Annotated in this window: 106 protein-coding genes and 4 tRNA genes (2 of these 110 only partly in view); 51 read left to right on the top strand and 59 right to left on the bottom strand. The window is 74.3% G+C overall.

From position 1 onward, the window contains the following. On the bottom strand, positions 1-16 hold the start of the coding sequence (locus JOE63_RS05485) for a LysR family transcriptional regulator (protein ID WP_204539746.1). Its footprint begins 956 nt before the window's first position; the window shows 16 of its 972 coding nt (coding positions 1-16); the start codon lies at positions 14-16; the stop codon falls past the left edge of the window. A gap of 87 nt (positions 17-103) precedes the next feature. On the opposite strand from JOE63_RS05485, the gene JOE63_RS21630 reads away from it, so the two are divergent. Further along, complete coding sequence (locus JOE63_RS21630; RefSeq protein ID WP_204539743.1) at positions 104-763, top strand: TetR/AcrR family transcriptional regulator; 660 nt, start codon at positions 104-106, stop codon at positions 761-763. 34 nt (positions 764-797) lie between these two features. Here JOE63_RS21630 and JOE63_RS05475 read toward each other — a convergent pair whose 3' ends face one another. From JOE63_RS05475 to JOE63_RS05460, 4 genes are all read right to left on the bottom strand, one after another. Further along, a complete protein-coding gene (locus JOE63_RS05475) occupies positions 798-2444 on the bottom strand; it encodes a DUF7059 domain-containing protein (RefSeq protein ID WP_204539740.1) in 1647 nt (548 codons plus the stop codon). Between the two features lie 104 nt (positions 2445-2548). Then, positions 2549-3085, bottom strand: a complete 537-nt coding sequence (locus JOE63_RS05470; protein WP_157759579.1) for a hypothetical protein — start codon at positions 3083-3085, stop codon at positions 2549-2551. A 108-nt stretch (positions 3086-3193) separates the two neighbouring features. After that, a complete protein-coding gene (locus JOE63_RS05465) occupies positions 3194-3814 on the bottom strand; it encodes a hypothetical protein (protein ID WP_204539737.1) in 621 nt (206 codons plus the stop codon). Between the two features lie 94 nt (positions 3815-3908). Beyond that, positions 3909-4646 carry a DUF981 domain-containing protein gene (locus JOE63_RS05460; protein ID WP_307839949.1) on the bottom strand — a complete coding sequence of 246 codons (738 nt, stop codon included), beginning with the start codon at positions 4644-4646 and terminating at the stop codon, positions 3909-3911. A gap of 502 nt (positions 4647-5148) precedes the next feature. Here JOE63_RS05460 and JOE63_RS05455 point away from each other — a divergent pair. Together JOE63_RS05455 and JOE63_RS05450 are read left to right on the top strand one after the other, a co-directional pair. Next, positions 5149-5832, top strand: coding sequence for a TetR/AcrR family transcriptional regulator (locus tag JOE63_RS05455; protein ID WP_087471071.1), 684 nt, complete (start codon positions 5149-5151; stop codon positions 5830-5832). 136 nt (positions 5833-5968) lie between these two features. Then, a complete protein-coding gene (locus tag JOE63_RS05450; RefSeq protein WP_307839948.1) occupies positions 5969-8206 on the top strand; it encodes an exo-beta-d-1,3/1,6-glucosidase in 2238 nt (745 codons plus the stop codon). Positions 8207-8291: 85 nt separating this feature from the next. On the opposite strand, the gene JOE63_RS05445 is transcribed toward JOE63_RS05450, so the two are convergent. Beyond that, positions 8292-10607 carry a sodium-translocating pyrophosphatase gene (locus tag JOE63_RS05445; protein WP_204539734.1) on the bottom strand — a complete coding sequence of 772 codons (2316 nt, stop codon included), beginning with the start codon at positions 10605-10607 and terminating at the stop codon, positions 8292-8294. 233 nt (positions 10608-10840) lie between these two features. Between JOE63_RS05445 and JOE63_RS05440 the strand changes: the two genes are divergently transcribed. Beyond that, positions 10841-11404 (top strand): sigma-70 family RNA polymerase sigma factor, encoded by a 564-nt coding sequence (locus tag JOE63_RS05440; protein ID WP_204539731.1) that lies wholly within the window; start codon positions 10841-10843, stop codon positions 11402-11404. Next, positions 11401-12822, top strand: coding sequence for a hypothetical protein (locus JOE63_RS05435; RefSeq protein WP_204539728.1), 1422 nt, complete (start codon positions 11401-11403; stop codon positions 12820-12822). The genes JOE63_RS05440 and JOE63_RS05435 overlap by 4 nt, the downstream gene beginning before the upstream one ends. Positions 12823-12853: 31 nt before the next feature. On the opposite strand, the gene JOE63_RS05430 is transcribed toward JOE63_RS05435, so the two are convergent. Next, positions 12854-13684 (bottom strand): alpha/beta fold hydrolase, encoded by an 831-nt coding sequence (locus JOE63_RS05430; RefSeq protein ID WP_204539725.1) that lies wholly within the window; start codon positions 13682-13684, stop codon positions 12854-12856. Positions 13685-13800: 116 nt separating this feature from the next. On the opposite strand from JOE63_RS05430, the gene JOE63_RS05425 reads away from it, so the two are divergent. From JOE63_RS05425 to JOE63_RS05415, 3 genes are read left to right on the top strand one after another with little or no spacing between them, the layout of a single operon-like run. After that, entirely contained in the window at positions 13801-14394 is a 594-nt protein-coding gene (locus JOE63_RS05425) for a sigma-70 family RNA polymerase sigma factor (protein WP_204539722.1), read from the top strand. Beyond that, positions 14391-15107 carry a hypothetical protein gene (locus JOE63_RS05420; RefSeq protein ID WP_204539719.1) on the top strand — a complete coding sequence of 239 codons (717 nt, stop codon included), beginning with the start codon at positions 14391-14393 and terminating at the stop codon, positions 15105-15107. Before JOE63_RS05425 ends, JOE63_RS05420 begins: the two co-directional genes overlap by 4 nt. A 53-nt stretch (positions 15108-15160) precedes the next feature. Further along, a complete protein-coding gene (locus JOE63_RS05415; protein WP_374058995.1) occupies positions 15161-16558 on the top strand; it encodes a M18 family aminopeptidase in 1398 nt (465 codons plus the stop codon). A gap of 68 nt (positions 16559-16626) precedes the next feature. Here JOE63_RS05415 and JOE63_RS05410 read toward each other — a convergent pair whose 3' ends face one another. Continuing rightward, positions 16627-17283: an SRPBCC family protein gene (locus tag JOE63_RS05410; RefSeq protein WP_204539716.1), complete on the bottom strand. Its 657-nt coding sequence runs from the start codon at positions 17281-17283 to the stop codon at positions 16627-16629. A 103-nt stretch (positions 17284-17386) separates the two neighbouring features. Here JOE63_RS05410 and JOE63_RS05405 point away from each other — a divergent pair, with 103 nt between their 5' ends. Beyond that, positions 17387-19909 carry a DEAD/DEAH box helicase gene (locus tag JOE63_RS05405; RefSeq protein ID WP_307839947.1) on the top strand — a complete coding sequence of 841 codons (2523 nt, stop codon included), beginning with the start codon at positions 17387-17389 and terminating at the stop codon, positions 19907-19909. 163 nt (positions 19910-20072) lie between these two features. Here the strand turns inward: JOE63_RS05405 and JOE63_RS05400 are convergent, their stop codons facing one another. From JOE63_RS05400 to JOE63_RS05365, 8 genes are all read right to left on the bottom strand, one after another. After that, positions 20073-20552, bottom strand: a complete 480-nt coding sequence (locus JOE63_RS05400; RefSeq protein WP_204539711.1) for an Rv3654c family TadE-like protein — start codon at positions 20550-20552, stop codon at positions 20073-20075. Further along, on the bottom strand, positions 20549-21046 hold the full coding sequence (locus JOE63_RS05395; RefSeq protein WP_307839946.1) for a TadE family type IV pilus minor pilin: 498 nt from the start codon (positions 21044-21046) through the stop codon (positions 20549-20551). Before JOE63_RS05395 ends, JOE63_RS05400 begins: the two co-directional genes overlap by 4 nt. Before the next feature lie 3 nt (positions 21047-21049). After that, positions 21050-21256, bottom strand: a complete 207-nt coding sequence (locus JOE63_RS05390) for a DUF4244 domain-containing protein (RefSeq protein WP_167551039.1) — start codon at positions 21254-21256, stop codon at positions 21050-21052. Between the two features lie 246 nt (positions 21257-21502). Continuing rightward, positions 21503-22309: an aminoglycoside 3'-phosphotransferase gene (locus JOE63_RS05385; RefSeq protein ID WP_087471063.1), complete on the bottom strand. Its 807-nt coding sequence runs from the start codon at positions 22307-22309 to the stop codon at positions 21503-21505. Positions 22310-22555: 246 nt separating this feature from the next. Next, positions 22556-23182, bottom strand: coding sequence for a type II secretion system F family protein (locus tag JOE63_RS05380; RefSeq protein ID WP_307839945.1), 627 nt, complete (start codon positions 23180-23182; stop codon positions 22556-22558). Further along, positions 23179-23829 (bottom strand): hypothetical protein, encoded by a 651-nt coding sequence (locus tag JOE63_RS05375; protein WP_239576627.1) that lies wholly within the window; start codon positions 23827-23829, stop codon positions 23179-23181. Before JOE63_RS05375 ends, JOE63_RS05380 begins: the two co-directional genes overlap by 4 nt. A 7-nt stretch (positions 23830-23836) precedes the next feature. Then, the gene (locus JOE63_RS05370) at positions 23837-25087 is read right to left on the bottom strand and encodes a TadA family conjugal transfer-associated ATPase (protein WP_374058994.1); all 1251 of its coding nucleotides are present in this window, start codon (positions 25085-25087) and stop codon (positions 23837-23839) included. After that, positions 25084-25815 carry a pilus assembly protein FlpE gene (locus JOE63_RS05365; protein ID WP_204539709.1) on the bottom strand — a complete coding sequence of 244 codons (732 nt, stop codon included), beginning with the start codon at positions 25813-25815 and terminating at the stop codon, positions 25084-25086. Before JOE63_RS05365 ends, JOE63_RS05370 begins: the two co-directional genes overlap by 4 nt. Before the next feature lie 143 nt (positions 25816-25958). On the opposite strand from JOE63_RS05365, the gene JOE63_RS05360 reads away from it, so the two are divergent. From JOE63_RS05360 to JOE63_RS05325, 8 genes are all read left to right on the top strand, one after another. Next, a complete protein-coding gene (locus JOE63_RS05360) occupies positions 25959-26774 on the top strand; it encodes an HAD family hydrolase (protein ID WP_204539705.1) in 816 nt (271 codons plus the stop codon). Between the two features lie 331 nt (positions 26775-27105). Next, positions 27106-28596: an NAD-dependent malic enzyme gene (locus JOE63_RS05355; RefSeq protein WP_087471060.1), complete on the top strand. Its 1491-nt coding sequence runs from the start codon at positions 27106-27108 to the stop codon at positions 28594-28596. 2 nt (positions 28597-28598) lie between these two features. Continuing rightward, positions 28599-29435 (top strand): TrmH family RNA methyltransferase, encoded by an 837-nt coding sequence (locus JOE63_RS05350; protein ID WP_307839944.1) that lies wholly within the window; start codon positions 28599-28601, stop codon positions 29433-29435. A 303-nt stretch (positions 29436-29738) separates the two neighbouring features. Further along, positions 29739-30296, top strand: coding sequence for an alternate-type signal peptide domain-containing protein (locus JOE63_RS05345; protein WP_204539703.1), 558 nt, complete (start codon positions 29739-29741; stop codon positions 30294-30296). 132 nt (positions 30297-30428) lie between these two features. Then, positions 30429-32129: a BspA family leucine-rich repeat surface protein gene (locus tag JOE63_RS05340; protein WP_204539701.1), complete on the top strand. Its 1701-nt coding sequence runs from the start codon at positions 30429-30431 to the stop codon at positions 32127-32129. Positions 32130-32279: 150 nt separating this feature from the next. After that, positions 32280-34298, top strand: a complete 2019-nt coding sequence (gene acs / locus JOE63_RS05335; RefSeq protein WP_204539699.1) for an acetate--CoA ligase — start codon at positions 32280-32282, stop codon at positions 34296-34298. Between the two features lie 204 nt (positions 34299-34502). Continuing rightward, on the top strand, positions 34503-35918 hold the full coding sequence (locus tag JOE63_RS05330; RefSeq protein WP_204539697.1) for a cellulase family glycosylhydrolase: 1416 nt from the start codon (positions 34503-34505) through the stop codon (positions 35916-35918). Positions 35919-36033: 115 nt separating this feature from the next. Continuing rightward, positions 36034-37008: a pentapeptide repeat-containing protein gene (locus JOE63_RS05325; RefSeq protein ID WP_087471053.1), complete on the top strand. Its 975-nt coding sequence runs from the start codon at positions 36034-36036 to the stop codon at positions 37006-37008. A gap of 121 nt (positions 37009-37129) precedes the next feature. On the opposite strand, the gene JOE63_RS05320 is transcribed toward JOE63_RS05325, so the two are convergent. From JOE63_RS05320 to JOE63_RS05310, 3 genes are all read right to left on the bottom strand, one after another. After that, entirely contained in the window at positions 37130-38554 is a 1425-nt protein-coding gene (locus JOE63_RS05320) for an MFS transporter (RefSeq protein ID WP_204539694.1), read from the bottom strand. 40 nt (positions 38555-38594) lie between these two features. Continuing rightward, positions 38595-39725: an FAD-dependent oxidoreductase gene (locus JOE63_RS05315; RefSeq protein ID WP_087472750.1), complete on the bottom strand. Its 1131-nt coding sequence runs from the start codon at positions 39723-39725 to the stop codon at positions 38595-38597. A gap of 240 nt (positions 39726-39965) precedes the next feature. Beyond that, on the bottom strand, positions 39966-41342 hold the full coding sequence (locus JOE63_RS05310) for an MFS transporter (protein WP_204539692.1): 1377 nt from the start codon (positions 41340-41342) through the stop codon (positions 39966-39968). Positions 41343-41431: 89 nt separating this feature from the next. Between JOE63_RS05310 and mshD the strand changes: the two genes are divergently transcribed. The 3 genes from mshD to JOE63_RS05295 are packed head-to-tail and all read left to right on the top strand — an operon-like array spanning position 41432 to position 45794. Continuing rightward, entirely contained in the window at positions 41432-42445 is a 1014-nt protein-coding gene (gene mshD / locus JOE63_RS05305; RefSeq protein ID WP_307839943.1) for a mycothiol synthase, read from the top strand. A gap of 43 nt (positions 42446-42488) precedes the next feature. Beyond that, positions 42489-44753, top strand: a complete 2265-nt coding sequence (locus JOE63_RS05300; RefSeq protein WP_087471049.1) for an RNA degradosome polyphosphate kinase — start codon at positions 42489-42491, stop codon at positions 44751-44753. A gap of 3 nt (positions 44754-44756) precedes the next feature. Beyond that, the gene (locus tag JOE63_RS05295) at positions 44757-45794 is read left to right on the top strand and encodes an NUDIX hydrolase (RefSeq protein ID WP_087471048.1); all 1038 of its coding nucleotides are present in this window, start codon (positions 44757-44759) and stop codon (positions 45792-45794) included. Positions 45795-45879: 85 nt separating this feature from the next. Here the strand turns inward: JOE63_RS05295 and JOE63_RS05290 are convergent, their stop codons facing one another. The 3 genes from JOE63_RS05290 to JOE63_RS05280 form a co-directional block, all read right to left on the bottom strand. Continuing rightward, the gene (locus JOE63_RS05290; RefSeq protein WP_087471047.1) at positions 45880-46881 is read right to left on the bottom strand and encodes an inorganic phosphate transporter; all 1002 of its coding nucleotides are present in this window, start codon (positions 46879-46881) and stop codon (positions 45880-45882) included. 5 nt (positions 46882-46886) lie between these two features. After that, the gene (locus JOE63_RS05285; protein ID WP_021482999.1) at positions 46887-47507 is read right to left on the bottom strand and encodes a DUF47 domain-containing protein; all 621 of its coding nucleotides are present in this window, start codon (positions 47505-47507) and stop codon (positions 46887-46889) included. Positions 47508-48087: 580 nt separating this feature from the next. Then, positions 48088-48687: a hypothetical protein gene (locus JOE63_RS05280; RefSeq protein ID WP_204543463.1), complete on the bottom strand. Its 600-nt coding sequence runs from the start codon at positions 48685-48687 to the stop codon at positions 48088-48090. Positions 48688-48951: 264 nt separating this feature from the next. Between JOE63_RS05280 and JOE63_RS05275 the strand changes: the two genes are divergently transcribed. From JOE63_RS05275 to JOE63_RS05265, 3 genes are all read left to right on the top strand, one after another. Continuing rightward, positions 48952-50406: a sugar porter family MFS transporter gene (locus JOE63_RS05275; RefSeq protein WP_087471045.1), complete on the top strand. Its 1455-nt coding sequence runs from the start codon at positions 48952-48954 to the stop codon at positions 50404-50406. Positions 50407-50581: 175 nt separating this feature from the next. Beyond that, positions 50582-51082 (top strand): MarR family winged helix-turn-helix transcriptional regulator, encoded by a 501-nt coding sequence (locus tag JOE63_RS21360; protein WP_087471044.1) that lies wholly within the window; start codon positions 50582-50584, stop codon positions 51080-51082. Between the two features lie 151 nt (positions 51083-51233). Continuing rightward, positions 51234-52943, top strand: a complete 1710-nt coding sequence (locus JOE63_RS05265) for an MDR family MFS transporter (protein ID WP_087471043.1) — start codon at positions 51234-51236, stop codon at positions 52941-52943. A 94-nt stretch (positions 52944-53037) separates the two neighbouring features. Here the strand turns inward: JOE63_RS05265 and JOE63_RS05260 are convergent, their stop codons facing one another. Both JOE63_RS05260 and JOE63_RS05255 read right to left on the bottom strand, forming a co-directional pair. Further along, complete coding sequence (locus tag JOE63_RS05260; protein WP_087471042.1) at positions 53038-54177, bottom strand: heparan-alpha-glucosaminide N-acetyltransferase domain-containing protein; 1140 nt, start codon at positions 54175-54177, stop codon at positions 53038-53040. Further along, positions 54174-55211, bottom strand: a complete 1038-nt coding sequence (locus JOE63_RS05255; RefSeq protein WP_087471041.1) for a hypothetical protein — start codon at positions 55209-55211, stop codon at positions 54174-54176. The genes JOE63_RS05260 and JOE63_RS05255 overlap by 4 nt, the downstream gene beginning before the upstream one ends. 155 nt (positions 55212-55366) lie before the next feature. On the opposite strand from JOE63_RS05255, the gene JOE63_RS05250 reads away from it, so the two are divergent. Together JOE63_RS05250 and JOE63_RS05245 are read left to right on the top strand one after the other, a co-directional pair. Then, positions 55367-55870 carry a MarR family winged helix-turn-helix transcriptional regulator gene (locus tag JOE63_RS05250; protein WP_244286031.1) on the top strand — a complete coding sequence of 168 codons (504 nt, stop codon included), beginning with the start codon at positions 55367-55369 and terminating at the stop codon, positions 55868-55870. Between the two features lie 19 nt (positions 55871-55889). Continuing rightward, positions 55890-56354 (top strand): ribosomal maturation YjgA family protein, encoded by a 465-nt coding sequence (locus JOE63_RS05245; protein WP_157759577.1) that lies wholly within the window; start codon positions 55890-55892, stop codon positions 56352-56354. On the opposite strand, the gene msrB is transcribed toward JOE63_RS05245, so the two are convergent. Both msrB and JOE63_RS05235 read right to left on the bottom strand, forming a co-directional pair. Next, the gene (gene msrB, locus JOE63_RS05240) at positions 56323-56751 is read right to left on the bottom strand and encodes a peptide-methionine (R)-S-oxide reductase MsrB (RefSeq protein WP_087471039.1); all 429 of its coding nucleotides are present in this window, start codon (positions 56749-56751) and stop codon (positions 56323-56325) included. The two genes, JOE63_RS05245 and msrB, sit on opposite strands and share 32 nt — an antisense overlap. Positions 56752-56888: 137 nt before the next feature. Continuing rightward, complete coding sequence (locus tag JOE63_RS05235) at positions 56889-58412, bottom strand: DEAD/DEAH box helicase (RefSeq protein ID WP_087471038.1); 1524 nt, start codon at positions 58410-58412, stop codon at positions 56889-56891. A 278-nt stretch (positions 58413-58690) separates the two neighbouring features. Here JOE63_RS05235 and JOE63_RS05230 point away from each other — a divergent pair, with 278 nt between their 5' ends. After that, positions 58691-59407 (top strand): M50 family metallopeptidase, encoded by a 717-nt coding sequence (locus JOE63_RS05230; RefSeq protein WP_307840294.1) that lies wholly within the window; start codon positions 58691-58693, stop codon positions 59405-59407. Between the two features lie 24 nt (positions 59408-59431). Here the strand turns inward: JOE63_RS05230 and JOE63_RS05225 are convergent, their stop codons facing one another. Together JOE63_RS05225 and JOE63_RS05220 are read right to left on the bottom strand one after the other, a co-directional pair. Further along, positions 59432-59956 (bottom strand): hypothetical protein, encoded by a 525-nt coding sequence (locus JOE63_RS05225; protein WP_204539684.1) that lies wholly within the window; start codon positions 59954-59956, stop codon positions 59432-59434. Positions 59957-60172: 216 nt separating this feature from the next. Next, a complete protein-coding gene (locus tag JOE63_RS05220; protein ID WP_087471035.1) occupies positions 60173-60454 on the bottom strand; it encodes a HesB/IscA family protein in 282 nt (93 codons plus the stop codon). A 367-nt stretch (positions 60455-60821) separates the two neighbouring features. On the opposite strand from JOE63_RS05220, the gene JOE63_RS05215 reads away from it, so the two are divergent. After that, positions 60822-60894: transfer RNA gene (locus JOE63_RS05215), tRNA-Lys, on the top strand. Between the two features lie 89 nt (positions 60895-60983). Here the strand turns inward: JOE63_RS05215 and JOE63_RS05210 are convergent. After that, on the bottom strand, positions 60984-61337 hold the full coding sequence (locus JOE63_RS05210; RefSeq protein WP_204539681.1) for a hypothetical protein: 354 nt from the start codon (positions 61335-61337) through the stop codon (positions 60984-60986). Between the two features lie 115 nt (positions 61338-61452). Here JOE63_RS05210 and JOE63_RS05205 point away from each other — a divergent pair, with 115 nt between their 5' ends. Both JOE63_RS05205 and JOE63_RS05200 read left to right on the top strand, forming a co-directional pair. Next, on the top strand, positions 61453-61692 hold the full coding sequence (locus JOE63_RS05205; RefSeq protein ID WP_087471033.1) for a three-helix bundle dimerization domain-containing protein: 240 nt from the start codon (positions 61453-61455) through the stop codon (positions 61690-61692). 73 nt (positions 61693-61765) lie between these two features. Next, positions 61766-62053 carry a DUF4287 domain-containing protein gene (locus JOE63_RS05200; RefSeq protein WP_087471032.1) on the top strand — a complete coding sequence of 96 codons (288 nt, stop codon included), beginning with the start codon at positions 61766-61768 and terminating at the stop codon, positions 62051-62053. Between the two features lie 111 nt (positions 62054-62164). Here JOE63_RS05200 and JOE63_RS05195 read toward each other — a convergent pair whose 3' ends face one another. Continuing rightward, a complete protein-coding gene (locus tag JOE63_RS05195) occupies positions 62165-63814 on the bottom strand; it encodes a glycoside hydrolase family 64 protein (protein WP_204539679.1) in 1650 nt (549 codons plus the stop codon). Positions 63815-64001: 187 nt separating this feature from the next. Here JOE63_RS05195 and rlmC point away from each other — a divergent pair, with 187 nt between their 5' ends. Further along, entirely contained in the window at positions 64002-65126 is a 1125-nt protein-coding gene (rlmC, locus tag JOE63_RS05190; RefSeq protein WP_087471030.1) for a 23S rRNA (uracil(747)-C(5))-methyltransferase RlmC, read from the top strand. Between the two features lie 32 nt (positions 65127-65158). Here the strand turns inward: rlmC and JOE63_RS05185 are convergent, their stop codons facing one another. Then, the gene (locus tag JOE63_RS05185; protein ID WP_204539676.1) at positions 65159-65770 is read right to left on the bottom strand and encodes a DinB family protein; all 612 of its coding nucleotides are present in this window, start codon (positions 65768-65770) and stop codon (positions 65159-65161) included. A gap of 48 nt (positions 65771-65818) precedes the next feature. Here JOE63_RS05185 and JOE63_RS05180 point away from each other — a divergent pair, with 48 nt between their 5' ends. Continuing rightward, complete coding sequence (locus JOE63_RS05180) at positions 65819-66421, top strand: pyridoxamine 5'-phosphate oxidase family protein (RefSeq protein WP_087471028.1); 603 nt, start codon at positions 65819-65821, stop codon at positions 66419-66421. Positions 66422-66449: 28 nt separating this feature from the next. Here JOE63_RS05180 and JOE63_RS05175 read toward each other — a convergent pair whose 3' ends face one another. Together JOE63_RS05175 and JOE63_RS05170 are read right to left on the bottom strand one after the other, a co-directional pair. Then, complete coding sequence (locus tag JOE63_RS05175; RefSeq protein WP_204539674.1) at positions 66450-67046, bottom strand: hypothetical protein; 597 nt, start codon at positions 67044-67046, stop codon at positions 66450-66452. A 159-nt stretch (positions 67047-67205) separates the two neighbouring features. Continuing rightward, a complete protein-coding gene (locus JOE63_RS05170) occupies positions 67206-68819 on the bottom strand; it encodes a class I SAM-dependent methyltransferase (protein WP_204539671.1) in 1614 nt (537 codons plus the stop codon). Between the two features lie 210 nt (positions 68820-69029). Here JOE63_RS05170 and JOE63_RS05165 point away from each other — a divergent pair, with 210 nt between their 5' ends. Continuing rightward, entirely contained in the window at positions 69030-69212 is a 183-nt protein-coding gene (locus JOE63_RS05165) for a hypothetical protein (protein ID WP_157759575.1), read from the top strand. Here JOE63_RS05165 and JOE63_RS05160 read toward each other — a convergent pair. Next, the gene (locus JOE63_RS05160; protein WP_204539668.1) at positions 69199-70344 is read right to left on the bottom strand and encodes a VanZ family protein; all 1146 of its coding nucleotides are present in this window, start codon (positions 70342-70344) and stop codon (positions 69199-69201) included. The two genes, JOE63_RS05165 and JOE63_RS05160, sit on opposite strands and share 14 nt — an antisense overlap. A gap of 375 nt (positions 70345-70719) precedes the next feature. Between JOE63_RS05160 and JOE63_RS05155 the strand changes: the two genes are divergently transcribed. From JOE63_RS05155 to surE, 5 genes are all read left to right on the top strand, one after another. Further along, positions 70720-71778: a 2,3-butanediol dehydrogenase gene (locus JOE63_RS05155; RefSeq protein ID WP_204539665.1), complete on the top strand. Its 1059-nt coding sequence runs from the start codon at positions 70720-70722 to the stop codon at positions 71776-71778. Positions 71779-71914: 136 nt separating this feature from the next. After that, on the top strand, positions 71915-72478 hold the full coding sequence (locus JOE63_RS05150; protein WP_204539662.1) for a TIGR03086 family metal-binding protein: 564 nt from the start codon (positions 71915-71917) through the stop codon (positions 72476-72478). A gap of 91 nt (positions 72479-72569) precedes the next feature. After that, positions 72570-73415: a glycerophosphodiester phosphodiesterase gene (locus JOE63_RS05145; protein WP_204539659.1), complete on the top strand. Its 846-nt coding sequence runs from the start codon at positions 72570-72572 to the stop codon at positions 73413-73415. Positions 73416-73444: 29 nt separating this feature from the next. Then, complete coding sequence (locus JOE63_RS05140; protein WP_204539656.1) at positions 73445-74446, top strand: 1-phosphofructokinase family hexose kinase; 1002 nt, start codon at positions 73445-73447, stop codon at positions 74444-74446. Between the two features lie 51 nt (positions 74447-74497). After that, on the top strand, positions 74498-75265 hold the full coding sequence (surE, locus tag JOE63_RS05135) for a 5'/3'-nucleotidase SurE (protein ID WP_204539653.1): 768 nt from the start codon (positions 74498-74500) through the stop codon (positions 75263-75265). 50 nt (positions 75266-75315) lie between these two features. Here surE and JOE63_RS05130 read toward each other — a convergent pair whose 3' ends face one another. Further along, positions 75316-76965 (bottom strand): mechanosensitive ion channel domain-containing protein, encoded by a 1650-nt coding sequence (locus tag JOE63_RS05130; protein WP_204539650.1) that lies wholly within the window; start codon positions 76963-76965, stop codon positions 75316-75318. A gap of 9 nt (positions 76966-76974) precedes the next feature. Continuing rightward, positions 76975-77703, bottom strand: a complete 729-nt coding sequence (locus tag JOE63_RS05125; RefSeq protein WP_157759573.1) for an antibiotic biosynthesis monooxygenase — start codon at positions 77701-77703, stop codon at positions 76975-76977. Positions 77704-77827: 124 nt separating this feature from the next. Here JOE63_RS05125 and JOE63_RS05120 point away from each other — a divergent pair, with 124 nt between their 5' ends. The 3 genes from JOE63_RS05120 to JOE63_RS05110 all read left to right on the top strand — a co-directional run bounded on the left by JOE63_RS05120 (position 77828) and on the right by JOE63_RS05110 (position 81399). Then, the gene (locus tag JOE63_RS05120; RefSeq protein WP_087471019.1) at positions 77828-78244 is read left to right on the top strand and encodes a pilus assembly protein CpaE; all 417 of its coding nucleotides are present in this window, start codon (positions 77828-77830) and stop codon (positions 78242-78244) included. A 62-nt stretch (positions 78245-78306) separates the two neighbouring features. After that, complete coding sequence (locus tag JOE63_RS05115) at positions 78307-79578, top strand: threonine/serine exporter family protein (RefSeq protein WP_204539648.1); 1272 nt, start codon at positions 78307-78309, stop codon at positions 79576-79578. Positions 79579-79935: 357 nt separating this feature from the next. Continuing rightward, entirely contained in the window at positions 79936-81399 is a 1464-nt protein-coding gene (locus tag JOE63_RS05110) for a M15 family metallopeptidase (protein WP_204539645.1), read from the top strand. Positions 81400-81518: 119 nt separating this feature from the next. Here the strand turns inward: JOE63_RS05110 and JOE63_RS05105 are convergent, their stop codons facing one another. The 9 genes from JOE63_RS05105 to JOE63_RS05070 all read right to left on the bottom strand — a co-directional run bounded on the left by JOE63_RS05105 (position 81519) and on the right by JOE63_RS05070 (position 88537). Further along, positions 81519-82388: a prenyltransferase gene (locus JOE63_RS05105; protein ID WP_087471016.1), complete on the bottom strand. Its 870-nt coding sequence runs from the start codon at positions 82386-82388 to the stop codon at positions 81519-81521. Continuing rightward, the gene (locus JOE63_RS05100) at positions 82385-82729 is read right to left on the bottom strand and encodes a lycopene cyclase domain-containing protein (protein ID WP_087471015.1); all 345 of its coding nucleotides are present in this window, start codon (positions 82727-82729) and stop codon (positions 82385-82387) included. Before JOE63_RS05100 ends, JOE63_RS05105 begins: the two co-directional genes overlap by 4 nt. Continuing rightward, positions 82726-83058 (bottom strand): lycopene cyclase domain-containing protein, encoded by a 333-nt coding sequence (locus tag JOE63_RS05095; protein WP_087471014.1) that lies wholly within the window; start codon positions 83056-83058, stop codon positions 82726-82728. Before JOE63_RS05095 ends, JOE63_RS05100 begins: the two co-directional genes overlap by 4 nt. Continuing rightward, the gene (gene crtI / locus JOE63_RS20875; protein ID WP_244286030.1) at positions 83055-84731 is read right to left on the bottom strand and encodes a phytoene desaturase family protein; all 1677 of its coding nucleotides are present in this window, start codon (positions 84729-84731) and stop codon (positions 83055-83057) included. The genes JOE63_RS05095 and crtI overlap by 4 nt, the downstream gene beginning before the upstream one ends. Then, positions 84728-85642, bottom strand: coding sequence for a phytoene/squalene synthase family protein (locus JOE63_RS20870; RefSeq protein ID WP_307839942.1), 915 nt, complete (start codon positions 85640-85642; stop codon positions 84728-84730). Before JOE63_RS20870 ends, crtI begins: the two co-directional genes overlap by 4 nt. Before the next feature lie 90 nt (positions 85643-85732). Continuing rightward, the gene (galE, locus tag JOE63_RS05085) at positions 85733-86752 is read right to left on the bottom strand and encodes a UDP-glucose 4-epimerase GalE (RefSeq protein ID WP_087471013.1); all 1020 of its coding nucleotides are present in this window, start codon (positions 86750-86752) and stop codon (positions 85733-85735) included. Positions 86753-86797: 45 nt separating this feature from the next. Beyond that, entirely contained in the window at positions 86798-87724 is a 927-nt protein-coding gene (locus JOE63_RS05080; protein WP_087471012.1) for a cation diffusion facilitator family transporter, read from the bottom strand. A gap of 110 nt (positions 87725-87834) precedes the next feature. Continuing rightward, the gene (locus JOE63_RS05075; protein WP_204539642.1) at positions 87835-88152 is read right to left on the bottom strand and encodes an ArsR/SmtB family transcription factor; all 318 of its coding nucleotides are present in this window, start codon (positions 88150-88152) and stop codon (positions 87835-87837) included. Positions 88153-88192: 40 nt separating this feature from the next. Then, positions 88193-88537, bottom strand: a complete 345-nt coding sequence (locus JOE63_RS05070) for a metallopeptidase family protein (RefSeq protein WP_087472743.1) — start codon at positions 88535-88537, stop codon at positions 88193-88195. Positions 88538-88673: 136 nt separating this feature from the next. Between JOE63_RS05070 and JOE63_RS05065 the strand changes: the two genes are divergently transcribed. The 5 genes from JOE63_RS05065 (at position 88674) to JOE63_RS05045 (ending at position 89994) form a co-directional block, all read left to right on the top strand. Further along, positions 88674-88746: transfer RNA gene (locus JOE63_RS05065), tRNA-Glu, on the top strand. 164 nt (positions 88747-88910) lie between these two features. Continuing rightward, positions 88911-88984: transfer RNA gene (locus tag JOE63_RS05060), tRNA-Asp, on the top strand. Positions 88985-89034: 50 nt separating this feature from the next. Beyond that, positions 89035-89107, top strand: a tRNA-Phe gene (locus JOE63_RS05055). A 159-nt stretch (positions 89108-89266) separates the two neighbouring features. Then, entirely contained in the window at positions 89267-89689 is a 423-nt protein-coding gene (locus JOE63_RS05050) for a phage holin family protein (RefSeq protein ID WP_087471011.1), read from the top strand. Continuing rightward, positions 89686-89994, top strand: a complete 309-nt coding sequence (locus JOE63_RS05045) for a DUF3618 domain-containing protein (RefSeq protein WP_087471010.1) — start codon at positions 89686-89688, stop codon at positions 89992-89994. Before JOE63_RS05050 ends, JOE63_RS05045 begins: the two co-directional genes overlap by 4 nt. A gap of 97 nt (positions 89995-90091) precedes the next feature. On the opposite strand, the gene JOE63_RS05040 is transcribed toward JOE63_RS05045, so the two are convergent. Next, complete coding sequence (locus JOE63_RS05040) at positions 90092-90304, bottom strand: BldC family transcriptional regulator (RefSeq protein WP_024839011.1); 213 nt, start codon at positions 90302-90304, stop codon at positions 90092-90094. Between the two features lie 408 nt (positions 90305-90712). Here JOE63_RS05040 and JOE63_RS05035 point away from each other — a divergent pair, with 408 nt between their 5' ends. Then, positions 90713-90922 (top strand): DUF3073 domain-containing protein, encoded by a 210-nt coding sequence (locus JOE63_RS05035; protein WP_047231363.1) that lies wholly within the window; start codon positions 90713-90715, stop codon positions 90920-90922. A gap of 252 nt (positions 90923-91174) precedes the next feature. Here the strand turns inward: JOE63_RS05035 and purM are convergent, their stop codons facing one another. Both purM and purF read right to left on the bottom strand, forming a co-directional pair. Beyond that, on the bottom strand, positions 91175-92308 hold the full coding sequence (purM, locus tag JOE63_RS05030) for a phosphoribosylformylglycinamidine cyclo-ligase (RefSeq protein ID WP_204539639.1): 1134 nt from the start codon (positions 92306-92308) through the stop codon (positions 91175-91177). A 76-nt stretch (positions 92309-92384) separates the two neighbouring features. Then, the gene (purF, locus tag JOE63_RS05025) at positions 92385-93932 is read right to left on the bottom strand and encodes an amidophosphoribosyltransferase (protein WP_087471008.1); all 1548 of its coding nucleotides are present in this window, start codon (positions 93930-93932) and stop codon (positions 92385-92387) included. A 308-nt stretch (positions 93933-94240) separates the two neighbouring features. Here purF and JOE63_RS05020 point away from each other — a divergent pair, with 308 nt between their 5' ends. The 5 genes from JOE63_RS05020 (at position 94241) to JOE63_RS05000 (ending at position 99502) form a co-directional block, all read left to right on the top strand. Next, the gene (locus tag JOE63_RS05020; protein ID WP_087471007.1) at positions 94241-95299 is read left to right on the top strand and encodes a sulfate ABC transporter substrate-binding protein; all 1059 of its coding nucleotides are present in this window, start codon (positions 94241-94243) and stop codon (positions 95297-95299) included. Between the two features lie 3 nt (positions 95300-95302). Continuing rightward, a complete protein-coding gene (gene cysT, locus JOE63_RS05015) occupies positions 95303-96202 on the top strand; it encodes a sulfate ABC transporter permease subunit CysT (protein WP_087471006.1) in 900 nt (299 codons plus the stop codon). Next, complete coding sequence (locus JOE63_RS05010) at positions 96195-97055, top strand: sulfate ABC transporter permease (RefSeq protein WP_087471005.1); 861 nt, start codon at positions 96195-96197, stop codon at positions 97053-97055. Before cysT ends, JOE63_RS05010 begins: the two co-directional genes overlap by 8 nt. Next, entirely contained in the window at positions 97052-98083 is a 1032-nt protein-coding gene (locus JOE63_RS05005) for a sulfate/molybdate ABC transporter ATP-binding protein (RefSeq protein WP_204539637.1), read from the top strand. Before JOE63_RS05010 ends, JOE63_RS05005 begins: the two co-directional genes overlap by 4 nt. Before the next feature lie 96 nt (positions 98084-98179). After that, complete coding sequence (locus JOE63_RS05000; RefSeq protein WP_204539635.1) at positions 98180-99502, top strand: hypothetical protein; 1323 nt, start codon at positions 98180-98182, stop codon at positions 99500-99502. Between the two features lie 32 nt (positions 99503-99534). On the opposite strand, the gene JOE63_RS04995 is transcribed toward JOE63_RS05000, so the two are convergent. The 11 genes from JOE63_RS04995 to gdhA form a co-directional block, all read right to left on the bottom strand. Then, complete coding sequence (locus JOE63_RS04995; RefSeq protein WP_204539633.1) at positions 99535-100020, bottom strand: hypothetical protein; 486 nt, start codon at positions 100018-100020, stop codon at positions 99535-99537. A 172-nt stretch (positions 100021-100192) separates the two neighbouring features. After that, positions 100193-104953, bottom strand: a complete 4761-nt coding sequence (locus JOE63_RS04990; protein WP_307839941.1) for an ExeM/NucH family extracellular endonuclease — start codon at positions 104951-104953, stop codon at positions 100193-100195. Positions 104954-105261: 308 nt separating this feature from the next. After that, positions 105262-105633 carry a sterol carrier family protein gene (locus JOE63_RS04985; protein ID WP_204539631.1) on the bottom strand — a complete coding sequence of 124 codons (372 nt, stop codon included), beginning with the start codon at positions 105631-105633 and terminating at the stop codon, positions 105262-105264. 30 nt (positions 105634-105663) lie between these two features. After that, complete coding sequence (locus JOE63_RS04980) at positions 105664-107247, bottom strand: RNB domain-containing ribonuclease (protein ID WP_307839940.1); 1584 nt, start codon at positions 107245-107247, stop codon at positions 105664-105666. Between the two features lie 214 nt (positions 107248-107461). Continuing rightward, the gene (locus JOE63_RS04975) at positions 107462-108346 is read right to left on the bottom strand and encodes an ABC transporter ATP-binding protein (RefSeq protein WP_204539627.1); all 885 of its coding nucleotides are present in this window, start codon (positions 108344-108346) and stop codon (positions 107462-107464) included. Next, complete coding sequence (locus JOE63_RS04970) at positions 108343-109272, bottom strand: ABC transporter ATP-binding protein (protein ID WP_204539624.1); 930 nt, start codon at positions 109270-109272, stop codon at positions 108343-108345. The genes JOE63_RS04975 and JOE63_RS04970 overlap by 4 nt, the downstream gene beginning before the upstream one ends. After that, the gene (locus JOE63_RS04965) at positions 109269-110435 is read right to left on the bottom strand and encodes an ABC transporter permease (protein ID WP_239576625.1); all 1167 of its coding nucleotides are present in this window, start codon (positions 110433-110435) and stop codon (positions 109269-109271) included. Before JOE63_RS04965 ends, JOE63_RS04970 begins: the two co-directional genes overlap by 4 nt. Then, positions 110428-111426, bottom strand: coding sequence for an ABC transporter permease (locus tag JOE63_RS04960; RefSeq protein ID WP_047231353.1), 999 nt, complete (start codon positions 111424-111426; stop codon positions 110428-110430). Before JOE63_RS04960 ends, JOE63_RS04965 begins: the two co-directional genes overlap by 8 nt. Positions 111427-111472: 46 nt before the next feature. Continuing rightward, positions 111473-113152, bottom strand: coding sequence for an ABC transporter substrate-binding protein (locus JOE63_RS04955; RefSeq protein WP_087472740.1), 1680 nt, complete (start codon positions 113150-113152; stop codon positions 111473-111475). Between the two features lie 204 nt (positions 113153-113356). Continuing rightward, positions 113357-114154: a copper homeostasis protein CutC gene (locus tag JOE63_RS04950; RefSeq protein WP_307839938.1), complete on the bottom strand. Its 798-nt coding sequence runs from the start codon at positions 114152-114154 to the stop codon at positions 113357-113359. Between the two features lie 82 nt (positions 114155-114236). Then, a protein-coding gene (gene gdhA / locus JOE63_RS04945; protein ID WP_204539621.1) for an NADP-specific glutamate dehydrogenase crosses the window boundary here: on the bottom strand, positions 114237-115343 show its 3' portion. It continues 231 nt past the right edge of the window; only the last 1107 of its 1338 coding nucleotides appear in the window; the start codon falls outside the window, past its right edge; it ends in the stop codon at positions 114237-114239.

The following is a 115343-nucleotide window of genomic DNA, read 5'->3' as shown; positions in this document are numbered from 1 at the left end:
GCACCTCGAGGTCCATGCGACCTGAACGTATCGGTGCGGCACTGCCCTGTCTCGCGGCGGTCTCGCAGGCCTTCCGGACGACTCAGCCGCATAGGCTGCCCCCGTGAGCGCCGACGACGACGCAGACGTCCCCTCGCCCCGCGTCCCGCGCGGGCGCGGCGGCCGCCGCCGTCAAGAGATCCTCGACGTCGCGGCGGCAGCGTTCGCGACGCGTGGCTACCACGGGGCCTCGCTCGCCGAGATCGCCGACGAGGTGGGGATCTCCGCGCCCGCGATCCTCCACCACTTCCGGACCAAGGAGGGGCTGCTCACCGCGCTCCTCCACGCGCGCGACGCCGAGGACGCGGACGACGGCGACGGCGGTCCCGCCCGCGCGTCGTCCCGCCCGCAGGGGCTCGCGTACCTGGACCACCTGGTCGAGACGGTCGCCCGCAACGTCGAGAGACCTGGCATCACCCAGCTCTACGCGGTGCTGTCCGCCGAGTCCGTCACCGACGGGCACCCCGCGCAGCAGTGGTTCCGTGACCGGTACGTCGGCCTGCGCGCCCTGGTCGAGCGCGCGCTGGAGGAGGCCCTGGAGCGGGGCGAGGTGCCCGCGGGCACCGACGTCGAGCAGTCCGCGGCCGCGATCGTCGCCGTCATGGACGGCCTCCAGGTCCAGTGGCTCCTGGACCCCGACCGCGTCGACATGGTCGCGGTGACGCGGCGCACGATCGACGCGCTGCTCGCCGCGCTCGTCGCGCCGCCCGCAGCGCGCCCCTGACCGCAGGTCCCGCGGCCGGCACCGGGCCCCGGTGTCAGCCGACCGGCACCAGGAAGCCGTCGCCCACAAGACCCCGCACCGTCGGCAGCAGCTCGCCCGCGAGGTCGTCCGCCGGGACCTCGAAGAGCGCAGCGATCGCCCCGACGAGCTGCCCGACGGTGAGCTCGCCGTCGCTCGCCCCGACGAGCGCCGCGAGCCCCGTCGACGCCTGGACGGCCCGCCCGAACCCGTCGCCCTGGCGCAGCAGGACGACCGTGGGGTCGGGCGCTCCCGGCGTGTGGAACCGTTCCTCGGTCACGTCGGCCGCGACGGCGAGGCGCGCGCCCGCGAGCGCGGCGTCGTCGCGGGCCGTGAGCCAGTCGTGCGCGGCGAGCGCAGCCGCGAGGTGGCCCCCCAGCGGCTGGCGGACCGGCCCGGTGCGCTCCTCGAGCCGGTGCAGGGTGGGGCGGTCGCCGTCGAGCGGGCGCCGCAGGGTCACGATCCCGAACCCGACGGCCTCCACGTCGCGGGCCGCGAAGTCGTCGAGCCACGCGTCGTAGGCGGTGGCCCAGGCCGCGGGCTCCCGCTCCGGCGTCGTCCCGCCGTCGCGGATCCACGTCTCCGCGTACTCGGCCGGGTCCTGCACCTCGCGCTGGACCACCCAGCCGTCCAGCCCGGCCTCGTCGAGCCACGCCCCGACGCGCTCGTCCCACGGGACGCCGCGGCGGTGCTCCCAGTTGCCGAGGAGCTGGGCCACGCCGCCCGGCGCGAGCACCGCGCCGACGCCTGTCACGAGGTCGCGCACGACGTCGTCGCCCGCGCGCCCGCCGTCGCGGTACTCGTACGCGGGCAGCGCGTCCGCCCCGTCGCCCCCGCCGCGCGGGGTGATGACGAACGGCGGGTTCGACACGACGAGGTCGAACCGCTCGCCTGCCACGGGCTCGAGCATCGACCCCGCGCGGAGCTCGATCGGTGCGTCGGACCCCGCCCTGTTCACCGCCGCGTTGAACGCCGCGAAGCCGAGGGCCCGGCGCGAGATGTCGGTGCCGACGACCGACCCTGCGTGCCGCGCGGCGTGCAGGGCCTGGATCCCGCAGCCCGTCCCGAGGTCGAGCACGCGCCCGACCTGCGTGCGGACCGTCACCTGGGCGAGCGTCAGGGACGCCCCGCCCGCGCCCAGCACGTGGTCCGGCGCGAGCCGGTGGCCCGTCGCGAGCTCGCCCAGGTCCGAGGACAGCCACCACGTCACCGGGCCCGCCGCGTCCGACGCCGCGTACGGCCGCAGGTCGACGACGGCGCGCACGGCGTCGTCGTCGGCCGCGCCCGCGGCCTCGACCAGCCCGAGCCGCCGGGCGCCGTCGACCCCGGTACGCCCGAGGGCGGCGTCGAGCACGGCGCGCGGGACGTCGTCGCCGAGGAGGAACAACGCCGCCAGCGCGGCCGTCGGGTCACCCTCCCGGCCCCGCAGCGCGCGCCGCGCGGGCACGGCCTGCTCGCGGTGCAACGCGGCCGACGCGACCGGGCCGAGCACCCGCTCGACGCCGTCGACCGTGAACCCGGCCGCTGCGAGGTCCGCGCGCAGCCTCGCCGCCGCTGCCCCGAGCTCCGCCGGCGCCAGGCCTGCGCCGGGCGGGGCCGGGCTCACGACGGCGTCCGGTGCGGCGGGCAGGGAGGAGGCAGGTGCGGCGTCGGCAGGAGGCATGGGTCCATCCTGGCGGATCCGCGCGGGGAGAGCCGGTCCGGCCCCGGACGCACCGGACCCCGGCGCGCCGAGGCGGGCCGGGGTCCGGGTAGGAGCAGGGGACGTCAGCAGTTCTGCGTGCCGTACACCGCGACGTTCTGGGCGGAGGTCTGGAACGACTCGTCGGTCATGAGCGACGTGATGGAGGACAGGTCGGCGCTGGCCGGGTCGTCCACGGCGGTCTCGAGCGTGTCGGTGAGCTGGCGGAACACGCCCGTGACCGTGTCCCAGTCGCCGCTGATCTCGGCGGGGGCCTCAGCAGCCTCGAGGGACGCGGTGAACGTCTCGAACTCGGTGACGGCGGCGGCCGGGTCGCTGGAGTCGATCGAGCCGAGCGTGCTCTGGGCGTCGAGGAGCGTCTGGTAGGCGGTGCAGAAGTCGCCCGACGCCTCGGCGTCGCCGGTCTCCTCCTCCGTGGCGTCCTCCGACTCGGTCGTGTCGGTGGACTCGTCCTCGGCCGGGGTCGTCTCCTCCGACGCGGTCGTCTCGGAGTCGGTGCTCGCGTCGTCGCCCGAGCCGCCGCAGGCGGCGAGGCCGAGCACGAGAAGGGCGCTCGTCGCGAGGGCGGTCGTGGTCTTCGTGATCGTCAGTCGGTTGCGCATGTGCCCCATGGTTTCCCATGCCGGCGCCTCGCGCGCCCTCAAACCGCCGAGGTGGGGACCGCTCCCCATGTGGCGAGCGCCACGGGGTGAAAGACCGCCGCGACCCGGTCAGCGGGTGCAGCCCGCCCGGAAGTAGTCCGTGACGGCCTGCGACGACGACGTGAGCGCGCCGGTGTCGATGCGGCGCCCGACGCGGTCGATCGCTCGGGACAGCTCGCCCGTGTCGCGTGCGCCGGTCGCCTCGACCTCGTCGGCGATCATCGTGAGATAGGTCGTCACGACGGCCCAGTCGCGCGCGATCTCGCCTGGCGGCGTCGCCCCGGCGAGCGCGTCCCGCGCCGTCGTGAAGCCCTCGACCAGCGCCTCGGGGTGCTCGACGGTGAGGTTGACCTGCGCCTTGGCCGCAGCCCCCCACGCGACCTCGGCGTCCCGGCAGACCGGGTCGACGGCGGTCGCGGCGGCGGGGTCCGCCGTCGTGCCCTCGCCCGCGCCCCCCGGCTGGGCCGCCCCGCCGTCGGGCGCGGCCCCCGGGGTGTCGTCGGCGCCGCCGTCGTCCACCGGGGCGCCGTCCCCGCCCTCCGACGCGGCGGGCGGGGACGGCACGGCGGCCGGGGCGGCGTCGGGCAACGACACGACGTCGAACGCCCCGCTCGCGACGACGGCCAGGCACAGCCCGGCGACGACGGCGAGGACCGCGGCATGGGCCACGACGCGCACCGGTGATTGCATGGCCCCTATGATGACGCCTCGCGCGCGCGAGGCGAACCCCGCGTGCCCTCCTGGCCCGCGGGGTCCCGACCGCCCGCCCGACGGCGGCCCGTCGTCAGCCCATCGTGTTGACGATGAGCCCGATGTGGGTGAAGAAGTTCATGGCGCCGAACAGCAGGAACGCCACCCCGGACAGCCCCCAGGCCCAGCCGATGACGGTCCGCACGACACGGCGCCCCGAGCGCACCGCGAACGGGAAGAGGATCGCCCCCACCCCGACGAGCGCGATGAGCCCCGACATGAAGATCGCCTCGACGAGCGGGTACGCGGCGAACGCGCCCGAGATGGGCTCCTCCGGCGGCGCGGCGAAGAGCTGGTACGTGACGCCCGCGACCGCGATGGCGACGAGCCCGAGGCCCATGCCGAGCACGAACACCGAGACCGGGCGGGCCACGGCCTGCAGGTGCTCCGTCGCGTCCGCGCGCTCGAGCGCAGCCCGGCCGCGCGTCCACAGGTAGAACGCCGCTGCGAGCAGCAGCACGCCGAACGCGAGGCTCGTCTCGCCGAAGATGATGTTGTCGAACGGGAAGCCGCCCGCGGCGAGCGGCCACGTGAGCGTCATGTGCAGGCCCGTCGCCGTGAGGATCGTGCCGAGCACGCCGAACGCGAGCGACCACCCCTCGACGACGACCTTCCCCGGCGACCGGAGCAGCTCACGGCCGAGCATGACGAGCAGGATCAGCCCGGCGCCGACGGCGACGGACATCACGGTGTTGTACGTGGGCATCTGCGCCCAGTCGATGACGAGCCCCTCGGCGGCGACCATCTCTGTCCACTCCTCGTTCGTTCTCACGGACCGCAGTCACGGTCCGAGATCAATAACCATACGCACGTATAGGTTATTCCTCGCCCCGGTTCCGGGCTCGCGGATCGGGTCCGCGGCGATGGCGCTCGGGTCTCAGGCCCGCGGGGTCGGGTCCGCGGCGGGTCGGCGCTCGAGGGCACCGCGGACCCGACCCCGCGGGCAGTCGCCCGAGGTGAGCGGAGACCAGGGCGAGTCGAAGCCGGTCGGGGTGGGTGGTGGTGCCGCGTCGTGGCGGGCCTGGACGAGGGATCGTCCGGAGTGAGCTTGCGAACGCAGGACGATCCCGACCGAAAACACGGGAGCCGCGAGGAACGAGCGGCGGATGGTAGACGCGGCGCCACCACCCACCCCGACCACCCAACCCGACCACACGCCGTCGGGCAGGGTGACCACGCCTCTACCTCGACCAACCACGGCTCTACCTCGCGCGACCACGGCTCTACCTCGTCGGGCTCCGGGCGCGCGGCGTCGGCCTCACTACGATGGCCCCGTGGACGACGGAGCGGGCACCATCGACCGGGCGGCGCGGCGCGACGGGGAGAGCGCCGCGGCCGGGGCGACGCGCGGGACGGTCCACGACCCGGCGCACGGCGCGCGCGCGACGGTGCAGGGGCGCAGTGCGCAGCGGCAGCGCGCGATGGTGGAGGCAGCGGCGCACCTGCTCATCGAGGAGGGCTTCGGCGCCGTGACCCACCGCCAGGTGGCGCGGGCGGCGGGCGTGCCGCAGGGCTCGGCGTCGTACTACTTCCCGACGAGCGCGTCGCTGGTCTCGACGGCGGTCGAGGCCGCGGAGGACGTGCGCGCGACGGCGGCGCAGGAGCGGGCCGACGCGCTGTCGCGGGAACCTCGTTCGAGCACGGCGACGGCGCGCGAGCTGATCGAGACGTTGTACGCGCCGCACGTGGACGACACGGTGGTCGACGTGCGGCTGGACCCGATGCTCACGGCGATGCGCGACCCTGCGCTGCGGCCGATCATGCGGGCGTCGCGCCCGCGTCTGCTCGCGGCGGCGCGGACCGTGCTGGACGCGTCGGGGCACGCGCACGTGACGGACGTCGACCTGGTGGCCCACGTCGTCGACGCGGCGCTGCTCTCCGCGGCGGCGGCGGAGGACGGGCGCGTCCTGGACCACGCGACGGAGACGGTCGCGCGCTTCCTGGACCACTGGCACTGAGGCCACAAACTTACTTACCGGTTATTCAGTTTTACCGGTAGAGTGGCCGCGCCCGGGCTCCCGAGCGCGTCGGCGGCGACCCGCCCGACACGCACCGCCCCGGGGAACCGTCGCCGTCGCCGTGGAAGGACCGTCCGTGAGCACCCTCCCCTACCTCGACCCCGCTCTGCCCGTGGCCGACCGCGTCGAGGACCTCCTCGCGCGGATGACGCTCCCCGAGAAGGTCGGGCAGATGCTGCAGCTCGACGCGCGCGACGGCGTCGGGCCGGCGGTCCTGGACAAGCACGCGGGGTCGCTGCTGCACACGTCCCCGCAGAACGTGGTCGAGGCGCACGCGCTCGTCGAGCGCACGCGGCTCCGCATCCCCCTGCTCGTCGCCGAGGACTGCATCCACGGCCACTCCTTCTGGGTCGGCGCGACGATCTTCCCCACGCAGCTCGGCATGGCCGCCACGTGGGACCCCGAGCTCGTCGAGCAGGTCGCCCGCGCCACGGCGGTCGAGGTCGCCGCGACCGGCATCCACTGGACGTTCTCCCCCGTGCTGTGCATCGCGCGCGACCTGCGCTGGGGGCGCGTCGACGAGACGTTCGGCGAGGACCCGTACCTCATCGGCGAGCTCGCGTCGGCGATGGTGCGCGGGTACCAGGGCGACGGCCTCGCGGACCCGACCGGGGTCCTCGCGACCGCCAAGCACTTCGCCGGCTACTCCGAGACCCAGGGCGGCCGCGACGCGAGCGAGGCCGACATCTCGCCGCGCAAGCTCCGGTCCTGGTTCCTGCCCCCGTTCGAGCGCGTCGCGCGCGAGGGCTGCGCGACGTTCATGCTCGGCTACCAGTCCATGGACGGCGTGCCCGTCACCGTCAACGGCTGGCTGCTCGACGACGTCCTGCGCGGCGAGTGGGGCTACACGGGCACGCTCGTCACCGACTGGGACAACGTGGGCCGCATGGTCTGGGAGCAGCACATCCAGCCCGACTACGTGCACGCCTCCGCCGCCGCCGTGCGCGCGGGCAACGACATGGTCATGACGACGCCGAAGTTCTTCGAGGGCGCGCTCGAGGCGGTCGCGCGCGGGCTCGTCGAGGAGACCGCGATCGACGCGGCCGTGCGCCGCATCCTCACGCTCAAGTTCCGGCTCGGCCTGTTCGAGGACCCGCGACGTCCCGACGTGGCACGCCAGGAGGCCGTCATCGCCTCGGCGGAGCACACCGCCGTCAACCTCGAGGTCGCACGGCGCTCGCTCGTCCTGCTCACGAACGACGGCACGCTCCCCTTCACGGGCGGGCGCACGGTCGCCGTCGTCGGGCCCAACGCGGACGACGACCACACCCAGCTCGGCGACTGGGCCGGCGCGTCGGGCCAGGCCGACTGGTTGCCCGACGGCCACCCGCGCGAGATGACGACGACCGTCCTCGACGGCTTCCGCGCCCTCGTCCCCGAGGGCTGGACGGTCACGCACGCGCGCGGCGCCGACATCCTCACGCTCGAGCCCGACCCCGAGGGCGAGCTGTTCCCCGACGGCCAGCCGCGCCCGCAGGTCGTCGTGCCCGCCGACCCCGACGACGCGCTCATCGCCGAGGCCGTGGCCGCGGCGCGCGACGCGGACCTCGTCGTCGCCGTCGTCGGCGACCGGATCGAGCTCGTCGGCGAGGGCAAGTCGACCGCGACGCTCGAGCTCGTCGGCGGTCAGGTCGCCCTGCTCGACGCGCTCGTCGCGACCGGCACCCCCGTCGTGGTCGTCGTCGTCGCGTCCAAGCCGCTCGTGCTCCCGCCGTCCGCCCACGCCGCGGCCGCGATCGTCTGGGCCGCGAACCCGGGCATGCGCGGCGGGCAGGCCGTGGCCGAGCTCGTGCTGGGGCAGATCGAGCCCGAGGGCCGGCTCCCGATCTCCTTCGCGCGCCACGCCGGCCAGCAGCCCACGTACTACAACGTGGTCCGCGGCCAGCACGGCGACCGGTACGCCGACCTCACCCAGCGCCCCGCCTTCGCCTTCGGGGACGGCCTGAGCTACACGACGGTGGAGTACGCGGACCTGCGCGTCCTGGGCTCGGTGCACGGTCCCGACGACGTCGTCCGTGCCCAGGTCACGCTGACCAACACCGGGACGCGGCCCGTCCGCGAGACCGTGCAGGTCTACGTGAGCGACACGGTCACGTCCGTGACGTGGGCGGAGAAGGAGCTCAAGGCGTACCGCAAGGTCGCGCTCGCGCCCGGCGAGTCCGCCGTCGTCGACCTCGAGGTACCCGTCGCGGACTGCACGCTCGTCGACGCGCAGGGCCACCGGGTCGTCGAGCCGGGCGAGTTCGAGCTCCGCGTCGGCCCGTCGTCCCGCGAGGACGCGCTCCTGCGCGCGCCGTTCACCGTCAAGGGCTGAGAGCGGACCCGGTCCACGAGACCAGCACACGACGACGCCCGGGCCAGGGAGGCCCGGGCGTCGTCGTGTGCTGGTCCGCGGTCGGTCAGGCGCCGGTCGCGACCCGCTCCGGCTCGACCGACGACTCCTCGCGGTCGACCCGCGCCGCCCGCAGGCGAGACATGATCACCGCGCCGAACGCGATCGCCGCCGCGACCACGGCGATGCCGATGCGCAGGGCGTGGTTCGCGTCCGCGGGGACGCTCATGAGCACCACCGCGGGCGCGATGAGCACCGACACGAGGTTCATGACCTTGATGAGCGGGTTGATCGCCGGGCCGGCCGTGTCCTTGAACGGGTCGCCGACGGTGTCGCCGATGACGGTCGCCGCGTGCGCCTCGGAGCCCTTGCCGCCGTACGCGCCGTCCTCGACGATCTTCTTCGCGTTGTCCCACGCACCGCCCGAGTTGGCGAGGAAGACCGCCATGAGCACGCCCGCGCCGATCGCCCCGGCGAGGAAGCCGGCGAGCGGGCCGACGCCCAGGCCGAACCCGACCGCGATGGGCGCGAACGCAGCGAGCAGACCCGGAGTCGCGAGCTCGCGCAGCGAGTCGCGCGTGCAGATGTCCACGACCTTGCCGTACTCCGGGCGCTCCTGGAACGTCATGATCCCCGGGTGCTCGCGGAACTGGCGGCGCACCTCGAAGACGATCGCCCCGGCGGCCCGCGTCACGGCGTCGATCGCGAGGCCGGAGAAGAGGAAGACCGTCGCGGCGCCGAGGATCACGCCCACGAGCGTGATCGGCGAGATGATCTCGTAGTCGAGCATCGCCGTGACGAGGCCGCTCCCGACCGTCTGGACGTCCGCCATCGCGTGGCTCACGGCGTCGGCGTACGACCCGAAGAGCGCGGTCGCGGCGAGGACCGCCGTCGTGATCGCGATGCCCTTGGTGATGGCCTTCGTCGTGTTCCCGACCGCGTCGAGGTCCGTGAGGATCTGCGCGGCCTCCGGGTCGCCGTCGCCCGACTCGCCGACCGACATCTCGTAGATGCCCTGCGCGTTGTCGGAGACCGGGCCGAACGTGTCCATCGCGACGATGACGCCGACCGTGGTGAGCAGCCCGCACCCGGCGAGCGCCACGAGGAACAGCGCGAGCCACACGGAGCCGCCCGCGAGGAGGAACAGGCCGCAGATCGCGGCGGCGATCACGCCCGCCGTGTACACCGCGGACTCGAACCCGACGCCGATGCCGGACAGGACGACCGTCGCCGCACCCGTGCGGGAGGTGGCGGCCACGTGCAGGGTCGGCTTCGACGTCGTGCCGGTGAAGTAGCCCGTGATCCACAGGATGATGCCCGCGAGGACGATGCCGATGACGACCGCGAGGCTCGCGACGACGCGCGGGTCGGCCGCGAGGCCCGACAGGTCGCCGAGGTCCGCGGTGCCGTCGAGCGCCGAGAACGACGACGGCAGGTAGACGAACGCCGCGACCGCGGCGAGCACGGCACCGATGAGCGCGGACAGGTAGAAGCCGCGATAGATGGCCTTGAGCCCGTTCTCCTGGCCGCGCACGCGCGTGATGAAGACGCCGAGCACCGCGACGAGCGCGCCGATCGCCGTGACCACGAGCGGGAAGACGAGGCCCTCCTCGCCCATCGCCGCCTTGCCGAGGATGAGCGCGGCGACGAGCGTCACGGCGTACGACTCGAAGAGGTCGGCGGCCATCCCGGCGCAGTCGCCGACGTTGTCGCCCACGTTGTCCGCGATCGTCGCCGCGTTGCGCGGGTCGTCCTCGGGGATGCCCTGCTCGACCTTGCCGACCAGGTCGGCGCCGACGTCGGCCGCCTTGGTGAAGATGCCGCCGCCGACGCGCATGAACATGGCGAGCAGCGCGGCACCGAAGCCGAAGCCCTCGAGCACGGCCGGGGCGTCGCCCTTGTAGATCAGCACGACCCCCGCGGCGCCGAGCAGGCCGAGGCCCACGACCGACATGCCCACGACGCCGCCCGTCCGGAACGCGATGCGCGCGCCCTCGGTGCGTCCGCCGGGCCGGGTCGCGGCCGACGCGACGCGCACGTTGGCGCGCACCGCGAGCCACATGCCGAGGTAACCGATCGCCGCCGAGAACCCGGCACCGACGAGGAACGCGACCGAGCGCCCGACGCGGATGCCGCCGTCACCGGGCAGCAGGAACAGCAGGCCGAACACGATCGCCGCGAACAGCGCGAGCGTGCGGAACTGGCGGCTCAGGTAGGCCCCGGCGCCCTCCTGCACGGCCTGGGCGATGTCCTGCATCTTCGCCGTGCCGTCCTCCGCGGCCAGGACCTGTCTGCGCAGGACGAACGCGAAGACCAGCGCCACGAGCGCGATCACCGCGATGACGGTGACGATGGTGAGACTTTCCGAACCGAGCGTGAGCATCCGTCCTCCTTGACGAACCGCGCGACCGTCGCGCCGGTCCCCTGCCGGAGCGATGGGGGTGAGTCTACGCACGTGTGGCGCACGTCACGACCACTCGTGCAGGACGTCACAAACGTGGCGCGCCGACCGGCCCTGGGCCGCACCGAACCGCGCTCTCCCGCCACCCCAACGAAACCCTCGACCCCGTCGTTGAGAAGGACAAGAGTGGTTCCACGAGCGGGGAGGCGGTCGCGATGGCGCGATGGGAAGAGGTGCTGGACGAGATCGTCCGCACGCGGCGACGCGCCCTGGTGGGCTACGCCTATCTCCTGACCGGAGACGTCACGGAGGCGGAGGACCTCGTGCAGGACGCCCTGTTCCGGACGTTCCGGCGGGGCCGCGCGGCGACCGACTTCGCTCTCGCCGAGAGCTACGTCCGGCGCGCGGTCCTCAGCGGGTTCCTCGACGGCACCCGACGGCGGCGGCGCTGGGACGGCGTGCGCCACCTCCTCGCCCCGCCCGACCCGGCCGACCGCGTCGAACCGGTCGTCGAGGCGCGCGTCGACGTCGTCGAGGCGCTCGGCGCGCTGGCTCCCCGCGAGCGCGCGTGCGTCGTCCTGCGCCACTTCTCCGACCTCACCGTCCGGGACGTCGCGGAACGGCTCTCGCTGAGCGAGGGCACCGTCAAGCGGTACCTGAGCGACGCGAACGCCAAGCTCGCGGCACGGCTCGGCCCGCTGCGCGTCGCCGACGACGACCTGCCCGTCACGCCTCCCGTCCGCGGGACCGCCCCGTCCGCCCCTGGAGGTGCGCGATGAACCGCCCCACGAACCCCGGCCCCGTCGACCTCGACGTCGTGCTGCGTTCGGTCGCCGACGAGGTGGTCCTCCGGACCGACGACGCGACCTCCGCCGGTCTCGTCCGCGACGGCGTCCGCCACGTCCGCCGGCGTCGCGCCGTGCTCGTCGGTGCGGCCGCCGTGCTCGCCGTCGCCGCCGCGGGCGTCGGCGCGAACGCCCTGCTCGCCGAGGACCCTCGCCCCGTCCTGCCCGCTCCCGCCCCGAGCCCCGAGCCCACGCCGAGCCCGGCACCCACGTACCGGGCCGCGTTCCCCTCGCCCGTCACGACCGACGCGCTCCGGTGCGGCGAGCCCGCACCCGCCGCGACGGGCGCGGCCCTGCTCGCGACGGCGTCGGTCGACCCCGCCGCCGTCACCGTCGCGTCCTCGGACCTCGTCGAGGTCCCGGGCCGCGTGTCCGTCGACGCCGCCGCGCGCGTGAGCGCCCTGGACCCGACCGGGCTCACCGGGTACGTCGTCGTGCAGGACGGGCTCGTCGTGTCGTCCGTGACTCCCCCGAACCTCGACGGCGCGACGCCGGTCGACCTCGCCGAGGGCGACGTGCTCGACCTCACCACGTCGGTCGACTCGTTCGCCTCGTGCGACCCCGCCGGCGTCACGGAGCACTCGCCGTCGCTCCTGCCGGGCGACTACGAGCTCGCGGTCGTCGTCCCCTGGGTCGTGTCGTCGTACGCGCTGGAGCGCGACGGCGCCTGGGGCGAGCCCGTGACCGCCGCCACCGGGTCGGGCGAGCCGCTGTTCGACGGTTGGCTCGTGACGCCGTCGGTCCCGTTCACGGTCTCGGCCGCCCCCGACGCGGAGCTCCCGGCGCCCCCGGCGACCCCCGACCCCGTACCCGGGGCCTTCACCGGCCCGACGACGACGTTCCCTGGCGCGCCGTCGTACGAGGACCTCCAGTGCGGCATGCCCGCCCCGTCCCCGACCGGCGACGAGCTCCTCGCACGGCTCGAGACCCCGGGAGCCCTCTCGGTGGCGGGCGGGACCGAGGCCACCCTCGCCGCCCGGCTCGCCGGGCTCCCCACGGCGCGCACCGAGACGGTCGACTTCCGCTGGCTCCGTGCGTACGTCGTCGCCCAGGACGGGACCATCGTCAGCTCGACCGTGCCGGCCACCGACTCCGAGGCGTACGCCGTCCTCGAGCCGGGCGCGACCGAGCAGCTCGACCACGCCGTCACCACCGCGGTGGCGTGCGAGTGGGGCATGCCCTCGGACGCGTCCCTGCCGCCGGGCGAGTACACGGTGCAGGTCGTGCACCCGTGGATGATCACGCGGTACTCGCTCCAGCAGGTCGACGGGTCGTGGGGCGCCGAGACCACGGGTGGGGGCCTCTACAAGGGCTGGCTCGTCTCGGCACCGGTCCGGCTGACGATCACCTGACCCGGCGCCGATCCGGGCCGGTCAGGGCCGGTCAGGGCCGGGCGTGCCCGTGCGGCGCGCCCGGCGTCCGCCGCTGGGTGCGGTGACCGCCCGCCGCGAGTCGCGCGACGACGTCGGGCCGGGTGAGCGGGAACAGGTGCCCCTCGCCCGCGAGCCCGACGCGCGGGACGGCGAGCCGGTCGGACAGCTCCCGCTGCTGGCGCAGGAACCGCGCGCTCCCGCGCAGACCCGTGACGAGCAACGGGTCCGCCGCCGTGGACAGGGAGCGCCCTGAGTCGAGCAGCGCGCGCACACGCGGTGCCTGCTCCCAGCTCGCGAACCACTCGTGGGCGAGCATCGTCCAGGTGCTCGCGCTCCCGTAGCGCACCCGCGCCACGTCGCGCGGGAGCGGGTCCGGGCGGCGGGCGACGACCCGCACCGCCCCGCGCCGCAGGGCCGGTCCGGCGGTCGCGAGCGCGCTGCCGACCAGCGCAGCCAGCGCGTCCCCCGCCCGGGCGGTCGGCCGCCCCGGGTGCAGGGCCGGGAGGTGCGGCTCCCACGGGCTCGTCGGGTCCAGGAGCACGAGGCGGCGCACCTCGCCCGGGTGCAGCAGCGCCCACTCCAGCGCGGCGAGCCCGCCCACGGAGTGCCCCACGAGGCCCACCGGTCCGGAGCCGTCGACCCGCAGGGCCGTCCGCACCGCGTCGACCGGCCCGGTGACGGGCGTGCGCCACGCGTCGAGGACGCGGACGTCGTCGGTCCTGGCGACGACACGGAGCTCGTCCGCGAGCGGCGCGAAGTCCTCGGGCGTCAGCGCCAGCCCGGGCAGGATGACCCAGGTCGTCGCGCGGTCCGGCGCGTCCGCTCCTCGGCCTGCGCTCACGGACCCACCCTAGGGAGCGGACCCGCGCCCCGCGCGGTACAACGTTTCGCGGGCGCCGCTCGTCTCAGGGTGCGACAGGACGAACGCACCCGCGCCGTCCCACCTCGAGGAGGACCGTGCGACCAGCGACCGGCCAGGACCGCCCCGACGACGACCCGCTCACGGTTCTCGTGCGGGACCGCGGCAGCGCGCTCGTGGGCTACGCGTACCTCCTCACCGGGGACGTCGCCGCCGCCGAGGACCTCGCGCAGGAGGCCGTGGTCCGCGTGTTCGTCCGGTCCCGCCGCCACCGGTGGCCCGACGCTCCCGAGTCGTACGTGCGCCGCGCCATCCTCTCGCTGTACGTCGACGGGTACCGGCGCTCCCGACGCTGGCGTGATGTCAAGCACCTCGTCGCCGTCCCCCCGCACCGGGACGGCCCGGCGGACGCCGCCGACACCTCCGCCGACGTCCGCGACGCGCTACGGGCGCTCGCGCCGCAGGAGCGCGCGTGCGTCGTGCTGCGCTACTACGACGACCTCACCGTCCCGCGGATCGCCGAGCACCTCGGGCTCTCCGTGGGGACGGTCAAGCGCTACCTGCACAACGCCGTCGGCAAGCTCGAGAACCTCCTGGGCCCCCTCGACGACACGGCGGACGACGACACCGACGACCAGGTCGAGCTCCGGACTCCCCACGCCCCGACCACGCCTCGGAGGGCAGACGCATGACCCGCCTCGACGACTCCCTCCAGGATCTCGCCGACACGCCACGACGCGAGGGCGTCGTGCTGCCGCTCGCCGACGTCCAGCACCGGGTCCGCCGCGGACGACGCGTCCGCCGCACCGCGACGGCCGGGATCGTGACGGCCGGCGTCGTCGGGGTCGGCGTCGCGGCCGCGTCGCTGGGACTCCAGGGTTGGCGTGCCACCGAAACCCCGCCCGCGGCCACGTCCGCCCCGCCGGGGGTCGTCGCACCGCTCACCGGGACGACCGTCGCGTGCGGGACTCCCGAGGCGGACCTCGCCGCCACGACGACGCTCACGCTCACCGGGCCGGGCGGGGCCGAGGTCCCCGGCGTGCAGGACGGGGACGGTGACGTCGGGGCCCTCGAGCTCACGAACCACGGCGAGGAGCCGTTCGTCGCGGCGTCGAACGGTTTCGCGCGCACGGTGCTCGTCGACGACGCGGTGGTCGTCGCCGTGCCGATGATGGAGCCCGACCCGTTCCACCCGATCGACCTCGCGTCCGGGGAGCGCCAGCCCTTCGGCATCACCCCGACGAGTCCGTGCGACGGCGGCACGCTCGCACCCGGCACCTACACCGGGTACTACGTGCTCGAGGTCGACGCGCTCCGGAGCACCGCCGACCTCGACGCCTGGGACGGCACGGCCGGCACGGCCACGGCGATCGTCAGCGCACCGTTCGAGGTCGTCGTCGGGTGACTCTTCCCGGCAGCGGCCCGGGGTGACGACCCGCCGTGGGCGATGATGGGCGGGTGACCTCACCGACCACGCCCGCCGTGACCGACCCGACCCTGCACGACCGCGCGCTCGCGCACGCCAACGACCTGGCGACGTTCGTCGAGGCGTCCCCGTCGTCGTACCACGCGGCCCACGAGGTCGCTCGTCGCCTGGAGGCCGTCGGCTTCGAACGGCTCGACGAGACGGCGGCCTGGCCGTCGGCTCCCAGCGGCGGGGCCGGATCCCCGGGCGGGCGGTACGTCGTCGTGCGCGACGGCGCGGTGATCGCCTGGGCGGTCCCCGCGGGCGCGACCGCGACGACGCCGTTCGCGATCCTCGGCGCGCACACCGACTCGCCCGGCTTCAAGCTCAAGCCGCGGCCCGGCGTCGTGCGCGAGGGCTGGTGGCAGGCGGGCGTCGAGGTCTACGGCGGGCCGCTGCTCAACTCGTGGCTCGACCGTGAGCTCGAGCTCGCCGGCCGCCTCGTCACGGCCGACGGCGTCGAGCACCTCGTGCGCACCGGCCCGCTCCTGCGCGTCCCGCAGCTCGCGATCCACCTCGACCGTGCCGCGAACGACGGGCTCGCGCTCGACAAGCAGCAGCACACGCAGCCGGTGTGGGGGCTGGCCTCGGCGGCCGGCCCGGCGGGGTCCGACGCGGTGGGTGCGGGGGCCGGGCCGGGCGGCGGCGACGTGGTCGCCGAGCTCGCGCACCACGCGGGCGTCCGGGCGAGCGAGGTCGCGGGCTACGACGTCGTCGTCGCGGACACGCAGTCGCCGCGCGTGTTCGGCGCGCACGGCGCGTTCCTCGCGTCGGGCCGCCTCGACAACCTGCTCTCCGTGCACGCCGGGCTCGTCGCGCTGCTCGAGGTCGCCGGGACGCCGGACGCCCCTGTCGGCGGCGACGTGATCCCCGTGCTCGCCGCGTTCGACCACGAGGAGATCGGGTCCGAGTCACGCTCCGGCGCGTCGGGACCGTTCCTCGCGGACGTGCTCGACCGGATCGCGGCCGGCCTCGGCGCGACGGAGGAGGAGCGGCACCGCCAGCTCGCGGCGTCGCTGTGCGTGTCGAGCGACGTCGGGCACTCCGTGCACCCCAACTACCCGGAGCGTCACGACCCCGCGAACCGGCCGCTCGCGGGCGGCGGGCCGATCCTCAAGATCAACGCGAACCAGCGGTACACGACCGACGCGCACGGTGCGGCGGCCTGGGCGCGCGCCTGCACGCGGGCGGGCGTGCCGAGCCAGGAGTTCGTGTCCAAGAACACCGTGCCGTGCGGCTCGACGATCGGCCCGCTCACCGCGACGCGCCTGGGCATCCGCACGGTCGACGTCGGCGTCCCCATCCTCTCGATGCACTCGGCCCGCGAGCTCACCGCCGTCGTCGACCCGTGGTACCTCTCCCGCGCGGTTGCGGAGGTCTTCCGCGGCTGAGCCACGCCTCACCGTCGAGTGCGGAAATTTGTCGTCGAACGGGGCCTTCGGCTGCACACGTCCCGCACTCAGCGGTGAGGGTGGCGCGTCGCCCGGTTGCGGACGCCGCGCAGCATCTTCTGCGTCATGAGAAAGCTCACCGGCTGTACCGCCTCGACCGTGGCCCGGCCCACGACACCGAGCGGGAGGTAGCGCTCGCGGACCAGCAGGCGTGAGCGCGGCACGCCGTCCTCGCCCGGCGGCAGCGGGCGGACGACGAACGCCCACGAGAACCGGAACGGCATCGTGTCCGGCTGTCCCGGTCCCGGCGAGCCGAGCAGCACGAGGTGCGAGCCCTGCTCCAGGAGCGCGACGCGCAGCGCGGCCTCGTCGGCGAGGCGGACGTCGTCGCCCACGGCCAGGCCCTGCCAGCGCTCCTCGATCGCGTCGGCGCTGTGGATGTCCAGGCCGACCAGGTTCTCCAGGGCGTCGTACGAGTAGAAGCCCCCGCGGCCCTGACCGAGCTGCACGAGCCACGGCCACACGTCCGCCGGCGGCGCGTCGACCGTGACGGCCCGCGTCGCGACGACGGCGCGCGCGTCCGGCACGAGGTCGTCGCCCGGCAGCACGCACTCGTGCTCGCCCTCCCACGTGCCCCAGGTCTGGGTCATGCGCCGGGTGAGCAGGAGCGCCCCGACGGCGAGCGCCGTCGTCGCCACGACCCGGACCCCGCGTACCGCTCCCATGCGTCGATCCTCAGCCGCGGGGCACGTGCCGCGCGAGGGCCGGAGGTCCCGAGCACGGCCTCCGTCGGCCGAAGGACGGGCCGGAGGTGGGAGACTCGGAGGCGTGCCGCACGCCCCCTCTCCCACCTCCCTGCGACCGACGAGCGCGGCCCTGCTCGACGTGCTGCGCGCGGGCGGACGGCGCGACGAGCGGCTGCTGCACGTGCGCGAGCTGCCCGCGCGGGAGGGCACGCAGGCCGACTGGCCGGGCTGGGCCGACACGTCGCTCGTCGCGGGGTACCGCACGCTCGGCGTCGACCGCCCGTGGGAGCACCAGGTCGTCGCGGCCGACGCCGCGTGGTCGGGCCGGCACGTCGCGCTCGCCACGTCCACGGGGTCCGGCAAGTCGCTCGCGTTCTGGCTGCCCGCGCTCACGGCGGTGCGGGCCGACGCCGCCGCGCGCGTCCTCGACCCCGGCCGCATCGAGTCGGTCGCGCGTCGCGGCTCCGTGCTCTACCTGTCCCCCACCAAGGCGCTCGCCGCGGACCAGCTCTCGGGGCTCCAGCGGCTGCTCGACGCCGCGGGGACGCGCGACGTGCGGGTCGCGACGTGCGACGGCGACACCGGGCAGGACGAGCGGCGCTGGGTCCGCGAGCACGCCGACGTCGTGCTGACCAACCCCGACTTCCTGCACTTCGCGCTCCTGCCGTACCACCGCGGCTGGTCGCGGCTGCTGCGCGACCTGCGCTACGTCGTCGTCGACGAGGGCCACGCCTACCGCGGGGTGTTCGGCGCGCACGTCTCCCTCGTCCTGCGACGCCTGCGGCGCCTCGCCACCCACTATGCGCGCGAGGGCGACCGGCCGCCGACGTTCGTCGTCGCGTCGGCCACGACCGCCGACCCCGCGACGAGCGCCGCGCGCCTCGTGGGGGTCGAGCCCGACGACGTCGTGACCGTCTCTCAGGACACCTCGCCCGCGGGGCGCAAGACGTTCGCGCTGTGGGAGCCGCCCGTCGTCGTGGGCTTCGACGCGGCGTCCACGGCCGGACCCTCCGACGCGTCCGCCGAGGGTCACGAGGACGACCCGACCGTCCCGACGACGGTCGACGTCGCGGCGGAGCACCCGCGACGCAGCGCGACCGCCGAGGCAGCCGACCTCCTGGCGGACCTCGTCATCGCGGGGGCGCGCACGCTCGCGTTCACGCGCTCACGCCGGGGCGCGGAGTCGGTCGCGGTCCAGACGCAGGACAGCGTGCGCGTCGTCGACCCGCGGCTCGTGCGACGCGTCGCCGCCTACCGGGGCGGCTACCTGCCCGAGGAGCGGCGCGAGCTGGAGGACGCCGTGCGCACGGGCGACGTCCTGGGCCTCGCGACGACCAACGCGCTCGAGCTCGGCGTCGACATCTCCGGGCTCGACGCCGTCCTCATCGCGGGGTGGCCGGGCACCCGCATGTCGGTGTGGCAGCAGGCGGGCCGCGCCGGGCGCGCGGGCGCCGACGGCCTCGTCGCGTTCGTCGCCCGGGAGGACCCGCTCGACACCTTCCTCGTGCACCACCCCGAGGCCGTGTTCGACGCCCCGCTCGAGGCGACCGTGTTCGACCCCGCGAACCCCTACGTCCTCGCGCCCCACTTGTGCGCGGCCGCGGCCGAGAACCCGCTGCGCTCCGACGACCTCGCGGCGTTCGGCGACCCCGACGCCGTGCGCGGCCTGCTCGACGTGCTCGTCGCCCGGGGCGCGCTGCGCCGTCGCGCGTCCGGCTGGTACTGGACGCACGCGCAGCCCGCGTCGGGCATGACGGACCTGCGCGGCTCTGGCGGCGCGCCCGTACGGGTCGCCGAGGCCCGCACCGGCCGGCTGCTCGGCACGGTCGACGCCGCGTCCGCGGACGGGTCCGTGCACGACGGCGCGGTGTACGTCCACCAGGGCCGCACCTACGTCGTCGAGCACCTCGACCTGACCGACCACGTCGCGCTCGTGCGCCGCCAGGACGTCGACCACGGGACGTGGTCGCGGTCCACGACGTCCATCACGATCGTCGACGACCCTGCCGACGGCGACGTCGCGGCGGGGCGCGAGGTCGTCGAGCGGTCCTGGGGACCCGTCGGCTGGGGCTACGGCCCGGTCGACGTGTGCTCGCAGGTCGTGAGCTTCCAGCGCCGCCGCCTGCCCGACCTGCAGGTGCTCGGCACCGAGACGCTCGACCTCCCCGAGCGCACGCTGCCGACCATGGCCGTCTGGTGGACGGTCCCCGCGTCCGTGATCGAGGAGGCGGAGGTCGACGCCGACGAGCTGCCCGGCGCGCTGCACGCCGCCGAGCACGCGTCGATCGGCCTCCTGCCGCTCCTCGCGACGTGCGACCGCTGGGACCTCGGCGGCGTCTCCACCGCCCTGCACGCCGATACCGGCGAGGCGACCGTGTTCGTGCACGACGCCTACCCCGGCGGAGCGGGCTTCGCCGAACGCGGGTACGAGCTCGGCGCGACGTGGCTGCGCGCCACGCGGGACGCCATCGCGCGCTGCCCGTGCCACGACGGCTGCCCGGCGTGCGTGCAGTCCCCCAAGTGCGGGTCGTACAACGCCCCGCTCGAGAAGGCCGCCGCCGTGCGCCTGCTCGACGCCGTCCTCGCCCACGCCCCCACCCCGTAGAGCCGTGGTCGCGCGAGGTAGAACCGTGGTCGCACGAGGTAGAGCCCTGGTCGCGCGAGGTAGAGCCGTGGTGTGCGCGAGGTAGAACCGGGTTTCTGTGCCGGACCGCGCGTGGTCGCCTGGGGTGGTCGGGGTGGGCGGTCACCGTGACCAGCGCGCTCGTTCAGCGTGCGGTCGCCGGACCCGCGCGGGCGGCGGCCGTCGCCCGGCCCAGCGCGACACCGAGGACGGTGACGCCGGCGGTCGAGGCGACGTCGACCCGCACGACGCCGGCGCCCTGCTCGGCGCACGTGGTGACCGCCGCCGCGTTGCGTGCCGCGACCTCGCGGGCGCGTCCGCACGGGTCCCAGCCGTCGCGAGCGGCCGTGGCGGCCGCGAGCGCCGCGAGGTCGGCGCCGGTCTGGGCCGCCCCGCGGGCCGCCTGGGCGTGCGCGAGCGCCGCCAGGCCGAGGGCGAGCACGAGGACGGCCGCGACGACGCCGAGCACCAGCACCGTGCCCGCGCCGCGCTCCTCGTCGGACGCCGCGTCGGGCGCCTCGTCGTGCCGCTCGATCTCGACCTGGGCCGCGCGGCGACGGGTGCTGCGGGACCGCCGGGCGCTCGCGGCGCGACCTCTCCTCCCGTCGGTCGCGTCACGGGTCATGGCTCGACCCACGCGACGGCCTCGCCGCTGGCGCGCAGCGGCGATCCCGAGAGCCACCCGCCCACCACGGGCGTCGTGACGCGGACCTCGACCCACGGGTCGCCGCGCACGACGCCGACGGTCGCGCCGTCCCCGGCCACCCGGAGCGCCGTCGCGCGCACGGTCGCGTCGTCCTCGCCGATGGCCGCCGCACGGGCGGCGGCCCTCGCCGCGTCGGCGGAGCGCATCTGTGCGCCCGCCGCCGCGGCGAGGGTGAGGACGACGACGAGGACGAGGACGACCGCCGGCAGCGCGACGGCGAGCTCGGCCGTGACCGCACCCCGCTCCCGGTCGTCGCGCGACCGGGCCCCGCGCGGACGGACCTCGCGCGGACCGACCTCCCGCGGGCAGGCCTCCCGCGGGCAGGCCTCCCGCGGGCCGACCTCCCGCGGGCTGAGCGCCAACGGCCTGGGCCAGCCCCACGCACCGGTGCCCGTGCCTGCGTCCCGTCGCACGGCTCAGCCCAGCGACAGCGCGCTGCGCACGATGCCGAGCAGCAGCTCGCGCACCTCGCCGCTCTTGAGCACGACGATGAGCAGCCCGGCGAATCCCGCCGCCGCGACGGTCGCGATCGCGTACTCCGCGGTCGCGAGACCGGCCTCGCCGTCCTGTCCCGTGCTCGTCCCCGTCAGGCGCGCGAGCGCGCGCCGAACCCGTCCTGGCATGTCAGGTCTCCCCTCTCGTGGCCCGCGTCCGCGGGCGGTCCAGGACACCGTGGCGGATCGCCGACCGGGTCCGCACCCGGCGCCGCGCCGCCGGTGGACGGGACCCTCGCGCGACGGACCTGTGGACGGCGACGGTCCCCGCGCCTCGGGGCATCGCCGTGCCGAGAACCCTGCGCGCGTGCGCGCCGAGGCTCCGCACCCGCCGGTCGTCGGTCGTCATGCCGAGGACCCCGCGGGCGCGGGCCGTCAGTCCCAGGTCAGCGGGTCCAGGAAGAGGTGGAACCGGAGCCGGTCCGCGTCGACCGGAGACCCGTAGAGCGGCTGGAGCTGATCCCGGAGGTGCTGCGCCTCGTCCGGCCAGGTGTCCTGCGCGCTCGCGAGCAGCAACGAGAGGTCGGCGTGCCGGTCGGCCGCTCCGAGGCGACCGAGGTCGACGAACCCGGAGACCTCCAGCGTCTCGGGGTCGAGCAGGATGTTGGGCAGGCAGAGGTCGCCGTGACAGACCACCTGGTCGGCCGCCTCCTGCTCCTGGCGCACGGGCAGCTCTGCGGTGAGCTCGGCGAGGAGGTCGTGGCCGGACCGGGACTCCTGCTCGGGACGCAGGAACTCCTGCCGCACGGCGCCACGCGCCACCACGTCCTGCGCCAGCGCGTACATGGTGCGCAGCCCGCGGTCGAACGGGCAGCCGCCCACGGGGACGTCGTGGAGCGCCCGGACCGCCGCCACGATGTTCGCCCACGCCCGGCGCGCCTGGTCGGGACCGACCTGGTCGGCGGGCGTCCCCGCCACCGCGGTGGTCGTCAGGACCGCCTCGCCTGGGGCTTCCGCCCATCCCAGCAGCCGTGGCCCGGGGATCCCCTGGTCACCGGCCCACCGCACGCGGTCACGTTCACCGGCCAGCGCGACCACCTCGTCGCCGTCCACGACCTTGGCGTACCGAGCCCCGTCCGTGCTCACGAAGACCCGGGCGGACGACTCGCCGCTACCGACCTCCTCCCAGAGCCCCTGGGCGAGGGCTCCCGGCTCGGTCGGGCCGACGGCAGTCGCTTCCATGGACTCACTGTAGTGAGCGGCCAGTCCGGCAGGAACGGCACTCATGCTCGACCCCGCACGAGCAAGAACCGGCACAGGTGCGGGCCGGGCACACGTGCACTCGGACCGGTCGCGGCCCTCCACGCGCTGGTCCTGTTGCCGACAGTCGCCCGCATGCCGAAGCGGGTGTGGGACCCGGACCTACCGACCGACCAGGGCTTCCGGCAGTCCGGCAGTACGTCGGGCCGACAGTCCGGCAGTCGACGGCTACCCGCCCAGCAGACCGGACCCCAGCGAGACGAGGACGGGCACCAGCCCGACGAGCACGAACGCCGGGAGGAAGCAGGCGCCGAGCGGGAGGACGAGGTGCACGGCGAGGCGCGCCGCGGCGGTCTTGGCCGCGGCGGTCCGGTCCTGCCGCGACGCCTGCGCCGCGGCCCGCAACGCGGGCGCGGGGGCGGCACCGTGCAGCCAGGCCGGGCGCAGCGCGCGCTGCACGACCGCGAGCCGCGGCGGGGCGCCCACCCAGGCGGCGTCCCACGACGCGCCGAGGAGGAGGGCCGCCCCCGCGGCCCGCAGTCCGGCACCGTCCCGACCCCCGACGCACGACCCGACCACGTCCAGGGCACGTGGGACGGCCGCGCCGGAGCGGACGGCCGCCGCGAGGAGCTCGAGGAGCACGCCGGTCTCGATCGGGGTCCCGGCGTCGTCCGGGCGCCCCCGGCCTCCGCGCCCGGTCCCCCGCTCCCCCTCGCCCCACGCCCCGTCAGGCGGGCCGGCGGCGCTCGCCGCGCGTCGCGCCACCCCGACGACCCGCTGCCCGACGGCCGACCGCGCCACCCACCACGGCGTCGTCGCCACCAGGACCCACGCCACCACCAGGAGCGCGGTCACCGGTCCTCTCCCGCGACGCGTGCCCGCTCGACGAGCCGTGCGGACCAGGTGCGCCCGGCGAGCAGGAGCAGGAGCCCGAGCAGCACCCCGACCGAACCGAGGCCGCCGTCGGTCGCGGTGCCGAGCGGGTCGGCGCCGAGGACGTATCCCAGCAGGACGCCCACCGCCGGGAGCCACAGGAGCACGCGCGCGGTCGCCCGGGGTCCGGCGAGCGCGGCGTCCCGCTCCGCGCGGGCCTCGGCGTCCGCCGCCACCGAGGCCGCGACCTCGTCGAGCACGGAGGCGAGCGGCGCACCCACCTCGAGCGCCAGGCGGCACGCCGCCACGAGGGCCTGCGCGGTCGCGGCCCCGCCCACGTGGGGCGCGAGGTCGACGACCCGGGGGACGCCCGCGGCGTCGACCCGCACCCCGACCGCGCGCTCCCACGCGACCCCGGGCGCGGCGCCGGACCGCAGGAGCGACCCCACCTGCGTCACGACGACGCGCACGAGCTCCGGCACCGCCTGCGTCCGGGTCCGGCGCCGCAGGAACGGCGGTGGCCCCGGACGCGGCGCCGGCGAGCCGACGACGCCGCGGGCCCGCCGCCCGCCCCGCACGGTCACGCACCAGGTCGCGGCCCCGACGAGGACGCCCACGAGGACCGTCATGCGGGCCTCACGCGCACCACCGCGCCACGAGCTCGTCCCAGGCCGGGCCCGCGACCGGTCCGGCACCGCCGCCGGAAGACCCACCGCGCGAGCCCGGCGACCCGTCCCACGACCCCGCGACGTCCACGCGCAGACCGCCCCGCTCGTCGCCCCGCACGACCCCGACCTGGGCGAGCACGCGCCGGGTCGTGCCGCCCGCGCGCACGCGGCGCAGGTGCAGCACCACGTCGAGCCCGCCGACGGCCTGCGCCGCCACGGCGGCCCGGTCCATGCCCGCGAGCGCCGCGAGAGCCTCCAGCCGGGCGGGGATCACCTCGACGTCGTTGGCGTGGATGGTCGCCAACCCACCCTCGTGGCCGGTGTTGAGCGCCATGAGCACCTCCCGGACCTCGGCGCCGCGGCACTCGCCCAGCACGATGCGGTCGGGCCGCATCCGCAGCGCGGCGCGCACGAGGTCGGCGAGGTCGACCCCGCCGGCGCCCTCGACGTTCGCCCGGCGCGCGGTGAGCGGGACGACGTGCGGGTGGTCCGGGTCGAGCTCGCGCGCCTCCTCGACGCAGACGATGCGCTCGTCGGGCGGGACGAGCGCGAGCAGCGCGGCGAGCAGCGTCGTCTTGCCGGTCCCGGTCCCGCCGGACACGAGCACGCTCGCGCGCCGGGCGACGAGCCCGCGCAGGACCGGCTCCCAGACGCGCGGGACCGTGCCGGAGGCGACGAGGTCGGCCAGCCCGAACGTCCGCGTCCGCAGCACGCGCAGCGAGATCACGGCTCCGGGCCCGCACACGGGTGCCACTACCGCATGGAGGCGCGTCCCGTCGGGGAGCCGGGCGTCGACCACGGGCGAGGCGTCGTCGAGGCGCTGCCCGCCCGCGGCGGCGAGCCGCACGGCCAGCGACCGCACGGCCTCCGGCCCGCCGATCGGGACGACGACCCGTTGGAGCCCGGCGCCGCGGTCGACCCAGACCTCGTCCGGCCCGTTGACGAGCACGTCGGTCACGCCCGGCTCGTCGAGGTAGCGCTGGAGAGGACCGGCACCGAAGATCTCCGCGTGCGCCGTGCGGGTGAGCTCTCGCAGCGCGGTGGTACCGAGCACGCGCCCGGACGCCCGCAGCGCGTCGGCGACGGCCGCGTCGTCGGGTCCCGCCCCCGACCCGGCTCCCGGCTCGGCGCCGGCGCGCACGAGGCGGTCCCGGACGCCGTCGAGCAGCGGGCCGCGCCCCCGCTCGGTCCGTCCCGGAGCCGCGTCGCGCCCGCTCACCGGTCGCTCCCCACGTACCGCACCGCGAGGTCCCGACCCGCGCGGACGACCGGCCCCCGGCCGGCGCGCGGACCCTGGCCGCGCTCGATCGCCCCGGCGAGCGCCCGGTCCCAGCCGACCGTCGCGGCGACCTCGAGCCCGACGGCGTCCGCGACCTCGCCGCCGGACAACCGTCCCGGGGCCGGCCGGCGCAGCACGAGCGCCGCCGGACCGGGGACCCGGTCGCGCACCGCCGCCGCGCCCGCGACCCCGGCCACGTCGAGCGGCGTCACGACCAGCACCTCGTCGCACGCCCCGAGCAGCGCGGGACCGAACAGGCCGGACCCGAGCGCACCGGACCCGAGCGCGGCACGGTCGACGTCGAGCACGAGCACCCCCGACCGCCCGGACGTGACCTCGGCGAGCGCCGCCACGACGTCCGCGAGCGCCGCGGGCTCCGGGCCACCGCCGCGCTCGGTGCTGACGACGGGGACCGTGCCCCACCGCGGCAGGCGCGCGAGGAGGTCCTCGCCGTCGAGCCGGCCGCGCGCGTCGGCGAGGTCGGGCCAGCGCACGCCCGGGTCCTGCTCGACGCCGAGGAGCACGTCGAGGCCACCGCCCACGAGCGCGAGGTCGACCAGGCAGGTGGGTGCGCGACGTCGCGCCACCGCGCGGGCGAGCGAGGACGCGACGACGCTCGCCCCTGCCCCGCCGCGCGCCCCCACCACCGCCACGACCGCTCCGCCCATCACGTCCTCCCCCGCCGCCCGTCGACCGGCGCCCACCCTGCCGTGACCGGCCGGTCGTCGTCGGGCCGCGCGCGCGACCTGTGGACGGGTGCCCCGGCGAGCGCTCCTGTGGACGGCCACGTTCCGCCGCTAGGCTCGCGACCGTGAACCCGCTCCCGGACCCGCCGCACCCGCCGCGCACCGGCCGGGTCGCCGCGTTCTTCGACCTGGACAAGACGATCATCGCGACGTCGTCGGCCGCGGCGTTCTCCCGGCCGTTCTTCGCCGGCGGGCTCATCAACCGCGGGGACGTGCTGCGCAGCGCGTACGCGCACTTCCTCTTCATGGTCGGCGGCGCGGACGCGGACCAGACCGAGCGGATGCGCGCGCACCTGTCGAGCCTCGTGACCGGGTGGGACGTCGCCACGGTGTCGCGCATCGTCGAGGAGACGCTGCACGAGCACATCGACCCCGTCGTCTACGCGGAGGCGGTCGAGCTCATCGAGTCCCACCACGAGCACGGGCACGACGTCGTCATCGTGTCCGCCTCCGGGAGCGAGGTCGTCGAGCCCATCGCGGCGGTGCTGGGCGCCGACCACGCGATCTCGTCGCGCATGGCCGTCGAGGACGGCCGGTACACGGGAGCGATCGACTTCTACGCGTACGGCGAGAACAAGGCCGTCGCGCTCCGCGAGCTCGCCGGGCGCGAGGGGTACGACCTGGAGGCGAGCTACGCCTACTCCGACTCCGTGACCGACGCCCCGATGCTGGGCGCCGTCGGGCACGCGTTCGTCGTCAACCCCGACCGGACGCTGCGCCGGCTCGCCGCCGAGCACGGCTGGGGCGCCCTGACGTTCTCGAAGCCCGTCGCCCTGCGGTCGCACCTCGCCGGGTCGACGCCGGTCCTCGCCGCGGCGGGGGTCGTCGCGCTCGGCGTCGTGGCGTGGCTGGTGTGGCGCGCGCTGCGCCGTCGGGGCTGAGCGCGGACGCTCGATCCGGACCTCCCGGACCAACCGCACCGGCCTGTTCGAACGGTCGTAGAACACGGTGTGCACGTCCCTCGCGCGCGGTTGCGTTCCTCTCCCGCCCGGGCTGTGATGGAGGGACAACAGCATCGCGGCGGTACCCACGCGCTGGAAGTCCACGTAGGGACTCGCTGACCGGACGGGACCCGGCCACGACGGCCACCCCGGACCGTTGCAGCGGACACGGTTGCACGCCTGATAGCCGCCACGATGCTGGCGGGACGGCGCTCCTGAGGGGGCGCCGTCGTCGTGCCCGGCAGGTGGTCGCCGCGCGATACTGGAGCCCATGACGTCAGCGCCGAGTGTCTCCTCCTCCATCACCGTCCGTCTCCAGGTCGAGGCGCGCCCCACCGCCGTGAGCGAGCTGACGACGGCGATCGAGCACACGGGCGGGATCGTCTCCGCGCTCGACGTCACGGCGTCAGGCCACGAGCGCATCACGGTCGACGTGACGGTCGCGACGCGCGGCGAGGAGCACGCCGGGCAGATCGTCGAGGCGCTGCGCGCGCTGCCGGGCGTCGTCGTCGACCGCGTCTCGGACCGCACGTTCCTGCTGCACCTGGGCGGCAAGCTGAAGATCGAGTCCAAGGTGCCGATCCGCAACCGCGACGACCTCTCGATGATCTACACGCCCGGCGTCGCGCGCGTGTGCGAGGCCATCGCGGCCAAGCCCGACGACGCGCGGCGGCTCACGATCAAGCGCAACACCATCGCCGTCGTCACCGACGGGTCGGCGGTGCTCGGGCTGGGCGACATCGGGCCGCTCGCCTCGCTCCCGGTCATGGAGGGCAAGGCCGCGCTGTTCAAGCGGTTCGCGGACATCGACGCGTTCCCCATCGCGCTCGACACGACCGACGTCGACGAGATCGTGCGGACCGTCAAGGCCATCGCGCCCGTGTTCGCGGGCATCAACCTCGAGGACATCTCGGCGCCGCGCTGCTTCGAGATCGAGGCGCGGCTGCGCGCCGAGCTCGACATCCCGGTGTTCCACGACGACCAGCACGGCACGGCGATCGTCGCGCTCGCGGCGCTGACGAACGCGCTCAAGGTCGTCGGCAAGGAGCTGCCCGACGTGCGCATCGTCCTGTCGGGCGCCGGCGCCGCCGGGACCGCGGTGCTCAAGCTGCTGCTCGCGGCGGGCGCGCACGACGTCGTCGTCGCGGACGTCGAGGGCGTCGTGCATCCCGGGCGTCCGGGCCTGTCCCCGTCGCTCGCGTGGACGGCGGTCAGCACCAACCCGCGGCACGTCACGGGGACGCTGCGCGAGGCCGTCGTGGACGCGGACGTCTTCATCGGCGTCTCCGCGCCCGACGTCCTCACCGGCGACGACGTCGCGCGCATGGCGCCCGGTGCGATCGTCTTCGCGATGGCGAACCCACGCCCCGAGGTCGACCCGGTCGAGGCGGCGCGGCACGCGGCGATCGTCGGCACCGGGCGCTCCGACTTCGCGAACCAGATCAACAACGTCCTCGCGTTCCCGGGCGTGTTCCGCGGCCTCCTCGACGCGCAGTCGCACCGCATCACCGACGGCATGCTGCTCGCCGCGGCGCGCGCCCTCGCGTCCGCGATCCACGAGGACCAGCTCAACCCCACCTACATCATCCCGAGCGTGTTCAACCCCGAGGTGACGACCCTCGTCGCCGCCGCGGTCGAGCGCGCCGCGCGCGAGGCCGACGAGGCCGAGCCCGCCGCGCTCACCGGCGGGCTCCCGCGCGTCGCGCCCGCGACGGTGCCCACGTCGGTCTCGCCGACCTCGACCACCACCCCGGAGGCCTGACCGTGCAGCGCGTCACCACCCGCAACGCCGCGTTCCAGCAGTGGGAGGCGCTCCTCACCAACCGCACCAAGCGGCACCGCGCGGGCGAGACGCTCGTCCAGGGGGTCCGCCCGATCACGCTCGCGGTCGAGTCGGGCTGGACCGTGCGGACGTGGCTCGTCGACGCGGACCGGTCGCTGTCGAGCTGGGCGCACGCGATGCTCGACCGCGTCCGCACCCAGCGGTTCGCCGTGTCGTCGGAGCTCATGCGCGAGCTCGGTGGCAAGGACGACGACGCGCCCGAGCTGCTCGCGGTCGTCGCGACGCCGCCCGACGACCTGGGGCGGATCGCCGTGGGCGGCCGCGCCTCCGGGGACGACGCCGCGTTCCTCGGCGTCGTGCTCGACCGCCCCACGAGCCCGGGCAACGTCGGGACCGTCGCGCGCTCGCTCGACGCGTTCGGCGGCGGCGGGCTGGTCGTCGCGGGGCACGCCGCGGACCCGTACGACCCGCGCGCCGTGCGCGCCAGCACCGGCTCGATCTTCTCCGTGCCGACGGTCCGCGTCCCCGCCGGGCGCGACGTCCTGGAGTGGGTCGCCGCGCAGCGCACGGCCGGGGTCCCGCTGACCCTGCTCGGGACGGACGAGCACGGCGACGTCGAGCTCGCCGAGCACGACCTCACGGGGCCGACCCTCGTCCTCACCGGCAACGAGACGTCCGGCCTCAGCGCCGGGTGGCGCGAGGCGTGCGACGTCATGGTCAGCATCCCCATGCTCGGCTCGGCGAGCTCGCTCAACGCCGCGAGCGCCACGACGGTCGTGCTGTACGAGGCGGTGCGCCAGCGCCGGGCGCGCGGCTGACCCGAGGCCCGGTCTCCCGCTCCGGCCCGACGGCGGGCCTCGCCCCGCGGACCCGGCACGCTGGTCGTGCGCCGGGCCGCGCGCCGGGCCGTGCGCCGGGCCGCGCGCCAGGCCCGGGACGACTCAGTCCCGGCCGCCGACCCTCAAAGTTGCCTCGGGCATCCGTAACGGTCCTGGTGGGCGCGTCGTCGCTACCTACTCAGTCGCCCGTGCGCACCCCCGTGCGGTCTCGCGCGACCCGATCCTGCTGGAAGACGGGCGCGCGCGGTGCGCGACCGACCCACCCAGAGGGGATCGAGCACCATGACCACCACCACGAAGAAGAACCACGGGGCCGTCAAGGGCTCGGTCGCCGCCGCGGCCGGCGTCGCCGTCCTCCTCGGCGGTGCGGGCACGTTCGCGCTGTGGAACCAGAGCGGCGCGATCGGTGGAACCGGCACGGCCGTCGGACAGCTCGAGGCGACGTTCGGCAGCGCAACCTGGGTCGACGACACCCCGGGCGCCAACAAGGGTCACACGATCGACGCCATCACCGACTTCCGGCTCGTTCCCGGTGACGTGCTCACGGGCACCGTGCCGGTCTCCGTGACGGCGGAGGGCGAGAACATCCTCGTCGATGCCGCCGTCACCTACGGAGACAGCTTCACGCTTCCGGAGGACGTGACCGCCGACGTCCAGCTGCTGGACGGCACCACCCCCGTCACGACGATCACCGACACCGGCTCGACGCCACGCACGCTGAGCGCCGTCGTCACGATCACCTTCGACGAGACCGCCGGCGGCTCGATGACCGAGGCCGTCGACCTCAGCCAGATCGACGTCTCGCTCCAGCAGAAGGCCGCCGACAACCAGCTTCCCTGACCACCCACGATCCCCACGGGCGGGGCGGTCGCGCCCCCTTCCTGCCCCGCCCGTGGCTCCACCGGCCTCCCCGCCGGACCGCCGGTCGCCGACCGGCCCGCACGACTCGCACCCTCAGACGGGACACCTGACATGAACGGCCAGGCACGCTCCACGAGCCCGCTGCGCGCGACCCTGCTCGCCGCGGCCGCGGCGGTCGTGCTGCTGATCTCGCTGCCGGCCACGGGGGCGTACGCGGCGTGGAACGACAGCGCGCCGCTCGGCACGTCGTCGGTGACCACCGGCAGCCTCGGCCTCGACCAGGACGCCCTCCCCGGCGGCACCTGGACGAGGTCCGGGTCGCCGTTCGACCCGGCGACCGACCGGCTCACGGCGGGCACGACGCTCACGCACACCGTCGTGGGGGTCCCCGTGACCGCCGTCGGGGACAACCTCCGGGCCACGTTCACGGTCGCCGGCGCGCGGGTCCCGGCCGCGGTCGCGGACCACGTGTCCGTCACCGTCTCGTCGGACCCCACGCCCGTCCTCGGCGCTGACTCGGACGCGGACGGACACCAGTCCGTGGCGCTCGTCCTCACCGTCGCCGCGGACGCGGGGCTGCCGTCGGGCACGCAGACGGTCGACCTCACCGGCCTCGTCGTGACGCTCACGAACGGGCACGGCTGGACGGACACCGCGACGCTCGACGCCGGCACGATCACCACCGGCGCGGCGCCGCCTGCGGGCGGGACCGTCGCGTTCGACTTCGACCTGGGGCTCGACGCCGACCGGTCCCTGTGCCTCTACCTCACGGAGCCGGACGCCACGATCAACTGGCGCGACTACGCGAGCGGGGCAGGCGAGGTCTCCGTGCCCGCCGTGGACGGCCGGAACTGCCACACCTACGCGGGCACCGGCACAGGGCAGGCCTACGTCACGGTCACGGGCACGTTCGAGGGCCTGGGGTCGCCCACGCAGACGGTCGCCGAGATCGGTGCCCTCAAGGGCGTCAACCAGTGGACGGACGCCGTCGGCACCACCTCCGCCGCGTACGCCTTCTCCAACGCCGTGAACATGACGTACATCAACGGTGCGCCGTCCACGATCACGGACTTCTCCTCCGCGTTCGCGAACGCGTCGACGGCCACGTCCCAGGAGCTCAGCGTGAACGGCCTCCAGACCGCGAACGTCACCACCATGGCGCACATGTTCGACGGCGCCGGCAGCATCAACTGGTGGAGCATCGTCTCCGCCTCGATCCCCTGGGACACCTCGAACGTCACCGACATGTCGGCCATGTTCCGGAACTCGACGATCGGGGCCCACACCCTCCGCTTCGACACCTCGAACGTCACCGACATGTCGGACCTGGTCGGGTCGCTGCCGGGCGGCGGCCGCCACGACGGTCAGCGACGCCCGGTCCAGCAGGTGGACGTCGTCGACGAGGACCACCGCGGAGCGGGTGCCCAGGGCCTCGGCCAGCACGGCCGCCGCGTCGGCCGCACCGCCGCGGCCCGAGCCGCGGGGCCGCAGCACGGGGGGTGGGTCGCGAAGGCGGCGAAGGGGACGGCGTCGCCCGTCCCCGCGCCGGGCAGCTCCACGACCGCGGTGCCCGACGACCGCAGCGGCCCGACGAGCGCGCGCAGGACGGTGCTCTTGCCCGACCCGGCGTCGCCGCGCAGGACCACGTCGTGGCCGGCCCGCAACCACCCCGTGACCGCTCCGAGCGCGTCCTGGTGGACGAAGGTGATCTGGCCCACTGGCGCGTCTCCCTCCCCCGTCCGGCGCGCCACCCCAGGATGTCAACCCCCCTCACGGACGGCGACCGGAGACGCCGCGGACCGAGTTTGCTAGGAGGGCGCCCGAATCATGGACGCGGTGACCCGCGTCACGCGCGAGGTCTAGACTCGCCCGCGACGAGGCCCTACAGGGACCCGCCTCCCCGGGCGCGACGCGTCGCGCGCCGGCGGACCGCACCAGAGTCGATGCGCACCGGAGGTCAGCGTGCCAGAGAACGAGTCCACCACTGCCCAGCCCGGGTTGGAGAACCTCCTCCACGAGACCCGGAGCTTCCCGCCGAGCCCGGAGTTCGCCGCGCAGGCGAACGCGCAGCCCGAGCTCTACGAGGAGGCGCGGGCCGACCGGCTCGCGTTCTGGGCGCGGCAGGCGAACGACCTCGTCACGTGGCGCACGCCGTTCACCGAGACGCTCGACTGGTCGCAGGCCCCCGTCGCGCGCTGGTTCGCGGACGGCACGCTCAACGCCGCCTACAACGCGGTGGACCGTCACGTCGAGGCGGGCCTGGGCGACCGGGTCGCGATCCACTTCGAGGGTGAGCCGGGCGACACCCGCACGGTGACGTACGCGGAGCTGCAGCGCGACGTGTCGCGCGCCGCCAACGCGCTCGCGGCGCTCGGCGTCGAGACCGGCGACCGCGTCGTCATCTACCTGCCGATGGTCGTCGAGGCCGTCGTCGCGATGCTCGCGTGCGCGCGGGTGGGGGCACCGCACTCGGTCGTGTTCGGCGGGTTCTCGGCCGACGCGCTGCGCAGCCGCATCGCCGACGCCGAGGCGAAGCTCGTCATCACGGCCGACGGCGGGTACCGCCGCGGCGCGGCCTCCGCCCTCAAGCCCGCGGTCGACGAGGCGCTCGCGCCCAAGGAGGGCGCGGACCCGACCACGGTCGAGCACGTGCTCGTCGTGCGTCGCACGGGCCAGGACACCGCGTGGACCGAGGGCCGCGACGTGTGGTGGCACGACGCGCTCGAGTCGGCCGACACGACGCACACGCCCGTGTGGGTCGAGGCCGAGCACCCGCTGTTCATCCTCTACACGTCCGGCACGACCGGGAAGCCCAAGGGCATCCTGCACACGACCGGCGGCTACCTCACGCAGGCCGCGTACACGCACCGCAACGTCTTCGACCTCAAGGCCGAGAGCGACGTCTACTGGTGCACCGCCGACATCGGCTGGGTCACGGGCCACTCGTACGTCGTCTACGGGCCGCTGCTCAACGGCGCGACCCAGGTGATCTACGAGGGCACCCCGGACTCCCCGCACCAGGGCCGCTGGTGGGAGATCGTCGAGAAGTACAAGGTCTCGATCCTCTACACGGCGCCGACCGCGATCCGCGCGTGCATGAAGTGGGGCGAGGAGATCCCGGCGAAGTTCGACCTCTCGTCGCTGCGCGTCCTCGGCTCGGTGGGCGAGCCCATCAACCCCGAGGCGTGGATGTGGTACCGCCGCGTCATCGGCGGCGACCGCACGCCCATCGTCGACACGTGGTGGCAGACCGAGACGGGCGCGATCATGATCTCGCCCCTGCCGGGCGTCACGGCCGCCAAGCCGGGCTCCGCCCAGGTGCCGCTCCCGGGCATCGTCGCGGACGTCGTCGACGACGAGGCACACTCCGTGCCGAACGGGGGCGGCGGATACCTCGTGCTGTCCGAGCCGTGGCCGTCGATGCTGCGCGGCATCTGGGGCGACCTCGAGCGCTTCAAGGACACGTACTGGTCGCGCTTCCCGGGGATCTACTTCGCGGGCGACGGCGCCAAGAAGGACGAGGACGGCGACATCTGGCTCCTCGGCCGCGTCGACGACGTCATGAACGTCTCGGGCCACCGCCTGTCCACCACGGAGATCGAGTCCGCGCTCGTGTCGAACGAGATCGTCGCCGAGGCGGCGGTCGTCGGCGCGAGCGACGACCTCACGGGCCAGGCCGTCGTCGCGTTCGTCATCCTGCGCGGCGAGCACGCGGCCCGGGCCGCGGACGCCGACGGCGCCGCCGCGGTGCAGACCGACCTGCGCAACCACGTGGCGAAGGAGATCGGGCCCATCGCCAAGCCGAAGCGCATCCTCGTCGTGCCGGAGCTGCCCAAGACGCGGTCCGGCAAGATCATGCGCCGCCTGCTGCGCGACGTCGCGGAGAACCGCACCGTCGGCGACGCGACGACCCTCGCCGACTCGTCGGTGATGGACCTCATCTCGGCCGGCCTGCAGAAGCCGTCGTCCTCGGACGACTGACCGGCCCACCGCCGACCACGGGGTTGGTGTCGTTCTCCGGCGGAGAACGACACCAACCCCGTTCTCGTGGGCGGGCGGGCTCGTTCTCGGCGGCGCACGACGTCGCTTAATCGGTTCAGGCCTGCCCGACGGCGGCGCCCCGACCCCACGATGTCGGGGCACGCCGACCCGGGCGTGCGCAGCCGACAGAGACGAGGTCGTCCCATGAGCCGCACCGCTCCCGCACCCGACGCCGCCCGACCGCCCGGGACCGGACGGTCCGCCCCGCTCGTCGCCGCGCTCGTGACCGCCGCGGTCCTCGCCACGTGCGGCGCGGTCGCGACGGTCACCGCGCGGTCGGCGGCGGCCACCGAGACAGATGCCGGGGCGGACACCCCGCCGGGCATCCACGTCGCGGACGGGAGGGTCGTCGAGGCCGACGGTACGGACCTCGTGCTGCGCGGCGTCAACCACGCCCACACCTGGTACACCCACACCACGGGGTCCTTCGCCGACATCAAGGCCACGGGCGCCAACACGGTCCGCGTCGTCCTGTCGAGCGGAGACCAGTGGACGCGCAACTCGCCCGAGGACGTCGCGCACGTCGTCGACCTGTGCGAGGAGAACCGCCTCGTGTGCGTCCTCGAGGTGCACGACACGACGGGCTACGGCGACCAGTACGCGCCCGACGCCGGCACGCTCGACCAGGCGGTCGACTACTGGGAGGACCTGTACCCGACGCTCGCCGGCACCGAGGACTTCGTCCTCGTCAACATCGGCAACGAGCCGTTCGGCAACGACGCGACGGTCAACCAGCGGTGGGCGCCCGAGACGTCGGCCGCGATCCAGCGCCTGCGCGGCATCGGCTACGAGCACGCGATCGTCGTCGACGCCCCCAACTGGGGACAGGACTGGACGAACGTCATGCGTGCCGAGGCGCAGGGCGTGTTCGACGCCGACCCGGACGCGAACACGATCTTCTCTATCCACATGTACGGCGTGTACGCGCAGGCGGCGACGGTCACGGACTACCTCGAGGACTTCGTGGACGCCGGGCTGCCGATCATGGTCGGCGAGTTCGGCTGGAAGCGCGCCGAGGGCGACGTCGACGCGGACGTCGTCATCGCGGAGGCGAACCGACTCGACCTCGGCTGGCTCGCGTGGTCGTGGAGCGGCAACACCGACCCGTACCTCGACCTGGTCCTCGGGTTCGACGCCGCGGCGCCGAGCGCGTGGGGGACGCGCGTGATCGACGGTCCGGGCGGCCTGCGCGAGACCGCGGTCGAGGCGTCGTGGTTCGGCGGCGACGGGCCGGTGGACCCGACCGACCCTCCGGACGACGGGGCGTGCTCGGCGACGGTCCGCGTCGCGAGCTCGTGGCCCGGCGGGTGGCAGGGCGAGCTCGTCGTCACGGCGGGTGACGTCGCGGTCGCGGGCTGGACGGCGACGTTCGCGCTGCCCTCGGGCACCGCCGTCGCACAGCTGTGGGGCGGCGTGCACGGCGCGACCGCCGCGGGCGAGCAGGTGACGAACGCCGCGTGGAACGGCGCCCTCGCCGCGGGCGCCACGACGACCGCCGGGTTCATCGCGACGGGCGCCGCCCCGACCACCGCCCCCGCCGTAGCCTGCACCGCTCCCTGAGCCCGCACGCCGGTCGCGGGACGGCGGCCGGGTCGCACCGGACCCGGTCGCCTTCCCGCGCCCGCTCCCCGATATGTCCGTGCCCGGCGTCCCGCGGACGGCGTAGCGTCGGGACGTGCCACCCGTTCCCGCGGCCGACGGTCGCGCCCTCCTCGTCGAGCAGCTCGGCCTGCGCAGCGACTGCTCCCGCTGCACCGGCCTGTGCTGCGTCGGGCTGCACCTGGTGCGCTCCGCCGACTTCGCGATCGACAAGCCCGCGGGCACGCCCTGCCCGAACCTGCGCGACGACTTCGGCTGCGGCATCCACTCACGGCTGCGCGAGTCCGGGTTCCCCGGCTGCGTCGCGTACGACTGCCTCGGGGCCGGCCAGCGCGTGACGGCGGCCGTCCGGTCCGCGCACGACGGCGCGACGTGGCGCGACGACCCGGCCGCCGCGAACGACGCGTTCGCCGCGCTCCCCGTCGTCACGCAGCTCCACGAGCTGCTCTGGTACCTCGCCGAGGTGCTGTCGCTCCCCGCCGCGGCGCCCGTGCACGACGACGCCCGGCGCGCCCTCGACCGGACCGCACCCCTCGCGGACCTCGCCCCGGCGGACCTCCTCGCGCTCGACGTCGGCGCCGTCCGCCGCGACGTCGGTCCGTTGGTCGACCGCGCGAGCGCCCTCGTGCGCGACACGGCTCGGCGCGGCGCGTCGCGCCGTCCTCGCCGTCGAGAAGATGCGGGCACCGGGTCGCGGGCGGTACGCGGCGGAGGACATGCCGCGGGGCACGTCCGGGGGAAGCCGGGGCACGCCGTCGGGCACCGGGCGCCGGACGGCGGCGTGCGCCGCCGCCTGCGGCCCGGCGCGGACCTCGTCGGCGCCGACCTGCGCGGTCTCGACCTCACCGGGTCCGACCTGCGCGGCGCGCTGCTGCTGGGCGCCGACCTGCGCGACGCCCGGCTGGACGCCGTCGACCTCCTCGGCGCGGACCTCCGGGGAGCCGACGCGCGCGGTGCCGACCTCGCGCGTGCGCTCTTCCTCACCCCGGCGCAGGCGGGCGCCGTCCGCCGGGACGACCGCACGACCCTCCCTGCCGCGCTCCGCCCCTGACCTGGGGGCACCGCGACATCGGCACTCCCTCTCGAGATCGGCAGCCGCGACTGCCGATCTGGGCCGGGAGCGCCGATCTCGTCGGCCTCCGTCAGCCCGGCCTCCGTCGGCCCGGCCTCCGTCAGCGCAGGGTGGCCCGCCGCGCCAGCGGGGCCGCGACGACCGCGCACACGACGACGAGGGCCGCGGCGCCCCACGCGAGCGCGCCGTACGACGAGAACCCGATGATCGCGCCGGCGAGGATGCCGCCGACCGCGCCGCCCGTGTTCATCGCGAGGTCGGAGAGCCCCTGCACGGACGTGCGCGACGGCCCGGGCGTGGCGTCGACGAGCAGTGCCGACCCGGCGACGAGCCCGCACGACCACCCGAGCCCCAGGAGCACGAGGCCGACCGTCAGGCGCGCGGAGTCCTCGCCCGGCGCGCCCGCGACGACGACCGCCGCCGCGAGGAGCAGCGCACCCCCGACGTAGAGGACGCGCGCGTGCCCGACCCGGTCCGCGAGCCACCCCACGACCGGGCTCAGCGCGTACATGCCCGCGATGTGCGCGCTGATGACGAGCCCGACGACCTGGAGCGTCGCGCCGCCGTGGTTCATGTGGACGGGCGTCATCGACATGAGCCCGACCATGACGAGGTGGCTGAGGACGATCGCGCCGAGGGCGAGGCGCGCCGTCGGGCTGGCCGACACGACGGCCCACCCGGCGCGCAGGCCGTCGCGCCACGACGATCCCTTGCCGTCGCCCGGTCCCGCCCCCGGCGCCGCACCCGAGGCCGCGCCGGGCACCGCACCGGGCCCTGCGTCGGACACCACGTCGGGCACCGCGTCGGGCACAGAGTCGGCCATCGCGCGCGACGCGAGCAGCGGGTCCGGTCGCAGCCAGACCACGACGACGGCGGCCGCCAGCGCGAACGCGACCGCCGCGAGGACGAACGGTGCGGCGCTCGGGGCCGTGGCGCCGTGCTGCGCGTGCCCGTCGCCACCGAGGCGCAGGCCCGGCCCGGCGACACGGTCCGCGACGCCGGCGAGCGTCGGGCCGACGACGGACCCGACCGTCGTCGCCCACACCACCACCGACAAGTCGCGGGCCCGCCGCTGCGGCGTCGCGAGGTCGGTCGCCGCGAAGCGCGACGCCAGGCCCGCCGCGGTCCCCGACCCGAAGAAGAGCATCGCGACGACGAGCAACGGCCAGGAGCCGACGAGCACGGCGACCGTCGCGAGGACCGCCCCGCCGGTCGCGACGCCGAAGCCGAGGAGCAGGGAGGGCCGCCGCCCGCGCTGTCCCGCGACGTGCGCGAGGGGCAGCGCGACCAGCGCGGCGCCGACGACGCCCGACGTCGAGGTGAGGCCCGCGATCGCGTCCGACCCCGAGAGCGCGGACGCGACGAGCGGGGCGACCGCGATCCCGCTCGCGACGCCGACGCCCGAGAGCACCTGCGTCGCGGCGAGGGTCGTCAGGGTGCGGCGCTGCGTCGGGAGTGCGGGGACGTCGGAGGTCGGGGTCGACGGAGGCGTCGACGGATCGGGGGCGGGCGGCTCGGTGCTCACCGGAGCACGGTAGGTCCCGGCGGGCCGCCCTGACGAGCCCTTACGCCGCCACCGGACGCCGAGATCCTGCCGCGCCGTGGTGCTCCGGGCGCGGTCCGAGCGCACGCAGCACGCCCCGCGCGGCCTCGCGCCCGGCGCGGTTGGCACCGATCGTCGACGCGCTCGGGCCGTACCCGACGAGCTGCACGCGGGGGTCACGGGCCGCCGTCGTGCCGTCGAGGACGATCCCGCCGCCGGGCGCGCGCAGGCCGAGCGGCGCGAGGTGGTCGAGCGCCGCCCGGAACCCGGTGGCCCAGAGGATGACGTCGGCGGGCTGGAACAGCAGGCCGTCGTCGTTCGCGCCCGCGGCCCACTCGACGCCCGACGCCGTCACCCGGTCGAACATCGGCCGGCGCCGCAGCACCCCGCTCGCGATCCCGGCGCGGTAGCGCGGGGAGAGCGGCAGGCCCGTCACGGAGACGACGCTCCCGGGCGGCAGCCCCGCCGCGGTGCGCTCGGCGACGCGCGCGACGGCGGCCCGGCCGAGCTCGGGCGAGAACTCCTCCTCGACCCAGACGGGCTCCCTGCGCGTGACCCACGTGGTCCCCGACGCGTGCGGGGCGATCTGGAGCAGGAGCTGCGTCGCCGACGCCCCGCCGCCCACGACCACGACGTGCTGCCCGGCGAAGTCCTCGGCGGACCGGAAGTCGTGCGTGTGGAGCTGGCGTCCGCGGAACGTCTCCATCCCCGGGTAGCGGGGCCAGAACGGCCGGGTCCACGTGCCCGTCGCGTTGACGAGGGTGCGCGTCCGCACGGTGAGCCCGTGCGCGTCCGGCCCGGTGCCGACCGTGGCGCGCACACGCAGCAGGGCGGGGTCGTCCGGGTCCTGCGCCACGACGTCGACCGTGACCGGGCGCACGACGCGCAGGTCGTTCTCGCGCTCGTACGCCGCGTAGTAGCGCGGCACCGCGACGTTGGCGCGCTCCGCGGGGTCGCCCGCCGGGAGGGGGACGCCCGGGAGGTCGTGCACGGCGTGCGTCTCCGCCATCGTGAGCGAGTCCCAGCGCTCCTGCCACGCGCCCCCGGGGCCACGACCGCCGTCGAGCACGAGCGGGTCGAGCCCGGCGCGCCGCAGGTGGTACGCGGCGGAGAGCCCCGCCTGCCCGGCACCGACGACCACGACGTCGCGCACGGCGCCCCCCGGGCCACCGGCGCCCCTCGCACCCGTGCCCACCGTCTCCCGCACGTCCGTCACCGAGCTCACGCCCCCCTCAACGACCGGGCCCGGCCGAACCTTCCCCGCCACCCCGGTGACGTGCCGAACACGAGGTTGCCGTCGTTCTCGCGCCCTGAACGACAGCAACCTCGTGGTCGACGGCGGACAACCCCGTGCTCGACGGCGCGCCGCCGCGGGCGGTGCCGCACGGTGCGCTCAGGCCCGGTCCGGGACGCGCCGCAGCGTGCGGATCGGGCGGACCGCCAGCAGGGCGACGACCGTGAGCGTCCCGACGACCGCGCCCACCAGGAGGACCCGGTCGGTCCCGAACGCGGCGACGGCGGGCCCAGCCAGTGCGGCGCCGATCGGGTACATGCCGACCGACCCCGCGACCTCGTAGGCGTGGACCCGGTTGAGCACGTCGCCCGGCACCTGGGTCTGCACGCTCGTCGCCCACATGACGCCCCACACCCCGACCCCGACGCCCACGAGCACCTGCGCGACCGCGAGCGCCCACACCGGCCAGCCGAGCACGAGGCCGAGCGGGTAGAGGGGGTAGGCGACGAGCGCCACGGCCCCGGCCGCGAGCGGTCGCCCGGGCTTGAAGCGGATCGCGAGCAGCCCGCCGACGACCGTCCCCACCCCGAGCGCGCTGTTGAGGACGCCGAACGCCGTCGCGCCGTGCTCGGGCACGACGACGCCCGCCGCCACGGGGAGCTGCGGCCCCCACGCGAGCACGGCGTAGACCATCCAGATGACGATGACGCCCCACAGCCAGGTGCGGGAGCGGAACTCGCGCCAGCCGACGGCGAGGTTGTGCCACAGGCCCGCCCCGGCCGGCGGCGCGGGGACGACGCCGAGCCGGAGCGCGAGCAGGCACAGCGCGCTGGTCCCGTAGGCGACGGCGGAGAGGATCATCACCCAGCCCGTCGACCCGAAACCCACGAGGACCCCGGCCAGGGCCGGGCCGCCCAGCCCGGTGATCGCCTCGGAGGTCCGCAGGATGCCGTTCGCCCCCTGCACGTCGCGCGCGACGAGCGGGACGGTCGACGCGGCGCCCGGCTGGAAGAGCGCGTTGGCGGTGCCCGCCACGACGAGCAGGGCGTACAGGTGCCACAGGTGCTCGATGCCCCGCACGAACAGGACGGCGAGCAGGACGTGCGCCGCGAGGTTCGCGAGGTCGGCGACGATCATCATCCGGCGGGCCGTGAACCGGTCCGCGAGGACCCCGCCGAACAGCACGAGGCCCGCGAACGGGGCGACGAGGAACGCCATCGCGTACCCCGCGACGGCCAGACCGTACCCGGAGCTGAGCAGTCCCGCCGAGACCGCCACGGGGAGCATCGCCCAGCTCAGCAGGCCCGCGCTGCGGGCGGTGAAGTAGTAGCGGAAGTTGCGCGACCAGATCGCCGGCTCCCGCGGCTCGCCCGGCGACGTCCCGGGACGCTCCGGACCGGCCGTCGTCACCGCGGGCGCCGCCACCGGCGACGCGCCCGGCACCTGCTCCGTCGCTTCCTCCACCGCGCACGCACCCATGGCGCCCCTGCCCTCCGTCGTCGATGCCGCGAACCGGTCGAGCGTGACAACCGTCACCCGTACCGAAACCTTCCCGACCAGGCACGATGCACCGTCCGCGTCCCGCGGGTTCGGCTGGGCGGCGACGCCGGGGGCAAGATGGACCGGTGGAGACCGCGATCCTCTGGCACACCGGGCCGCTCATCGACGACGTCGAGATCGCGCAGGTCCACGACCTCGCCGCGGCGGCCGAGCGCGCGGACGGCGTCGCTCCCCTCTCCGAGCAGCCGCTGCTCAACCTGCGCGAGGCGTCCGACGACGTCGTGCACCTCCTCACGTGGCGCGCGGGCCAGCTCGCGGGGTACGCCCAGGTGGACAAGCGCGGCGACGCACCGAGCGCGGAGATCGTCGTCGGCCCCGAGCACCGACGCCACGGGCTCGGCTTCCACCTGCTCGGCAGCGCGGCCGACCGCGCGGCCGAGCCGCGCCCGGGCGACCCCGACCTCGACGGCGTGCCGCACCCCGGGGCGGAGACCGACGGCGAGCCCGCCCGGGCGCAGCGCCCGCCGCTGCGCGTGTGGGCCCACGGCGACCTCCCCGCGGCCCGGGGTCTCGCCGCGCGGGCGGGGTACGACGTCGTGCGCGAGCTGCTGGTCCTCGAGAGGCCGCTCGCCGGACCGCAGGAGCGCCCCGTCGTCCCCGAGGGCCTGCGGCTGCGCGCGTTCGTGCCCGGGGACGACGACGACGCGTGGGTCGCGGCCAACGCGGCGGCGTTCGCGCACCACCCGGAGCAGGGCCGGCTCACGGTCGACGACCTGCACGCCCGGGTGCGCGAGGACTGGTTCGACGCCGCCGGCCTCCTGCTCCTCGAGCGCGACCCGGCGCCCGGCGACGGGTCGCCCGAGCTCGTCGGCTTCGTCTGGACCAAGATCCCGGCCGGCCAGCCCGACGGCGCGCGCGAGGGCGAGATCTACGTGGTCGGCGTCGTGCCGACCGCCCAGGGCGAGGGGCTCGGGCGGCTGCTGACCGGCGTCGGGCTCGCGCACCTCGCCGACCGGGGGGCCACGACCGCGGTGCTCTACGTGGACGGCGACAACGTGCCCGCCGTCCGCACGTACGAGCGCGCGGGCTTCACGCGGCGCGCGGTGCACGTGCAGTACGCCCGCCCGACCGCACGGTGACCCGTGTCACGCACCGTTCACCAACTGGTGCCACCATGAACCCATGACCGACACGTCCACGCAGCGCACGCTCGACCCGGACCTGGCCGCGCACATCGCCGAGCACATCGCGGAGGAGCCGGAGATCGAGCCGGTGGGTGCGGAGCTCGACCTCGGTCCGCTGCCCGACGACCGGTTCGCCGACCGCGAGCTGAGCTGGCTCGCGTTCAACCAGCGCGTGCTCGAGCTCGCGGAGGACCCGAGCCAGCCGCTCCTGGAGCGCGTGCGGTTCCTGGCGATCTTCGCGTCGAACCTGGACGAGTTCTTCATGGTCCGGGTCGCCGGCCTCAAGCGCCGCATGGCGACCGGCATCGCGGTCACGGCCGCCTCGGGCCTGTCGCCCCGCCAGGTGCTCGACGCGATCAGCGAGCGCGCGCACGACCTCATGGAGCGGCACGCGCGCGTGTTCGCGGACGACGTCCAGCCCGCGCTCGCCGCGGAGGGCATCACCCTCGTGCACTGGGACGAGCTCGAGACCCGCGAGCAGGAGCGCCTGCACAAGTTCTTCCGCAAGCAGATCTTCCCCGTGCTCACGCCGCTCGCCGTCGACCCGGCGCACCCGTTCCCGTACATCTCGGGGCTGTCGCTCAACCTGGCCGTCGTGGTCGCGAACCCGACCACGGGCAAGGAGCACTTCGCCCGGGTCAAGGTGCCGCCGCTGCTGCCGCGGTTCATCGCCGTCGACGCGCGGGGACGCCCGAGCGCGCCGACGTCGCAGACCGCCGCCCCGGACCGCGGGCCGACGTCGTTCGTGCCGATCGAGGAGGTCATCGCCCAGCACCTCGACCACCTCTTCCCCGGCATGGAGGTGCGCGAGCAGCACCTGTTCCGCGTCACGCGCAACGAGGACGTCGAGGTCGAGGAGGACGACGCGGAGAACCTGCTCCAGGCGATGGAGAAGGAGCTCCTGCGCCGCCGCTTCGGCCCGCCCGTGCGGCTCGAGCTGACGCACGGGATCAGCCCGCGCATCCGCGCGCTGCTCGTGCGCGAGCTCGGCGTCGTCGAGGAGGAGGTGTACGAGCTGCCCGAGCCGCTCGACCTCACGGGCCTCAACCTCATCGCGGACCTCGACCGCGCGGACCTGCACTTCCCGCCCTTCGTGCCCACGACGCACCGCCTCCTCGCGGAGGTCGAGAGCTCGACGCCGACCGACGTGTTCGCCGCGATCCGCGAGCGCGACGTCCTGCTGCACCACCCGTACGACTCGTTCTCGACGTCGGTGCAGACCTTCCTCGAGCAGGCCGCGGCGGACCCGGCGGTCCTCGCGATCAAGCAGACCCTGTACCGGACGTCCGGCGACTCACCGATCGTCGACGCGCTCATCGACGCCGCCGAGGCGGGCAAGCAGGTGCTCGCGCTCGTCGAGATCAAGGCGCGGTTCGACGAGCAGGCCAACATCTCCTGGGCGCGCAAGCTCGAGCAGGCGGGCGTGCACGTCGTGTACGGGATCGTCGGGCTCAAGACGCACTGCAAGCTCTCGCTCGTCGTGCGCCAGGAGTCGGACGGCCTGCGCCGCTACTGCCACGTCGGGACGGGCAACTACCACCCCAAGACCGCGCGCCTGTACACCGACCACGGCCTGCTGACGTGCGACCCCGACGTCGGGCAGGACCTCACGCGCCTGTTCAACCAGCTCTCCGGGTACGCGCCGCAGTCGCGGTTCCACCGCCTGCTCGTCGCACCGCGCACGGTGCGGTCCGGGCTCGTCGAGCGCATCGACCGCGAGGCGAGCGCCGCACGGGCGGGGCACGACGCGTGGGTGAAGATCAAGGTCAACTCCGTCGTCGACGAGACGACGCTCGACGCCCTCTACCGCGCGTCGCAGGCGGGCGTGAAGGTCGACCTCGTCGTCCGCGGCATCTGCGCCGTCCGCCCCGGCGTCCCCGGGCTCAGCGAGAACATCCGGGTCCGCTCGATCCTCGGCCGCTTCCTCGAGCACTCACGCATCTACGCCTTCGCCAACTCCGCCGGTCCCGCCATCGGCGAGGGCCCGGAGAGCGGGCCCGAGGTGTACATCGGGTCGGCCGACCTCATGCACCGCAACCTCGACCGCCGCGTCGAGGCGCTCGTGCGCATCACCGACCCCGACCAGGTCATCGAGCTGCTCGACCTGCTCGACGCGTCGATGTCCGAGCGCACCGCGTCGTGGCACCTCGACGCCGACGGCACGTGGCACCGGCCGGAGTCCGGTCCGGACGGCACGCCCCTCGTCGACCTCCAGGCGAGCCTCGTGCAGCGACAGCGCCGCCGGCTCGTCGGGAGGCGGTAGCGGATGGGTGTGCCCTCCCCCGCCCTGCGCAGCGGTCTGCCCCTCGTGGACGCCCTCGGCCCGACCCACGTCTCGCACGCCCCGGTCATCGAGTCCGCGGGTGCCCTCGTGTGGCGCGTGCGCGACGACGACCTCCAGGTCCGCCTCGTCCACCGGCCCCGGTACGACGACTGGTCGTGGCCCAAGGGCAAGCTCGACCCCGGCGAGACGTTCCAGGCCGCCGCGGCGCGCGAGGTCGCCGAGGAGACGGGCAAGCCGGTCGTGCTGGGCGTCCCCCTGCCGGGACTGCAGTACCTCACGCCCGAGGGCCGCGTGAAGCGCGTGCACTACTGGGCCGCGCGCAAGGCGTCACGTCGGTCCGACGCCGGAGCGCTCGCCGCGCGCGCCCCCGTGCCGCCGGTGTCACCCCAGGAGATCGACCGCGCGGCCTGGCTCACGGCCGACGACGCCGCGCAGCGCCTCACGCGCCAGGCCGACCGCGCCCCGCTCGAGGCGCTCGTGCGCGAGCGCGAGGAGGGCCGGCTGGCGACGCACGTCGTCGTCATCGCCCGGCACGGCAAGGCCGTCGCGCGCTCGGCGTGGCACGGCGACGAGCAGGACCGGCCGCTCACCCCCGCGGGGCACGCCCAGGCCGTCGCCCTGGTGCCGGTGCTCGCGGCGTACGGGGTCGAGACCGTCGTGACGAGCCGCTGGGACCGCTGCGCCCAGACGATCGCGCCCTACGCCGGCGCGTCGGGGCTGGAGACCGTGAGCATCGACCACCTCACGGAGGCGCAGCACGAGCGCTCCCCCGCGCGCGTCGCGCGGACCGTCCGCGAGCTCCTCGAGGCCGAGACGTCGTCGGTGCTGTGCACCCACCGGCCCGTGCTGCCCACCGTGCTCGACGTGCTCGGGCAGCACTCGCGGCGACCCGTCGCGAACGCCCTGCCGACGCACGACCCGTTCCTCGAGCCGGGCGAGATGATCGTCGCCCACGTGGCCCGCACGCCCCGGGGCCCGCGGGTCGTCGCGGCCGAGAAGGTCGCCCCGCCGCTCCACTGACCGCCCACAGCACGGACGCGCGGCCCGGACGGGCGACCTCGAGGTCGTTCGTCCGGGCCGCGCGTCACGACCTGCGCGAGCAGGGTCAGAGCAGGATCGGGCTGAGGATCCAGTAGACGACGGCGGCGACGAGCGCGGCGGCCGGGATGGTCAGGACCCACGCGACACCGATGTTCTTCGCGACGCCCCAGCGGACCGCGGACAGCCGCTTGGTCGCGCCGACGCCCATGATCGCGGACGTGATCGTGTGCGTCGTGGACACCGGCGCGTGGAAGATGAACGCGTTGGCGTACAGCACGACCGCGGAGACCGACTCGGCGACGAAGCCGCGCGCCGGGTCGAGCTCGATGATCTTGCGGCCCAGCGTGCGCATGATGCGCCACCCGCCGGCGTACGTGCCGAGGGAGATCGCGGTCGCCGCGGACAGCTTGACCCACAGCGGGATCGTGTTGTCGTCCTGGAACCCGCCGGCGACCAGCGCGAGCACGATCACGCCCATCGTCTTCTGCGCGTCCTGGAGCCCGTGCCCCAGGGCCATCGCCGCCGCCGAGGCGGTCTGCGCGATGCGGAAGCGGCGGAACGCCCGCGCGGGCGCAGCGTTCCGGAACACCCACAGCAGGAGCACCATGAGCGCGAACGCGAGGCCGAAGCCGATGAGCGGCGAGAAGATCATGGGCAGCACGACCTTGTCGAGGATCGCGTCCCAGTGGACCGTGATGCCCGACGCGATCCCGACGCCCGCGAGGCCGCCGATGATCGCGTGCGTCGACGACGACGGCAGCCCCAGCCACCACGTGATGAGGTTCCACGTGATCGCGCCGACGAGACCGCACAGCACGATGACGAGGCCTTGATGGGGTGGGACGTCGTTGACCGCGACGATGTCCTCGGCGATGGTCTGCGCGACGGCCGTGCCGAGCAGGGCGCCGATGAGGTTGAACACCGCCGCCATGAGGAGCGCCGCGCGCGGCGTGAGGGCCCTGGTCGAGACCGAGGTCGCGATGGCGTTCGCGGCGTCGTGGAACCCGTTGGTGTAGTCGAACGCCAGGGCGAAGGCCACGACGACGACGACGAGCACTGCCTCCACGGGGCTCAGGACTCCTTGAGGGCGATGGTCTCGACCGTGTTCGCGACCTTCTCGAAGGCGTCGGCCGCCTGCTCGAGGACCTCGACGATCTCCTTGAGCTTCATGAGGAGGACCGGGTCGGACACGTCGTCGAACAGCTCGGCGAGCAGCTTGCGGTGCACCTTGTCCGCCTGGTTCTCCAGGCGGTTGACCTCGACCCAGTACTCGGGGAGGTCGTCCATGGAGCGCAGGCGCGGCATCGCCTCCGCCGTGAGCTCCGACGCGCGCTGGAGCACCTGGACCTGCTCGGACACGCGGGCCGGGAGCTCGTCCACCTTGTAGAGGACGATGAGGTCGGCCGCCTCCTCCATGTAGTCCATGCAGTCGTCGAGCGCCGACGCGAGGGCGTAGATGTCGTCCCGGTCGAACGGAGTGACGAACGTCTGGTTGAGCCGCCGCATGATCGAGTGCGTCGCGTCGTCCGCGAGGTGCTCGGTCTCGCTGAGCTGCTTCGCGAGCTGCTTGCGCGTCGGGCGGTCCGCGCCGAGCAGCTCCGCCAGTAGCGTGGACCCTGTGACCAGGTGCTGCGCCGAGGCGGCGAGAAGGTCGAAGAACGAGGTGTCGCGCGGTGTCAGGCGCAGGCGCACGGGAGGCTCCGGAAGGGACGCGGGGTAGGGGGCTGAGCTGGCGTCGGCCACAAGGGCCGCTCGGCCGCCGGACGGGCCGGTCGGCCGGGGTGGTCACGATCTCGGGTCGGATGATCTCTGGATGAACGCACGTCGAACTCTCGTCAAATGTAGCCGACGCGCGGAGCGATGCTGGAATCGTCGGGGCGAAGGTCCCGGATCCTCAGGACGCTCACAGCCCGCACCCGGCGTCATCGCCGGGACCGGCCAGCCGTCCCGTGCGCGACGCCGTGGGCGCAGGGGGAGGGAGGGCGAGGGAAGTTGGCGACGCCGGACCGGGAGCGCCTCTCGGCGCGTGGCCGCTCGTAGCGGCTGAGTGTGGAGCCCGGGGCTACCGCGGCCCGGCGTCGTGAACCATCGTACGTGCCGACCGGCCCCCGAGGTACCCGGCCGGCCTCGTGTTCGCGCTCCGCGAGACCCCCGCCCTCCGACGTGCGCACCGCCCCCGGATCCCGCACCCTCCGCCCCTACCAGCCGAGGGAGAGCCCCGGCCCTCCGAAGCAGAACCGTGGTCGCGCGGTCTGGGTTCTCCCGCGGCAGCTCAGTCGAGGCGGTCGGCGCGCCAGAGCTCGGCGGCGTGCTCGAGCTCCTGGGCCGTGCGCAGCAGCGACCCGGCGCCGCGAGTCATGCGGAGCGCGCCGTCGGGGTCGGCGACCTCGCGCGCGTCGGCGTCGAACGCGGCGCCGGTGGCGAGGATGCGGCAGAACGACCCGGCCCGTTCGAGCGCGACGGCGAGGTCGCCGGTGAACACGCCGGAGAGCACGGCGTCGGCGAGGTCGCGCACGTCCTGGGGGCCGGGTGGCCGTGGGACCCCGGCGATCGCCTCGTGGACGGGGGCGGCGTCGACCCCGAGGCGGTACCGCAGCGTCACCGTCTGCGGGTCGCGGCGCACCCACTCGCGCAGCACGTAGAGCCGCCAGAGCGCGCCCGGGAGGGAGTTCGGGGCGGCGTCCGACCACAGGCCCGCCACGACGTCGAGCCCCTCGGTCTCGACGAGGTGGACCAGGCGCTCGACGACCTGGGGGTCCTCGGCGTCGCGGGCCCGGTGCACGATCGCACGCGCCGTGGTGTGCGCGACCTGGTCGCGCAGCGCGGGGTCGAGCTCGCCGGGGAGCTCGTCGGCGTCGCGCGGGTCGAGCATGGCCGGGCGGCGAGGTCGTCGCGTGCGGTCGGACCGGCCGGGGTCGGGCCGGTCTGCGGGGGTGGCGGGGACGTCGTCGGGCACGCGCCCAGTCTCCACCCGGCGGCGGCCCGGTCGCACCGGACCGGCTCGGCTCAGGGTCGCCGACCCACGCCGAGCCGGGCTCCGCCGCGGGCGGGACCCGTTCACCGCGCCGCCGAAAGCGCCCCGCCCTACAGTGACGAGAGGGGCCTGCTACCGGCTCCGGACGGAGCGGAGGATGACATGTCGAGCAGCGACGCAGCAGGTCACGCGACCGTGAGCGCACGCAGCGCCCACCGCAAGGCCATCGGTCTGGCCGTCGCCGCCGCGGTCGGAGGGTTCCTCTTCGGGTTCGACAGCTCGGTCATCAACGGGGCCGTCGCGGCGATCGAGGGACAGTTCGACCTCGACTCGGCGGTGACCGGGCTCGTCGTCGCGATCGCGCTCCTCGGCTGCGCGCTCGGCGCCTGGTCGGGTGGTCGCCTGGCCGACCGCTGGGGGCGGACGCGCGTCATGGTGATCGGCGCGGTCCTGTTCTTCGCGTCCTCGATCCTGTCGGCGATCGCGTGGTCGGCGTTCGACCTCGCGATCTGGCGCTTCATGGCGGGTGTCGGCATCGGCATCGCCTCGGTGATCGCCCCGGCGTACATCGCGGAGATCGCGCCGGCGCGGCTGCGCGGTCGCATGGGGTCGCTGCAGCAGCTCGCGATCACGGTCGGCATCTTCGCGGCGCTGCTGTCCGACCAGCTCCTCGCGGAGACGGCGGGCGGCGCCTCCAACGAGCTGTGGTTCGGGTGGGAGGCGTGGCGGTGGATGTTCCTCGTCTGCGTGGTCCCGGCGGCGGTCTACGGCATCCTCGCGATGCGCATCCCGGAGTCGCCGCGCTACCTGGTGGCCAAGGGTCGTGACGACGAGGCACGCGCGGTGCTGGAGTCCGTCCTCGGACCGGACGAGGACGTCGACGACCGCATCGCGCAGATCCACCGCTCGATCGCGGTCGACGAGAAGAACGCCCAGGAGGGGACGCTCAAGGGCTCGTCGTTCGGGCTCAAGCCGATCGTGTGGGTCGGCATCCTGCTGTCGGTGTTCCAGCAGTTCGTCGGGATCAACGTGATCTTCTACTACTCGACGACGCTGTGGCAGGCGGTCGGGTTCGACGAGAGCCAGTCGTTCCTCGTGTCGACGATCACGTCCGTGACGAACGTCGCGGTGACGTTCATCGCGATCGCGCTCGTGGACAAGGTGGGCCGTCGTCCGATCCTGCTCATCGGCTCGGCGGGCATGACGGTGTCGCTCGGCATCATGGCGCTCGCGTTCACGCAGTCCAGCGGGACCGGGGACAACATCACGCTGCCGGACCCCTGGGGACCCATCGCCCTGGTCGCAGCGAACGCGTTCGTCGTGTTCTTCGGGGCGTCGTGGGGGCCGCTCGTCTGGGTGCTGCTGGGCGAGATGTTCCCGAACCGCATCCGCGCGGCCGCGCTCGGCGTCGCGGCCATGGCGCAGTGGCTCGCGAACTTCGCGATCACCCTGACGTTCCCGCCGATGCTGTCGGCGTTCGGCGCCTCGATCCCCTATCTCATGTACGCGGTCTTCGCGGCGCTGTCGTTCGTCTTTGTCTTCAGCAAGGTCCCGGAGACCAAGGGCGTCGAGCTCGAGGACATGGGCGACGAGCGCGTGGGTCGCGCCGCGCACTGACGCCTCTCCTGCCGAACCCGGGGTCGGTCCTCACAGCCAGCGCGGGGTGGGGACGGACCCCGGGTTCGACCGTCTCCGGGCCTTCCCGCGGCACCCGGGAATTCCTTGCGCCGCACAATGGTTGCTGAAAGCAACTGACAGGCGTACGCTTGCCTGCAGCAACCAAGGAGTGCCCGTGCCCGTCATCACCCCCGCGACCACCGCGGACCCTGAGCTCGCACCCGACCCGTCCCCCGCGGCGGGCCTCATCCGCGCGCTCGACGAGCTGGCCCGCGCCCAGCGCGAGTCGGCCGTGCGCATCGCGCGGGACCTCGACATCCCGCGCTCGTCGTTCGGGCTGCTCCGCATGCTCCAGCGGTGCGGCCCCGTCCAGCTCGGGGACGTCGCCGCGAAGCTCCGCGTCGACCTGTCCGTGGCCAGCCGCCAGGTGAGCCACCTGGTCGACGAGGGCCTCGTCCGCCGCACGGTGGACGACGACGACCGGCGCGCCCGGACCGTCGAGCTCACCGACACGGGGCGCGGGCTCGTCCTGCGGGCGTACGAGCACATCGACGCCCTCGCCGCCACGACGTTCGCCGAGTGGCGCGACGAGGAGATCGTCGAGGCCACACGCCAGATCGAGCGCGTGGCCTCGGCGGTCGTCGCCGGCCACGACGCACCCCGTACGACCGGGTGACCGACGGCGCCCGCCGGCACCACCGCCGTCGGGCACGTCCCCCGACCGCCGACCGCGCCGCCGCGCGGACCGGCCACCAGACCACCTGACACCGCCCCACGACACGCGAGCCCTCCGACACGGCCCCGTGAGCAAGGAACCTCAGCGCCTCATGACCAGCACCACACCAGAACGCACCGCCCCGCCCGGCGGGACCGAGTCGTCCATGACCCGTCGCGAGGTCATGGAGTCCCTCTCCGGGATCCTCCTCGGCATGTTCGTCGCGATCCTCGCGAGCTCGATCGTCTCGAGCTCGCTCCCCAAGATCGTCAGCGACCTGGACGGCTCGCAGTCGTCCTACACCTGGGTCGTCACCTCGACCCTGCTCGCCATGACGATCTCCACCCCGATCTGGGGCAAGCTCGCCGACCTCACCAACCGCAAGGTCCTCATCCAGGTCGCGCTCGTCGTCGCGGTCGTGTCCTCCGCCCTCGCAGGCCTGTCGCAGAACGTCGGGACGCTCATCGCGCTCCGCGCGTTCCAGGGCATCGGCGCGGGTGGCCTCATGGCGCTCGCCACGGTGCTCATCACCGACATCATCTCGCCGCGCGAGCGCGGCAAGTTCATGGGCCTCATGGGCGGCATCATGGCCGTCAGCCAGATCGGCGGGCCGCTCCTCGGTGGCGTCCTCACCGACGCCGTGAGCTGGCGCCTCAACTTCTTCGTCGGCCTGCCGTTCGCGATCGCCGCGATCATCGTGCTCCAGCGCACGCTGCACCTGCCGAAGGTCGCGCGCCGCGTCGTGCGCATCGACTACTGGGGCGCGATCCTCATCAGCGCCGGCGTCTCCTCGCTCCTGCTGTGGGTGACGTTCGCCGGGCAGAACTTCGAGTGGCTGTCGTGGCAGACGTTCGCGATGGTCGGCGGCGCGGTCCTCGCGCTCGTCGGTGCCGTGCTCGTCGAGCGCGTGACGCCCGAGCCGCTCATCCCGCTGCACCTGTTCAAGAACCGCACGTTCGTCCTCGCGGTCGTCGCATCCGTCGCGGTCGGCGTCGCGATGTTCGGGACCGCCGTGTTCCTCAGCCAGTACATGCAGGTGGCACGCGGCAAGACCCCGACCGAGTCGGGCCTCCTGACGGTCCCGATGATCATCGGCACGTTCGTCGCGTCGACCCTGTTCGGCCAGCTCATCACGCGCTACGGCCGCTACAAGGCCTTCATGGTCACGGGTGGCGCGGTCCTCGTGGCGTCGCTGTTCGCGCTGTCGACGATCGACTACCACACGAGCTTCACGCTCATCAGCGTCTACCTGTTCTTCCTCGGCGTCAGCATGGGCATGCTCATGCAGAACCTCGTGCTCGCCGTGCAGAACACGCTCGACGTGGACGAGATGGGCGCCGGCACCTCGACCGTCGCGTTCTTCCGCAGCCTGGGCGGCGCGATCGGCGTGTCCGTGCTCGGCGCGGTGCTCGCGACCAAGGTCACGACGTCGATCCAGGACGGTCTGACCAAGCTCGGCATCCCGGCCGACTCGATGGGCGGCGGCAACGCCGTGCCGGACGTGTCGACGCTGCCCGCGCCGATCAAGGACCTCGTCGAGAAGTCCTACGGCGACGGCATCGCTGAGATCTTCCTCGTCGCGGTGCCGCTCGCACTGATCGCGCTGATCGCCGTGTCGTTCCTCAAGGAGGTGCCGCTCGGCACCAAGACCGGCCTGCAGGAGCGCCTCGAGAAGGAGGCGGCGCTCGCCGGCAGCGAGGCCCCGGTCGACGCGACCCCCGGCCGCGTGACGCTGGCCGAGGAGACGGAGTCGACGCTCCTCGAGGCGTACGAGCCCGCAGGTGTGGTCGACGACGAGCGGTCGGCGCGCTCGACGGCCTGAGCGTCACCCGTACAGCTCCGTCGAGGGCGGTACCGGACCTGGTCCGGTACCGCCCTCGTTCGCGCCGGGCCGAGCGGCTCTCAGTGCGCCGTGATCAAGCCGTCAGATAGATCCGTCGGCGATGCAGCACGACGGCGAGCGTCGTCCAGAAGAGCAGCAGCGCGAGTGTCACGGCGATCTGCCCGGCCCAGCCGCCTCCGAGCGCGTTCACGGCCTGAAAGAGGACACCCTCCCCCGGCCCACCCGGGTAACGGCGCAACAACGAGCTGAGCACGTGGGACCCGAAGTAGACGAGCAGGCTGTTGCGCCCGAGCGCGACCAACCAGTAGAGGAGTGCGGCGTCCAGCACAGGACGCGACTCGATCTTGCGCGTCACGACGACCGCCAGGCCCATCGCGATCGCGACGCCTCCAGCGATCGCCAGGGCGAACGGCGGAGTCCAGAGCCTCTTCATCATCGGGAGGTCGGTGCCGAGCACGTCGGCCGCACGCGGAAGGAGCCAGGCCGCGGCCAGCAGGCCTGCGCCGAGAAGGGTCAGCGGAGCGACGTAGCGACGCAAGGGGACGTCATCCGACCGCCGGTGGATCGCGAGCACCAGGTGGCCGATCGTCGCTCCGGCAGCGACCGACACCATGGAACCGTAGATCGCGACGAGACCTTCCGGGTCGTGCCCCAGGAGACCACCCGCGTACATGTGACTGCCGAAGACGGCGCTGTCGATCGCCCCGGACGGGTTGCACTCGCGAGTGAGCGTGGAGTCGGGGCACCGCGTGCTCCACCACATGAGGAGCGCCGAGTACGTGGACGCGTAGAACGCTGTCCAGCCGAGCCACCCGCGCCAGGTCCTGGTGAGCTGGTGTCCTAGCGCCGTGAGCAGCACGACGACCGCGTAGAGCTGGAGGACCCCGGTAAAGCGCAGCTCTCCCAAAGACTGCGTGCCGTCGACGACCCAGTTGTAGACGAGCCCGAGCCCGAAGAGGACGACGACCCTGCGGGCGAAGCGGGGCCAGTCGGTACGTCTGTTGAGGGCGAAGGCGAGACCGCAGCCCGAGAGCGTGACGAAGATCGGAAAGATGACGTCTTCGAGGTTCACGCCGTCCCACGGGGAGTGGTGGAACGATGGCGGCAGGATCACCATGCTGTTGATCGTCACGGACGCGACGAGCATGATGCCGCGGAGCCAGTCAAGTGCAGCGATCCGTGTCGAGGGCCGGGTGCGAAGGGCGGTCGTCACGGTGCCACCCGGTTCCACGCACCGTAGTAGCTCAGGAAGGCCTGCTGACGCGACATGATGAGAGCCCGCCCGTTCCCAGCCTGGACAGGAACCTCGGTCTGCGGCCAGTGGTCACCGGGGAACGCGAGCCAGCCGTACCACGACTGCATCAGCCCGACGGGCACGCCGGTGTCGTCCGGGGCCTCGCACATCAACGAGCAGTAGGCGTCCTCGTCCAAGGCATGTCGGTAGGTGATCGCCATGGGCCGGGGCCACGTCGCCACGAGGTTTCCCTCGACCGCACCGAAGTCGTTCTGCGCGAGTGCCGACGACACGGCGAGGTGATCCGGATGCGGGTAGTCGGCGAACGCGGAGTTGCCCGTGCAGAGCTCCCGGCGGCAGTCCGGCGTCGCGACGACGCGAGACGGGTCGTTGAAGTACGACGCGCCGATGATGCGTGACAGGTCGAGCTCGGGCAGGAGGGTGCCCCGTTGTGCCAGCACCCACGCCACCATGTACTCGACCTCGTCGGCCGTCAGATTCCCGTCGCCGCCGTCGAAGGCGACCAGTGCGGCGTCCGCCCCTGCGGAGTAGAGGATCGGAGACGCCTGATCGTCGGTGTCGGTCGACCGCGGCACCATCCCGGTGGCCAGCTCCGGCGCGGGAACCGCCTGGAGCTCCGGAAGCTGTCCCGCCTCTGCGCCGAACGCGTCGCTCCCCTGACGGTCCGAGAGGTCGCGGTGAAAACCGAGCCAGGACGCGAGCCGCGCGGCCCGGCACTCCGCGCTCTGGCGGCCGGCCGGCGTCGGGACGGGCCACTCCCCGAGGGACGTGACCGACGGGCGCAGCAGGTCGGGCTCGCAGTATCCCGTCGACTCGCCCTGGGTCCCGACGACCCAGACGGTGTAGTCGTCGTCGTCTACCGCCGCCATCCCGAGGAGGTCGTCGTCCGGGTGCGGTGCGACGACGACCTGGAGGCGTCGTGGAGCGTCCAGCGTCGAGCAGCCTCCCAGGATGGTGGAGAGGACAACCGCGAGGAGTACCACGGTACGCACGGGACGACGCCTCACCTGGCTTCACCTCCCCCACGGACCACCCTCGGGCCCGGGAAAGGATACTCGACCCCGCCACGTCGTCTCGTCGCCCCGGAGGGGGTGAGGTTTTCCGGACGGGCGTGACCGCTTGCCGTCCCGGGCGTCAGAATGGGCGTGTGCCCGCCGAGACCGCTCCCACCCGCCCCGTTCCCGACGCCGTGCGCGCCGCCGAGCCGGACGTCGCGTACGTCGATCTCGAACGCGAGCTGCGGGTCCTGCTGCGCCGTGGAGGAGCGGCCGCCACGGCCATGGCGCGCCGGATCCACCCCGACCTCGAAGCGAGCGCCTATCCCCTCCTCGCGCACATCGCCGACCACCCGGGCGTCCGGGGCTCGGAGCTCGCCGCGCACTTCGGTGTCGGCCGCGCGACCATCTCGCGCCAGCTCAGCCGGCTCCACGCCCTCGGCCTCGTCGCCCGGGAGGTCGACCCCGACGACTCGCGCGGGCAGCTCATCACTCTGACGCCCGACGGCGAGGCCCGGCTCCACGCCGCGCACAGCGGGCGGGTCATCTCGATCACCGAGGCGCTCGACGGCTGGGACCGCGCCGACGTCGCGACGCTCGCGGACCTGCTGCACCGCTACTCCGAGGATGTCGTGCGCTGGGCCGCGAACCGGTGACGGCGCGCCCTCGCCCCGCGTGACCGTGCCCGACGGCGCGCGTCCGCCCCGCGGCGTCGTCACGCCCGTTCCCCCGCGGCCCCGGCGACGGCGGCGGTCGCTCGTCGCCCTCGTGCTCGGGCTCGTCGTGCTCGCCGGGCTCGTCGTCGCGACGCGCGTGCCGGACCCGTGGGGTGACGTCGGCGGTGACGTCCTGTACGCCGTCGCGACATACGTCCTCGTGGTCCTCGCGCTCGCGCGCGTGCGCCCCCTCGTCGCGGGCGCTGTCGCGCTCGGCTGGTGCTGGGCGGTCGAGGTGCTCCAGGCGACGGGTCTGGCCGCGGCCGTGAACGACGCGGTCCCGCCCGCGGCGTGGCTGCTGGGCAGCACGTTCGCGGTGCGGGACCTGGTCTGCTATCTGGTGGGCGTCGGGCTCGCGTGCGCGGTCGACGCGTGGGCCGGCGCCCGGTCGGCTACCCCTCGCCGGCCTGGAACGTCAGGCTGACAGAGTTCATGCAGAACCGGTCGCCCGTCGGGGTCTGAGGCGCGTCGTCGAACACGTGGCCCAGGTGCGACCCGCAGCGCGCGCAGCGCACCTCCGTGCGCACCATGCCGAGGCTGCGGTCCGTGAGGAGCTCGACGCGGTCGCCTGCGAGCGGGCTGAAGAAGCTCGGCCACCCGCAGTGCGAGTCGAACTTGGTGTCCGAGCGGAACAGCTCGTTGCCGCACGCCCGACACGCGTAGACGCCGACGCGCTTCTCGTCGAGCAGCTCGCCCGTCCACGCGCGCTCCGTCCCGGCCTGCCGCAGCACGGCGAACTCCTGCGGGGACAGCTCGGCACGCCACTCGGCATCGGTCTTGACGACGTCATAGGGCTGGTTCTCGTGGGTCTGGCTGGTCATGATCCACCTCCGACCATCCCAACCGCGCGCCCCGCTCCGGTGTTCCCGACGTCACCCCCCGCTGTGGGCATGAAATGGGCCCGGTCTCGACGAGAAGACCGGGCCCATTTCATGCCCACAACCGGGTGGGCGACGAGTCAGCGCGGGCTGGACGTCGAGTAGACCGTGCTCGAACCGCCGGCCGGGCGCTGCGCGCGGCCGCGGCCGCCGCGGCGGCGACCTGCGGACTGGCCCGTCGAGCCGTTCCCGGCGCCCGACGTGGCTCGGGCTTCCCGGCCGCCCCCCTCGGGTCGACCCGCCCCGGACGCGCGCTGCGCCGGGCGCTGACCGCCCTGGCCGCGCTGCGCCGTCGTGCCCTGACCGGCGCCCTGAGCCGCGGGGCGACCGCCGCCCTGGCCGCCGCGGTTGCGGCGCGACGCGCGCGACCCGCCGTTGGTGGACGTGGTGCCGCGCTTCGCCTGCGTCTGCGGCGGGGTGATGTCCGCCGGGCGCACGTACTCCGCGACCTCGCCGACGAGGCCCTTGATCGTCGCGTCGCCGGGGGCGACGGGCTTCGGCTGGGCCGTGATCTTCGCCTTGCGCGTGAGGTCGCGGACGTCGCCGCGCTGCTCCGGGAGCATGACGGTGACGACGACGCCCTCGGACCCGGCACGGGCCGTGCGGCCCGAGCGGTGCAGGTACGCCTTGTGCTCGGCTGGCGGGTCGACGTGCACGACGAGCTCGACGTCGTCCACGTGGATGCCGCGCGCCGCGATGTCCGTCGCGACGAGCACCTTCACCGCGCCCGAGGAGAACGCCTCGAGGTTGCGCTCGCGCGCGCCCTGGCCGAGGTTTCCGTGCAGGTCGACGGCCGGGACGCCGCTCGCGGTGAGCTGCTTCGCGAGCTTCTTCGCCTGGTGCTTGGTACGCATGAACAGCACGCGGCGGCCCGTGCCGGACGCGAGCTCGTGCACGATCTGCTTCTTCGCGTCCGCGTCGCGCACCGCGAGGATGTGGTGCGTCATCTGCGGGGGCGCGGCCGCGGCGTCGTCCACCGAGTGGCGCACCGGGTTGCTGAGGTAGCGCTTGACGAGCTGGTCCACGCCGTTGTCGAGCGTCGCGGAGAACAGCATGCGCTGGCCCTGCTTCGGGGTCTTGTCCATGATGCGCTTCACGCCCGGCAGGAACCCGAGGTCGGCCATGTGGTCGGCCTCGTCGAGCACGGTGATCTCGATGGCGTCGAGCGTGAGCAGGCGCTGGTTGAGGAGGTCCTCGAGGCGGCCGGGGCACGCGATGACGATGTCCACGCCCTTGTCGAGCGCGGCGACCTGGCGCGACTGCGCGACGCCGCCGAAGATCGTCGTCGTCACGAGGCCGAGCGCCTTGGCGACCGGCTCCATGGTGGCGTTGATCTGGTTGGCGAGCTCGCGCGTCGGGCACAGCACGAGGGCGCGGGGACGACGCGGCTGGCGCGACGACTTGGCCCACGACAGGCGCGAGACGGTCGGCAGCGAGAACGCGAGGGTCTTGCCGGAGCCCGTGCGGCCGCGGCCGAGGACGTCACGGCCCTTCAGCGAGTCGGGCAGGGTGGCGGTCTGGATGGGGAACGGGGAGTCGATGCCCTGGCGCGAGAGCTCGCGCACGACAGGGGTGGGCAGGCCGAAATCGGCAAAGGAAGTCACAGGTGATGGGCCTCTCGGGGCTCAAGGTCGGGGTCCGCCGCACGCAATCCGGGGGGATCTCCACGACGCGGGGCGCGCGGGATCGCGCTGCCCTCGAACCTCCAGTGTCTCATGCCCGACGCCGGAGCACGGGTGAGGTGCGTCTCGTCGCGTCGTCCGCGGGCACAGCAGGCTGTGGTGGAATGGCGCGCGTGCACGCGCTGACGCCCTCCCTCGCCGTAGCCCGAGCCGTGCTGTCCGACGGCGGGACCACCTCCGGCGGCGACGTCGCCGCGTCCGTGGGCGACGTCGTCGGGCAGGTGTGGCAGGCCGCGACGACGCCCGTCGCTCCCCCGGCCACCGCCGTCGTCGTCGCGATGGGCGCGCTCGCCCTGGCGGTCGTGCTCGTCACGCCGGTCTGGCGCGTCGCGCGGCACGTCGTGACGATCGCGCACGAGGCGTCGCACGCGCTCGCCGCGCTGCTCACCGGCCGGCGGCTCTCGGGCATCCGGCTGCACTCCGACACGTCCGGCCTCACCGTGTCGTCCGGCCGGCCGCGCGGGTTCGGCATGATCCTCACGGCGTTCATGGGCTACGTCGGCCCGGGCCTCATCGGGCTCGGCGCGGCCGCGCTGCTGCGCCAGGGCTACGCCGTCGGGCTGCTGTGGCTGCTCGTCGTGCTGCTCGCCCTCATGCTGCTGCAGATCCGCAACTGGTTCGGGCTGTGGTCCGTGCTCGTCACGGGCGCGGCGCTCGTCGGCGTGTCGTGGTGGGCGACGCCCGCCGTGCAGAGCGCCGTCGCCTACGCCGTCACGTGGTTCCTGCTGCTCGGCGCGGTACGGCCGGTGCTCGAGCTGCAGAGCGAGCGGTCGCGCGGACGGGCGTCGTCCTCCGACGCCGACATCCTCGCCCGCCTCACGCACCTGCCCGGGCTGTTCTGGGTAGGGGTGTTCCTCGTCGTCACGCTCGGTGCGGCGGTCCTGGGCGGGTCGTGGATCGTGGGACCGGCGGCCTGAGCGCCGCTCCCACGGCGGCTCCCGTCAGCGCGGGAGCTGGGCCCGCACGCTGACCTGGAGCTCGTCGCGCACGTCCGGTCCCCGCAGCTCGACGTGGAGCACGGTCCCCTCGTCGGTCCGCACGCAGACCTGCGCACCGTCGTCGAGCAGCGCCGCCGGCAGCGAGCTCCCCGGCACGTCCCGGGTGTCCCCCGCGGCCGCCTCGTAGCCCGCGACCCGGTCCGCGCACGACGCGGGGTCGACGTCGCCGTCGACGAGCGTCGCGCCCGACAGGAACGCGACCCGGTCGCCGTCCCACGCGATCTCGGAGCCGACCACGTGGGCGGTCGGCTCGACCGTCTCCCCGTCCAGGTCGACCTCGGTCCCGGGGGCGACGACGAGGTGCTGCTCGGCGGGCGGTGCCGCGGAGTCGTGCGCCGCGCGCGCGGTCGGCGCGTCGGCCGCAGGCTCCGCGTCCGGCGCGGGTGCCGCACCGCAGCCGGCGGCGAACGGCGCCACGCCGAGCGCGGCCAGAAGAGTGCAGGTGGTGGTCGTGGTCCTGGACGTCATCGTTCTCCCCCTTGCTCCCGGCCCGGTGGCCGGGTTCGGTTGATCGGGACAACCACGTCAGGGAGGGAGCAGCAGGGCGAGGCCCTGATACGAGCGCGGACACGACGACGGGCCGCCCGCCGGAGCGGACGGCCCGTCGTGCGACCAGAGACGCACCCGGAGGAGGAGGACGCGTCGTCGAGATCGTCCGGCGCGAACGCCGGGAGAACTGGTGGGTCAGCCCTGAGGAGTCAGGACGAACGCCGGACCCTGCGCGTTCGGGTCCGTGTCGAGCGTGAGGTTCGCGAGGGTCGGGGCCGTGGCAGACTCCACGAACACCTTCGCCTCCCCGTCCTCGACGACCGCGTCGTCAGGCTGCGGGCCGGGCACGAGCGCGAGCTCGAAGCTGCCCGCCTGGTCCGCGGACTCGGCGATCCGCAGACCGCCTCCCTCCGGGACACCGGCCTGGGTCTGCAGGTCGTGGACAGCGGTACGGGCGTTGTCGGTCAGGGTGAGCACGAGAGCTCCTCTCGTCGCCGGGCGGAGCCCTGCGGGACACGTCCGTGCGGCCCACGCCTGGCCGGCGTGACCTGCCGTCGGTGCACCCTCCCGCGGGCCCCTCGGTCCACTCCACCGAAACAAGAACGGGCTCGACTCGCAAGCGAATCGCCCGATTCTCACCGAATTTCTCACGGAGCAAGACCGCGCGTGACAGCGCCCGACGACGCGCGTAGGGTCCGCGCCCGCGCGCTCGTGACACCGAGGTCGGCAGCTCCTGCCGAGGTCGGCGATCCCCGTTGCCGATCTCGACCGGAGCTGCCGAACTCGACGCGAACTGCCAACTCAGGCACGCGGGTAGCCTGTGCCTGGGCGCCGGCGGCGTCCAGGGCCTCTAGCTCAATTGGCAGAGCTGCGGACTTTTAATCCGTAGGTTGTGGGTTCGAGCCCCACGGGGCCCACCTGGAACATCCCACAAGACGCGTCGATCACGGACGCGCGTCTCCCGGCGCGACCGACGTCGGCGGATCGGCGAGGACCCTGCGCCGCGTCAGCGGGCACGGCGACGGAGGACGACGTGCTCCGCGGTCACCAGGGCCGCGCACCCGAGGAGCACGAGCGCGACCGTCATCCAATTGGCCTGGACGCACGCGTCGGTCGCGTCGGACGACAGGGGGTTCAGTCCCCCGAGCGGCTCCTCGATGCACGTGGATCGCCGGCCGTCGTCGGTGACGTCGCGTGGCGCCGTGGTGACGAGCATCAGGACCAGGAGGAGCAGGACGGTCGTGGCGGCGAGGACAGCGCGGAACCGCTGGCCCGGGGCGCCACGGTGCCGCACCGCCGGCCACACCGCGGCGGCCAGGAGTGCGAGGAATGCGCACAGCACGAGGATCGTGGACGGCATCGTTGCCCGAGCGTACTGCGACCCGCTGGCACGCTCAGGTCGCCGCGCGGCGTGTGCGCCGTCTGTTCATCCGTTGTTGGTTGTGCCCCGCACCCGGGGGCCGGAACGTCGGGTCATGGCGATCGAGGACGAGGACCGCGAGATCGACGTCGTGGTCGAGCGGATCTGCGCACGCTTCCCGGAGGTGCCGGTCGACGACGTCCGCGACCAGGTGCTGGCGGAGCTCGGGCGCTACCAGACCGCGCACGTGCGCGACTTCGTCCCGGTCCTGGTGGAGAACGTGGTGACGGACGTGCTGCGGTCGGGCAGCCGACCGCCCCGCCCCGCGCGGAGGACGCCGCGACCGGACCGATGAGTCCTCGTGTGGGCGACCGTCGGTAGGTTCACCGGCGGGTCGAGCGGCCCGCCCCCGACGACGAGGAGCACGCATGTCCTTCCAGGCCTATCTCGACGCGGTCGAGGACAAGACCGGCCTCACCCCGCGCCAGCTCGTGGACCTCGCGCACGAGCGCGGGTTCGACGAGTCCACGAAGGCCACGCCGATCCTCGAGTGGCTCAAGGACGACTACGGGCTCGGGCGCGGTCACGGCATGGCGATCGTGCACGTCATCACCAAGGGCCCGCAGATCTCGTCGAAGCACGTGGGGTCCGACGGCTCGCACCGCGACGAGTCCGACACCCTGTGGCTCGACGGCAAGGCGACCAAGCCTGCCTGACGCCCCACGGACGACGCGTGGGTCGCGCCGGGCGCACCGGTGCCCGACGACGTCCCGCGAGCGGGCGGCGTCGGGCACCGGGCATGCTGCCGGGTCAGGGACCGGGCGGCGTCAGAACGACCAGCGCTGGGCCGCGCTCTGGTTGCAGGTCCAGAGCTGGACCTTCTGGCCGTCGTGGAGCGGCGCCCCACCCTGGGCGTCGAGGCACTTGCCGGACTGCGGGTTGCGCAGCGCCTGGGTGCCGGCGTCGTAGACCCACTTCTGGGCGCCCGTGCCGTTGCACGTGTAGATCCAGACGACGGTGCCGTCCGCGGTCCCGCTGCGCGCGACGTCGAGGCACTTGCCCAGCGCCCGCACCGTCCCGTCGGACCCGCGCGTCCACTGCTGCGCCGCGTTGCCGCTGCAGCTCGCGAGCTGGACCTGGTTGGTGTCGGTCGGGTCGGCCCACGGCACGTCCAGGCACAGCGCGGCGGTGGCGCGGATCGTCCCGGTGCCGGTCGGCAGCCCGCCGCCCGGGTTCGGCTCCTCGGTGCCGCCCCCGCCGTCGCCGATGGGCGTCGCGGTGCCCGTGAACGGGTCGAGCTTGATGTACGCGGCGGTCGGGTTGCCGTCGTGGACGAGCGACTCGTGCGCGCCGACGTCGTCGAACGCGAACGCGTACGCCTTGCCGTTCGCCATCTGCTGGTGCGCGAGCTTGGCATACACGTTCGTCCGCGAGTCCTGGTAGAAGCCGGCGTTGCTCGTGTCGGGCTGGTTCGGGTTCGTCAGCGCCGTGGTGCGCACGAGCGCGGCGCACAGCGTGCGGGCGATCGGGCCGACGACGTGGTCGTTCGGCGCCTGGAGGTCCTTGTGGCACCCGTACACGCTCGACGCGTCGGGCTTCTTGAAGGCCGCCACCTCGGCCCCGGACCCGTTGCGGAAGCGGAACCAGTCGCCGTCGACCCGCCCGCGGAACTGCGTCCCCGGCTCGTGGGAGAACGGCGTGACGACCATGTCGCGCGTGCGGTAGGAGTTCCACACCTCGGTGACGTAGGAGTCGATCGACGCCGAGGAGACCTTCCCGACGTCGATCCCGTGCGACGGGTTGAGCGCGCGCAGGCGGCTCCCGTCGGGCGCGCGCTGCACGAGCCCACCCCACCCGGCGCCCTCCAGCGCCGTGTAGAAGGCCTCGTAGCCGTTCGGCTTGAGCATGCCCGTGCTGAGGACGTGCCCGTCGGACCGCTTCACCCCGACCTGGTACGGCGCGGACCAGTGGTCCACCTGCGTGCTGTTGATCCAGATGCCGCCGTCGTTGAGCGTGTACTCGGTCCAGTTGAAGAGGATGTTGCGGTTGGGGTCGGAGTCGTTCTGGACCGCGGGCTGGACGAGCCTCCCGTCGAGCACGATCTGGAACGTCATCTTCTGCCCGTACGAGTAGTAGACGCGCCCGGAGAGCTTGGGGAGCTGGATCGTCACGGACTGGCCGGGGCCGGGGCCCGCGATCGACGCGTCGGGTGCCGGGACGGGCACGGGCCCCACTCCTCCGGGCCACGGGTGGAACGTGCCGCCCGCGTCGGCCCACCCGGCGACGCCGTCGCGCTCGCCGAGGACGTACAGGTAGATCGGCCCCTTGCCCGAGTCGTTGGTGATCGTGAGCGGGATGGTCGCCGGGACCGCGCTCGCGGGGGCCGCCGTACCGACGACCGCCCCGCTCACCGCGAGGACCGCCGCGCACAGCGCGGCCCACGCTCGTCTGCTTCTTCTCCGCCTGTCGAGATTCATGCCGGATCTGCTCCTTGTTCGGTTACTCCGTCGTCACCGCACTCGCCGGACCGGCCCGGCGACAGCGCCGTCCCACACCGGTGTGGGAGCGCTGCCACGACCGTAGCGGACCGCGGGCGTCCACGCTAGGGAGCGCTCCCACGGCGTGGGCGGAACCCTCGTCCGGCACGCCCGTAGACTCGAACGAGTGCAGTGCCACCACTACGACGCCGGCCGGTGCCGGTCGTGCAGCCTCCTCGAGCTGGCGTACCCGGCGCAGCTGACCGGCAAGCAGGAGCACTGCGCCGACCTGCTCGCGCCGCTCGCGCCCGACCTGACCTGGCTGCCCACGGTCGAGTCCGCGGAGTCGGCGTTCCGCAACAAGGCGAAGATGGTCGTCACCGGCACCTCGGACGCCCCCGTGCTCGGCATCCTCGGCGAGGGCGGCGGCGTCGACCTCACCGACTGCCCGCTCTACCCGCCCGCGCTCCAGGCGTCGTTCCCGGCGTTCGCGCAGTTCGTCACGCGCGCGCGGCTCGTCCCCTACGACGTGCGCGCCCGCCGCGGCGAGCTCAAGTACGTGCTCGTCACGCTCTCCCCCGACGGCGACCTCATGGCGCGGTTCGTCCTGCGCTCCACCGAGTCGTTGCCCCGCATCCGCAAGCACCTGCCGAGCTTGCTCGCCGCGCTCCCCTCGCTCCGCGTCGTCTCGGTGAACCTCCACCCGGAGCACAAGGCGGTGGTCGAGGGCGAGACGGAGATCCTCCTCACGGACGCCGAGACGCTGCGCATGCGCGTCAACGGGATCGACCTGCACCTGCGCCCGCAGAGCTTCTTCCAGACCAATACCGACGTCGCCGCCGCGCTCTACCGCCAGGGTCGCGAGTGGGTGGACGACGCCGCGCCCGCCACCGTCTGGGACCTCTACTGCGGGGTGGGCGGGTTCGCGCTGCACGTCGCCGGGCCGGGCCGGGACGTCGTCGGCGTCGAGACGAGCGCCGAGGCCGTGGCGAGCGCACGGCTCACCGCGCGCGACGCGGGCCTCGACCGCACGACGTTCCTCGCGCACGACGCGACGGCGTTCGCGCTGTCCCGGCAGGACGTGCCCGACCTCGTCGTCGTCAACCCGCCGCGGCGCGGGATCGGGGAGACGCTCAGCACGTGGCTCGAGGAGTCCGGCGTCGGGCACGTCGTCTACTCGAGCTGCAACGCGACGTCGCTCGCGCGCGACCTCGCGCTCATGCCGTCGCTGCGCCCGCGCGCCGCCCGCGTGCTCGACATGTTCCCGCAGACGTCGCACTACGAGGTCGCGGTCCTGCTCGAGCGCGCCTGACCACGCCGCTCGTACGGCTGCCGATCTCGCGGTCAGGCCGGCTCGCCCGCGCGCCGCGCGGCCTCCACGGCGGAGGCCTCCAGCCGCTCGCGGTACGCCGCCCACTCGTCGTCCCCCAGGTCGGGGAGGTTGCCGCGGTCGTCCCCCGCCGCGCCGTCGACGAGCTCGCGGACGATGTCGGCGTGGCCGGCGTGGTGCGCGACCTCGTCCAGGACGTGGACGAGCGCGAGGAACAGCGAGATCTCGCGGCGCTCCGGCGGCCACCACGGCACCTCGCCGCGCGCGTCGAGGTCGAGCGACGCGACCGTCGCGTCGCACAGCGCCGTCGACGCCCGGAAGAAGTCGAGGGCCTCTTCGCGCGACTCGTCCGCCGTCGCCCACATGTCCGCGTTGACCTCGGCGTCGTCGTCGAACCAGGGCATCGGGAGGTCGTGCGTGCCGCCGAACGCCTCGTGGAGGTAGCCGAGCTGCACGCTGCCCACGTGCTTGACGAGTCCCAGGAGGTTGGTGCCCGTCCGGGTGAGCGGACGACGCACGTCGTGCTCGCCCAGCCCTTCCGCCCTCGCCAGCAGCACCTCGCGCTCGCGCGTCAGGTACCGCTGCAGCGTCGCCTTCGGGTCGTGGTCGTGCGTCGTCGCGCCCATCCCTCGGACGCTACTCCCGCCCACCGACGCCGGTGCCAGACTCGGCTCATGGGCACCGTGCACGCACAGATCACCGACCGGCTGGCGTCGTTCGTCCTCGCGCAGCCGGTGTTCTTCGTCGGCACCGCGCCGCTCGCGGCCGACGGGCACGTCAACGTCTCGCCCAAGGGCATGGCGGGCACGTTCGCCGTGCTCGACCCGCACCGCGTCGCCTACCTCGACTACACCGGGTCAGGCGCGGAGGCTCCCGCGCACCTGCGGGAGAACGGCCGCATCGTCGTGATGTTCTGCGCGTTCTCCGGGCCGCCCAACATCGTCCGGTTCCACGGCACCGGCCGGTACGTCGAGGCCGGGAGCGCGGAGTTCGACGCGCTGCGCGGGCACTTCGCCAAGGCGGAGACCGCCGGGCAGCGCGGCGTCGTCGTCGTGGACGTCACGCGCGTCTCCGACTCGTGCGGGTTCTCCGTCCCGCACCTCGAGCTCGTCGAGGACCGCGACCTGCTCGACCGCTGGGCCGGTCGCAAGACGCCCGAGCAGCTCGACGACTACCGCGTCACCAAGAACTCCACGAGCATCGACGGCCTCCCCGCGATCGGCGACCCTGGCGAACCTGTCAGCGCGTCGTCGCGGTCGAGCGCGACCACTCGCTGACACGTCGAAGCGTCCGTCCCCCGCCCCGTCAGGGGTCGGGGGTCGTCGCGTCGAGGTAGGCCCGGCCGCGCGGGGAGAGGCGGTAGCCGACGTCGAGGCTCTCGGTGAGGCCGAGCTCCTTGAGCCGGCGCACGCGCACCTTGAAGTCGTCGCGCGCCATCCCCAGGCCCGCGGCGAGCTCGCGCGCGACGACGCCCTCGTTCGCCGCGACGAGCTCGAGGTACTGCCGGGTCCACGGCGCCGTGGCGGCGCGGTCCTTGCGGCCCAGCGCGGCGCGGATCTGCTCGACGGCGGCCGCGTCCAGGTCGGCGTCCTCGCGCAGCGCGACGCGCGGGTCGGGGCCCGCGAGCCGGATGCCCACGCGGTAGAGGTCGCCCTCGCGCGCGGCGCCCCGGGCGAGCACGCGCTCCGGGGAGGCGATCCCGGCCAGGCGTGCCTCGTCGTCGGACACGAGCGGCGCGCCGTCCGCGCCGGAGGGTACGCGCTCGACCGACGTCACCTCGACGACGCCGATCCGCGTGCGCTGGAGCGTCCCGACCTTCACGCGCGGCGTCGTCCAGCGGCGGAACGCCAGCGTCACCGTCCCGTCCTGGAGGCCGCGCAGCGTGCGGGCGTCGAGGAGCACGCCTCCGAGCGTACGACGGCGCCGCCCCGATCTCCCGAGGGAGAGCCCCGGTCACGCGAGGTAGAGACGTGGCCATGACCAGGCCTCTACCCCGGCGAACCTGGGCTCTCCCTCGCCGTACCAGGGCTCTACCTCGGCGGGTCGGGTCTCGGGACCCGGTCAGGCGAGCTCGGGGCGGCGGGCGACGGTGAGGACGTGGGTGTCGGGCCAGTCGACGGGCTCCCCGGTCATGGCGTCGTGCAGCGCCGCGACGGGCGCGAGGGCGTGCTCGACGACCCACTCGTTGCGCCACGCGCCGCTGCCCGGCTCGAGCTCGAAGCCGGCGTCCGCGAGCAGGTCCGCCCACCGCGGGCCGCTGAGGTCGCAGAACCGCTCGTGGCACTCGGACAGCCAGTTGTCGACGTAGTCCTTGCGGGTCAGGAACTCCATGGCCTCGCGCAGCGTGAGCCGCCACGACCCGGGGCCCAGCCGCGCGGGCGCGAACGCCGCGCCGGACAGGCGCGGGAAGTCGTGCGCGAACTGGACCAGGCGCGCGTCGGTGGACAGCGCCCCGACCCACGCGGCGACGTCCGTGCGCGCGAGGTCGTCGAGGTCCGTGCGCGCGCCGCCCGGACCGTCGCCTGACGCCGCGGCGCCGTCGTCGGTCCGCAGCGTCAGCACGACGCCGCGGTCCGGCTCGGCGGGGCCGCACACGTCGGAGTTGATCCACACCCCGCCGGGCCGGGTGTGGGCGTGGACGCGGCGCGCGAACGTCTCGACGTCGCGCACGCCGTCCCCGTACGAGGAGACCTCGTGCGTGAGGGCGATCGTGAGGGTCGTGTCGACGGTCGCGTCGGGCATCACGGACCGGTCGAGGATGTTGGCCTGCACGAACCACACGTGGGGGTTCGCGAACACGCCCTGGGCCTTCTTGTGCTCGGCCTCCGCGACGAGGTGCCGCGCGACGTCGACCCCGAACAGGTCGGACTCGTGCAGGCGCGGCTCGCGCGCGACGTGCTCCAGGAGGCCGCCGGTCGCGCAGCCGATGTCGACGATCCGACCGGGACGCACGTGCGGCGCCACCTGGGCCCACTTGCGCGCGGACGCGTCCTCGAACGCGGCCGCGTAGGTGCGGTAGTCGCGCGTCGAGGTGAGATCGCCGTCGCCGGAGACGACGGGGTCGGCGAAGATCCGCCGCACGTCCTCGACGAACCGGTAGCGCGCGTAGAACTCGGGCACGGCCGGGTGCGCGACCTCCTGCCAGCCCTCGTCGCCCCCGGCGATCTGCTCGACGACGTCCCACGGCCGGGCGGGGAGCCGGCCGCCGGGCTCGGCGGCGTCGAGCTCCACGCCCGCGACGCGGTAGCCGAGGGCGCGGTACGCCTCCACGAGGGCGGGGGTCGAGCACGCGACGACGGTGTCGGCGGGGTCTGGCGCGACGCCCGTCGCCGTCGCGACGCTCGTCACGACGAGGTGGGCGAACCGGTCGTCCGGCGCGACGTCGGGCACGGGGACGACGACGGACGCGAGCCCCTCCCGGGTCGTCACGTTCTCGACGAGCGCCTCGCGGCGGTGGCCCGGCAGCGGGTTGCGGCGCGTGCCCGCATGGTTCGCGGACGTGACGACCCAGACGACCTCGACGTCCGGGGCGCAGCGCACGCGGCGCCCGTCGAGGTCGCGCACGAGCCCGGCGCGCAGCGCCCGCAGGTAGTCGACCTGGTAGCGCGTGACGACGTGGTGACGGCCCGGGAACAGGACGCGGCGGACGGGCGGGCCGTCGGGGGTCGGGTGCACCCGCACACCGTGCGGCGTGACCGCGCCTCGGTGCAAGCCGTCTCACGGCTCGGCACGCATCGCCGCCGGTGTGTTCGCTCTCCGTGAAGCCCGCCTGCCCGAGAACCCGCAGGTCGACGGCGCGCGCGGGGGCGAGCGCTCCCCGATCGGACGGTCCTGGACGGCCGTCCACGATGCGGAGCACAGGGGACGTATGGGACGGTGTTCGCGATGTTCTGGATCGTGGCAGGGGCTGTGCTCGTCGTGTCCGGCCTCGCGATCGCCGCGACGGCCGCCCGCGGCGCGCGCCGGGCCGGCTCCACGGGGGCGAACGGGATGGCCATCGCCGTCGGCGGGGGCCTCGTGATCTGGGGCGCGATCGCCCTGACCGTCGGGTTCCTCACGCAGGACTGAGCGTCGTCTCCCGCGCGTCGACGACCTCCGCGCCGGACACCACCCCCGAGAGCCCGCGCCGCCCGGGCGTGAACGGGACCGCGACGACCGACACCAGGGCGAACAGCCACGCGACCGGCGCGGCCACGTCGCCCGCGACCGCGAGCGCCGTCGGGACGTCCGTCGGCAGGTCGGCGAGGAGGCCCAGCGCCCCCCACAGCGCGCCCCCGGCCGCCGCGCGGGCGACGCGCTGCGCCGTCGTGCCGGGCCGGCCCGCCCAGCGCGGCGCGAGCCACACGGTCCGTTGCCCCCAGGACGCGCCGCTGTCGAGGAACGTCGGCACGACGAACACGAGCGCGAACGGGACGAGGGTGCCGAGCAGCCACTGCGGCCAGTCCGTCCCGTCGGGCAGCGGACGCCCGAGCAGGAGGAGCACCGTGCGGTAGCCCACCTGCAGCACGACGCCGAGCACGGTGACGAGCAGCGCATCGAGCAGCATCCCCAGCCAGCGACGCGACACCGTGACGGGCCGCGCCTCGCCCCGGCGCGCCTCGAGCTCCGCCGCGCGCGGCATCCATCGCAGCAGGAGCGGGGCTGCGAGCGCCCCGAGGAGCGCTCCGAGCGTGTTGGTCAGCACGTCGTCGACGTCGGCGACGCGGTACGAGCACGGGATGATCCCGAAGATCCCCGTGTACTGCGTGGTCTCGATGAGCAGCGACGCGGCGAGGCCGGACAGCGTCGCGACGACGACGCCACGCCCCAGGTAGCGGCGCACGAGGAGGCCCCACGGGACGAACAGGACGACGTTGAACACGACCTGGAGCACGGCCGCGCTGCGCAGGGTCGCGCCGGGGCCGAGGCCCGCGGTGTCGCGCCGGATGTCGGCCAGGGAGTGGAACGGCACGAGCTCCGCCCCCGCGACGCCGTACCGGGCGCACCACTCGGCGAGATCCCCGCTCGGCAGCGGCAGGAGCGTGTACGCGACGAGGGCCACCCCGTAGACGGCGACGGCCGCGGCCCCGACCAGGCGGCGGCCGCTGAGCCCGCCGTACCGGCGCGACTGCCACGCGAGGGCGGGCACGAGGAACGCGGCGAAGAGCAGCGCCCCGCCGATCACGCCGACGTACGCCGGCCACGTCCACCGGTCGATCACGCGCGCACCCCGCAGGGCTCGGGGACGGTTCGGCGTGCGCGGGCGGGGGTCGTGGTCACGCGCCCCAGTATCGCGGCGGCTCCCGCGGCGGCGCGCTCCGGCACCGCGTTCACGCGCGCTCCGGCACCACGTTCCGGCACCGCGTCCCGGCACCGCACCGCCCTCGTGCCCGGCGCGCCCCGGCTCCCGCGCGAGCACCGACGACGACCGGCCCCGTACCCGAGGACCTTCGGCGCGACGTGCCGACCGGACCGCGGCCTAGCGTGGAGGTGCGGTCGGTCGCCACGGCCCGCCGAGGTCTCACCGAGGACCGGTCCGGGGACCGCCCGCCGCGCACCGAGCGGTGCGCGCGGCCCGACGGACGAGGTGAGGACGATGAAGGCGGCGCGGTACCACGGCAAGGAAGACCTCCGGATCGAGGACGTCCCGGAGCCCGAGACCCGGCCGGGGACCGTGAAGATCCGGCCCGCATGGACGGGCATCTGCGGGTCCGACCTGCACCTCTACCTCGAGGGCCCGTTCCCGCCCGCGCCGTCCGCGACCGAGCCGCACCCGCTGTCGGGCGAGACGCTGCCCGTCGTGTTCGGCCACGAGTTCTCCGGGGTCGTCGAGGAGCTCGGCGAGGGAGTCGACGGGCTCGCGGTCGGGGACGCCGTCGTCGTGGAGCCCTTCATGGTGTGCGGCGAGTGCCCGCCGTGCCGCGACGGCCTCTACAACGCGTGCGTGAAGATGGGCTTCATCGGGATCTCCGGCCGCGGTGGCGGGCTGTCCGAGCACATCGTGGTCGAGCGCCGCTGGGTGCACCCCGTGGGCGACGTCCCGCTGGACCAGGCCGCGCTGATCGAGCCGCTCGCGGTCGCGTACCACGGCGTCCGGCTGTCCGGGGCGCAGGCGGGCGACACGGTCCTCGTCGGCGGGGCGGGGCCGATCGGCCTGCTGACGTGCGCCGTCCTGCACGCGATCGGGGCGCGCGCGGTCGTCACCGAGGTGAGCGGGGCGCGCAAGGCCAAGGCGCTGGAGACCGGCGTGGCCGACGTCGTGCTCGACCCGCGCGAGGTCGACGTCGCCGCGCACGTCCTCGAGCTCACCGACGGCCGCGGCGCGGACGTCGCGATCGAGTGCTCGGGCGCGCAGCCGGTGCTCGACACGCTGACGCACGCGCTCAAGGCGGGCGGGACGCTCCAGATCGTCGCGCTGTTCTCCGCGCCGCCGACCCTCGACGTCATGACGGTGCTCCTGCGGGAGCTCACCATCAAGGGCGCCATCGGGTACGCGGACGACCACCCCGCGGTCATCCGGCTCGTCCAGGAGGGCAAGGTCGACCTCGCCCCGTTCGTCACGGGCCGCATCGCCGTCGAGGACGTCGTGGAGAAGGGGTACCGCGAGCTCATCGACCACAAGGACGACCACGTGAAGATCGTCGTGTCGGTGTGAGACGGCGGCCCGCGGCCCCCCGTCCCCGGGGCCGCGGGCCGCGCTCGACCCGTGCTCGTCGACGTGCCGCGCTCGACCTGCGGCGCGCCGCCCGGCGTGCCACGGTGGAGGTTCACGAGCCCCCGGGAGGTTCGGCATGGACGTCCTCGCCGCCCACGGCGACGCGATCGGCGCGTTCGACGCGCTCGTCCGCCCGCTGCGCGACGACCAGTGGGCGCTGCCCACCCCGGACGCCGACTGGACGGTGCGCGACCTCGTCAACCACCTCACGGCCGAGCAGCTCTGGGCGCCCGAGCTGCTCGCCGGGCGGTGGATCGAGGACGTCGGCACCGTCTTCGACGGCGACGTGCTCGGCGAGGACCCCGTCGACCGGTGGGTCGACGCGTCCGTCGAGGCCCGCGAGGCGTTCCTCGCGCCCGACGCCCTGGACCGCCGGGTGCACCTGTCCTACGGCGACGAGTCGGGCGCGGAGTACTGCGCCCAGATGACGTTCGACCTCGTGGTGCACGCCTGGGACCTGGCCCGCGCCGTCGGGGCGGACGAGGCGGGCGAGCCCGCGCTGGTCGCGTGGGCGCTGCACTACGCGGAGTCGCGCTCGACGTTCCTCGAGCCGGGCCCGTTGTTCCGCGGCCCGCTCGACGTCGACGACGGCGCCGACGACCTCACCCACCTGCTCGCGCTCACGGGCCGCCGCCGCTGAGGGCTGCACGCCGGGTGAACGTTCGCGGAACGGTCCGTCCCGCGGGTGGCCCGGCAGGACGGCGGCGCGGGTCGCGCGCGAGACTGGCCCCATGCCCTCCACCGCCGCTGGTCGTCCGCCGGAGCAGCGCACGACTCCGCACCGTGCCCGCCTGCTCCAGCCCGCCGCGGACCGCGGGGGCCGCCCGCTCGTCGTCGGGCACCGCGGCAACTCGTCCGTGGCGCCGCAGAACACCCTCGCGGCGTTCGAGGCCGCGGCGCGGGCGGGTGCCGACGCGATCGAGCTCGACGTGCACCTCACGGCCGACCGGCAGGTCGTCGTGCTGCACGACGACGTCGTGGACGAGACGACGGACGGGACCGGCCGCGTGGACGGGCTCACGCTGGCCGAGGTGCGCGCTCTCGACGCCGGGTCGTCGTTCTCGCGCGCGTTCGCGGGCCAGCGCGTGCCGACGTTCCAGGAGGCGGCGCGGCTCGTGGCCGCGCGGCCCGGGCTCGGGCTGCTGGTCGAGCTCAAGGGCGTGTGGACGGTGGAGGACACCCTGCTCGTGACGAAGCAGGTGGACGACGCGGGCCTCGCCGACCGGGTGCTCGTCCAGTCGTTCTGGCCGCCCACGGTCGCCGCGCTGCGCGACGCCGCGGGGCACCTCGACCGCGCGCTTCTGCTCGCGCTGCACCCCGACAGCCTCGGTGAGCTCGTCAGCGTGTGCGCCGACCTGGGGGTCGTGGCCTGCAACCCGGAGGTCGCGCTCCTCGCGCACGAGCCGGGCCTCGTGGACACGCTCCACGAGGCGGGGCTGCGCGTGCACGTCTGGACGGCGAACACGACGGACGAGTGGGACGACCTCCTCGTGCAGGGGGTCGACGGCATCATGACCGACCGGCCGGACCGGCTCGCCGGCTGGCTCGACGCGCGGTTCGAGGGTCTCGACGGGTGAGCCTGCCGCCGCGCCCCTAGCGTGGACGGATGAGCGCCACCCCGACGCCCTCGCCCGGTCCGCTCCCCACCCCGCCCGACCCGTCCGGACAGGGACCCGCACGCGTCCCGGCGGTGTGCGTGCTCGCGCTGACACCGCTGCTCACCGTGGAGATCGAACCTGCCGGGCCGTTCGAGACGTCGCCCGAGGTGCACGTCCACCCCGGTGGCCAGGGCCTGTGGCTCGCACGGATGGCGTACTCGCTCGGCGCGCAGGTCGTGGTGTGCGGGCCGTTCGGCGGGGAGACGGGGACGGTCGCGGCACACCTCGCGCGCGCCGAGCACCTCGACCTGCGCGCGACGACGACCGGTGGCAACGGCGCGTACGTCCACGACCGCCGCAGCGGGCACCGGGAGGAGGTCGTGACCATGGACCCGTTCCCGCTGAACCGGCACGAGGTCGACGACCTCTACGGGACGGTGCTCGTGTCCGGCCTCGACGCCGCGGTGACCATCCTCACCGGGTCGGAGACCGCGATCGGGGTCCCGGCGTCGTTCTTCGGGCGGCTCGCGCGCGACCTGCACGCCTCGGAGCGCCAGGTGGTCGCCGACCTCTCCGGGGAGCAGGCGCGCGCCGTGGCCGACGCACCCGGCGCGGTGCTCAAGATCAGCCACGAGGAGATGGTCGACGGCGGGTTCGCCGACGACGACACCGAGGCGGCCCTGCTCGCCGCCGCGCGCGGCATGGTCGACGCCGGGCCGCGCGCGGTCGTCGTGTCGCGCGCGCACGACCCCTCGCTGCTCGTGACGCGCGAGCACACGTACACCGTGCGCACACCGCGCATCACGACCGTCGACCACCGCGGCGCGGGCGACTCCATGACGGCGGGCATCGCCGTCGGGCTGGGCCGCGGTCTCGAGCTCCCGGACGCCGTGCGCCTCGGTGCCGCGGCGGGCGCGCTCAACGTCACGCGGCGCGGGCTCGGCACGGGCCGCCGCGACCAGATCGAGCGCCTCGCGCGCCGCATCACGGTGCGCGAGGCCCGCACCTGAACCCGACCGACCCCGACCGACCCCGACCCACGACCACAGAGGAGAACCACCGTGCGCGCCTTCGTGACCAACGACGACGGGATCGACTCGCCCGGCCTGGCGGTGCTCGCCGGGGCGGCGCTCGACGCCGGCTACGAGGTCGTCGTCGCGGCCCCCGCCCGCGAGTCGTCGGGCGCCAGCGCGTCCCTGCTCGGCGCCGAGCTCGACGGCCGGCTCGCCGTCGAGCCACGCCGGGCGCCGGGCCTGCCCGACGACGTGACCTCCTACGCCGTCCGCGCCGCGCCCGCGCTCATCGCCTTCGTCGCCGCCTACGGCGGGTTCGGCCCCCGGCCGGACCTCCTGCTCTCGGGGGCGAACAAGGGCGCCAACACGGGGAACGCGATCCTGCACTCCGGGACGGTGGGCGCGGCGCTGTCGGCGATGACGCACGGGATCCGGTCGCTCGCCGTCTCGGTCGACGCCGCGGAGCCGCAGCACTGGGACACCGCGCGGCTCGTCACCGACCACGTCCTCGCGTGGATGGACGACGCCGCGTCGCGGGACGTCCCGCTCGACCGGCGCACGCTCAACGTCAACGTCCCCGACGTCCCGCCGGACCGGCTGCGCGGGCTGCGGCAGGCTCCGCTCGCGACGTTCGGGCTCGTGCAGGCGAACATCCACGAGGACGGCGACCGGCACCTGGTGCTCCAGTACTCCGGCACGGAGCGGCACTCCGAGCCCGACTCCGACACCGGCCTGCTCACGCGCGGCTGGGCCACCGCGACGCTCCTCGTCGCGCCGTACGCCGACGCGACGGTCGAGGTCCCTGGCCTGACCTGAGCCCCGCTCGTGGGGTCGGTCGAGCAGGGGGACGCGTCCGGGTCCGGTCCTCAGCCTCGGGGGCGGCGGTCGCCGTCCCCCGGGTCGCCGTCCCCGTTGTCCCCGGGGACGCCGTCCCTGTCGTCGGCGGGGTCGCCCGATCTCGCCTCGTCGGTGGCGTCCTCGTCGGGCACGGCGCCGTGCTCGGCCGTGCGCTCGCGCTCCTCGATGACGTCCTGGCCCGGCCCCGCGAACGCGCGCGACCGCTCCTCCCCCTCGGGGGTCCCGCTGAAGAAGGCGGACTCCGCGGCCTCAGGCGTCGCGTCGTCGTGCCCGACGACGGGGAGCGGCCGGGTCCCTCCCGGCACCTCGGCGTCGTGTCCGGTGCGGGCGCCGACGTCCCGCTCGTCCGGTCGCCCCACCGGGCCCGGCACGACCCCGACGAGGCGCGTCGGGTCCTCGCTCGGCGCGGCGCCCGCGCCCGCTCCCGCGCGCCGGATCGTCCCGAGGACCACGGGCGCGTCGGCCCGCCGCGAGCCACGCTCGGCGGGCAGGCGAGGCGGGCGCGCCGGGGCGACGGGTGCCCCGTCCCCGTCCTCGGCGGGGCCCACCACGTCGCCTCGGGCGCCGTCGCTCGCCGCGGCGGCCGACCCGTCGTCGGCCACGTCGACAGCGTCCGCCGCCCGTTCGAGCCGTGTGCGCGGCAGACCTTGTGGCGCCGCGCGCTGGAGCCAGTCGACCAGGCCCTCGCGCACGAAGCACCGCAGGTCGAACAGCGTCGGGGCGTCGTGCGCGCTCACGAGGGCGCGGACCCGCACGAGGCCCCCGACGGCGTCGGTCACCTGGAGGATGCCGACGCGCTCGTCCCACAGGTCGGTGAGCGCGAGCAGACGCCGCAGCTCGGCCCGCATCGGGCCCACCGGCACCTCGAAGTCGAGGTCGAGCTCGACGGTCCCCAGCAGGTCGGCGGCGCGGCGGGTCCAGTTCTGGAACGGCGTCGTCGTGAAGTACGTGGACGGCATGATGAGGCGGCGGTCGTCCCAGAGGTGCACCACCACGTACGTCATGGTGATCTCCTCGATCCGGCCCCACTCGCCCTCGAGGACCACGACGTCGTCCACGCGGATCGCGTCGGTGAACGCGATCTGCATCCCTGCGAACACGTTCGCGAGCGACGTCTGCGCCGCGAGGCCCGCGACGATCGAGATGAGCCCCGCCGACGCGAGCAGGCTCGCCCCGGCGGCGCGCGCCGCCGGGAAGGTGAGCAGGATGCCCGCGACCGCGCACACGACGATCACCGCGACGGTGAGCCGGCGCAGCACCGTGATCTGCGTCCGGACGCGGCGCGCGTGCCGGTTGTCCGCGGTGTCCATGCGGTAGCGCTGCAGCGCGGAGTCCTCGAGCACGAACGCGATCGCGCCCACCCACCACGCGCCGACCACGATGAGCGCGATGAGCAGCAGGTGCTCGACGGCGGGGCGCCACGGCGTCGAGGCGTCGGTCGTGAGGCGGACCGCGACCCACACCGCGACGACGGTCAGCACGGCCCGGTCCGGTCGGCGCAGCCGCCGGGAGAGGTCGCGGGCGAGCTCGCTGCGCCGACCGGCCCGGCGCACGACGGCCGAGATCACGGTCCCCAGGACGAACGCGACGACGACACCCGCCGCGACCGCGCCCAGCGTGACGAGCACGTCGGTCGTGTTCTCCAGCTCGGCGTCCATCACCTCAGGCTAGGCAGACCCGCCCGCCGTCACCTCCGGGCCGCCCCTCGTGCGGGACCGCGGCGGGCGGGCGAGCCACGGCGCCAGGAGCCGCGTCACGCGCGGCAGCACCAGGTAGGTCATGACCGGTGTGAGGACGAGCGTCGTGGCGAGGACGCGCGGGACGACCGGGACGGCGTCCCACGCCGGGACGAGCGCCCCGACGAGGAGGGTGAACGCGAGGTTCACGGGGAAGAACCCCAGCCAGATGCTCACCGACTGCTTCCAGCGCGGAGGCGCCGCCGCTGCCGCAGCACCCGGCGCCGCCGGCACGCTCGCCGCCGGGGCGTCGAACCAGCCCTCGATGCCCGTGCGCCGCTCGACCCGCGTCTCCTCGACGAGGTCGCGGCCCTGCGCGAGCCAGCGCACCCGGTCCGGCGACGTCTCCCACGCGTCGAGCGTGGTGGCGTCGGCGAAGCGGTAGAGCATGTGCCAGTCGTGCGACCCGGCGGACGCCCGCACCCAGCCGGAGCCGAGGAACCCCGGGTAGCGGTTGGCGAGGTTGACACCGGTCTGCACCCAGCGCGTGACCGCGGGGACGTTCTCGGGCAGGACCCTCCGCTCGATCGCGACGGTCACCGGCCCGGCGGCGGGGGTGACGAGCGGACGGTGGTCGGCACGGGCGGGCGGGGTCGGGCGCAGGGCACGGGCGGGGTCGCCGCCGGTCCGCCGCTCGCCCTCGGGGACGTCGTGGGTCATGGGACGAGTGAACGTGCCGGGTGTTTCCGGGTCGTGAACGCGCGCGGGCGCGGGACGGATCGTCCCGCGGGTCGGGACGAGGGCCGACGCGCGGGCCGGGCGGCCCAGGCCTACCGTGGCAGGCATGATCTCGTGGGAGCTCGCGCTCGCCCTGCGCGACGCGGGCGTGCGGTGGTCCCCGGCGTCGGGCGACCGCTTCCGCCTCCTCGCCACGGGCGGCGACGGCGACGTCTTCACCGTGAGCGACATGACGATCGAGCCGCACGAGTTCGACACCGGCGTCGTGCTCGGCTTCAACGGGACGACCGAGTGGGCGCTCGACTCGGTCGCGCTCGAGGACGCGCTCTGGCACCCGCTCGAGGAGCAGCTCCGGGAGCTGCTCGGAGGGACCTTCCGCGCGCTGGAACGGTCGGCGGCCGGGTACGTCGTGCGCACCGAGGTGCTCGACGACCTCGCGACGTTCGCCGCGACGGACGCGGCCGACGCCTACGCGCGCGCCCTGCTCGCGCTCGTCGCCGCGAGCACCGAGGACCCGCCCTGACCCGCCGGCGGAAGACGAGCTGGCTCGACGGTGTGCGACGCGCTCCGTCCGTCGTGCGACGCGTGCTGCGAGCGCTGGGCGACGAGCCGCCCCCCGCGGTCGATCCCGAGCCGCCCGAGGTGTCGCCCGACCTCGTCCCTCTTCTGCGCGAGCTCGGGACCGCCCTGCTCGACTCCGGGCGCTCCGTGACGGACGTCGGGGACGACCTGGAGGCCGTCGCGCGGCGCTCGGGCGCGTCGACCGTCGGCACGCTCGTCCTCCCGACCGGCGTCTTCGTCCGGGTCAGCACCGCGGGCGGCACGGTCGCCGACTTCGCGGCCGCCGCCGCGAGCGGACTCAACCTCGACCAGATCGGGGCGCTCACGACCCTCGTGCACCGCCTGCGCACGACCGACGTCCCGCTCGCCGACGCCCGTGCCGAGCTGCGCGCGATCGTCGAGCGCCCGCCGCGGTTCGGCGCGGTCCTCACGATCGTCGGCCACGGGCTGCTCACGATCGGGTTCGGCCTCGTGCTCAACCCGACCGCCCGGCTCCTGCCGGTCTACCTCGCGCTCGGGATCCTCGTCGGCGCCCTGCGCTGGCTCGGGACGCGGTGGCCGACGCTCGCCACCGCCCTGCCCGTCGTCGCGGCGTTCGTCGTGACGCTCCTGGCGATCGACGTCGTCCACCCCTGGCTGGGCGACGACCCGCTGAGCGTGCTCGTGCCGCCCCTCGTCTCCTTCCTGCCCGGCTCGGTGCTCACGGTCGCCGCGATCGAGCTGACGAGCAACCAGATCGTCGCCGGCGCGAGCCGGCTCGTGTACGGGGTCGCGCAGCTCCTGCTCCTCGTGTTCGGGGTCGTCGCGGGGGCGGCGGTCGCGGGCCCGCTCGTCGCCGCGCCCGCGGCAGACCAGCTCGGGTGGTGGGCGCCGTGGGTGGGGATCCTCGCCGTCGGGCTCGGGCAGATGTACTTCGCGTCGTCGCCGCGCGGCTCGCTCCCCTGGGTGCTGCTCGTCCTGCTCGGCGCGTACGCGGCCCAGCTCGCCGGGGCGCTCGCCGCCGCACCGCTCGCGGGGTTCGTGGGCGCCCTCGTCATCGCGCCGCTCGCCGCGCTCGTGGAGCGGACGCCGCACGGACCGCCCGCCGCCGTCACGACCCTCCCGGCGTTCTGGCTCCTCGTGCCCGGGGCGCTCAGCCTGCTGGGCCTCTCCGACCTGGTGAACGGCGGACCGGAGGCGGCCCAGGAGATCGCGAACGCGGTCGTCGCGGTCTTCGGGATCGCGCTGGGCACCCTGGTCGGTTCGGCGGTCACGCGGGACGCGGGACGGGTGACACGTACCCTCTTCACATCCTGACCACACGGTCGGCACCCCATTCCCGAGGCTTCCCCCCGTCAGAGGGTCCCGCTGGACGCCTGTCTAGTTGAAGATGGAACAGCCGACCGGTCTCCGAGGTCCACCCTGCGACCAGACCAGCCGGCGTCGTGGTGAGAGGGCGCGTGCGTCCCGCCCCGACCGCACGCCGTCGTGGTCACCCAGCGCTCCGTCCTGCGCAGGTGGACCAGGGATGGGAGCGCTCCCGCGTTCGACCGCCCGCGACCACGGCCCGATGATCGGATCGTTCGCTTGACCACTGCACAGCACCAGAAGACCGCACCGCACACGACCAGCACCACCGGCGCGCGCCCCGCCGCCCCCGGCGAGGCGCGCTAGATGGGCCGCCACACCGCGAGCCGAGCCTCGCTCCCCGCGACCCTCGCCTCCGCCGCGCGCCGCGGCGCGCACGGCGCTGCACGCGTCGCGCCCCGCCGTCGCCGCACCCTCGGGACCGGCGCCGCCGTCGCGGCCGTCGCGCTCACCGCGAGCACCGCCGCGGCAGCCTTCGCCGACGGCGGTGCGCCGTCGGCGGATGTGCCCGCCGACTCCTCGTCCGCCGTACCGACCACGTCGACCGCTGCCGGCACGGCGCCGGTGACCCTGGGTGCGGTCGCGGCCGACCCCGCCACCGTCGACGCGGCGAGCGACGCCCTCGTGCGGGCACAGTTCCTCACCGGGGAGGGCGCCGCCGGGCTGACTCCCGAGCAGATCGCCCAGATCGAGGACGCGCGCACCCGGCTCAGCACGGCCGTCACCGCGGCCTCCCCGACCGACGGCTCGTCGGCGTTCGCCGGCCTGCCCGCGCTCGCCGACTCCGGGCTGGGCGGGACCGCGGACGACACGGCAGCCGACACCGCCGACGACGAGGTCGCCGACGACGACGCCGCGGTCGACACCGAGGGCGACGCGCTGCTGACCGCGTCCGACACCCTCGAAGCGAGCGTGCCTCACCTCGCCGAGCGCGGCTCCGACCGCGCGAGCCGGTCCTCGGCCCGCACGTCCCTCGAGGACCTCGCCGCCCTCCCGACGCTCGAGCCGACCGTGCCGGACCTGGCCACGGCGTCGGACGAGTCCTCGGACGAGGCGGGGACGGCGGCGGCACCCGACGCCGCGACGAGCGCTGACACCTCGACCGAGTCCCCCGAGGAGGACGCCGCGGCTGCCGACTCGGCGACCGCGTCGCCCGACCTCACCACCGGGACGGCGACGGACGCCACCACCGACGCCGCCGAGACGCCGGCGCCCGCGGGGTCCACCGAGGAGATCGCCGCGCTGACGGCCGAGCTCGCCACGCTGCTCGACGCGGCCGGCTCGGGCGTGACCGTCCAGGTCGTGCCCGGTCCGCCGTCGGCCGCGGAGATCGCGGCTCAGCTCGACCAGTGGGCCGCCTCCACGGCCGGCTTCGGCAACGGGCAGATCCCCGCGAGCGCGCTGTGCGAGCTGTCGTTCGCGCCGGGCGAGCAGCTCCGCTGCGACGCCGCGCACCAGATCGAGGCGCTCAACCAGAAGTTCGTCGAGGCGTTCGGCGTGAACCTCTCCGTGACGGACTCCTACCGCTCCTACGCCTCGCAGGTCGCCGTCAAGGCGTCGCGCGGCTACTTCGCCGCGCCCCCCGGCATGTCGAACCACGGCTGGGCGCTCGCGCTCGACCTCGGCGGCGGCATCCAGGGGTACGGCACCGCGCAGTACGAGTGGATGCGGGCCAACGCACCTGCCTACGGCTGGGACAACCCCGAGTGGGCACGCGCCGGCGGCTCGAAGAACGAGCCCTGGCACTGGGAGTACGGCGACCTCTCCTGAGGCTCCCGCTCCCCCGACCACGGCCCCCGGCGCCGCGACGACCTCGCGGACCGGGGCCGTCGTCGTCCCCGGCCGGCGACGCCGCCGCCGACCGACCCCCCCCGGGTCCCGCCGCGCGGTCAGGCGAGCGCGGTCGCGAGGAGCAGCATCGTCACGAGGAAGCCCGTCACGAGGTTGAGCCACAGGAACGTGCGCCACCCGGCGTTCGCGCGCTCGCAGTCGTCGTCGCGCACGTCGCGGAACCGCAGCACGTTGGCGGCGTACGGGAGCGGCAGGAGCGCGGCGAGGACGCCGGGCCAGGGCAGGACGGCGAGGACTGCCGCGGCGGCGACGTACGCCGCGGCGGCGCCGAGCACCGTCGCGTGCGCGCCGACCGCCGTCGCGACGGACGCGATGCCGCCCTCCCGGTCCGCCCGCACGTCCTGCACGGCGCCGAACGCGTGCGAGGCCATGCCCCACAGGACGAAGCCGACGAGCACGGGCCACACCGAGCGCGCCGACAGGTCTGCGTCGACGAGGACGAGCGCGTACAGCAGCGGCCCGGCGAAGTGCATCGCCGACGTGAACGAGTCGAGGAACGGGCGCTCCTTGAACCGGAGCACCGGCGCGGAGTACGCCACGACGCCGAGCACCACGAGCGCGAGGACCAGCCCGGCGAGCGGGTCGCCGAGCAGCAGCAGCGCGACGAGGAACGGCACGTTGGTCGCCACGCACGCACGCAGGATGCGCCGATGGGTCGCACGCGCGGTCGCGGGGTCCGCGAGCGCCCCCTCGATCCCGCCCTTGCGCGGGTTGCGCAGGTCGCTCGCGTAGTCGAAGACGTCGTTCACGCCATACATGAGCAGGTTGTAGGGCACGAGGAAGTACAGCGTCCCGACGACGAGCGCGAGGTCGGCCCGGCCCCCGGTCGCGACGAGGTATCCGGCGGCGAACGGGTAGGCGGTGTTGATCCACGAGAACGGCCTCGACGCCGCGAGGACCTCCCTCACCGCACCCCCTCGTCGCGGCGGTCGGTACCTGGTGCGTCGGGCGTGCTCGCGGGACGGCGCCGGTCGCCGAGCACGGTCCAGAGCACGGGCACCCCGAGCGCCGCCGCCAGCGGGTAGGCGAAGTCCTCGAGCGGTGCGCCCCAGAGGTACACGCCGAGGATCTTGTCCGGGGCGTAGACGTAGAGGTCCGCGGCGATCATCAGGGTGTCGAACACGAGCGTCAGCACGCACAGCACGACGGCGGTCCGCACGACCGCGCTCGCGCCCAGGCGCCGCAGCACGCGCCACGAGACCGCGACGAGCGCGGCGAGGACGAGGACGTTGAGCACGAGGTTCGTCATGCGTCGCCGCCGTGGCGGAGCCGGACCACGCGGTCGAACCAGCGCCACACGAGCAGCGCGACGTAGCAGAGCAGGGTGAGGAAGACCGCCTCCTCGACCGGGAGGTCGGGCGCGAGGAGGAGGCCCGTCATCCAGGGACTCTCGCCGCGCGCGAAGATGCCCAGCGCGAGCCCCGCGACGTCCCAGAGGAGGAACCCGACGACGCCCAGACCCACGGTGAGCGCGGCACGGCGCCAGTCCGACCAGAACGCGAGGCGGAAGCGCCGGTCGAGCACCGCGAGGCCCCCGAGGGAGACCGCGAGCGCCCCGAGGTACGCGAGGCCGGTCACCGCCGGACCTCGACGGGCCGCGCACCCGACGGCCGGACCCGCTCGGGCCGGCGGCTCGCCGCGAGGTAGCCCGCGCGCAGCGGGGTGGGCAGCGGGCGCGGCGACGTCTCGCCGAGCAGGCGCTTCGTGACGAGCTCGGCGCTGATGAGGCACATCGGGAGTCCCACGCCCGGGATCGTGCCACCTCCCGCGTGGTAGAGCCCGTCGACGCGGCGGGAGGCGGTCCGGGGCCGCCACAGGGCGGACTGCCGGAGCGTGTGCTCCATGCCGAGGGCGCCCCCGCGCCACGCCGAGAGCTCGGTCGCGAAGTGGGCGGGCCCGAGCACGCGCCGGGTCACGACCCGGCCCGGGAGGTCCGCGACGCCCGCCCACCGGCCCACCTGGGCCAGGTAGCGGTCCGCGAGGGCGTCGAGCGTGCGGCGGGACGGAGCGTCGGCGCCGAGGGTCGGGTCGGCGGGGAACGGGACGAGCAGGAAGAGGTTCTCGTGCCCGGGCGGGGCCGCGGGCGCGCCCGACGACGGCCCGTCGGTCGCGGACGTGCGCGACACGTAGAGCGACGCGGGGTCCGGGACGCGCAGCCCCGCCGGGTCGCTGCGCCGGTCGGTGCCGAGCACCGCCTCGAAGTTCGCGGGCCAGTCGCGCGTGAAGAAGAGGGAGTGGTGCGCGAGCTGGGGCAGCGCGCCCCGCACCCCCGCGAGCACGAGCAGTGCCGAGATCCCCGGGCCCTTGTCCTCCCACGACGCGGCGGGCAGGTCGGCCCACGCAGGGTCCAGGAGGGCGGTCTCGGTGTGGTGCCGGTCCGCGGCCGAGACGACGACGTCCGCCGCGACCACCTCCCCCGAGGCGAGGCGGACGCCCGTGACGCGCCCGCGCCGTCGGGCACCGGGGACCACCTCGATCCCGGAGACGTCGGCACCCGTCCGGAGCTCCGCGCCCTCCGCGCGGGCGAGGCGGGCCACGGCCTCGATCAGCGTGTGCATGCCGCCGCGCGGGTACTGCACGCCGTCGACGAGGTCGAGGTGGCTCATGAGGGAGTACAGCGCGGGCGCGCGGTAGGGCGAGGAGCCCAGGAAGACGGCGTGGTAGCCGAGGAGCTGCCGCAGCCGTGGGTCCTGCACGACCCGCGACGCGCGGTCCGCGAGCGACGCGCGCAGCAGCCCGGCGAGGCGTGGGAGCCGACGCAGCACCTCCGGGGAGAGCGCGCGGTCGGGCCGCTCGAACGTGGTGTAGAGGAAGTGGTCGAGCGCGAGCCCGTACGCCTCGCTCGCCTCGGCCGCGTAGGCGGCCACGCGGTCGCCGGCCCCAGGCTCGATCGCGTCGAACCGGGCACGGTTCACACCCGGGCTCGCCGAGAGCTCGAACGTGGACGGCGCACCGCCCGGGTCGTCGCGCTCGAAGAACACGCGGTACGCCGGGTCGAGCGGGACGAGGTCGAGGTGGTCCTCGACGCGCGCGCCGAGGAGGGCGAAGAAGTGCTCGAACACCTCCGGCATGAAGTACCAGGACGGCCCGGTGTCGAAGCGGAACCCGTCCACCTCGAGCGTGCCCGCACGGCCGCCCAGGACCTCGTGGCGCTCCAGCAGCGTGACGGTCGCGCCCCCGCGCGCGAGCAGCGCGGCGGTGGCCAGCCCCGAGATCCCGCCACCGACGACGACGACGCGCGGTGGCCTCACGCGAGCACCTTGCGCGGGCGGGAGGACCGGCCGGAGGCCATCTGGCCGAGGAGCTGGCCACCCGCGGCACGGGCTGCGAGCGCGACCTTGACCGTGTCGGGGACGCGCACGCGCGTCCGCAGGATGTCCTCCGGAGGCGTCGCCGCGAGGCGGGCGAGGAGGCGCTCGTAGACCGCGACCGTCGCCGCGACGGCGATCCGTGGCCGCACCGGGAGCCCTGGGAGCGCCGCGCGCGCCGCGGCGAGGTCCTCCTCGACCTCGTGGCAGAACGCCTCGACGTCGCGACGACGCAGCCGCCCCGGGACGACGCCGGGCAGGTAGGCGCGCCCGAGCTCGTCGTGGTCGGTGCGCAGGTCGCGCAGGAAATTGATCTTCTGGAACGCGGCGCCGAGCGCCCGCGCCCCGCGGACGAGGACCGGCTCCGCGACCCGCAGCGGATCGCCGGGACGACGGCGCGCGTTGAGGAAGACCGCGAGGCACATGAGGCCGACGACCTCCGCCGAGCCGTACACGTACCGCTCGTAGCTCTCGCGGTCGTGCACGCGCACCGTGAGGTCCGTGCGCATCGACGCGAAGAACGGGTCGAGCTCGGCGTGGCCGATGCCGCACCGGCGGGCGGTCCGCGCGAACGAGTGCACCACGAGGTTGGTTGACCACCCGCGGTCGAGCGCGCGCGCCACCTCGGCCTCCAGCTCGTCGAGGAGGTCCGCCGCGCCGTCGCCGCGGCGCGTGTCCACGACCTCGTCGGCGATGCGGACGAGGCCGTAGACGGCGTCGATCCCGTCGCGCGTCGGTGCGTCGAGCAGTCGCGCGCCCAGCCCGAACGAGGTCGAGTAGGACGCGAGCACGACCCGGCTCGTGCGCGCGGCGGTCAGGTCGTACAGCCGTGCCGGGTCGCTCTCGTCGCCCACAGGTCGTCCCGTCTCTCCCGTCGCCGGGGAACCTCCCCGGCTGATTCCTCAGCATGCTGAGGAAACCAGGGTGGCACGGGATGCCCGCGCTCACACCTCGGGAGCGCCCTCCGCGCCGCCGGCCGCCGCGACCTCGATGCGGCGCGGGCCCGCCTGCCAGGCCTCCCAGGCCGACGAGATGATCTCGGGCAGCCCGTTCGTCGCGGTCCAGCCGAAGAGCTCGTTGATCCGGCGCGGGTCGCCGACGAGCTGCGGCGGGTCGCCCGCGCGCCGCGGCAGGACCTCCGGCGTGACGTCGAGCCCGCTCACGCGCCCGATCTCGTCGATCACCTCGCGCACCGACGACCCCTGCCCGGTCCCGACGTTGAACACGTCGAACGGGCGCTCCTCGACGTCGAGGTACCCGAGCGCCGCGAGGTGCGCGTGCGCGAGGTCCAGGACGTGGATGTAGTCGCGGATGCACGTGCCGTCCGGCGTCGGGTAGTCGTCGCCGAAGATCTTGGGCTGCTCGCCGCGCTCCAGGCGGTCGAGCACCATCGGCACGAGGTTCAGCACGGCGGGGTCGCCGAGCTCCGGCCAGCCCGCGCCGGCCACGTTGAAGTAGCGCAGCGCGACGAACCGCAGGCCCCACGCACGACCGGCCGCGCGGCCGAGCCACTCGCCGACGAGCTTGGTCTCGCCGTAGGGGTTGATCGGCTCGGCGTGCAGCTTCTCCTCGACGAGGGAGACCGACGGCATGCCGTACGTCGCCGCGGACGACGAGAAGACCAGCCGATCGACGCCCGCCGCCTGCATCGCCGTGACGAGGTTCGTGAACCCGCCGACGTTCTGCTGGTAGTACCACGCCGGCTTCTCGACCGACTCGCCGACCTGCTTGCGCGCCGCGAAGTGGATCACTGCGCGCACGTCGTGCTCGGTGAGGGCGCGCGTCAGGACGTCCACGGCCTCCGGGGACGCCACGTCGACCTCGACGAGCGTCGCGTCGCCGACGCGGTCCGCGCGACCAGTGCTGAGGTCGTCGACCACGACCACCTTCTCGCCGCGCTCCTGGAGGAGGCGCACCACGTGCGCGCCGATGTACCCGGCTCCGCCGGTCACGAGGATCGTCATGGCACCCACCCTAGTGGGGCCGCACGGCTCGTCCGCCGCGCGCTCCTACGCGTGCCCGTGGGCCTCGCGGTCGCGCAGGGCGGCCGTCTCGAGCTGGAACGTCGAGTGCTCGACGGACACCGGGAAGTGGTGCGCGACGCACGAACGGACACGCTCCGTGATCTCGAGCGCGTGCCCGTCCCGGAAGCACGCGTCGTCGACGACGACGTGCGCCGAGATCGTCGGCAGGCCGGTCGCGACGGTCGACGCGTGGAGGTCGTGCACGTCCTCGACGTGGTCGAGCGAGAGGATGTGCGCCCGGACGTCGTCGAGGTCCAGCCCCTCCGGCGTGAACTCCATGAGCACGGCCGTCGCCTCGCGCAGGAGGCGGACGGCACGGGGGACGATGAGGAGCGCGATGAACAGGCCGGCGATCGCGTCCGCCTGCTGGTACCCCGTCGTCGCGATGACGACGGCGGCCACGATCACCCCGACCGACCCCAGGGCGTCGTTGACGACCTCCAGGAACGCCGCGCGCAGGTTGAGGTTCGCGCGGCGCCCGGACGCGAGGACGGCGATCGCGACGACGTTGCCGACCAGGCCGACGATCCCGAAGACGAGGAGCTCCGACGAGGGCACGTCCGGCGGCGAGAACAGGCGCCGTACGCCCTCGACGACGGCGTACGCGCCGACCGCGAGGAGGAGCGCCGCCTGCGCGAGGGCGGCGAGCACCTCGACGCGGCGGAAGCCCCAGGTGCGGCGCTTGGTCGCGGGCCGGAGCACGAGCGACGCCGCGACGAGCGCCACGGCCAGCCCTGTCGCGTCGGTGAGCATGTGCGCCGTGTCCGTGAGGAGCGCGAGGCTCCCCGTGAGGACCGCGCCGACGGCCTGCGCGACGAGGATCGTCGCGGTGATCCCGAACGCGACCGCGAGCCGTGCGCGGTGGTCGGGCGCGGCGACGTCCCCCGCACCGTGGTCGTGACCGGCTCCCATCACCCCTCCTATTCATCGTTCACCGACGATGATATCGGTGATCAGCGATGAATACCAGCCCGACTCCGCCGTACGACGGCGCCCGCCGAGGGCGCGGGGACGAGGTGGGGTCAGGGAGCGAGCGCGACGTGCTCGGCGTCGGCGAGGAGGTGCGCCACCTCGGGCCGGACGAGGCGGTACCAGGACGAGCGCCCCTCACGCCGCACGGCGACGACGCCCACGTCGCGCAGGGTCGTCAGGTGCGCGGAGACCGTCGACTGGGCGAGCCCGAGCTCGCGCGTGAGGTCGACGACGCGCCGCTCGGCGCCGGTCAGCAGGTGCACGATCGCGAGCCGGCTCGGGTCGGCGAGCGCGTGGAGCAGTCGCGCGACCGCCTCGTGGTCGTGCGCGCCGTCGTGCCGGGGGTCGCTCGCGGCGCTCGTCGTCACCACCCGATCGTAGCGATCGGCGCCCGCGCGCCGCGCGACCTCAGTCCCAGCCGAGCTCGTGCAGGCGGTCGTCGTCGATGCCGAAGTGGTGCGCGATCTCGTGGACGACCGTCACCGCGACCTCCTCGACCACGTCCTCGCGCGTCTCGCAGATCGCGAGCGTCGGGTTGCGGAAGATCGTGATGCGGTCGGGCAGCGCCCCCGCCGCCCACATGTGGTCGCGCTCCGTGAGGGGAACTCCCTCGTAGAGACCGAGCAGCTCGGGGTCGTCGGCGGGCGCGTCGTCCTCGACGAGCACCACCACGTTGTCCATCTGCGCCGCGAGGTCCGGCGGGACGAGGTCCAGCCCGTCGCGCACGGCGTCCTCGAACTCGGCCCGCGTCATCTCCACCACGCGACCATCCTCCCCTGTCGGCGGCACCCTCGGCGGCGCCGGCCACCGGGGAGCCCGGCCGAGGAGGCTGCCACGATCCGACCAGGAGGTCACGGTCGTGCCGCTGTACACTGGCGCACGTTCCTGAGCCCCCATCGTCTAGCGGCCTAGGACCCCGCCCTTTCACGGCGGTAGCACGGGTTCGAATCCCGTTGGGGGTACGCGTGATCGCACCGGGACCGGTGGCTACCAGCGGATTTACGGATCGGCTCCTCGGTACGGTACGATCCTCTCGGTTCGAAAGCGGGCCACCACACCACCAGGTTCACTGGTGAAAACCACCGGGTCCCCTGGTGTTAGGGTGTGTCTCGCGAAAGAACAGCAAGGCCCTGTAGCGCAGTTGGTTAGCGCGCCGCCCTGTCACGGCGGAGGTCGCGGGTTCAAGTCCCGTCAGGGTCGCGTGAGGCGAAGAGCCCGGTCGGCATCGGCCGGCCGGGCTCTTCCCCCATGGCTCTGTAGCTCAGTTGGTAGAGCGTTCGACTGAAAATCGAAAGGTCACCGGATCGACGCCGGTCGGAGCCACCGAAGAGACCCTCGCCCGGGATCCGGGCGGGGGTCTTCTGCATCCCACCGACGACGAGGTGCACCCCTCCCCCCGGCGTGCGCCGTAGGCCCTCGGGAAGTTGCGCACCGACCCGGGTGCCGGTTGAGTGGTGGGGTCACCTGCGGAAAGGCGGAGAGATGAGCGACTGGATCGACGGGCGCATCCCGCCCGAGGAGCAGAAGCCGACGGTCGGGCAGCTCGTCGAGCGCCTGTCCGAGCAGGCGACCCGCCTCGTCCGCTCCGAGATCGCGCTCGCGAAGGCCGAGCTCACGACGAAGGCCAAGCACGCCGGCATCGGCATCGGGCTCCTCGTGGTGGGCGGGGTGCTCGTCCTCTACGGCATCGGCTTCCTCTTCCACTCCGCCATGGAGGGCCTGGCGACCGTGATGCCGCTGTGGCTCGCCGCGCTGATCGTCGGCCTGGTGCTCGTTCTCGTCGCCGGTACGCTCGCGTTCGTCGGCGTCAAGCAGCTCCAGCGAGGCGTCCCTCCGACCCCGACCGGGGCGGTCGACAGCATCAAGGAAGACGTCGCGACCATCAAGGAAGGGCTGCGCCCGTGAGCGGAACCGACGGGGCCCCGGTGCCCCCGCTGACCCAGTCCCAGCTCGAGGACGAGATCGCGCGCACGCGCGCCGAGCTCGCAGGGACGATCGACGAGCTCACGACCCGCCTGGACCCGCGCGTCCAGGCCAAGCAGGCGGCGCAGCAGGCCAAGCAGGCCGCGACCGACACCGGGGCATTCCTCACGGGAGGCGGGCTGCCCGAGGAGGACCCGGACCGCTCGCGCAACGTCAAGCTGCTGCTGGGTGCCGTCGTGGCCGGTGTCGCGCTCGTCGCCGCGGCGATCCTGCGGCGGCGCTCCTAGCGCACTTCCCTGCACGTCCTCCAGGTCGAACCCGTCAGGACGTGCCGTGCCGTGTCCGTCGCGCCGGCCGTGCCGGCGGCGCTGGCGCGAGGACGGGTCAGGACTTGTCGGTGCCCTCCGCGGGCTCGCTGGCGGCGCCGAGCAGCGCCCGGACCTCGGACTCGCGGTAGCGGCGGTGCCCCCCGAGCGTGCGGATCGACGAGAGCTTGCCCGCCTTCGCCCAGCGGGTGACCGTCTTGGGGTCGACGCGGAACAGGCTGGCGACCTCGGCGGGCGTGAGCAGAACCTCGGACTCTCCGTGCATGGACATCACGACACCTCCTCCTGGTACGCGCTGGTCCGGCAGATACCCCGGATCACGACGACAGCACGACGCCAGTACCCTCCATTGTCGCAGCATGCGGATTTCGGGCGACTTGACGGACGGGTGAATTAGGCCGCCTATGGTCGGATCGGCCGGATAGGCGCTCGTGCGGCTTACGAGCCGTGCGGGGCCCGGGCTCCTCGACCACACGCAGGGCCCTCCGGACGCGGGCACCTGCCCCCGCTCGTGGAGACTCTGTGACGGTGGGCACGTCCGCAGCCCGTCGCGGTCTTCTGAGTGGATGGAATAGGCCCTGAGCATGTACCGTTGGACCCTGAACAGACGAAACTACACCCCGGGGCCGCACGTCTGAGCACGTAGCCGCCCCGCTTCTACGTTGAGGGGGTCGGAGCCATGGGCCGCGGCCGTCAGAAGGCAAAGCAGACCAAGGTCGCTCGCGCGCTGAAGTACTACAGCCCCGAGACGAACTACAGTGCGCTCGAGCAAGAGCTCACCGGTCACAGCCACACGGATGTCGTGACGGACTCGCGCTTCGGCGCCGAGTCGTCGGACGACCTCGAGCGCTACGACCAGCGCTACAACGACTGGTCCGACGACCGCTGACGGTCGCCGACCACCTTCCTCTCCGCGATCTCGCGCGGAAGCGTCTCGACCTCGACCGCGCCGTCCCCTGCCCTCGGTAGGCGACGGCGCGGTCGTCGTTCGTGACCCGTGCGCTCGCGCACCGGACCAGCGCCCCGCCCCGAGGTCTCCGCACCGTGGCCGTCGTCGTGCCCTGACGTCGTCGCGACCCGGCGCAGAACGGCATCCCCGAGCGGGCAGGCAGGTGCCGGACCCGCCCGGGGAGAGCGGAGCTCAGGCGCGGTAGTCGCCGACGAGGCGCACGGCGCCCGCCTGGACACCCTTGGTGCCGGCGACGAGGTCGCCGTCCGCGACGTCCCGGGCCGCAGCCGGGTCGAAGGCCTCGACCGCGCCGAGCACCCAGGCGGGGACGCCGAGCGCGGCACAGCGGGCGAGCGCGGCGTCGACGCCGTCGGCGCCGACGACCGCGACCATGCCGACGCCGAGGTTGAGCGTGTTCTCGAGGTCGCCGCGCGGCACGCCACCCAGCTCGCGCACGAGGCGGAAGACCGGCGGGACGTCCCAGCTCGCGCGGTCCACGACGCCGACGAGCCCGGCGGGCAGCACGCGCGCGAGGTTCGCGGCGAGCCCGCCGCCCGTGACGTGCGTGAACGCGTGGACCTGCGCGGCGTCGTCGGCGGCCAGCGCGAGGCAGTCGCTCGCGTACACGCGCGTGGGCTCCAGGAGCTCCTCGCCGACCGTGCGCCCGAGCTCGTCCACGTGCCGCTCGAGGCCCCAGCCCGCGTGCTTGAGCACGGCGCGCACGAGCGAGTACCCGTTCGAGTGCAGGCCCGACGAGGCCATGGCGACGAGAACGTCGCCCTCACGGACGCGCTCGGGGCCGAGCAGCCTGTCGGCCTCGACGACGCCCGTCGCCGCGCCGGCGACGTCGTACTCGTCCGCACCGAGCAGACCAGGGTGCTCCGCGGTCTCGCCGCCCACGAGCGCGGTGCCCGCGACCTCGCAGGCCGCCGCGATGCCGCGGACGATGCCCGCGATGCGCTCGGGCACGACCTTGCCGCACGCGATGTAGTCCGTCATGAACAGGGGCTTGGCGCCCACCACGACGATGTCGTCCACGACCATGCCGACGAGGTCGAACCCGATCGTGTCGTGGACGTCGAGCGCCTGGGCGATCGCGACCTTGGTGCCCACGCCGTCGGTCGACGTCGCGAGCAGGGGGCGACGGTAGGTCACGACCTCGGAGAAGTCGTAGAGGCCCGCGAAGCCACCGACGCCACCGAGCACCTGCGGTCCGTGGGTGCGGCGCACGGCGTCCTTCATGAGCTCGACGGCCTTGTCACCGGCCTCGGTGTCGACGCCCGCGGCGGCGTAGGTGAGGCCCGTCTGGGGCGAGTCGGCAGTCACGGTGTCGGCTCCAAGGAGGTCTCGCGGCGCACGCGCCGGTGGTGCGGGTGGTCTCGGTTCGGCATCAGGGGTGAGCTCACGGGTGCTGGAGCGCGCCGGCCCCGCCGGCGGTCACCGCCAGGCTGCGCAGCCCGTCCTCGGGCGCGCCGAGCGGGAGCTCGGCCTGCTCGAGGAGGTGCTTGCCGAGCTGGTCGTCGGGCGGCAGCTCGATGGGGTACTTCCCCGTGAAGCACGCGGTGCAGAGCTGCGACGACGGCTGCTCGGTCGCCGAGATCATGCCCTCGGTCGAGATGTAGCCCAGGCTGTCGGCGCCGAGCGACTGCCCGATCTCGTCGGGCGAGAGGCCGTTGGCGATGAGCTCGGCGCGCGACGCGAAGTCGATGCCGTAGAAGCACGGCCACTTCACGGGCGGCGAGCTGATGCGCACGTGCACCTCGGCCGCCCCGGCCTCGCGGAGCATGCGGATGAGCGCGCGCTGCGTGTTGCCGCGCACGATCGAGTCGTCGACGACGACGAGGCGCTTGCCGCGGATGACGTCGCGCAGGGGGTTGAGCTTGAGCCGGATGCCGAGCTGGCGCAGCGTGTCCGACGGCTGGATGAACGTGCGCCCGACGTAGGCGTTCTTGGTCAGCCCCTGGCCGAACGGGATGCCCGACTCGGCGGCGTAGCCCACCGCGGCGGGCGTGCCGGACTCGGGGACGGGGATGACGAGGTCGGCGTCGACGGAGTGCTCGCGCGCGAGCTGGCGACCCATCTCGACCCGCGCAGCGTGCACGGAGCGGCCGTTGATCGAGGTGTCAGGGCGCGCGAGGTAGACGTACTCGAAGACGCAGCCCGCGCGCTCGGCGGGCGCGAAGCGCTGCGAGCGCAGGCCGTCCGCGTCGATCGCGATGAGCTCGCCCGGCTCGACCTCGCGCACGAACGACGCGCCGACGATGTCGAGCGCCGGCGTCTCGCTCGCGACGACCCAGCCGCGCTCGAGGCGGCCGAGGACGAGCGGACGCACGCCCTGCGGGTCGCGCGCGGCGTAGAGGGTGCGCTCGTCCATGAAGACGAGCGAGAAGGCGCCGCGCAGGCGCGGCAGCACCTCGAGCGCCGTGGCCTCGAGCGTGTGGTCCGCGTCGCCCGCGAGGAGCGCGGTGACGAGCGCCGTGTCCGTGGTGTTGCCGCGCGCGAGCTCGCCGCGGCGCTGGCTGCCGTAGCGCTCCGCGACGAGGTTGACGAGCTCCGCGGAGTTGGTGAGGTTGCCGTTGTGCCCGAGCGCGACGGTCCCGGACGCGGTGGCGCCGAGCGTCGGCTGGGCGTTCTCCCACGTCACGCCGCCCGTGGTCGAGTACCGGCAGTGCCCGACGGCGATGTGCCCCGTCAGGGCGTTGAGGGCCGTCTCGTCGAACACCTGGGAGACGAGTCCCATGTCCTTGTAGACCAGGATCTGCTCACCGTTGCTGGTGGCGATGCCGGCCGACTCCTGGCCTCGGTGCTGCAACGCGTACAGCCCGAAGTAGGCGAGCTTGGCGACCTCTTCGCCGGGCGCCCAGACACCGAAGACGCCGCAGGCGTCCTGGGGGCCTTTCTCGCCGGGCATGAGGTCGTGGTTGAGAAGTCCATCTCCGCGGGGGGCCACGTACCTCAGTGTCCCACAGCAGGCGCGTCGGGACCGAAGCGCGAGGTCATGCGGACGGCAGGCCCGCGCGCGCGGCCGCGGTGCCGTCGGGGCAGGCGTTCACGGAGGCGTTACGTCGTCCCACCTGTCGGGCAGGGGTTTCGCTGCGTGGGAACGCCGCGCTTGAATCTCGACTTACCCGACCGCGGCAGTCGAGTATCACGCAGGCTGCCCCGGCCGTCCCGCTCGATCACCTGACCGAGCCCCGCTCCGCCCCTGCACGACCACCCGTTCCCGGCTTCCCCGGGACCCCGACGAAGGACGACACCATGCGACGCCTCCGGACGACGATCACCCTCGCGGCTGCCGCGGCAGCCACCGCCCTGGTCCTCACCGCCTGCGCGCCGACCGCCGTCGACGGGTCGGGCGGTGGTGACGCGAGCGGCGACGCGAGCTCCGACGTCGAGCCCACGACCCTCTCCCTGGTCGGCTTCGCCGTGCCCAAGGCGGGCAACGACGCCGCGCAGGAGCTGTGGGGCGAGACCGAGGACGGCCAGGGCGTCACGTGGGAGACGTCGTACGGCGCCTCCGGCGACCAGAGCCGCGCCGTCGCCGACGGGCTGGAGGCCGACTACGTGCACTTCTCGCTCGAGGGCGACGTCACGCGCCTCGTCGACGCCGGCCTCGTCGCCGACGACTGGAACGCGGGCGAGAACAAGGGCATCGTCAGCCAGTCCGTCGTCGTGCTCGTGGTGCGCGAGGGCAACCCGAAGAACATCCAGAGCTGGGAGGACATCGTCCAGCCCGGCGTCGAGATCGTCACCCCCAACCCCGGCTCGTCCGGCTCGGCCCGCTGGAACATCCTCGCCGGCTGGGGCAGCGTCATCGCGAACGGCGGCTCGGAGGAGGACGCGACCGAGTACCTGCGGAAGTTCTTCACCAACGCCGTCGCGCTCCCGGGCAGCGGTCGCGACGCGACGACCGCGTTCACGTCCGGCACGGGCGACGTCCTCCTCTCCTACGAGAACGAGGCGATCCTCGCGCGGCAGAACGGCGAGACGTTCGACTACGTCGTCCCGGACCAGACGCTCCTCATCGAGAACCCGGCAGCGGTGACGGTCGACGCCGACCCGAAGGCCCAGAGCTACCTCGACTTCGTGCTCACGCCCGAGGGCCAGGAGGCGTTCGCGCACGTGGGCTTCCGCCCCCTGACCGGCGACGTCGACTTCGACGTCGAGGGCGCCAACGACCCGAGCGACCCGTTCCCGGCCGTCCCGACGCTCCTCACCATCGCCGACGACTTCGGCGGCTGGTCGGCCACGAACGACAAGTTCTTCGGCGACGAGGGCCTCGTGACGAAGATCCAGGCCGAGACCGGGAAGCAGTGACCCGTGTCCTCGACCCTCGCTGAACGACCGGGCCGGGCGGCGCGCGAGCGCCGCCCGGCTCCGGCCGCGTCACGGCCGCGCCGGGTCCGGCCGGCACGCCGGACGCCCAACGGTCCCTACCGCCTCACCCCGGCTTCCGGTCTCGGGCTCGGGGTCGCGCTCGTGTGGTTCTCGGCGCTCGCGCTCGTCCCCCTCGTCGCGGTGCTCGTCGAGACGTCGGTCGGCGGCTGGCCGGCGTTCGCCGCCGCGGTCACGCAGCCGCAGACCGCCGCGGCGCTGACCCTCACCGTCACGCAGGCGCTCGCCGTGACGGCCGTCAACGTCGTCATGGGCACGCTCATCGCCTGGGTCCTCGTGCGCGACCGGTTCCCCGGGAAGCGGCTCCTCGAGGTCCTCATCGACATCCCGTTCGCCCTCCCGACGATCGTCGCCGGCCTCGTGCTGCTCGCGCTCTACGGGCCCTCGGGACCGCTCGGGATCGACGTCGCCAACACGCGCGCCGCCGTCTTCCTCGCGTTCCTCTTCGTCACGCTGCCCTTCGTGGTGCGCAGCGTGCAGCCCGTGCTCGCCGAGCTCGACCGCGACGTCGAGGAGGCCGCCGCGTCGCTCGGCGCCACCCGCTTCACGACCTTCCGCCGCGTCGTCCTCCCCGCGCTCGCCCCCGCGATCACCGCGGGCGCGGCCCTGTCGTTCGCGCGCGCGATCAGCGAGTACGGCGCGCTCGTCCTGCTCTCCGGCAACCTGCCGATGCGCACCGAGGTCGGCTCGGTCCGCATCCTCAGCTACCTGGAGAACGGCCAGCCCGAGCAGGCGGCGGCCGTCGCGTCGGTGCTCCTGCTCGTGTCTCTCCTCGTCATCGCGACGATCCAGCTCCTCCAGCGAAGGGTGGCCCGCCGTGGATAGCTCCCCCTGGGTGCGCCGCACGCTGCGCGCCGTGGTCGTCGTGTACCTGGTGCTGCTCGTCGGGTGGCCCGTCTCGCTCGTCGTGCGCGGCGCGTTCGCGGACGGGCTCGAGACGTTCCAGCGCGCCCTCACCGACCCGTCCGTCGTCTTCGCCCTCCAGCTCACCGCCGCCGTCGCGGTGCAGGTCGTGCTGATCAACACGGTCTTCGGCGTCGGGATCTCGATGCTCATCGTGCGCTACGACTTCCCGGGCAAGGCCCTCCTCAACGCGCTGCTCGACCTCCCGCTGTCGGTCTCCCCCATCGTCGTCGGGCTCTCGCTCGTCCTCGTGTACGGGAAGAACGGCTGGTTCGGCGGCGCGCTCGAGGACGCCGGGCTCCAGGTGATCTTCGCGCCGCCGGGCATCGTCCTCGCGACGGCGTTCGTGTGCCTCCCGCTCGTCATCCGCGAGGTGGTGCCCGTCCTCACCGAGCTCGGCACCGACGAGGAGCTCGCCGCGACGAGCCTCGGGGCGACCTGGTTCCAGACCTTCCGGCGCATCACGCTGCCCGCGATCAAGTGGGCGGTGGTCTACGGCGTCGTGCTCACGCTCGCCCGTGCCCTCGGCGAGTTCGGCGCCGTCAAGGTGGTCTCCGGCAACTTCGAGGGCCGCACCCAGACCTCCACGCTCCTCGTCGAGCAGCGCTACCAGGACTTCGAGCAGGGCACCGCCTACGCGGTCGCGTTCCTCCTCGCGTCCGTGTCCGTCGCGTGCATCGTCGCGGTGACCTTCCTCCGCTCCGACGACGCCGGCGGCTCCCGCACCCGCCGCACCGCCCCCCGAACCGCCGCCCCCACGGAGGCCGACGCATGAGCATCGAGATCCGCAACGTCCGCAAGACCTTCGGCGACTTCGTCGCGCTCGACGACGTCTCCGTGTCCGTCCCCACCGGTCGCCTCACCGCGCTGCTCGGCCCGAGCGGCGGCGGCAAGTCGACGCTCCTGCGCGTCGTCGCCGGGCTCGAGGTGCCCGACGCCGGCGAGATCGAGATCGAGGGCCGCGACGCGACGAACCTGCCCGCGCGCCGCCGCAACGTGGGCTTCGTCTTCCAGCACTACGCGGCGTTCAAGCACCTGAGCGTCGCGCGGAACGTGGCGTTCGGGCTCGAGATCCGGCGCACCCCGAAGGCCGAGGTCGCCGAGCGCGTCGACGAGCTCCTGCGCCTCGTGCACCTCGAGAGCTTCGCGCACCGGCTGCCGTCGCAGCTCTCCGGCGGCCAGCGCCAGCGCATGGCGCTCGCGCGGGCGCTCGCGATCCGGCCGAGCGTCCTGCTGCTCGACGAGCCGTTCGGCGCGCTCGACGCCAAGGTCCGCAAGGAGCTGCGCGACTGGCTGCGCCGTCTGCACGACGAGATCCCCGTGACCACGGTGTTCGTCACGCACGACCAGGAGGAGGCGCTGGAGGTCGCGGACGAGATCGTCGTCGTCAACGAGGGCCGCATCGAGCAGGTCGGCACGCCCGACGACCTCTACGACCGCCCCGCGAACGACTTCGTGATGAGCTTCCTCGGCCCGGTGACCCGGCTCGGCGGCGTCCTCGTCCGCCCCCACGACGTGCACGTCGAGGTGCTGCCCGACGGCACCGCGGACGGCACCGTGGACGGCGCGGTGCCGTCGCGCCCGGGCGGCCCCGTGACCGGGGTCGTGACCCGCACGACGCGCGTCGGGTTCGAGGTGCGTGCCGAGGTGGCCACCGAGGACGAGGTGGTGTCCGTCGTCGTGACCCGCGCGGAGGCCCGGACGCTGGGTCTCGCGCCGGGCGTCGCCGTCCGGCTCGCCCCGGCCGAGGGCGCGCCGACGTCCGTCGCTCCCCGGCCGGTCGGCGCGTCGGTCCCTGGCTGACCCGCGGTCCCGCACCGCCCCGACGCGGCCCCGACGCGGCCCCGTCGCGGCCCGGGTGCCGCCCCGACGCCGCGGACGGGTCGCTATCCTGCCGGCGTGGCTCCCTCTCGCGTCGACCCCGCGCACCGGGACGGCGACGACCGTGACCGCGACGGCCGACCTCGGCACCGCCGCGAGCGGGCGGCCTACCGGTTCGTGGAGGTCCGCGCCGCCGCGGGCCCGGTCCGGCTCGACGGCCTCACGGCAGGCGTCGGGGCGTTCCTCGTCGGCACGGTCCTGGGCTTCCTCGTCCTCCTCGGGCTCGGGCTCGTCGGCGGTGAGCTGGTCTCCGGCGGGCGGTACGAGGCCGACGAGGTCCTGCGCTCGACGATCGGCTGGTGGGTCCTGGTCCTCGCCGTCACCGTGCCGGTCTTCGTGCCGGCGCACGCCGCGGCGACGCTCGCCGTCACCCGCGCCCTGCTGGCCGAGGACCGGCCCCGCACCGACGTCCCGCCGCACTCGGTGCGGAAGCGCGTGGCGGAGTCGAGCCCGGCGGGGGCGCTCGCCGGGCTCGCCTGGACGTACCTCGTCCTCGCGCTCCTCGCCGGAGCGGTCGGGCTCTTCGCGATGGACCGCGACGACGCCGAGCGCACCCCGACCGTCGTGGTCTCCGCCGTGGTCGGGGTCGTGACCGCGACCGGCCTGCTGCTCCTGCCCGGGCTGCGCACGCGCTGGTCCGCCTGGCAGGACGTCGTACGCACGACGTGGGGTCCGAACGAGGTGCGCTTCGCCGAGGAGGCCGAGCGTCGTCGCCGCGCCGCGCTCGGCCCGTCGGCACCCGTGCGCCCGGCCGGTCGCACCGCGCTCCGGAACGACCGGGCGGCCGCCGTGCTGGGCGGTGCCGGCCTGGTCGGCCTCGTCCTGTTCCTGGTCGGCCTGTGGATGCGGCACCCGCGCAAGTTCGGTCCGGACCGGTACTACGGGCCGGTGGGCGAGGTGTCGATCGACGTCCTCGTCGGCGTGGGCGGTGCGCTGGTCGGGGCGGCGCTGCTCGTCGGCGCGGTGTGGCTCCTGCTCCCGGTGTCACGACAGGGACGGCAGCGCCGGGCGGGTCTCGCGCTCCTGCGCTCCCCGGAGCCGTCCGCACCGCCCGCCGACGACGTCGTCCGGGAGCTCCTGTCCCCCTGGTCGGCGTCCACGACGGTCGCCCTCGTGCTCCTGGCGGGCTCCGGGATGCTCGCGCCCTCCGTCCTGGCCAGCATGTCGGGCGGCGGCGTCACGCTCCTGGTCGACGCGGTGCCGTCCGCTGCCACGGCGGCGGTCCTGGTCGCCGTGACCCTCGCGGCGCTCTGCGTCGTCGTGGTCGGCGTGGCGCGGTCGGCGCGCTACCGCGCGCTGGTGCGCGAGCGCTGGCACGTGGGCGACGACGGACCCGGCTGACGCCCGGGCCCGGCACGCGGTGACGGGACGGGTCAGCGGCGCCCGCGCAGGCTCCGCCGGTCTGCGAGGACCGCCCACAGGCCCGCGACGGACGCGCCGAGCGCGGCGCACGTGACGACGATGACGGTGAAGTACACGCCCGGCTTGAAGACCGGGGCGGCGGCGGGCGACTGCAGCCAGGCGCCGCCGATCCCGAGGCCGAGCACCGTGCCCAGCACCACGCCGACGGTGAAGAACGCCCCGTAGCGCGGCGCGCGGCGGACCGTCGTCGGATCCACGACGGTCTCGATCTCGACCTCGTCCGCCGCCTCGGTCGCGTCCTCGGCCTCGGCCTCGCGCTCGGCGCGGCCCGTCCCGGCCGCGCCCGCGGGCACGGCGCCCTCGGCACCTGCGGACGCGAGGGGCGACGACGGCGCGGCGCCGGGCTCCACGTCGGGCGCTGTGTCGCGCACCGCGTCGGGTACCGCCGACCCGTCGGGGGCGTCGGCGTCGGGCACGGGGGACTGCTCGGGGCTCACGACCACGACCCTACCCGCGGTTGCTGAGAGCCCCGTGCGCCCGAGCACGGGCGGGCTCGGGCGTCTCGCCCGCCGGGCCCGGACGCACCGCGACCCGGGCCCGTCGGACGGGACCCGGGTCGCGGGACGCGGCGCCGCCTCGTCGGCGGCGCCGCACGGCGTCAGCGAACCGTCAGCCGCAGGTCTGGCCCTGGAAGGGGACCTCGTACTCCTGCGTCACGCCGTCCAGCGTGGCGGTGAAAGTCACCGTCCCGCCCTCGACCGACGTGGCCCGGGTATTGAACGACTGGTACGCGTTCTTGCCCGGCTGGAGGTTCGGGAACCGCTTGGAGCCGTAGGGCGTCTCGACGACGACCTCGACCGGAACGTCCTCGCCGTTGGTCGCCCGGACCGCGACGTGGACGAACTTCCCCATGCAGCGGGCAGAAGCCTCGAGGTTCTCGAGCACCACCGTCGGGGCCGCGGCCTCGACCGTGACCGGGATCCGGGCGGTCGTGCCGCTCGGCGCGGCCACGACCCAGAGGTCGTAGTCGCCCGCCGCGGCGTCGGCCGGGACCGTCGCCGTCAGCGTCGCCGCCCCGCCGGTCACCGTGGCGGTGCCCGCCGGGGTGCCCGGGTTCGCCGGGTCGAACGTGGCGTCCGCCGCGACGAGGTAGCCGTCCACCGTCGTGTTCGACGGCGACCCGAGCGACGTGAGGTTGAGGCCCGAGAGCCCCACGCTCACGTCGTCGCCCGCGGTCACGGTGCCGGGCAGCGCGTCGACCACCACGCGCGACCGGTCGAACGACGGCGACACGGGCGAGCTCTGCTGCAGGTACGCGATCCACGCGTCCCGGTCGACCAGACCGGAGTCGCGCGGGTCCGTGCCCTCGGTGAACACCCGGAAGTTGTCGCCACCGGTCGCGAGGAAGGAGAACGTCGCCACGCGGTACTCGCCCGCGAGGTCGATCGGCTCCCCGTTGATCGTCACCGACGAGACGTTGCTCCCCGGGGTCGCGTTCGCGTCGGCGGTCTCCGCCGTCCACGACACGTTGTCCGAGAGCCCCAGGGCGAGGTACGGACGCGACGGGCGCGTGCCGTCGGCGTTCGTCTGCCACTGCTGCTCGAGCATCTCGACGACCTGCTCGCCCGTGAGGGTCACGGTCCACAGGTTGTTGACGAACGGCAGCACCGCGTTGGCCTCGGCGTAGGTGATGACGCCGTCGCCGTTGTGGAAGAGCTCGTTGCGGAGCCCGCCCGGGTTGACGACGCCGATGTCGGCCCCGCCACGCGCCGGGTCGGACAGCGTGGCGAGGAGCGAGTCGGCGACGAGGTTCCCCAGCGTCGACTCGGAGGCGCGGTCGTCGCGGCCCGTGGTCGGCAGCGGGCCCGAGCCCACGTACGTCCCGCCGGGACCGGTGTAGGAGCCGCCGGAGTACGCCGTCGTGATGTCCGCCGTGACCTCACCCACCGGCTGCGCGCCGATGATGTCGGCCTGCTTGAGCGCCGCGTCGACGATCGTCTTGACCGCCGCGACCCGCGGGTACGTCGCGACGAGCGTCGCGTCGTCCGTCGTCGTGCGCGCGACGTTCTGCGCCGTGTACGCCGTGACCTCGTGGGTCGCGGTGTCCACGGTGAGCGACACGTGCCCGATGAACTCGCCGTAGTTGCCGGTCTGGACGATCGGGCGGGTCTTGCCCGGGACGCCCGGGACGGGCGCGTCCCACGCGTACTGCTTGTGGGTGTGGCCCGTGAAGATCGCCGCGACGCGCGCGTCGGTCCCGTTGACGATGTCCGCGAAGGCGCCGCCCGCGGCGACCTCCTCCTCGAGCGTCGCGCCGTCGGGCGTGCCCGCCGACGCACCCTCGTGGACGAGGCCCACGACCACGTCCGCCTCGCCGTTCGCCGGGTCGCCGTCCTGGAGCTGGGCGGTGACGCGGTTGAGCGCCTCGACCGGGTCCCCGAAGTCCAGGTCCGCGATGCCCGACGGCGTGACGAGCGTCGGGGTCTCCTCGGTCACGACGCCCACGAAGCCGACGTCGAGCCCGTCGATCTCGACCACCTGGTACTCGGGCAGTGCCGGGTTCGTCGTGCCCTTGTCGTACACGTTCGCGCCCAGGTAGGCCCAGTCGGCCTCGTCGCTCACACGGCCCGTGAGGTCCGCGAAGCCCTGGTCGAACTCGTGGTTGCCGACGGCGGAGGCCGCGAGGTCGAGCGCGTTCAGCACGTCGATCGTCGGCTGGTCCTGCTGGAGCGCCGACGCGAACAGGGAGGCGCCGATGTTGTCGCCCGCCGAGACGAAGGCCGTCCCGTCGGGGTTCGCCGCGCGCAGCTGCTCGATCGTGCCCGCGAACTTCACGGTGTTGGCGTCGATGCGACCGTGGAAGTCGTTGATCGCCAGCAGGTCGAGCTGCGTGGTGCCCGGCCCGGCGTCGCCGAGCTGGAGGCCGACGAGCACCGGGTCGTGGTCGGACGACCGGAACGGCGTCGTGTCGTAGAGGATCGACGCGTTGTAGTTGTACCGGCTGTACTCGTTGGCGATGGGCTCGACCGAGTTGATGTTCCACACGTCCGTGCCGGTGACGGCGCTCGCCGCGCCCGCCGAGGCGAACACGTGGTCGAGCGAGCCGACGTACCCGTCGAACAGGTAGGTGTGCTCGCCGGTCGTCTCGCCGAGGTCGGCGTAGCCCGCGTCCTTGAGGACCTCGAGCGGGTCCTCCTGGGAGTACGAGTTGAAGTCGCCCGCGAGCAGGATCTTGTCCGTGCCCGCGTCCGCCGCGACGTCCTCCGCGAAGCCGACGAGTGCCGTCGCCTGCGCGACGCGCGACGCGTTGAACGCGCCCTGGCCGTCGCCCGAGTCCTCGTCGCCGGGCAGCACGGGCGTGCCGGAGCCCTTCGACTTGAGGTGGTTCGCGACGACGAGCACGTCGTCGCCCGCGGCGTCGTCACCCTCGGAGACCCCGCCTGCCGGCTGGAACACCTGCGCGAGCGGCTCGCGCGCGTTGACGAACGCCGGGTCGTCGAGCAGGATCCGCGAGTCCCCGACCGGCTCGGCCGCGTCCACCTGGTAGATGTACGCGAGCCGGATCACGTCCTCCTCGTCCGGCAGCGCGGCCGGCGACGGGACGAACGCCCACTCGTCGGCGCCCGCGGCCTCGTTGAGCGCGTCGACGAGGTCCGAGAGCGCCTGGTCGCGGTCCTTGCCGAACGGCGTCGAGTTCTCGATCTCCATGAGCGCGACGACGTCGGCGTCGAGCGCGTCGATCGCCGCGACGATCTTGGTCTCCTGGCGCTCGAGGTTCTCGGCGTTCGCCGCGCCGCGGGCGTCGCAGCCACGGTTGACCGTGATCGGGTTGCCCGCGCGGTCCGTGTAGTACGTGCAGCCCGTGAGCTGGTCGCCCGTCGTCGTGAAGTAGTTGAGCACGTTGAACGTCGCGACCGATAGGTCGCCCCCGACCTCGGCCGGGGCGTCCTCGCGCGTGTTCGCGAACGAGGCCGGCTGCACCGTGGCGGCGTTCCCGCCGTCACCCGCGGTGAGCTGCGTGAGCGGCTGGAACGTCCACGCGTCGAAGCGGTAGTCGAGGATGACCGGCGTCGTGAAGGACACGCCCGCGCCGACGCGCGCCGGCGCCCCGCCCGTGAGGTACGGGAGCGGGATGCCCTTGTTCGCCGTGTTGTTGAAGTTGGTCGTCGCCCCGTCGTCGAGCACGACACCGCGCGCCGCGCGGTCCGCGACGGCGGCCGCGGCCTCCGCGCTGCCCGGACGCCCGGCCGACGTCGGCTGGACGAACGGGTCCGTGCCCGCGGCGAGCAGGAACGAGCCGTAGAAGTTCGTGTCGTAGTTGTCCGCGACGACGTAGTCGCCCGCGGGCTGCACGAGCATGCCCTCGAGCACCTCGCGCGCGGCGTCGGTCGCGGGGAACGCGACGTTCGCGGGCTTGACCGCCTCGGCCGCCTCGTCGAGGACCGTCCAGCCGCCCGCCGCGGGCGTGATCTGCGTCAGCGTGAAGTACTCGGACACCGCGCCCGTGACCTCGACGTGGTCGCCGACCTGCACGGCCGCGGCCCCGGCCTTGGAGTAGACGAAGATCGCGTCCGACGCCGTGTGCGAGGCGTCGAGGTCGCCGCCCGTACCCTCGGTCTGCAGGTAGAAGCCGTCGTAGCCGCCGGTGGGGTAGGTGGCGGTGACGACGCCGCGCGTCGTGACGGTCTGGCCGACGAGGGGGCTCGTCGCACCGGTGCCCTGGATCTCCGCGATCGGGACGACCTCGCCCGGCTCGGGGCCCGGTCCGCCGCCGTCGTCACCGCTGTTCTGCGGGGTGACGCTGCTGGAGAGCGTGAAGTCCTTGCTGTTGTCGTCCGTGTCCGCGAACCCGGTGCGGTTGATCGACGCCGGCACGTTGTTGGCCGACGGCGCGGGGCTCACGGCGGTCTCGAACGTGTTCGACGTCCCGTACCCGACGAGGTCCACGACGTTCGCGGCACCCGCGGCGTTGCCCGCGGGCAACGTGACCGCCGAGGTGGAGCGCACGAGCGCGAGGGTGCCCGTCGTGCCCGACGGGTTGAGGCCCCCGGTCGCGTCCGGCGTCGGCAGCGCCGCGCCGGTCGACCCGTTGGAGCCACCCTGCACGAGGAAGTAGCCCCCGGGCGCGACCGTACCGGTCAGCGGCGTGACGCCGGTGAAGGCGCCCGTCCCCGTCGCCGAGCGGTACTGGAGCGACATGCCGGAGAGGTCGATCGCCGCCTGCGTGGGGTTGTACAGCTCGACGAACTTGTGGGTGTAGGGGGCGTTGGCGCTGCCGCCGCTCAGGTAGGCCTCGTTGATGACGAGGCCCGACCCGTCGGGCGCCGCGCTCGCGGCGGTGGCCGCCGCGACGGAGAGCGGCGCGGCGAGGGCCACGGTCAACGTGCCCGCCACCACCCTCCGTCGCCGCAGGTGCTGGTGGTCGGTCACGCTGACTCCTTCATCTCGTGCGGACGGCCGGGCAGCAGTCGCGCGTCCATCGATCCAGTCCACGACTCGGACGGGTCGACGCCCTGCCTCCGCAGGACATCGCACCCCACCTGGATGAACGGGCGGTTGCTGCCACGTCACCGCCGCGAGAACGTCGCCGCACGTCGTCGTGCCGCGAGCGCCCGCACGGACGGCGGCCGATCATCATCGGACGCTAGCCCTCCGCGTCGCGCGCCGCCAGACCTGGGGGCGAGAACGTTACGCACCGGTAACACACCCGTCCCGGACGCCCGGTCCGGAGCGCGACCTCAGCGAGGGCGTGCCGCCTGGAGCGGCAGGAGCCACGAGATGTCGGACCGCTCGCCCGACGCGCGGACACGGCCGTCGGCGACGGCCTCGGCCCACGCGAGCGCGCCGGTCACGAGGCCGAGCCACGTCTGCGGGTCCGTCTCCACGACGTTGGGCGGCGTCCCTCGCGTGTGCCGAGGGCCCTCGACCGCCTGCACCGCGCCTGCCGGCGGCACGCGCACCTCGACCGTGTGCCCGGGCGCCACGTCCGCGAGCTCCTCGAGCGTGAACCGCACCGCGGTCGTCACGGCCCTGCGGTCGGCGGGGTCGGCGCGCCACGCCGCGAGGGCGAGGCGGCCGGCGGCCGGGTCGGTACGTCGTCGGGCGGGCACGAGGACCAGCCTAGGTCGCCCCGCCCACCCTCAGCCGACGGTGAACCGGACGCGGCGCTCCGCCACCGACGCCTCGCGCAGCGTCGCGCGCACGGGGTCGCCGAGCGGGAGGTCGGCGCCCTCGGTGCTCTCGACCGGCGCGCGGACCGCGGGGTCGGTGAGCACCACCTGGCCGCGCCGCGCACCCGACGCGTCGCCGCCCTCCCGCTCGAGGCGCCGGCCGCGCTCCCGGTCGTCCTCGACGTCGACGACGACGCCGTCGAACTCCTCCCCCTCGCGCCCGCTCAGCAGCGCCGCCTCGACGACGTCGACGATCGCGCGCTCGTACGACCCCGCGCGCTGGCCCGTCCGCGCCATCGTGCGCGGCAGCCCGGGCAGCGCGTCGAGCACCCAGCGCGGCACCTCAACGCCCGCGCACAGCGCGAGGCAGACCTCCGTGCCGTACCGGTCCACGAGCCGTCGCAGCGGCGCGGTGACGTGCGCGTACTCGGCGCCGATCGCGGCGTGCGCAGCGTCGTCGGGCACGCCGGGTTCCTGGCCCGTCCCCCCGAACGCCTCGTACGACGCCCCGCGGAAGAGCGACGTCGCCTCGTTGAGGAAGGCCGCGTGGCGCGGGACGCGCGAGTCGAGGGTCGGCACGAGGTCCGCGTACGCCGTCTCGCGCGGCCAGTCGATGCCGAGGGCGCGCGCGGTGCGCCGCAGGCGCGCGAGGTCGCGCGGGTCGGCCTCCGGCAGCGCGCGGAAGACGCCGACGCCGCCCGCGCGCATGAGGCGCGCCGCCGCGATCCCCGTGAGCAGCGAGATCTGGGCGTTCCACCCCTCGGCCGGGAGGGTCGACCGGAACTCGAGGCCGAACGCGCCGTCGTCGCGCGTGACGATCTCCTGCTCCGGCACCTCGAGCGACACTCCCCCGCGCTCGCGCTCGCGCGCGAGCCGCAGCTCGCCCACCTCGCGGAGCAGCAGGAGCGCGGCCCCGCCCGCGTCCTCGGACCCGCCCGCGTCGATCGTGGCCTGGGCCTCGTCGTAGGTGAGTCGCCGCGTCGACCGCACGACGGCGCGGCGCACCGTCGCGTCGAGGATCTCGCCGCGCGCGTCCAGCACGACGCGCCACGCCGCCGCCGGGCGCTCCTGGTCCGGCAGGAGGCTCGCCGCCCCCTCGGAGAGCACCGCGGGGTGCAGCGGGGTACGGCCGTCGGGCGCGTAGAGGGTCGTCCCGCGCTCGTGCACCTCCGCGTCGATCGCCCCGCCCGGCGCGACGAACGCGCCGACGTCGGCGATGGCGTAGTGCACCACGAAGGCCGCACCCGCGGGACCTGCCGGGTCGTCCCCGGCGCGCTCGAGGTGGAGCGCCTGGTCGAGGTCCATCGACCCGGGCGGGTCGATCGTCACGAACGGCACGTCCCGCAGGTCGACACGGCCGTCGCCGACGACGGCGCCCCCGTCGCGGACGACGGCCTCCGCCTCGGCGAGCACCGCGGCGGGGAACGACTCCGGGATCTCCATCTCGCGGCGCAGCGCCGCGAGCGCGCCGGTCACGGTGGCGGCCGGGTCCACGGAGGGCGTCGGCGCCGGGGTCTCGGCGGGGCGGGCGAGGAGCAGATGACGGGCGGGCACGAGCCCGACCCTACCCATCCGCCGCCGGGCCGTCTGCCGCCCGACCGCCTCCCGAGCTGCCTCCGGGTCGGGGACGACCGTGCGTGCGCAGGAGGGCGCGCGGGCCAGGGCGTCCGACAGACCTGGCCCGCGCGACGGGTACGCGCCACCACCGACGCGTACGGTCGAGGCAGCACCCGCCGCCCGGATCGAGCGGGCGACGGGTGCGCCGGTCTCACATCCCGCGGGTGCCGAACCGGTCCCGTGCGGCGTCGTCGCCCGAGCCTGTCGCGGCCGCCGCGAGCTCGCGGCGCACCTCCTCGCGGAGCCTCCCGTGGTTCTGGGGCTCGGGCGCAGCGCCGAGGAGCAGCTTCGTGTAGTCGTGCTGGGGGTCGAGGATCACCTGGTCCGACGGCCCGCGCTCGACGACGTTCCCCCGGAACATCACGAGGATCTCGTCGCTGAAGTGCCGCGCGGTCGCGAGGTCGTGCGTGATGTAGAGGACCCCGAGGTTCTCCTCGCGCTGCAGGCGCGCCAGCAGGTTGAGCACCCCGAGGCGGATCGACACGTCGAGCATCGACACCGGCTCGTCGGCCACGAGGAAGCGCGCACCCGGCGCGAGGGCCCGGGCGATCGCGACCCGCTGGCGCTGCCCGCCCGACATCTCGTGCGGCTGCTTGGCCGCGAACACGGGCGCCGGGGTGAGGTTCACGCGCTCCAGGAGCTCGTGGACCCGCGCGTCGAGCGCCTCCCGCCCGCGGGCGACCTTGTGCAGGCGCAGCGGCCGCTCGAGGTGGTGGCCCACCGTGTGGAACGGGTTGAGCGACGCGAACGGGTCCTGGAACACCATCTGCACGTCGTGCCGGTAGGCGTCGAGGCCCCGGCCTCGGGTCGCCGACGGCGTGCCGTCCAGCAGGATCTCGCCCGACGTCGGCGTCTCGAGCTGGGCGATCATGCGCGCCACCGTCGACTTGCCCGAGCCGGACTCCCCGACGACCGCGATCGTCTTGCCCGGCTCCAGGGTGAACGACACGTCGTTCACCGCGCGCAGGCGCGTGCGGCGCAGCCCCTTGCGGATCGAGAAGTCCTTGACCAGGTTGCGGACCTCGAGGGTGCTCATGCGTGCGGTCCTTCCTGGCTCTCGCCGGTGCCCTCGCCCGTGCGGACGAACGAGCCGCGGTCGCCCGTGAGGCTCGGGAACGAGCCCAGCAGGCGTCGCGTGTACGGGTGCTGGGCGCCCTCGAAGATCGACTCCGCCGTGTCGATCTCGACGATCTCGCCGCGGAGCATCACCGCGATGCGGTCGCTGATCTCCAGCAGGAGCGGGAGGTCGTGCGTGATGAACACGACGGCGAACCCGAGCTGCTCGCGCAGCCGCATGATCTCGCGCAGGATCCCGCGCTGGACGACGACGTCGAGCGCCGTCGTCGGCTCGTCCATGATCATGACCTGCGGGTTGAGCGCGAGCGCCATCGCGATCATGACGCGCTGCCGCATGCCGCCCGACAGCTCGTGCGCGTAGCTGTCGAGGCGCAGCGGGTCGACCCCCACGAGCTCGAGGAGCTCCGCGGACCGGGTCGCCCGGTCCCTGCGCGACATCCCCGGCCGGTGGGTCTTGAGGACGTCCCCGAGCTGGTCGCGCACGCTGATGACCGGGTTGAGCGAGTTCATGGCGCCCTGGAACACCATGGAGACCTTGTCCCACCGGAACGCACGCAGGGCGTCACCGGAGAGCGCGACGACGTCGACGTCGCCGCCGTCCTGGTCGTGGAACGTCACCGTCCCGGACGTCAGGAGCGCCGGGGGCTTGAGGAGGCGGTTGATCCCGTACGCGAGCGTCGTCTTGCCGCAGCCCGACTCGCCCGCGAGGCCGAGGATCTCGCCACGGTGCAGCGTGAGCGACACGTCCTTGACGGCGTGGACGACCGGCTCGACCTCGTAGTCGATCGAGACGTGCCGCGCGGTGAGCACCGGCTCCTTGCCGACGAGGTAGGCGGCGTGGCCGTCGCTGGTCAGCGGCCCGGCGGCCGTGGTCGTGGCGGTCATGCGCCCACCGTCTCCTTCGCGTCGTCGGCGTCGGTGTCCGTGCCGTCAGGGTCGCCGCCGTCGGCGCCGGGGGCGTCGGACCCCGCGGCGTCGGGGTCCGCGTCCGCGGCGAGGCCGGCCTTGCGGGCCTTGCGCACGCTCTTGACCGCGGCCGGGCCGAGGCGCAGCCGGGGGTTGATGATCTCGTCCAGGCTGAAGTTGATGAGCGCGAGCCCGCAGCCGAAGAGCGCGATGAGCAGGCCCGGCGGGACGAACCACCACCACATGCCGAGGCTCAGCGCGTTGTTCGCGCTCGCCTGGTTGAGGATCGTGCCCCACGTGATCGAGCCCGACGGGCCGAGCCCGAGGAACGACAGCCCCGCCTCGGCGAGGATCGCGAGGAGCACCGCGCCGAGGAACTGCGCCGTGAGCAGCGGCAGGAGGTTGGGGAAGATCTCCACGAGGATGATCCGCGGCGTCTTCTCCCCCGCGACCCGCGCCGCGGACACGTAGTCGCGGGCGCGCAGCGACTTCGCCTGCATCCGGAGCACGATCGCCGCGCCCGGCCAGGCCGTCAGGCCGAGGATCACGGCCACGATGATGAGCGACCGCGTCTGCAGGTACGCCGAGATGACGATGATCAGCGGCAGGCCCGGGATGACGAGCATGATGTTCGTGACGAGCGAGAGCGCCTCGTCGGTGAACCGCCCGCGGTACCCCGCGACGATGCCGAACACGATCGACAGCACGAGCGCGATCGCGCCGGCGACGAGACCCACCATGAGCGAGCCCTGCCCGCCGTACGCCACCTGGGCGAAGATGTCGTTCCCGATGTGGTTGGTGCCGAGCAGGTGCTCGGCGCTCGGCGGCAGGAACCGCGCGTTCGCCGTGGAGCGGGGGTCCTGCGTGAAGAACGGCGCGACGAACGTGAACAGCAGGATGCCGACCACGAGGACGATCCCCGCGGTGAGCTTGCCGGACCGCCGCGGGAGCATCGCCCGCAGGCCCCGGCGCGCGGGCGCGGCGGGGGCGTCCTGGTCGAGCGCCGCAGGAACGTCCCGCACGTCCGGGACGATCCCCTCGGTCGTCGTCGCCGGCGCGAGGCCGTCGGCCACGACCGTGGCCACGGGTGCCGCGTCGGCGGCGGGGGTCACGATCTCCGTGTCGCGGATGTTGTCAGACATTGGCGCGCGCCCTCGGGTCGATGAATCCGTAGATGATGTCCATGAGGAAGTTCGCGGCGAGCACGGCGAGCGTGATCACGAGGAACGTGCCCTGCATGAGCGCGAAGTCGCTCGCCTGGACCGCGTTGAACAGGAGCTTGCCCAGACCCGGGTAGCTGAACACCTGCTCCATGACCACCGACCCCGCCACGACGAACCCCAGCGCGACGCCGAACCCGGCGAACGACGGGAGCGCGGCGTTGCGGGTCGCGTAGGTGATCGCGACGCGCATGCGGCGCAGGCCCTTGGCCTCGGCCGTCGTGACGTAGTCCTCGGACAGCGTGGACACCATCATGTTGCGCATCCCGAGCAGCCAGCCCCCCACGGACGAGAGCACGATCGTCAGCGCGGGCAGGAACCCGTGGTAGATCACGCTGCCGACGAACGCCCACGACCACTCCGGGCCGTTGTCGAAGCCGAAGATGTCGTAGCTGCCGATCCGCGGGAACCACCCGGTCGAGACCGAGAAGACCGAGACGAGGATGAGGGCGAGCCAGAAGTAGGGCACCGCCTGGAGGAGCGTCGACGCGGGGATGATGCTGTCCACCCACGTGCCGCGCTTCCAGCCGGCCCACGCCCCCAGCCCGACACCCAGGACGAACGAGATGATCGTCGCGAGTCCCACGAGCCCGACCGTCCAGGGGAGGGCCTGGCCGATCAGCTCGGTGACGGGCTGGGGGTAGTAGGTGATGGAGATCCCGAGATCTCCCTGGAACAGACGCCCCCAGTAGTCCACGTACTGGTCCCACAGGGAGGCGTCGCCGTCCGCGCCGAAGAGGAGGTCGATGCTGTTCTGCATCTGGGGCGTCAGCTCGCCGCCCTTGCGCAGGAACTTGTCGATGAAGATCTGCTTGGGGTCACCAGGCATGAGCTTCGGGATCAGGAAGTTCAGCGAGACCGCTGCCCAGAGGGTGATCACGTAGAACGTGATCCGTCGTGCGTAGTACCTCATGATGCGTGTCCCTCGTTCCCCGGTCCTCCTCCTCGGCGCGGTCGCATCAGCTCGTCGGCTCGAGCTTCGAGAGCACGACGCCCAGCGAGACCGTGCTCCACGACGGCGGGAAGGCGTAGAGGTCGTCCTCGGTCGGCCAGCCCGTGAAGTCCTTCGTGTCCATGAACGTCTGCGAGGCGTTCACGACGACGGGGATGTAGGGCAGGTCGCGGACGATCTCCTCCTGGATGACCGCGTACTGCTCCTGCTTCGCGGCCTCGTCGTTCGTCGAGGCGGCCGCCTCGACCGCGGCGTCGACCGTCGGGTTGGTGTAGCGCACGTAGTTGAAGAGGCCGGACTCCATGACCTCGCCGACCGGACGCGTGTAGTCCGTCGTCATCCACTGGCGGTAGATGCTGAACGGGTCGTCCAGCGACGGGCCCGTGATGCCGCCGACCATGAGCTGGTAGGTGCCCGCGACGCGCGCGTCCGACATCTCCTGCTGCGTGACCTTGTTGTGGACGATCGAGATGCCGGCGGCCTTCGCCTGCTCGACGAGCAGGTCACCGACGGCGTTGTAGTCGTTCCAGCCGTCGACCGTGATGAGGGTCAGCTCGACCTTCTGGCCGCCCTTCTCGTAGATGCCGTCCGCACCCTTGGTGTAGCCGGCGTCCTCGAGGACCTTCGACGCCGCCGCGGCGTCGGCCGTCTGCGGGCTCTCCGCCTCGACGTCGGGCGAGATCCAGCGGTCGTCCCGGCCGAGCAGCGCGAACGTCGGGGACGCCGTCGCCGCGAGGCCCGCGAACGCCTTCTCGTTGATCTCCTGGCGGTCCATCGCGAGGTTGATCGCCTGGCGCACCGCGACGTCGGTCTGCGGGCCGGTGCAGCCGAGGTCGACGGACACGCAGGTGTAGATCGTCGTCGGGTCCTGCGGCGTGTTGATCATCGTGAGGCGGCCGTCCTCGGTGATGCGGTCGGGGTCCGCGACGAACATCGCGGTCCAGTCGACCTTGCCCGTGGTCATGAGGTCCTCGGCGCTCTGGTTCGCGTCGATGCCGAGGTAGCGGACCTTCTTGACCTTCGGGGCGCCGTCCCAGTAGTCCTCGTTCGCGACGACCGTGTAGGCCGCCTCGGTGACCGCGTCGGCCTTGAACGGGCCGGTGCCGACCGGGTTCTCGTTCGCGAACGTCACGAGGTCGTCGACCTCGGACCAGATGTGCTCCGGCACGACGAGCGACGTGCCGAGGATCTGGACCTCGGAGGTGAACTGCGGCGAGTCGAACGTCCACGTCACGGTGTACGGGTCGACGGCCTCGACCGAGATCACGAAGTCGCGCTTGGCGGCCTCGTTGGTCTGGGAGAAGACCACGTCGTCGGCGTCGAAGTCCTCGCCGTCGGTCCACTTGACGCCCTCGCGGAGCTTCACCGTGAGCTCGGTGCCGTCCTCCGACCACTCGAACGACTCGCCGAGGCGGGGCTCCGGCGGGCCGGCCTGCGCCTTGTTGTAGTAGAAGAGCGGCTCGTAGATCGCACCGTTCGCCGCGTGCAGCGGGTTCGGCGAGTACGGGTTGAAGTTCGCGACGATCGGCGTCTGCGTACCGGCCCACACGTTCAGCGTGCGCCCACCGTCGGCGGTCTCGTCGCCGTCGCCGTTCCCGGAGCCGGAGCAGCCCGTCGCCATGAGGGTCACGCCGGTCACGAGCGCAACCGCCGTGAGCAGACGCTTGCGCGCCGTGCTTCGAATCATCATCGGTCCTTTCGCGTGGACGACGCGTCGTCGCGTCGTTCGTCGTGGCGCCCGGAGGCGTGTGGCAGGAACACTAACTAATCGATGCGAGGCCATCGACGAATACGACAGGAAAGTTACCTAACTGAGACATGCCCGATCCAGGCCGCCCCCGGGCACAGCGACGGCCGGCCCCCGCGTGACGGGGACCGGCCGGAGAGGTCGCTAGAGCGCGGCGTCGATCGCCGCGCGCGCCGCCGCGGCGACCTCGGGGTCCGTGACCTCGTAGCCGGCGTCGCCGCCGCCGCCGGGCCCGGCGTCGTCCGCGACGACGCGCTTCGCGGAGAGGTGCACGGCGTCCACGCCGGCGGCCACGAGCGCGCCGACGTCCCCGGGCCGCACTCCCCCGCCGGCCATGACCTGGACACGGCCGCCCAGGGGTCCGCGGGCGTACGCCGCCATGGCCCGCAGGCGCTCGACGCCGTCGATGCTGCGCGCCGCACCGCCCGACGTGAGCACGCGGACCACCCCCGCGTCGGCGAGCGCGTCGAGGGCCGCCAGCGGGTCCGCGACGACGTCGACCGCGCGGTGGAACGTCACCTCGCGACCGCCCGCGGCCTCGACGAGGGCGCGCACGGCAGGGACGTCCACGAGGCCGTCCGGGGTCAGCGCCCCGACCACGACGCCCGCCGCACCCGCCGCGACCGCGGCCCGGACGTCGCGGACCTGCACGTCGAGGTCGGCGTCCGAGAGGACGAACCCGCCCGGGCGCGGTCGCACGAGGACGTGCACCTCGACGGCGGGACCGCCGCTCGCAGCGTCGGCAGCGGCCACGACCGCCGCCTCCACGAGCCCGGCGCTCGGCGTGAGCCCGCCCGTCGCGCCCAGGCCGACGCACAGCTCGACCCGCCGGGCGCCCACGGCGGCGGCCACCCGGACACCGTCCGGGTCCTGCACCGCGAGCTCGAGCACGACGTCGCGGCCCGCGCGCACTGCGGGGCCCTCCGGGTCGGTGGTCGTCACTGCGTTCTCCCGTCGTCCGGTCCGACGGCCGTCACGTCGCGCGGTGTGCACGACGGCGGCCGTGGGCCAGGGTAGACGACGGTCAGATGACGCCGAGCGCGAGGATCGCGTCGGCGACCTTGGTGAAGCCGGCGACGTTGGCGCCGAGCACGTAGTTGCCGGGCGCGCCGTACTCGTCGGCGGTCTCGACGCAGCGGTCGTGGATGCCCGCCATGATCTGCGCGAGCCGCTCCTCCGTGTACTCGAACGACCACGCGTCGCGCGACGCGTTCTGCTGCATCTCGAGCGCCGAGGTCGCGACGCCGCCGGCGTTCGCGGCCTTGCCGGGCGCGAAGAGCACGCCCGCCTCCTGCAGGAGCGCGACGGCGGAGGGCGTCGTCGGCATGTTGGCGCCCTCGGCGACCGCGACGACGCCGTTCGCGACGAGCTGCTTGGCCGCGCTCTCGTCGAGCTCGTTCTGCGTCGCGCACGGGAGCGCGACGTCGCACGGCACGTCCCAGATGGAGCCGTCGGTGACGACGCGCGCCCCCGGGCGGCGGGCCGCGTAGTCGGCGACGCGGCCACGCTCGACCTCCTTGACCTGGCGGAGCAGGTCGAGGTCCACGCCGGCCTCGTCGACGACGTAGCCGGAGGAGTCGGAGAACGCCACGACGTTCGCACCGAGCTGCTGGGCCTTGGCGGTCGCGTAGGTCGCGACGTTGCCCGAGCCGGAGACGACGACGCGCCGCCCGTCGAGGTCCTGCCCGCGCGTGGCGAGCATGCTCTGCGCGAAGAGCACGGTGCCGTACCCGGTGGCCTCCGTGCGCACGAGGGACCCGCCCCACGAGATGCCCTTGCCCGTGAGGACGCCGGACTCGTAGCGGTTGGTGATCCGCTTGTACTGCCCGAACAGGTAGCCGATCTCGCGTCCGCCCACGCCGATGTCGCCGGCCGGGACGTCGGTGTTCTCGCCGATGTGCCGGTACAGCTCGGTCATGAACGACTGGCAGAACCGCATGACCTCGCCGTCGGAGCGGCCGCGGGGGTCGAAGTCCGACCCGCCCTTGCCTCCGCCGATCGGCATGCCGGTGAGCGAGTTCTTGAAGATCTGCTCGAAGCCGAGGAACTTCACGATCCCGAGGTAGACCGACGGGTGGAACCGCAGGCCGCCCTTGTACGGGCCGAGCGCCGAGTTGAACTCGACCCGGAA

The organism is Cellulosimicrobium cellulans, assembly GCF_016907755.1.
GTDB lineage: Bacteria > Actinomycetota > Actinomycetes > Actinomycetales > Cellulomonadaceae > Cellulosimicrobium > Cellulosimicrobium cellulans_D.
The sequence above is the reverse complement of the archived record's forward strand: the minus strand, read 5'-3'. Positions and strand labels throughout refer to the sequence as shown.

What these genes read in the sequence shown, in the direction of transcription:
- JOE63_RS05475 (WP_204539740.1), bottom strand. Translation starts at nt 2,444, where the DNA reads ATGCCTCCTGCCGACGCCGCACCTGCCTCCTCCCTGCCCGCCGCACCG.
- JOE63_RS05470 (WP_157759579.1), bottom strand. Translation starts at nt 3,085, where the DNA reads ATGCGCAACCGACTGACGATCACGAAGACCACGACCGCCCTCGCGACG.
- JOE63_RS05465 (WP_204539737.1), bottom strand. Translation starts at nt 3,814, where the DNA reads ATGCAATCACCGGTGCGCGTCGTGGCCCATGCCGCGGTCCTCGCCGTC.
- JOE63_RS05445 (WP_204539734.1), bottom strand. Translation starts at nt 10,607, where the DNA reads ATGCTCACGCTCGGTTCGGAAAGTCTCACCATCGTCACCGTCATCGCG.
- JOE63_RS05440 (WP_204539731.1), top strand. Translation starts at nt 10,841, where the DNA reads ATGGCGCGATGGGAAGAGGTGCTGGACGAGATCGTCCGCACGCGGCGA.
- JOE63_RS05435 (WP_204539728.1), top strand. Translation starts at nt 11,401, where the DNA reads ATGAACCGCCCCACGAACCCCGGCCCCGTCGACCTCGACGTCGTGCTG.
- JOE63_RS05420 (WP_204539719.1), top strand. Translation starts at nt 14,391, where the DNA reads ATGACCCGCCTCGACGACTCCCTCCAGGATCTCGCCGACACGCCACGA.
- JOE63_RS05410 (WP_204539716.1), bottom strand. Translation starts at nt 17,283, where the DNA reads ATGGGAGCGGTACGCGGGGTCCGGGTCGTGGCGACGACGGCGCTCGCC.
- JOE63_RS05400 (WP_204539711.1), bottom strand. Translation starts at nt 20,552, where the DNA reads ATGACCCGTGACGCGACCGACGGGAGGAGAGGTCGCGCCGCGAGCGCC.
- JOE63_RS05390 (WP_167551039.1), bottom strand. Translation starts at nt 21,256, where the DNA reads ATGCCAGGACGGGTTCGGCGCGCGCTCGCGCGCCTGACGGGGACGAGC.
- JOE63_RS05385 (WP_087471063.1), bottom strand. Translation starts at nt 22,309, where the DNA reads ATGGAAGCGACTGCCGTCGGCCCGACCGAGCCGGGAGCCCTCGCCCAG.
- JOE63_RS05375 (WP_239576627.1), bottom strand. Translation starts at nt 23,829, where the DNA reads ATGACGGTCCTCGTGGGCGTCCTCGTCGGGGCCGCGACCTGGTGCGTG.
- JOE63_RS05365 (WP_204539709.1), bottom strand. Translation starts at nt 25,815, where the DNA reads ATGGGCGGAGCGGTCGTGGCGGTGGTGGGGGCGCGCGGCGGGGCAGGG.
- JOE63_RS05355 (WP_087471060.1), top strand. Translation starts at nt 27,106, where the DNA reads ATGACGTCAGCGCCGAGTGTCTCCTCCTCCATCACCGTCCGTCTCCAG.
- JOE63_RS05345 (WP_204539703.1), top strand. Translation starts at nt 29,739, where the DNA reads ATGACCACCACCACGAAGAAGAACCACGGGGCCGTCAAGGGCTCGGTC.
- JOE63_RS05340 (WP_204539701.1), top strand. Translation starts at nt 30,429, where the DNA reads ATGAACGGCCAGGCACGCTCCACGAGCCCGCTGCGCGCGACCCTGCTC.
- JOE63_RS05330 (WP_204539697.1), top strand. Translation starts at nt 34,503, where the DNA reads ATGAGCCGCACCGCTCCCGCACCCGACGCCGCCCGACCGCCCGGGACC.
- JOE63_RS05300 (WP_087471049.1), top strand. Translation starts at nt 42,489, where the DNA reads ATGACCGACACGTCCACGCAGCGCACGCTCGACCCGGACCTGGCCGCG.
- JOE63_RS05295 (WP_087471048.1), top strand. Translation starts at nt 44,757, where the DNA reads ATGGGTGTGCCCTCCCCCGCCCTGCGCAGCGGTCTGCCCCTCGTGGAC.
- JOE63_RS05280 (WP_204543463.1), bottom strand. Translation starts at nt 48,687, where the DNA reads ATGCTCGACCCGCGCGACGCCGACGAGCTCCCCGGCGAGCTCGACCCC.
- JOE63_RS05275 (WP_087471045.1), top strand. Translation starts at nt 48,952, where the DNA reads ATGTCGAGCAGCGACGCAGCAGGTCACGCGACCGTGAGCGCACGCAGC.
- JOE63_RS05265 (WP_087471043.1), top strand. Translation starts at nt 51,234, where the DNA reads ATGACCAGCACCACACCAGAACGCACCGCCCCGCCCGGCGGGACCGAG.
- msrB (WP_087471039.1), bottom strand. Translation starts at nt 56,751, where the DNA reads ATGACCAGCCAGACCCACGAGAACCAGCCCTATGACGTCGTCAAGACC.
- JOE63_RS05225 (WP_204539684.1), bottom strand. Translation starts at nt 59,956, where the DNA reads ATGACGTCCAGGACCACGACCACCACCTGCACTCTTCTGGCCGCGCTC.
- JOE63_RS05210 (WP_204539681.1), bottom strand. Translation starts at nt 61,337, where the DNA reads ATGCCGTCCACGATCCTCGTGCTGTGCGCATTCCTCGCACTCCTGGCC.
- JOE63_RS05205 (WP_087471033.1), top strand. Translation starts at nt 61,453, where the DNA reads ATGGCGATCGAGGACGAGGACCGCGAGATCGACGTCGTGGTCGAGCGG.
- JOE63_RS05200 (WP_087471032.1), top strand. Translation starts at nt 61,766, where the DNA reads ATGTCCTTCCAGGCCTATCTCGACGCGGTCGAGGACAAGACCGGCCTC.
- JOE63_RS05195 (WP_204539679.1), bottom strand. Translation starts at nt 63,814, where the DNA reads ATGAATCTCGACAGGCGGAGAAGAAGCAGACGAGCGTGGGCCGCGCTG.
- JOE63_RS05185 (WP_204539676.1), bottom strand. Translation starts at nt 65,770, where the DNA reads ATGGGCGCGACGACGCACGACCACGACCCGAAGGCGACGCTGCAGCGG.
- JOE63_RS05180 (WP_087471028.1), top strand. Translation starts at nt 65,819, where the DNA reads ATGGGCACCGTGCACGCACAGATCACCGACCGGCTGGCGTCGTTCGTC.
- JOE63_RS05165 (WP_157759575.1), top strand. Translation starts at nt 69,030, where the DNA reads ATGTTCTGGATCGTGGCAGGGGCTGTGCTCGTCGTGTCCGGCCTCGCG.
- JOE63_RS05155 (WP_204539665.1), top strand. Translation starts at nt 70,720, where the DNA reads ATGAAGGCGGCGCGGTACCACGGCAAGGAAGACCTCCGGATCGAGGAC.
- JOE63_RS05150 (WP_204539662.1), top strand. Translation starts at nt 71,915, where the DNA reads ATGGACGTCCTCGCCGCCCACGGCGACGCGATCGGCGCGTTCGACGCG.
- JOE63_RS05145 (WP_204539659.1), top strand. Translation starts at nt 72,570, where the DNA reads ATGCCCTCCACCGCCGCTGGTCGTCCGCCGGAGCAGCGCACGACTCCG.
- JOE63_RS05140 (WP_204539656.1), top strand. Translation starts at nt 73,445, where the DNA reads ATGAGCGCCACCCCGACGCCCTCGCCCGGTCCGCTCCCCACCCCGCCC.
- JOE63_RS05130 (WP_204539650.1), bottom strand. Translation starts at nt 76,965, where the DNA reads ATGGACGCCGAGCTGGAGAACACGACCGACGTGCTCGTCACGCTGGGC.
- JOE63_RS05125 (WP_157759573.1), bottom strand. Translation starts at nt 77,703, where the DNA reads ATGACCCACGACGTCCCCGAGGGCGAGCGGCGGACCGGCGGCGACCCC.
- JOE63_RS05120 (WP_087471019.1), top strand. Translation starts at nt 77,828, where the DNA reads ATGATCTCGTGGGAGCTCGCGCTCGCCCTGCGCGACGCGGGCGTGCGG.
- JOE63_RS05110 (WP_204539645.1), top strand. Translation starts at nt 79,936, where the DNA reads ATGGGCCGCCACACCGCGAGCCGAGCCTCGCTCCCCGCGACCCTCGCC.
- JOE63_RS05100 (WP_087471015.1), bottom strand. Translation starts at nt 82,729, where the DNA reads ATGACGAACCTCGTGCTCAACGTCCTCGTCCTCGCCGCGCTCGTCGCG.
- galE (WP_087471013.1), bottom strand. Translation starts at nt 86,752, where the DNA reads ATGACGATCCTCGTGACCGGCGGAGCCGGGTACATCGGCGCGCACGTG.
- JOE63_RS05080 (WP_087471012.1), bottom strand. Translation starts at nt 87,724, where the DNA reads ATGGGAGCCGGTCACGACCACGGTGCGGGGGACGTCGCCGCGCCCGAC.
- JOE63_RS05070 (WP_087472743.1), bottom strand. Translation starts at nt 88,537, where the DNA reads ATGACGCGGGCCGAGTTCGAGGACGCCGTGCGCGACGGGCTGGACCTC.
- JOE63_RS05050 (WP_087471011.1), top strand. Translation starts at nt 89,267, where the DNA reads ATGAGCGACTGGATCGACGGGCGCATCCCGCCCGAGGAGCAGAAGCCG.
- JOE63_RS05040 (WP_024839011.1), bottom strand. Translation starts at nt 90,304, where the DNA reads ATGTCCATGCACGGAGAGTCCGAGGTTCTGCTCACGCCCGCCGAGGTC.
- JOE63_RS05035 (WP_047231363.1), top strand. Translation starts at nt 90,713, where the DNA reads ATGGGCCGCGGCCGTCAGAAGGCAAAGCAGACCAAGGTCGCTCGCGCG.
- JOE63_RS05020 (WP_087471007.1), top strand. Translation starts at nt 94,241, where the DNA reads ATGCGACGCCTCCGGACGACGATCACCCTCGCGGCTGCCGCGGCAGCC.
- JOE63_RS05005 (WP_204539637.1), top strand. Translation starts at nt 97,052, where the DNA reads ATGAGCATCGAGATCCGCAACGTCCGCAAGACCTTCGGCGACTTCGTC.
- JOE63_RS04975 (WP_204539627.1), bottom strand. Translation starts at nt 108,346, where the DNA reads ATGAGCACCCTCGAGGTCCGCAACCTGGTCAAGGACTTCTCGATCCGC.
- JOE63_RS04970 (WP_204539624.1), bottom strand. Translation starts at nt 109,272, where the DNA reads ATGACCGCCACGACCACGGCCGCCGGGCCGCTGACCAGCGACGGCCAC.
- JOE63_RS04965 (WP_239576625.1), bottom strand. Translation starts at nt 110,435, where the DNA reads ATGTCTGACAACATCCGCGACACGGAGATCGTGACCCCCGCCGCCGAC.
- JOE63_RS04960 (WP_047231353.1), bottom strand. Translation starts at nt 111,426, where the DNA reads ATGAGGTACTACGCACGACGGATCACGTTCTACGTGATCACCCTCTGG.
- JOE63_RS04955 (WP_087472740.1), bottom strand. Translation starts at nt 113,152, where the DNA reads ATGATTCGAAGCACGGCGCGCAAGCGTCTGCTCACGGCGGTTGCGCTC.